Annotated in this window: 103 protein-coding genes and 1 tRNA gene (2 of these 104 only partly in view); 40 read left to right on the forward strand and 64 right to left on the reverse strand. The window is 70.7% G+C overall.

Annotated features, from left to right (window positions below; genetic code table 11):
- The 10 genes from IG98_RS0117600 to IG98_RS0117645 all read left to right on the forward strand — a co-directional run.
- Positions 1-185, forward strand: the 3' end of a protein-coding gene (locus IG98_RS0117600; protein ID WP_084195423.1) for a sugar ABC transporter substrate-binding protein. 874 nt of this gene lie to the left of the window's left edge; 185 of the gene's 1,059 nt are visible here — the last part of the coding sequence; its start codon lies off the left edge, out of view; the stop codon is at positions 183-185.
- Between the two features lie 50 nt (positions 186-235).
- Positions 236-1,723: a sugar ABC transporter ATP-binding protein gene (locus IG98_RS0117605; RefSeq protein WP_030913087.1), complete on the forward strand. Its 1,488-nt coding sequence runs from the start codon at positions 236-238 to the stop codon at positions 1,721-1,723.
- Between the two features lie 16 nt (positions 1,724-1,739).
- Positions 1,740-2,738 (forward strand): ABC transporter permease, encoded by a 999-nt coding sequence (locus tag IG98_RS0117610; protein ID WP_051752308.1) that lies wholly within the window; start codon positions 1,740-1,742, stop codon positions 2,736-2,738.
- A complete protein-coding gene (locus tag IG98_RS0117615; RefSeq protein ID WP_051752309.1) occupies positions 2,738-3,490 on the forward strand; it encodes an enoyl-CoA hydratase/isomerase family protein in 753 nt (250 codons plus the stop codon). Before IG98_RS0117610 ends, IG98_RS0117615 begins: the two co-directional genes overlap by 1 nt.
- Before the next feature lie 7 nt (positions 3,491-3,497).
- Positions 3,498-5,054, forward strand: a complete 1,557-nt coding sequence (locus tag IG98_RS0117620) for an aldehyde dehydrogenase family protein (RefSeq protein WP_169750134.1) — start codon at positions 3,498-3,500, stop codon at positions 5,052-5,054.
- Positions 5,051-5,830, forward strand: coding sequence for an SDR family NAD(P)-dependent oxidoreductase (locus IG98_RS0117625; RefSeq protein ID WP_051752311.1), 780 nt, complete (start codon positions 5,051-5,053; stop codon positions 5,828-5,830). Before IG98_RS0117620 ends, IG98_RS0117625 begins: the two co-directional genes overlap by 4 nt.
- Positions 5,830-7,428, forward strand: coding sequence for an acyl CoA:acetate/3-ketoacid CoA transferase (locus IG98_RS0117630; RefSeq protein WP_051752313.1), 1,599 nt, complete (start codon positions 5,830-5,832; stop codon positions 7,426-7,428). Before IG98_RS0117625 ends, IG98_RS0117630 begins: the two co-directional genes overlap by 1 nt.
- Positions 7,428-8,585, forward strand: coding sequence for a dihydrodipicolinate synthase family protein (locus IG98_RS0117635; protein ID WP_030913099.1), 1,158 nt, complete (start codon positions 7,428-7,430; stop codon positions 8,583-8,585). Before IG98_RS0117630 ends, IG98_RS0117635 begins: the two co-directional genes overlap by 1 nt.
- A gap of 82 nt (positions 8,586-8,667) precedes the next feature.
- A complete protein-coding gene (locus IG98_RS0117640; protein ID WP_030913101.1) occupies positions 8,668-9,678 on the forward strand; it encodes a glycerate kinase in 1,011 nt (336 codons plus the stop codon).
- Between the two features lie 13 nt (positions 9,679-9,691).
- Positions 9,692-11,308: a GMC family oxidoreductase gene (locus tag IG98_RS0117645; protein ID WP_030913104.1), complete on the forward strand. Its 1,617-nt coding sequence runs from the start codon at positions 9,692-9,694 to the stop codon at positions 11,306-11,308.
- Between the two features lie 7 nt (positions 11,309-11,315).
- Here the strand turns inward: IG98_RS0117645 and IG98_RS0117650 are convergent, their stop codons facing one another.
- Together IG98_RS0117650 and IG98_RS0117655 are read right to left on the reverse strand one after the other, a co-directional pair.
- Positions 11,316-12,323: an ADP-ribosylglycohydrolase family protein gene (locus tag IG98_RS0117650; RefSeq protein ID WP_211264008.1), complete on the reverse strand. Its 1,008-nt coding sequence runs from the start codon at positions 12,321-12,323 to the stop codon at positions 11,316-11,318.
- A 209-nt stretch (positions 12,324-12,532) separates the two neighbouring features.
- A complete protein-coding gene (locus tag IG98_RS0117655) occupies positions 12,533-12,889 on the reverse strand; it encodes a hypothetical protein (RefSeq protein WP_030913108.1) in 357 nt (118 codons plus the stop codon).
- A gap of 506 nt (positions 12,890-13,395) precedes the next feature.
- Between IG98_RS0117655 and IG98_RS0117660 the strand changes: the two genes are divergently transcribed.
- Entirely contained in the window at positions 13,396-16,320 is a 2,925-nt protein-coding gene (locus IG98_RS0117660) for a glycosyl hydrolase (protein WP_030913110.1), read from the forward strand.
- Between the two features lie 38 nt (positions 16,321-16,358).
- Here IG98_RS0117660 and IG98_RS0117665 read toward each other — a convergent pair whose 3' ends face one another.
- Positions 16,359-17,324: an SCO6745 family protein gene (locus IG98_RS0117665; RefSeq protein ID WP_211264009.1), complete on the reverse strand. Its 966-nt coding sequence runs from the start codon at positions 17,322-17,324 to the stop codon at positions 16,359-16,361.
- 250 nt (positions 17,325-17,574) lie between these two features.
- Here IG98_RS0117665 and IG98_RS0117670 point away from each other — a divergent pair, with 250 nt between their 5' ends.
- From IG98_RS0117670 to IG98_RS0117695, 5 genes are all read left to right on the forward strand, one after another.
- Positions 17,575-18,648, forward strand: coding sequence for a hypothetical protein (locus IG98_RS0117670; RefSeq protein WP_051752317.1), 1,074 nt, complete (start codon positions 17,575-17,577; stop codon positions 18,646-18,648).
- A gap of 148 nt (positions 18,649-18,796) precedes the next feature.
- Positions 18,797-19,753 (forward strand): TIGR03885 family FMN-dependent LLM class oxidoreductase, encoded by a 957-nt coding sequence (locus tag IG98_RS0117675; RefSeq protein WP_030913116.1) that lies wholly within the window; start codon positions 18,797-18,799, stop codon positions 19,751-19,753.
- A 244-nt stretch (positions 19,754-19,997) separates the two neighbouring features.
- Entirely contained in the window at positions 19,998-20,465 is a 468-nt protein-coding gene (locus tag IG98_RS0117680; protein ID WP_051752319.1) for an ATP-binding protein, read from the forward strand.
- A 177-nt stretch (positions 20,466-20,642) separates the two neighbouring features.
- Positions 20,643-21,965, forward strand: coding sequence for an MFS transporter (locus IG98_RS0117685; RefSeq protein ID WP_084195425.1), 1,323 nt, complete (start codon positions 20,643-20,645; stop codon positions 21,963-21,965).
- 276 nt (positions 21,966-22,241) lie between these two features.
- Entirely contained in the window at positions 22,242-23,402 is a 1,161-nt protein-coding gene (locus IG98_RS0117695; RefSeq protein WP_030913123.1) for a M20 metallopeptidase family protein, read from the forward strand.
- Between the two features lie 201 nt (positions 23,403-23,603).
- Here the strand turns inward: IG98_RS0117695 and IG98_RS0117700 are convergent, their stop codons facing one another.
- The 3 genes from IG98_RS0117700 to IG98_RS0117710 form a co-directional block, all read right to left on the reverse strand.
- Complete coding sequence (locus IG98_RS0117700; RefSeq protein ID WP_030913126.1) at positions 23,604-23,798, reverse strand: ferredoxin; 195 nt, start codon at positions 23,796-23,798, stop codon at positions 23,604-23,606.
- Between the two features lie 28 nt (positions 23,799-23,826).
- Complete coding sequence (locus tag IG98_RS0117705) at positions 23,827-25,038, reverse strand: cytochrome P450 (protein ID WP_030913128.1); 1,212 nt, start codon at positions 25,036-25,038, stop codon at positions 23,827-23,829.
- A 110-nt stretch (positions 25,039-25,148) separates the two neighbouring features.
- Entirely contained in the window at positions 25,149-26,324 is a 1,176-nt protein-coding gene (locus IG98_RS0117710; protein WP_030913130.1) for an NAD(P)/FAD-dependent oxidoreductase, read from the reverse strand.
- A gap of 301 nt (positions 26,325-26,625) precedes the next feature.
- Between IG98_RS0117710 and IG98_RS0117715 the strand changes: the two genes are divergently transcribed.
- On the forward strand, positions 26,626-27,216 hold the full coding sequence (locus IG98_RS0117715) for a TetR/AcrR family transcriptional regulator (protein ID WP_051752321.1): 591 nt from the start codon (positions 26,626-26,628) through the stop codon (positions 27,214-27,216).
- Between the two features lie 299 nt (positions 27,217-27,515).
- Here IG98_RS0117715 and IG98_RS0117720 read toward each other — a convergent pair whose 3' ends face one another.
- Positions 27,516-27,821: a protein kinase domain-containing protein gene (locus IG98_RS0117720; RefSeq protein ID WP_084195426.1), complete on the reverse strand. Its 306-nt coding sequence runs from the start codon at positions 27,819-27,821 to the stop codon at positions 27,516-27,518.
- A gap of 27 nt (positions 27,822-27,848) precedes the next feature.
- Entirely contained in the window at positions 27,849-28,814 is a 966-nt protein-coding gene (locus IG98_RS0117725; protein ID WP_169750135.1) for a D-isomer specific 2-hydroxyacid dehydrogenase family protein, read from the reverse strand.
- Positions 28,815-29,232: 418 nt separating this feature from the next.
- Here IG98_RS0117725 and IG98_RS0117730 point away from each other — a divergent pair, with 418 nt between their 5' ends.
- The 3 genes from IG98_RS0117730 to IG98_RS0117740 all read left to right on the forward strand — a co-directional run bounded on the left by IG98_RS0117730 (position 29,233) and on the right by IG98_RS0117740 (position 31,251).
- A complete protein-coding gene (locus IG98_RS0117730; RefSeq protein ID WP_084195428.1) occupies positions 29,233-29,709 on the forward strand; it encodes an STAS domain-containing protein in 477 nt (158 codons plus the stop codon).
- Complete coding sequence (locus IG98_RS0117735) at positions 29,709-30,440, forward strand: GAF and ANTAR domain-containing protein (RefSeq protein WP_030913141.1); 732 nt, start codon at positions 29,709-29,711, stop codon at positions 30,438-30,440. Before IG98_RS0117730 ends, IG98_RS0117735 begins: the two co-directional genes overlap by 1 nt.
- An 82-nt stretch (positions 30,441-30,522) precedes the next feature.
- Positions 30,523-31,251: a GAF and ANTAR domain-containing protein gene (locus IG98_RS0117740; RefSeq protein ID WP_245651608.1), complete on the forward strand. Its 729-nt coding sequence runs from the start codon at positions 30,523-30,525 to the stop codon at positions 31,249-31,251.
- Here IG98_RS0117740 and IG98_RS54865 read toward each other — a convergent pair.
- From IG98_RS54865 to IG98_RS0117815, 15 genes are all read right to left on the reverse strand, one after another.
- The gene (locus IG98_RS54865) at positions 31,152-31,511 is read right to left on the reverse strand and encodes an STAS domain-containing protein (protein WP_425428058.1); all 360 of its coding nucleotides are present in this window, start codon (positions 31,509-31,511) and stop codon (positions 31,152-31,154) included. The genes IG98_RS0117740 and IG98_RS54865 overlap by 100 nt on opposite strands.
- Positions 31,463-31,612, reverse strand: coding sequence for a hypothetical protein (locus IG98_RS53365; protein ID WP_245651609.1), 150 nt, complete (start codon positions 31,610-31,612; stop codon positions 31,463-31,465). Before IG98_RS53365 ends, IG98_RS54865 begins: the two co-directional genes overlap by 49 nt.
- A 326-nt stretch (positions 31,613-31,938) precedes the next feature.
- On the reverse strand, positions 31,939-33,198 hold the full coding sequence (locus IG98_RS0117750) for an NAD(P)/FAD-dependent oxidoreductase (protein WP_030913147.1): 1,260 nt from the start codon (positions 33,196-33,198) through the stop codon (positions 31,939-31,941).
- Positions 33,195-34,613: an NAD(P)/FAD-dependent oxidoreductase gene (locus IG98_RS0117755; RefSeq protein ID WP_030913150.1), complete on the reverse strand. Its 1,419-nt coding sequence runs from the start codon at positions 34,611-34,613 to the stop codon at positions 33,195-33,197. Before IG98_RS0117755 ends, IG98_RS0117750 begins: the two co-directional genes overlap by 4 nt.
- Positions 34,610-36,043 (reverse strand): FGGY family carbohydrate kinase, encoded by a 1,434-nt coding sequence (locus IG98_RS0117760; RefSeq protein ID WP_030913152.1) that lies wholly within the window; start codon positions 36,041-36,043, stop codon positions 34,610-34,612. The genes IG98_RS0117755 and IG98_RS0117760 overlap by 4 nt, the downstream gene beginning before the upstream one ends.
- Positions 36,040-37,509 (reverse strand): amino acid permease, encoded by a 1,470-nt coding sequence (locus IG98_RS0117765; RefSeq protein ID WP_245651610.1) that lies wholly within the window; start codon positions 37,507-37,509, stop codon positions 36,040-36,042. The genes IG98_RS0117760 and IG98_RS0117765 overlap by 4 nt, the downstream gene beginning before the upstream one ends.
- Before the next feature lie 181 nt (positions 37,510-37,690).
- On the reverse strand, positions 37,691-38,488 hold the full coding sequence (locus IG98_RS0117770) for a DeoR/GlpR family DNA-binding transcription regulator (protein WP_245651611.1): 798 nt from the start codon (positions 38,486-38,488) through the stop codon (positions 37,691-37,693).
- Positions 38,489-38,670: 182 nt separating this feature from the next.
- Complete coding sequence (locus IG98_RS0117775; RefSeq protein WP_051752326.1) at positions 38,671-39,657, reverse strand: formylglycine-generating enzyme family protein; 987 nt, start codon at positions 39,655-39,657, stop codon at positions 38,671-38,673.
- 94 nt (positions 39,658-39,751) lie between these two features.
- A complete protein-coding gene (locus IG98_RS0117780; protein ID WP_051752328.1) occupies positions 39,752-41,146 on the reverse strand; it encodes a sulfatase-like hydrolase/transferase in 1,395 nt (464 codons plus the stop codon).
- Positions 41,147-41,166: 20 nt separating this feature from the next.
- Positions 41,167-41,934, reverse strand: coding sequence for an ABC transporter permease (locus tag IG98_RS0117785; RefSeq protein WP_030913160.1), 768 nt, complete (start codon positions 41,932-41,934; stop codon positions 41,167-41,169).
- A complete protein-coding gene (locus IG98_RS0117790; protein WP_051752330.1) occupies positions 41,898-42,713 on the reverse strand; it encodes an ABC transporter ATP-binding protein in 816 nt (271 codons plus the stop codon). Before IG98_RS0117790 ends, IG98_RS0117785 begins: the two co-directional genes overlap by 37 nt.
- On the reverse strand, positions 42,710-43,726 hold the full coding sequence (locus tag IG98_RS0117795; protein WP_030913165.1) for an ABC transporter substrate-binding protein: 1,017 nt from the start codon (positions 43,724-43,726) through the stop codon (positions 42,710-42,712). Before IG98_RS0117795 ends, IG98_RS0117790 begins: the two co-directional genes overlap by 4 nt.
- Before the next feature lie 48 nt (positions 43,727-43,774).
- A complete protein-coding gene (locus IG98_RS46980) occupies positions 43,775-44,509 on the reverse strand; it encodes a GntR family transcriptional regulator (protein ID WP_051752331.1) in 735 nt (244 codons plus the stop codon).
- Between the two features lie 436 nt (positions 44,510-44,945).
- Positions 44,946-45,284 (reverse strand): hypothetical protein, encoded by a 339-nt coding sequence (locus IG98_RS0117810; RefSeq protein ID WP_030913171.1) that lies wholly within the window; start codon positions 45,282-45,284, stop codon positions 44,946-44,948.
- 249 nt (positions 45,285-45,533) lie between these two features.
- A complete protein-coding gene (locus IG98_RS0117815) occupies positions 45,534-45,941 on the reverse strand; it encodes an ATP-binding protein (RefSeq protein ID WP_051752333.1) in 408 nt (135 codons plus the stop codon).
- A gap of 298 nt (positions 45,942-46,239) precedes the next feature.
- On the opposite strand from IG98_RS0117815, the gene IG98_RS0117820 reads away from it, so the two are divergent.
- The 4 genes from IG98_RS0117820 (at position 46,240) to IG98_RS0117835 (ending at position 48,759) form a co-directional block, all read left to right on the forward strand.
- Entirely contained in the window at positions 46,240-46,482 is a 243-nt protein-coding gene (locus IG98_RS0117820; protein ID WP_030913175.1) for a hypothetical protein, read from the forward strand.
- Between the two features lie 76 nt (positions 46,483-46,558).
- Positions 46,559-47,125: a sigma-70 family RNA polymerase sigma factor gene (locus IG98_RS0117825; protein WP_084195434.1), complete on the forward strand. Its 567-nt coding sequence runs from the start codon at positions 46,559-46,561 to the stop codon at positions 47,123-47,125.
- Positions 47,122-48,126, forward strand: coding sequence for a hypothetical protein (locus tag IG98_RS0117830; protein WP_030913180.1), 1,005 nt, complete (start codon positions 47,122-47,124; stop codon positions 48,124-48,126). Before IG98_RS0117825 ends, IG98_RS0117830 begins: the two co-directional genes overlap by 4 nt.
- A 231-nt stretch (positions 48,127-48,357) precedes the next feature.
- Positions 48,358-48,759 carry a hypothetical protein gene (locus IG98_RS0117835; RefSeq protein WP_030913182.1) on the forward strand — a complete coding sequence of 134 codons (402 nt, stop codon included), beginning with the start codon at positions 48,358-48,360 and terminating at the stop codon, positions 48,757-48,759.
- A 403-nt stretch (positions 48,760-49,162) separates the two neighbouring features.
- Here the strand turns inward: IG98_RS0117835 and IG98_RS0117840 are convergent, their stop codons facing one another.
- Positions 49,163-49,936, reverse strand: coding sequence for a hypothetical protein (locus tag IG98_RS0117840; protein ID WP_030913183.1), 774 nt, complete (start codon positions 49,934-49,936; stop codon positions 49,163-49,165).
- Positions 49,936-50,796 carry an MbnB/TglH/ChrH family RiPP precursor modification enzyme gene (locus IG98_RS0117845; protein WP_030913184.1) on the reverse strand — a complete coding sequence of 287 codons (861 nt, stop codon included), beginning with the start codon at positions 50,794-50,796 and terminating at the stop codon, positions 49,936-49,938. The genes IG98_RS0117840 and IG98_RS0117845 overlap by 1 nt, the downstream gene beginning before the upstream one ends.
- Positions 50,797-51,260: 464 nt before the next feature.
- On the opposite strand from IG98_RS0117845, the gene IG98_RS0117855 reads away from it, so the two are divergent.
- Positions 51,261-51,653 carry a VOC family protein gene (locus IG98_RS0117855; RefSeq protein ID WP_030913185.1) on the forward strand — a complete coding sequence of 131 codons (393 nt, stop codon included), beginning with the start codon at positions 51,261-51,263 and terminating at the stop codon, positions 51,651-51,653.
- A 60-nt stretch (positions 51,654-51,713) separates the two neighbouring features.
- Here IG98_RS0117855 and IG98_RS0117860 read toward each other — a convergent pair whose 3' ends face one another.
- Genes IG98_RS0117860 through IG98_RS0117870 form a run of 3 tightly spaced genes read right to left on the reverse strand, consistent with a single transcriptional unit; the run spans position 51,714 to position 53,225 of the window.
- Positions 51,714-52,085, reverse strand: a complete 372-nt coding sequence (locus tag IG98_RS0117860; protein ID WP_051752335.1) for a cupin domain-containing protein — start codon at positions 52,083-52,085, stop codon at positions 51,714-51,716.
- A 26-nt stretch (positions 52,086-52,111) separates the two neighbouring features.
- Complete coding sequence (locus tag IG98_RS0117865; protein ID WP_030913188.1) at positions 52,112-52,537, reverse strand: hypothetical protein; 426 nt, start codon at positions 52,535-52,537, stop codon at positions 52,112-52,114.
- A 34-nt stretch (positions 52,538-52,571) separates the two neighbouring features.
- Entirely contained in the window at positions 52,572-53,225 is a 654-nt protein-coding gene (locus IG98_RS0117870; RefSeq protein WP_030913190.1) for a helix-turn-helix transcriptional regulator, read from the reverse strand.
- A 303-nt stretch (positions 53,226-53,528) separates the two neighbouring features.
- Here IG98_RS0117870 and IG98_RS0117875 point away from each other — a divergent pair, with 303 nt between their 5' ends.
- Both IG98_RS0117875 and IG98_RS0117880 read left to right on the forward strand, forming a co-directional pair.
- Entirely contained in the window at positions 53,529-54,182 is a 654-nt protein-coding gene (locus IG98_RS0117875) for a response regulator transcription factor (protein ID WP_030913192.1), read from the forward strand.
- Between the two features lie 73 nt (positions 54,183-54,255).
- Positions 54,256-55,446, forward strand: a complete 1,191-nt coding sequence (locus IG98_RS0117880; RefSeq protein ID WP_037970651.1) for a sensor histidine kinase — start codon at positions 54,256-54,258, stop codon at positions 55,444-55,446.
- A gap of 11 nt (positions 55,447-55,457) precedes the next feature.
- On the opposite strand, the gene IG98_RS0117885 is transcribed toward IG98_RS0117880, so the two are convergent.
- Both IG98_RS0117885 and IG98_RS0117890 read right to left on the reverse strand, forming a co-directional pair.
- On the reverse strand, positions 55,458-56,870 hold the full coding sequence (locus IG98_RS0117885; RefSeq protein WP_030913196.1) for a S41 family peptidase: 1,413 nt from the start codon (positions 56,868-56,870) through the stop codon (positions 55,458-55,460).
- A 109-nt stretch (positions 56,871-56,979) separates the two neighbouring features.
- Positions 56,980-59,904, reverse strand: coding sequence for a HelD family protein (locus IG98_RS0117890; RefSeq protein WP_051752338.1), 2,925 nt, complete (start codon positions 59,902-59,904; stop codon positions 56,980-56,982).
- 337 nt (positions 59,905-60,241) lie between these two features.
- Here IG98_RS0117890 and IG98_RS0117895 point away from each other — a divergent pair, with 337 nt between their 5' ends.
- Positions 60,242-60,802 (forward strand): class I SAM-dependent methyltransferase, encoded by a 561-nt coding sequence (locus tag IG98_RS0117895; RefSeq protein WP_084195436.1) that lies wholly within the window; start codon positions 60,242-60,244, stop codon positions 60,800-60,802.
- 177 nt (positions 60,803-60,979) lie between these two features.
- Here IG98_RS0117895 and IG98_RS0117905 read toward each other — a convergent pair whose 3' ends face one another.
- Positions 60,980-61,738 (reverse strand): hypothetical protein, encoded by a 759-nt coding sequence (locus tag IG98_RS0117905; protein ID WP_030913201.1) that lies wholly within the window; start codon positions 61,736-61,738, stop codon positions 60,980-60,982.
- A 7-nt stretch (positions 61,739-61,745) separates the two neighbouring features.
- Positions 61,746-62,066 carry a hypothetical protein gene (locus IG98_RS0117910; RefSeq protein ID WP_030913202.1) on the reverse strand — a complete coding sequence of 107 codons (321 nt, stop codon included), beginning with the start codon at positions 62,064-62,066 and terminating at the stop codon, positions 61,746-61,748.
- A gap of 239 nt (positions 62,067-62,305) precedes the next feature.
- On the opposite strand from IG98_RS0117910, the gene IG98_RS0117915 reads away from it, so the two are divergent.
- Both IG98_RS0117915 and IG98_RS0117920 read left to right on the forward strand, forming a co-directional pair.
- Positions 62,306-62,375 (forward strand) — tRNA-OTHER (locus IG98_RS0117915).
- A gap of 111 nt (positions 62,376-62,486) precedes the next feature.
- Positions 62,487-64,085, forward strand: coding sequence for a TROVE domain-containing protein (locus IG98_RS0117920; protein WP_030913204.1), 1,599 nt, complete (start codon positions 62,487-62,489; stop codon positions 64,083-64,085).
- 233 nt (positions 64,086-64,318) lie between these two features.
- Here IG98_RS0117920 and IG98_RS0117925 read toward each other — a convergent pair whose 3' ends face one another.
- From IG98_RS0117925 to IG98_RS0117940, 4 genes are all read right to left on the reverse strand, one after another.
- Positions 64,319-64,738 carry a PPOX class F420-dependent oxidoreductase gene (locus tag IG98_RS0117925; RefSeq protein ID WP_030913206.1) on the reverse strand — a complete coding sequence of 140 codons (420 nt, stop codon included), beginning with the start codon at positions 64,736-64,738 and terminating at the stop codon, positions 64,319-64,321.
- Between the two features lie 325 nt (positions 64,739-65,063).
- Positions 65,064-65,756, reverse strand: a complete 693-nt coding sequence (locus tag IG98_RS0117930; protein WP_051752340.1) for a formylglycine-generating enzyme family protein — start codon at positions 65,754-65,756, stop codon at positions 65,064-65,066.
- Between the two features lie 108 nt (positions 65,757-65,864).
- The gene (locus tag IG98_RS0117935; protein ID WP_245651612.1) at positions 65,865-66,581 is read right to left on the reverse strand and encodes an NIPSNAP family protein; all 717 of its coding nucleotides are present in this window, start codon (positions 66,579-66,581) and stop codon (positions 65,865-65,867) included.
- Between the two features lie 65 nt (positions 66,582-66,646).
- A complete protein-coding gene (locus IG98_RS0117940; protein ID WP_030913213.1) occupies positions 66,647-67,069 on the reverse strand; it encodes an Rrf2 family transcriptional regulator in 423 nt (140 codons plus the stop codon).
- Positions 67,070-67,280: 211 nt separating this feature from the next.
- On the opposite strand from IG98_RS0117940, the gene IG98_RS0117945 reads away from it, so the two are divergent.
- Positions 67,281-68,156 (forward strand): alpha/beta fold hydrolase, encoded by an 876-nt coding sequence (locus tag IG98_RS0117945; RefSeq protein WP_211264010.1) that lies wholly within the window; start codon positions 67,281-67,283, stop codon positions 68,154-68,156.
- Positions 68,157-68,178: 22 nt separating this feature from the next.
- Here IG98_RS0117945 and IG98_RS0117950 read toward each other — a convergent pair whose 3' ends face one another.
- Complete coding sequence (locus IG98_RS0117950) at positions 68,179-69,318, reverse strand: damage-control phosphatase ARMT1 family protein (RefSeq protein WP_051752342.1); 1,140 nt, start codon at positions 69,316-69,318, stop codon at positions 68,179-68,181.
- 179 nt (positions 69,319-69,497) lie between these two features.
- Here IG98_RS0117950 and IG98_RS0117955 point away from each other — a divergent pair, with 179 nt between their 5' ends.
- Both IG98_RS0117955 and IG98_RS0117960 read left to right on the forward strand, forming a co-directional pair.
- A complete protein-coding gene (locus tag IG98_RS0117955) occupies positions 69,498-69,890 on the forward strand; it encodes a hypothetical protein (protein WP_030913221.1) in 393 nt (130 codons plus the stop codon).
- 3 nt (positions 69,891-69,893) lie between these two features.
- Positions 69,894-72,314, forward strand: a complete 2,421-nt coding sequence (locus IG98_RS0117960) for a DUF4132 domain-containing protein (protein ID WP_051752344.1) — start codon at positions 69,894-69,896, stop codon at positions 72,312-72,314.
- Positions 72,315-72,356: 42 nt separating this feature from the next.
- Here IG98_RS0117960 and IG98_RS0117965 read toward each other — a convergent pair whose 3' ends face one another.
- Genes IG98_RS0117965 through IG98_RS0117985 form a run of 5 tightly spaced genes read right to left on the reverse strand, consistent with a single transcriptional unit; the run spans position 72,357 to position 81,931 of the window.
- Positions 72,357-75,236, reverse strand: a complete 2,880-nt coding sequence (locus IG98_RS0117965; RefSeq protein ID WP_051752352.1) for an NHLP bacteriocin export ABC transporter permease/ATPase subunit — start codon at positions 75,234-75,236, stop codon at positions 72,357-72,359.
- On the reverse strand, positions 75,233-77,476 hold the full coding sequence (locus IG98_RS0117970) for an NHLP family bacteriocin export ABC transporter peptidase/permease/ATPase subunit (RefSeq protein WP_030913226.1): 2,244 nt from the start codon (positions 77,474-77,476) through the stop codon (positions 75,233-75,235). The genes IG98_RS0117965 and IG98_RS0117970 overlap by 4 nt, the downstream gene beginning before the upstream one ends.
- Before the next feature lie 15 nt (positions 77,477-77,491).
- Positions 77,492-78,304: a biotin/lipoyl-containing protein gene (locus tag IG98_RS0117975; RefSeq protein ID WP_051752353.1), complete on the reverse strand. Its 813-nt coding sequence runs from the start codon at positions 78,302-78,304 to the stop codon at positions 77,492-77,494.
- 6 nt (positions 78,305-78,310) lie between these two features.
- Positions 78,311-79,672 (reverse strand): SagB family peptide dehydrogenase, encoded by a 1,362-nt coding sequence (locus IG98_RS46985; protein ID WP_051752355.1) that lies wholly within the window; start codon positions 79,670-79,672, stop codon positions 78,311-78,313.
- A gap of 15 nt (positions 79,673-79,687) precedes the next feature.
- Complete coding sequence (locus tag IG98_RS0117985) at positions 79,688-81,931, reverse strand: TOMM precursor leader peptide-binding protein (protein ID WP_037970718.1); 2,244 nt, start codon at positions 81,929-81,931, stop codon at positions 79,688-79,690.
- A 258-nt stretch (positions 81,932-82,189) separates the two neighbouring features.
- On the opposite strand from IG98_RS0117985, the gene IG98_RS0117990 reads away from it, so the two are divergent.
- Positions 82,190-84,628, forward strand: coding sequence for an AAA family ATPase (locus IG98_RS0117990; RefSeq protein ID WP_030913234.1), 2,439 nt, complete (start codon positions 82,190-82,192; stop codon positions 84,626-84,628).
- On the opposite strand, the gene IG98_RS0117995 is transcribed toward IG98_RS0117990, so the two are convergent.
- From IG98_RS0117995 to IG98_RS0118040, 10 genes are all read right to left on the reverse strand, one after another.
- Complete coding sequence (locus tag IG98_RS0117995) at positions 84,629-86,029, reverse strand: NAD(P)/FAD-dependent oxidoreductase (protein WP_037970654.1); 1,401 nt, start codon at positions 86,027-86,029, stop codon at positions 84,629-84,631.
- Between the two features lie 91 nt (positions 86,030-86,120).
- Entirely contained in the window at positions 86,121-86,780 is a 660-nt protein-coding gene (locus tag IG98_RS0118000; protein ID WP_051752357.1) for a VOC family protein, read from the reverse strand.
- The gene (locus tag IG98_RS0118005; protein ID WP_030913243.1) at positions 86,714-87,562 is read right to left on the reverse strand and encodes a hypothetical protein; all 849 of its coding nucleotides are present in this window, start codon (positions 87,560-87,562) and stop codon (positions 86,714-86,716) included. The genes IG98_RS0118000 and IG98_RS0118005 overlap by 67 nt, the downstream gene beginning before the upstream one ends.
- A gap of 74 nt (positions 87,563-87,636) precedes the next feature.
- Positions 87,637-88,431: an alpha/beta fold hydrolase gene (locus tag IG98_RS46990; protein WP_030913245.1), complete on the reverse strand. Its 795-nt coding sequence runs from the start codon at positions 88,429-88,431 to the stop codon at positions 87,637-87,639.
- Positions 88,428-89,333 (reverse strand): Rieske 2Fe-2S domain-containing protein, encoded by a 906-nt coding sequence (locus tag IG98_RS0118015; RefSeq protein WP_030913248.1) that lies wholly within the window; start codon positions 89,331-89,333, stop codon positions 88,428-88,430. The genes IG98_RS46990 and IG98_RS0118015 overlap by 4 nt, the downstream gene beginning before the upstream one ends.
- On the reverse strand, positions 89,333-90,535 hold the full coding sequence (locus IG98_RS0118020; RefSeq protein WP_084195439.1) for a flavin monoamine oxidase family protein: 1,203 nt from the start codon (positions 90,533-90,535) through the stop codon (positions 89,333-89,335). Before IG98_RS0118020 ends, IG98_RS0118015 begins: the two co-directional genes overlap by 1 nt.
- Positions 90,525-91,715, reverse strand: a complete 1,191-nt coding sequence (locus IG98_RS0118025; RefSeq protein WP_030913252.1) for a cytochrome P450 — start codon at positions 91,713-91,715, stop codon at positions 90,525-90,527. The genes IG98_RS0118020 and IG98_RS0118025 overlap by 11 nt, the downstream gene beginning before the upstream one ends.
- A gap of 31 nt (positions 91,716-91,746) precedes the next feature.
- The gene (locus tag IG98_RS0118030) at positions 91,747-92,598 is read right to left on the reverse strand and encodes an ABC transporter permease (protein ID WP_037970656.1); all 852 of its coding nucleotides are present in this window, start codon (positions 92,596-92,598) and stop codon (positions 91,747-91,749) included.
- Entirely contained in the window at positions 92,595-93,548 is a 954-nt protein-coding gene (locus tag IG98_RS0118035; protein WP_030913256.1) for an ABC transporter ATP-binding protein, read from the reverse strand. The genes IG98_RS0118030 and IG98_RS0118035 overlap by 4 nt, the downstream gene beginning before the upstream one ends.
- A gap of 99 nt (positions 93,549-93,647) precedes the next feature.
- A complete protein-coding gene (locus tag IG98_RS0118040; protein ID WP_030913258.1) occupies positions 93,648-94,034 on the reverse strand; it encodes a hypothetical protein in 387 nt (128 codons plus the stop codon).
- A 250-nt stretch (positions 94,035-94,284) separates the two neighbouring features.
- On the opposite strand from IG98_RS0118040, the gene IG98_RS0118045 reads away from it, so the two are divergent.
- The 3 genes from IG98_RS0118045 to IG98_RS0118055 are packed head-to-tail and all read left to right on the forward strand — an operon-like array spanning position 94,285 to position 96,790.
- Positions 94,285-95,601, forward strand: coding sequence for a cytochrome P450 (locus IG98_RS0118045; RefSeq protein WP_030913261.1), 1,317 nt, complete (start codon positions 94,285-94,287; stop codon positions 95,599-95,601).
- Positions 95,598-96,575, forward strand: coding sequence for a class I SAM-dependent methyltransferase (locus tag IG98_RS46995; RefSeq protein ID WP_030913263.1), 978 nt, complete (start codon positions 95,598-95,600; stop codon positions 96,573-96,575). Before IG98_RS0118045 ends, IG98_RS46995 begins: the two co-directional genes overlap by 4 nt.
- A 29-nt stretch (positions 96,576-96,604) precedes the next feature.
- The gene (locus IG98_RS0118055; RefSeq protein WP_030913265.1) at positions 96,605-96,790 is read left to right on the forward strand and encodes a hypothetical protein; all 186 of its coding nucleotides are present in this window, start codon (positions 96,605-96,607) and stop codon (positions 96,788-96,790) included.
- Between the two features lie 108 nt (positions 96,791-96,898).
- On the opposite strand, the gene IG98_RS45005 is transcribed toward IG98_RS0118055, so the two are convergent.
- Positions 96,899-97,585, reverse strand: a complete 687-nt coding sequence (locus tag IG98_RS45005) for a hypothetical protein (RefSeq protein ID WP_169750132.1) — start codon at positions 97,583-97,585, stop codon at positions 96,899-96,901.
- 32 nt (positions 97,586-97,617) lie between these two features.
- Entirely contained in the window at positions 97,618-99,252 is a 1,635-nt protein-coding gene (locus IG98_RS0118065; RefSeq protein WP_030913269.1) for a hypothetical protein, read from the reverse strand.
- Positions 99,253-99,522: 270 nt separating this feature from the next.
- Between IG98_RS0118065 and IG98_RS0118070 the strand changes: the two genes are divergently transcribed.
- Positions 99,523-100,113: an RNA polymerase sigma factor gene (locus IG98_RS0118070; protein WP_030913272.1), complete on the forward strand. Its 591-nt coding sequence runs from the start codon at positions 99,523-99,525 to the stop codon at positions 100,111-100,113.
- Complete coding sequence (locus IG98_RS0118075) at positions 100,106-101,098, forward strand: CU044_5270 family protein (protein WP_030913274.1); 993 nt, start codon at positions 100,106-100,108, stop codon at positions 101,096-101,098. Before IG98_RS0118070 ends, IG98_RS0118075 begins: the two co-directional genes overlap by 8 nt.
- Before the next feature lie 10 nt (positions 101,099-101,108).
- Here the strand turns inward: IG98_RS0118075 and IG98_RS0118080 are convergent, their stop codons facing one another.
- From IG98_RS0118080 to IG98_RS0118120, 9 genes are all read right to left on the reverse strand, one after another.
- Complete coding sequence (locus IG98_RS0118080) at positions 101,109-102,686, reverse strand: aldehyde dehydrogenase (NADP(+)) (RefSeq protein ID WP_051752359.1); 1,578 nt, start codon at positions 102,684-102,686, stop codon at positions 101,109-101,111.
- A gap of 62 nt (positions 102,687-102,748) precedes the next feature.
- Positions 102,749-104,479, reverse strand: a complete 1,731-nt coding sequence (locus IG98_RS0118085; protein WP_030913278.1) for a dihydroxy-acid dehydratase — start codon at positions 104,477-104,479, stop codon at positions 102,749-102,751.
- Positions 104,480-104,536: 57 nt separating this feature from the next.
- Entirely contained in the window at positions 104,537-105,460 is a 924-nt protein-coding gene (locus tag IG98_RS0118090) for a hypothetical protein (protein WP_051752361.1), read from the reverse strand.
- Positions 105,461-105,525: 65 nt separating this feature from the next.
- Entirely contained in the window at positions 105,526-105,765 is a 240-nt protein-coding gene (locus tag IG98_RS0118095; protein WP_030913282.1) for a hypothetical protein, read from the reverse strand.
- Positions 105,762-107,540: a hydantoinase B/oxoprolinase family protein gene (locus tag IG98_RS0118100; RefSeq protein WP_051752363.1), complete on the reverse strand. Its 1,779-nt coding sequence runs from the start codon at positions 107,538-107,540 to the stop codon at positions 105,762-105,764. The genes IG98_RS0118095 and IG98_RS0118100 overlap by 4 nt, the downstream gene beginning before the upstream one ends.
- Complete coding sequence (locus IG98_RS0118105) at positions 107,537-109,675, reverse strand: hydantoinase/oxoprolinase family protein (RefSeq protein ID WP_051752365.1); 2,139 nt, start codon at positions 109,673-109,675, stop codon at positions 107,537-107,539. Before IG98_RS0118105 ends, IG98_RS0118100 begins: the two co-directional genes overlap by 4 nt.
- Positions 109,672-111,213, reverse strand: coding sequence for a sugar ABC transporter ATP-binding protein (locus IG98_RS0118110; RefSeq protein ID WP_245651618.1), 1,542 nt, complete (start codon positions 111,211-111,213; stop codon positions 109,672-109,674). Before IG98_RS0118110 ends, IG98_RS0118105 begins: the two co-directional genes overlap by 4 nt.
- 5 nt (positions 111,214-111,218) lie before the next feature.
- Positions 111,219-112,286: an ABC transporter permease gene (locus IG98_RS0118115; RefSeq protein WP_084195441.1), complete on the reverse strand. Its 1,068-nt coding sequence runs from the start codon at positions 112,284-112,286 to the stop codon at positions 111,219-111,221.
- Positions 112,287-112,358: 72 nt separating this feature from the next.
- A complete protein-coding gene (locus tag IG98_RS0118120; RefSeq protein ID WP_157594383.1) occupies positions 112,359-113,372 on the reverse strand; it encodes a sugar ABC transporter substrate-binding protein in 1,014 nt (337 codons plus the stop codon).
- Between the two features lie 269 nt (positions 113,373-113,641).
- On the opposite strand from IG98_RS0118120, the gene IG98_RS0118125 reads away from it, so the two are divergent.
- A complete protein-coding gene (locus tag IG98_RS0118125) occupies positions 113,642-114,433 on the forward strand; it encodes an IclR family transcriptional regulator (protein ID WP_030913295.1) in 792 nt (263 codons plus the stop codon).
- Between the two features lie 160 nt (positions 114,434-114,593).
- Here IG98_RS0118125 and IG98_RS0118130 read toward each other — a convergent pair whose 3' ends face one another.
- Positions 114,594-115,343: the 3' portion of a hypothetical protein gene (locus IG98_RS0118130; RefSeq protein WP_211264012.1), read on the reverse strand. 54 nt of this gene lie beyond the right edge of the window; only the last 750 of its 804 coding nucleotides appear in the window; its start codon lies off the right edge, out of view; the stop codon is at positions 114,594-114,596.

Below are 115,343 nucleotides of genomic sequence, written 5' to 3' on the forward strand. Positions count from 1 at the left end.
TGGCCGCGACCGTCAGCCCGCTGCCCTACTACGAGGGCTTCTGGGCGGTCGAGTCGGCCATCGGCCTGCTGGAGGGCAAGGAGATCGCCCCCTGGGTCGTCGCGCCCGCCCAGCTGATCACCAAGGAGAACGTGGACCAGTTCTACGACACCGAGGGCCAGGTCATCACGGACCTCTACAAGTGACCGTCGGGTGAGCCTCTCCCTTCGAACCACGTACCGATCGAGATGATGAGATGACGACCGACCGGCCCATGCTGGAGATCAAGAAACTCAGCAAATCCTTCCCCGGCGTCAGGGCCCTGCACGAGGTCGACCTGACCGCCTACCCCGGTGAGATCCACGCCCTGCTGGGCGAGAACGGCGCAGGAAAGTCGACGTTGCTGAAGACGCTGTTCGGCGTCCAGCAGCCCGACAGCGGCGAGGTCTGGTTCGAGGGGGAGCGGCGCTCGTTCTCCCAGCCCAGTGACGCCCTGCACGCCGGACTCGCCATGGTTCACCAGGAACTGAGCCTGGTACCGCAGTTCACGGCGGTCCAGAACGTCGTGCTGGGACGGGAGAAGGCCCGTGCCGGGTTCATCGACTGGCGTGAGGCCCGCGAACGGGCGGAGAAGTCCCTCGGACGGCTCGGTTTCGACGCCCGGATGGACATCCCCGTGCGGCGGCTCAGCGTCGCCCAGCAGCAACTCGTCGAGATCGCCCGGGCGCTGGCCGTCGGCGCGCGCCTGATCATCCTGGACGAGCCGACCGCCTCGCTGACCACGCAGGAGAGCGAGCAGCTCTTCGCCCTGCTCGAACGGCTCCGCGCCGAGGGCCGCGGCATCATCTACGTCTCGCATCGGCTCGCCGAGGTCATGGCGCTGTCGGACCGGGTCACCGTGCTGCGCGACGGCACGCTTGTCGGCACCCGTACCCGGGCGGAGATCAAGAACGAGACCGACCTGGTCAAGCTGATGGTCGGCCGGAACGTCGACGCGATCAGCAGGGTGGAACGTTCCGAAGGCCCCGGCGAGGAGATCCTGCGGATCGAGGGCCTGTCCAGCGCCGAGGGCGTCGCCGACTGCTCGCTGTCGGTCCGGCGCGGTGAGATCGTCGGCCTGGCGGGAATGGTCGGTGCGGGACGGACCGAGCTGGTCCGCGGGCTGATCGGCGCGGACCGGGTGACGGGCGGCGCGGTGTGGATCAGAGGGGAACGCGTCCACATCGGCTCCCCTGCGGACGCCGTCAAGGCGGGGATCGCGTTCCTGCCCGAGGACCGTAAGCACCAGGGCCTCGTGCTCCACATGAGCGCGGCGTCCAACGCGACACTGATCAAGCCGCCGCGCCGGCGCGGCCTGCTGGACCGGCGCGCGCAGCGCGAGCAGACCCGCGCGCTGCTGACGCAGCTCAACGCCGACATCGACCCCGGCTATCCGGTCGGCAAGCTGAGCGGTGGCACCCAGCAGAAGGTGGTCCTCGCCCGCTGGCTGAAGACCGCCAGCGACATCTTCATCTTCGACGAGCCCACCCGCGGCGTCGACGTCGGCGCCAAGGGGGAGATCCACGCACTCATACGAGAGCTCGCCGAGGAGGGCAAGGCCATCGTGATGGTCTCGTCGGACCTTCCCGAAGTAATCGGGATGAGCGACCGGGTGGTGGTGATGCGCCGCGGACGCATCGTCGCCGAACTCAGCCGGTCGCAGATCTCGGAAGAAGCCATCGTCCACCACGCCGCGGCGAGCTGACGGTCCAAGGAGAACCATGAGCAACCACACCACCCTCGAGCGGAAATCGGCGACCGAGACGCCGCTGTCCGCCGTGCGGGGACGCCTCGACGTCGCCGCGACCGCACGTCAGGCCGGGCTGGTCGGCGTCATCCTCGTCCTCGTCCTCGGTTTCGGGCTCGCCAGGCCGCTGTTCCTCGACGGCGGCAACCTGATGAACATCCTGCTGCAGGCATCGGTGGTCGGCGTCCTGGCGCTGGGGCAGACGTTCGTCCTGATCACCGGCGGCATCGACCTGTCCATCGGCTCGACCGTCGCGATGTGCGCGGTGGTCAGCGGGTTGCTGTCGCACTCGCTGCCGGTGCCGCTCGCCATCATCGGCGGCATCGCGGTCGGCGCCCTGGCCGGTCTGGTCAACGGGCTCCTCATCACGATGACGAACATCACGCCGTTCATCGTGACGCTCGGCAGCATGAGCATCTACGCCGGGATCGCCCTGATCATCGCGGGCGGCCAGGCCGTGTACGACATCCCGACCGGCTTCCAGGACGCCCTGGCCGGCCGGATCGCCGGGGTCCCGATCCCGGTGCTGCTGTTCGTCCTGCTCACGATCGTCGCGGCCGTGTGCCTGAAGCGGACCGTGTTCGGCGAGCACCTGACCGCCGTCGGCGGGAACGCCGAGGTCGCGCGGCTGGCCGGCATCAACGTCAAGCGCTACACCGCGGCGGCCTACGTCCTCTCCGGCGCGGCGGCCGGGCTGGCCGGGACCATCCTGGTCGCCCGTCTCGGCGCGGCCGACCCGACGCTCGGCGCGGACCTGCTGCTGACGGCCATCGCCGCCACCGTCATGGGCGGTACGAAGCTCGCCGGCGGCGAGGGCAGCATGTACGGCGCGGCGTTCGGCGCGATCATCATCGCGACGCTGACCGCCGGCCTGACCACGTTGAACGTCCAGGCGTTCTACCAGCAGGTCGCCGTCGGCTCCGCGATCATCATCGCCCTGCTGATCGACCAGGTAGCCCGGGGACGGCGCTGATGCCGGTACTTCTCGACGTCGACGAGCGGGGTCTGGCGACCCTGACCCTGGACCGCTACGCCAAGCGCAACTCGCTCGATGAGGCCATGCTCGAATCGTTCGGCGAGGCACTCGGCGCGATCGAGGCCGACCCGCGGATCCGGGTGGTGGTACTGCGCGGGAGCAACGGCTTCTTCTGCGCGGGCGCCGACATCGCCGACTGGGCGGACCCGGGCCCGGTCACCGCCGATCGGCTGTCACGCCTCGGCACGGCCACCTTCGCACGGCTCGCCGCGCTGAGCGTGCCCACCGTCGCGATGATCGAGCGCAGCGCGCTCGGCGGCGGCCTGGAGCTGGCGCTCGCCTGCGACCTGCGCGTCACCACCGAGGACGCCGGCCTCGGCTACCCCGAGACGAGGCTGGGGAACCTGACGGCGTGGGGCGGCATCGCCCGGCTGGTGGACACGGTCGGGCTGGCCCAGGCGCGCCGGCTGTTCCTCACCGCGACGGCGATCTCCGGAGCCGAGGCGGCGCGCATCGGCCTCGTCACGCACGCCGTACCGGCCGACCGGCTCGAAGAGACCGTCGAGGAGCTCGTCACGGCCGTCATCGCCTGCGAACCGCTCGCGCTGCGGGTCGTCAAGGACATTCTGGCCGGATACCAGACCCGGGTGACGGCCGAGCCGACTCTCGCCGCGTTCTTCAGCTTCTCGGACGCCTCGCGCCGGCGGAAAGAGGCGTTCGTCAAGCGCAGGTCCACGACAACGAAGTGAGAGCATCGTGAACACCACTGGATTCCCCCTCGACGTCGCCGGACGCGACCTCGGTGACCTGTTGGACCGTGCCAAAGTGCCCGCCGGGGACGGCCCGCCGCTCCTCGGCTCGCTGGTCGGCGGCAGCGCCGTCGCCCCGCAGGGCGAGGGCACGGTCCGGATCAGCCCGGCCACCGGACAGCCCCTGTTCCGGGCGGGCGACGAGTCGACCTCCGTGGTCGAGGCCGCGGTCGCCCGCGCCCGGAGCAGTTTCGACACCGGGCGGTGGGGACGGGCCTCCGGCCGCGACCGCGCCCGCGTCCTGGCCCGGACGGCGCAGCTGATGGAGGCCCGCGCGGACGACCTGGCCGAACTGGTCGTGCTGGAGACGGGCAAACCGATCCGCGAGGCCCGCGGCGAGGTCGCCGCGGCCGTCAACGCGTTCGAGTACTTCTCCGGGCTGGCCAGGGACGTCAACGGACGGACGGTCCGTGACATCGACGCGTCGGTGTTCGCGTTCACCGTGCGGGAGCCCGCCGGGGTCGCGGGCCTGATCGTCCCGTGGAACTTCCCGCTCGGCATCCTCGGGCAGAAGTTGCCGCCCGCACTGGCCGCCGGCTGCACCGTCGTGGTCAAGCCGAGCCCGCTGACCCCGCTCACCGCACTCGCCGTCGTCTCGCTGCTGTACGAGGCCGGCCTGGAGCCCGACGCGGTCTCGGTGGTCCTCGGTGAGGGCCCCGCGGGCGCGGCGCTCGTCGCCCACCGCGAGGTGGACGTCGTCAGCTTCACCGGCTCGACCGCGACCGGCCGGCACATCGCCGCGCACGCGGGCTCGCAGCGGCTCAAGCGCGTCGCCCTGGAAGCGGGCGGCAAGACCCCGGTCCTGGTGACGGCGAACGCCGACCTGGACGAGGTCGTCGCGGGGCTGACGTTCGCCGCGTTCTTCAACCAGGGACAGGTGTGCGTCGCCGGGTCGCGGATCCTCGCCGACGCGTCCGTCGCGGACGAGCTGGGCGAGCGTCTCGCCGCGAGGGCGGCGGGTCTCCTCCTCGGCGACCCGTGGTCGGAGGCCACCCAGATGGGCCCGCTGATCTCCCAGCAGCACTTCGACGGGGTGAGCGCGGCGATCGAGACGTCCAGGCAGGAAGGCGTGCGGGTGCTGGCCGGTGGGGACCCCTCCGCGCCGGAGGCCACCGGAGCGCGCCCGTTCCTCGCGCCGACGGTGCTGGCGACCGACGACGACGGCTCGACCGCGGCCCGCGAGGAACTGTTCGGGCCGGTCACCGTCGTGCAGTCCTTCACCTCGCTCGACGAGGCGGTCACGCGCGCCAACGCCTCGGCGTACGGCCTGGCCGCCTCGGTGTGGAGCAATGATCTGCGCGAGGCGCTGGACCTGACGCTCCGGCTGCGCACCGGCACCGTGTGGATCAACGGCTCCACCGACGCCTTCCCCGAGCTCCCGCTCGGCGGTCGCCGTGACAGCGGCTACCAGGCCGAGTTCGGCCGCGAGGGCATGGAGTTCTTCACCGAGAACAAGACCGTCCAGGTCGGCCGTACGCGCAGAAAGGACTGGTACACCGCGTGAACGCGCAGGCAACCACGACCACCGCCCACCCGTCGCTGCGTGGCAGGACCGTGCTGGTGACCGGGGCGCTCGGCGGTCTCGGCACCGCGATCGTGGACGCGTTCGCGGCGTCCGAGGCGCGGGTCGCCGTTCACCATCTCGGCCAGGCCGGCGAGGCCGCCGAGCGGGTGCGCCGGCTCACGGAGGCGGGGACGGCCGCGATGGCCGTCGAGGCCGACATCACCGACTGGGACGCCGTCGAGGGGATGGTCGCCCGGGTCGGCTCCGAGCTGGGGCCGATCGACGTCCTGGTGAACAACGCCGGGTACATGGCTCCCGGACGGCTCGCCGAGATCTCCCTCGAAGAGTGGCGGAAGACGTTGACCGTCGACCTCGACGGCGTCTTCCTGTGCAGCCGTCACGTGCTCGGATCGATGCTCGAACGGGGGGCGGGCGTCATCGTCAACGTCTCGTCGCAGCTGGCCTTCAAGGGCGCCCGCGACTACGTCAGCTACTGTGCCGCCAAGGCCGGCGTCGCCGGGCTCACCCGGGCGCTGGCCCGCGAGGTCGGGCCGGCGGTCCGCGTCAACGCGATCGCCCCGGGGCCGGTGGACACTCCGTTCATCACCCCCTGGGCGACCGAGGAGTGGAAGCGGGAACGCACCGGTGACCTCGTCATCGGCAGGCTCGCGACGCCCGAGGAGATCGCGCCCACCGTGGCGTTCCTCGCCTCCGACGACGCCGCGCTCTACCACGGCCAGGTGCTGCACCTCAACGGCGGAGGGGTGATGGCCTGATGTCATCGTCGGACAGGAGCCGCCGCGGGCGGCCGGAATTCCGCACCGCGGCGGAGGCGGTCGCGATGATCGATGCCGGGGCCACCGTCGCGATCGGCGGCTCCGGCGGAGGACTGCTCGAACCGGACATGCTGCTCCGGGCATTGGGAAACCGGTTTCGTGAGACCGGCTCCCCGGCCGGCCTCACGCTCGTGCACACCACGGGCATCGGGGACCGCGAAGGCGGCGGCATGGACCATCTCGCGCTGCCCGGCCTCGCCCGCCGGATCATCGCCGGCAACTGGGGCATGGCCCCGAAGATGAGCGCGATGGCCGCGGCAGGGGAGTTCGAGGCGTACAACTTCCCGCAGGGCGTCATGAGCCAGCTCTTCCGCGACATCGCGGCGGGCCGTCCCGGGGTGCTCACGCACGTCGGCATCGGCACGTTCTGCGACCCGCGCCTGGAGGGTGGCAGGCTCAACGACCGCACCACCGAGGAACTCGTCGAGGTGGTGAGCCTGCGCGGGCAGGAGTGGCTGCTCTACCCGTCGCTGCCGATCGACGTCTGCTTCATCCGCGGCACCACCGCGGACGAGGACGGAAACATCACCTCCGAGCAGGAGGCCGCCCGGCTGGAGATGCTCGCCATCGCCCAGGCCACGCGGAACAGCGGCGGCCTCATCATCGCCCAGGTGAAGTACGTCGCCGAAGGGGGCTCGCTCGATCCGCGCGACGTCGTCGTGCCGGGCATGTGCGTCGACGTCGTCGTCGTCAACCCCGAGCAGCGGCAGGTGGTGACGCACGAGTACAACCCCGCGTTCGCCGGGGCCACCAAGGCCGCGCTCTCGTCGCTGCCGCCGTTCCCGCTCGACCAGCGCAAGGTCGTCGCGCGGCGGGCGCTGCGCGAGATCGCCGACGGGGACGTCGTCAACCTCGGCGTCGGGATCGCCGACGGGGTCGCGGCCGTCGCCGCCGAGGAGGGCTGGGTCGAGGACTTCACACTCACGATCGAGCAGGGGCTCGTCGGCGGTGTGCCGGCCCGCGGGGTCATCTTCGGCGTCGCCACGAACCCGGTCGCGATCCTGGACCAGCCCGCGCAGTTCGACTTCTACGACGGCGGCGGTCTGGACATCTGCTTCCTGGGCTTCGCCCAGATCGACCGGGCGGGCAACGTCAACGTGTCCAAGTTCGGCGGCAGGATCATTGGCACCGGCGGGTTCGTCAATATCTCGCAGAACGCCTCGACCGTGGTCTTCTGCGGCACGTTCAACGCGGGCGGGCTCCAGGCTGTGCCCGCCGACGGAAGCCTGGACATCCGCGTCGAGGGCAGGCACCGGAAGTTCGTCGACACGGTCGACCAGGTGACGTTCAGCGCGGCCGAGGCGCGCCGACGCGGCCAGCGGGTCCTGTACGTCACCGAACGGGCGGTCTTCGAGCTCGGCCCGGACGGGCTGGTGCTCATCGAGGTCGCACCCGGCGTCGACCCCCAGACCCAGGTCCTCGACCCGCTCGGCAACGGGGTGAAGGTCGCGGACCCCCTCACCGTGATGGACAAGGAGATCTTCGTGGACCGGCCCCTCGGGAGCGCCTGGCGGACGACGGGGACGGCGGGTTCGTGATGAGCGATGTCAGGATCATGCTGCCGGCACCGGACGGCGGGAAGCGCACCCACGTCCTGGCCGACCGGTCCCCGGTACACGACTTCACCGGCGGCCCGCCGACCTCCCGCACGGTGTACGCCGCCGCGCACGTCGTGGCCGACCCGCTGCACGACCCGCCGGGGCTGGACTGGGAGTCCACGCTGGCGTTCCGCCGGCACCTGTGGTCCCTGGGCCTGGGCGTCGCCGACGCCATGGACACCGCGCAGCGCGGTGGTGGCCTGGACTGGGCGGACGCCCGCGAGCTGATCGCCCGGTCGGGGGCCGAGGCGCGCGCCGTCGGTGGGGCGCTGGTCTGCGGAGCGATGACCGACCAGCTTGCCCCGACGGGCCGCTGGAGTCTCGGCGACATCGCCGAGGCGTACCTGGAGCAGGCCGGCTGGATCAGCCAGTCCGGCGGCACCCCGGTGATCATGGCGAGCCGTCACCTCGCCGCCGTCGCGCGGGGGGCCGACGACTATCACGAGGTGTACGGCAAGGTCCTCGACCAGGTCGATGGACCGGTCATGCTGCACTGGCTGGGCGAGGCGTTCGACCCCGTCATGGCCGGATACTGGGGTGGTGCCGACCTCGACCGGGCCACCGAGACGGTCCTGGCGATCCTCACCGAGCACCCCGGACGCGTCCGGGGGATCAAGATCTCCCTGCTCGACGCGGGACGCGAGGTCGACCTGCGGCGGCGGCTGCCCGAGGGCGTCGCCATGTTCACCGGGGATGACTTCAACTACGCCGAACTGATCCGGGGCGACGAGCACGGTCACAGCGAGGCGCTCCTCGGCGTGTTCGACGCGATCGCCGCGCCCGCGCGGGCCGCGCTCGCCCGGCTCGACGCCGGCGACCTCGACGGGTACGCCGCGCTGCTCGAACCGACGGTTCCCTTGGCCCGGCACCTGTTCGCGAGCCCGACCTCGGCCTACAAGACGGGCGTGGTCTTCCTGGCCTGGCTGAACGGCCACCAGGATCACTTCCACCTCGTCGGCGGCGCGCAGACCCTCCGCTCGGTACCCCATCTGGTGAGGCTGTTCGTCCTCGCCGACCGGGCGGGCGCGTTCGCCGACCCCGCGACGGCGGCGCGGCGGATGCGCTCGTTCCTCGCGGTCGCCGGGTTCGAGGCGTAGTCATGGACCCGCGACGACCCGGCCTCGACCAGGCGGGAACCCGGACGAGGACGCAGCGGGGAAGGGCCGAAAGGTGCCTGCCATGACCGGGCCCGCACGGGTGCTGCTCGCACCCGACTCGTTCAAGGGCACGATGGACGCCGCCACCGTGGCCGACGCGCTCGCGGTGGGGGTCGCGGACGCCGGCGGCAGGGCGCTGCCCTGCCCGCTGGCCGACGGCGGCGAGGGCACCCGTGACGTGCTGCGCCGCGCCCTGGGTGGCGAGCTCGTCCGAGCCGCGGCACGCGGTCCTCTCGGTGACCGGATCGAGGGCGGGTTCCTGCTGACGAACGGGGGACGCACCGCCGTCGTCGAGACGGCGACGGCGAGCGGGCTCACCCTGCTCGCCCCTGAGCGGCTCGACGCATGGTCGGCGACCAGCGCCGGAACCGGTGACCTGATCGTCGCCGCCGTGGCGGCGGGCGCGCGCCGCGTCCTGCTCGGGGTCGGGGGCAGCGCCTGCACGGACGGGGGCGCCGGCGCTTGCGCGGCCATCGAGGCCGGAGGCGGCCTGGACGGGGTCGAGCTCGTCGTCCTGTGCGATGTCGCGACCCCGTTCGAGAACTCCGCCCGGGTGTTCGGGCCCCAGAAGGGCGCCGATCCCGACCTCGTCGCGCGGCTCACCGACCGCCTGCACGAGACGGCGGCGGCACTGCCCCGCGACCCGCGCGGGCGCGCCCGCACCGGGGCGGCGGGCGGGCTGTCCGGCGCGTTGTGGGCGGCCTACGACGCACGGCTCGTCTCCGGCATCGAGACCGTTCTGGACCTGGTCGGTTTCGACGCGCTCCTGGCCGGGGCCGACGCGGTCGTCACCGGTGAGGGGCGTCTCGACGCGCAGACCGCCGACGGCAAGGTGATCTCCGGTGTCACCCGGCGGGCTGCGGGCGTCGGCGTCCCGGTCTGGGCGGTCGTCGGCCAGTCCCGGCTCGACGCCGCGGACACGGCGGCCCTCGGGCTGGCCGGGGTGGCCGAGGCCACCGACCAGGGCCGGCTCCGCGCCGCCGCGGCGTCGATCACAGCCTCGCTCGGCGCGACTGAGCATCCCAATCCCTGAGAGGACAGGCATCATGCCACGCACCACCTACACCTACGTCATCGTCGGAGCCGGAGCCGCCGGCTGCGTCCTGGCGAACCGGCTGAGCGCCGACCCGGAGGCGCGCGTGCTCCTGCTCGAAGCGGGCGGGAGCGACCGGTCGCCCCTCATCACCATTCCCGCGGGCTTCTCCAAGCTGATGGGCACGAAGGTCAACTGGATCTTCGACACCGTCCCGCAGAAGAACCTCAACGACCGGCGGATGTTCCTGCCGCAGGGCCGGGTCCTGGGAGGCAGCACCTCGATCAACGCGATGCTCTACGTCCGTGGCAACCGCGAGGACTACGACACCTGGCGCGACCTCGGCAACAAGGGCTGGGGATACGACGACGTCCTGCCGTACTTCACCGCGCACGAGGACAACGAGCGGCTCGCGGACGCCTACCACGGCACCGGCGGCGAGCTGCACGTGAGCGACCAGGTACAGCACAACCCGATGTCGGCGGCGTTCCTGCGGGCGGCGCAGGAGGTCGGCATCGCGTACACGGCCGACCCGAACGGGGCCACCCAGGACGGGGTCTTCTACCACCAGGTCACCCAGCGCAAGGCGCGCCGGGAGAGCGCGTCGTCGGCGTTCCTGCGGTCCGTGCGGCACCGCCCGAACCTGACGGTGCTCACCGGCGCGCGGGCCGACCGGCTGATCGTCAAGAACGGCCGGGTGGGCGGGCTGACCTACCTGCGCGGCGGGCGCCAGGAGACGGTCTTCGCCGACGCCGAGGTCATCGTGAGCGCCGGGGCGATCAACTCGCCGCGCCTGCTGTTGAGGTCGGGCATCGGCCCCGCCGACGAGTTGCGCGCACTCGGCATCGACGTCGTCCAGGACCTTCCCGGGGTGGGCAGGAACCTGCACGACCAGCTTGAGGTCTACATCACGCGCGAGTGCGCGAAGCCCATCAGCTACAGCGGCGAGGACAGGTGGGACCGGGCGCTGCGGCACGCGGTGCAGTACGGCCTGTACCGGACGGGGCCCGCGACCGCGACGATCACCGAGGCCGGCGCGTTCATCCGCAGCTCCGAGCAGGTGACCTCGCCGGACATCCAGCTCCACTTCCTGCCCGCCTACGTGGTGTGGAAGGACAACTCGCGCACGGCCGCGCACGTCCCCGGCCACGGCGTGACGCTGCTGGCCTGTAATGTCCGGCCCCGCAGCCGCGGCTCGGTGCGTCTGGTCTCCAAGGACCTGGACGCCCCTCCGGCAGTCGACCCGAACTACCTGGACGACCCGCGCGACTGGGATATCGCGGTCGAGAGCTTCCACCGGATGCGCGAGGTCTTCGACGCGCCCGCGTTCAAGGGCCTGCTCAAGGACGAGAGGCTGCCCGGCGCATCGGTCCGGAGCGACGCGGACATCCGCGCGTTCATCCGCAAGTGGGCCAAGACCGACTACCACCCGGTCGGGAGCTGCAAGATGGGCGTGGACGAGCTGGCCGTCGTCGACCCCGAGCTGCGCGTACACGGCATGTCCGGACTGCGGGTGATCGACTCCTCGATCATGCCGAACATCATCAGCGGCAACACCCAGGCCCCGTCGATGATGATCGGCGAGAAGGGTGCCGCGCTGATCCTGACCTCGCCGTCGTCGTACAGGTGACGAGGGGTCATCGACTGTGCCGGGCGATGCTCAGCCGGTGGAGCCGCTCGACCAGGTCGGTGGGGCGGTCGAAGTCCACCAGGGGGAGCCAGGTGAGGGCGTCGAGCTCGTCCGGGGCCAGCGCGCCGCGGACTCCGCCGACCAGCGCGGCGACGGTGTCGGTGTCGCCGCCGAGGAGGACGGAGTGGTGCAGCGCCGAGTCCAGATCCGTTGCCGTGCTCAGGACGTGGACCACGGCGGCGGTCGTCTCCAGCGCGTCGAGGCCGACGCCTCCGGCGGGAGGGGTCCAGGTGCCGGCGAGGGCGGCGCGGACGGCGGTGGGCTCCCCGTAGCGGCCGGCGACCCAGCCGGCCTCGGCCTCGGCGGCGGCCAGGACCGCGTCGATTCCCGCGCCCTCGATCGCCCACGCGGCCATCGCGGCGACGAGGCAGGCGGCGGCGATGGCCTCCGGGGCGCGGTGGGTGCCGATCGCCAGTGCCTCCACCAGGTGACGGCGCAGGTCCTCCTCGGCGGCGGGAGTGGTCCAGCCGACCGGGAGCATGCGCATCGCCGCGCCGTTGGTGGGGCGCTCGCCGGGGATCGGCTCGGGTAGCGTGCCGGTCTTACCGAAGTGGGCCAGGGCGCGGCGGGTGGTCGGGCCGATGCCGCGGATCTCGTCCGCCGCGGCGGCGAGCCGGGTCAGGAAGGCCTCGGCGGTCGGGTTCCCCTCGGTGTCGGCTAGCAACTCGCAGACCAGGAGCATCTGGGCGGTGTCATCGGAGGTCGCGCCGCGCGGCCAGCCCTGCCGGGTGGCCGGGATCTCGTCGATGTGGTCGGCGTCGATCGCCGTCGGGTCCGAGCCCTCCCAGGGGACGCCCAGCGCGTCGCCCGCGGCGAACGCCGTCATCGCCCGCCCGATGCGCTCGGCCGAGGGCGGCCGGCGCTCTCCCCGGTCATGGGCGAGCGAGCCGGACTCGGTGCCCCCGGACGCCGGAGCGTGCTGGGCGCGGTCGGTGAACTCGCCTGGTTGTGGCACCGTTAGATGGTAGGTCATGCGGGCCTCGTGGGCATGTGACGGTCCGGCGGCCGGTGGGGGCGAAGCGCTGTTCCCCGGGAACGGGGGCGAAGAAGAACGTGGTCGGCCGGAGGAACGGATCGCCGCCGAACCCCCGGTTTCGGGGAAAGGCCCAGATCCGGGCCGTCACGGCCAGGACCTGAGCCCGCGATCCTCCGGGGTGGTGGTGATCAGCCGACGTTGGCGCAGATCGCGTAGACGCTGATGCCGACGTCGTTGTAACCGGGCTGGCGGCCGAGACCGATCCAGCCGCCGCCGTCGTCGGTGGGGAAGGAACCCACCAGGACGGCCTGGTTGCCCTGTGCCTCGGCGCCGCCGCCGACGGCCTTCTTCCCCGCGGGGCAGCGGACCACGCGGCGCTGGAAGTTGGGGACGTTGGCGTTCGGGAGTTTGACGATCTGGTAGCCCGTGAAGTCGGCGGCGGCCGGTACGGAGGCCGTGGCCGGGGCGGCGACGGTCAGCGCGGTCAGGCCCGCGATGCCGACGGCGACGCTCAGGGCGGTGGTCATGAGCTTCCTGCTTCGCATGATCTCTCCTGGGGCGGGAGTGCCTGGACGGTCACGCAAAGTAAATTAGCCATCACGCTGAGTGTCCAGCCTTGATTTTGTCACCGTCCGGCCAGTTGCGGCCGCCTCGCCGATGGGCGGGCGCGCGCCGGGCGGCGCGCGTGGGCGGAGGGGCCGGGGCCGGCGGGGAAGGCCGCGCGGGAGCTGGAAGTGGGTGCGGCCGACGACCGACCGACGCTGGATATCGATCAGTGCTGAGAGCGCTCTCAGATCAGGATAGGCGCATTCCTTGATTGTTGGCCAGCGGGCCGATGGGTCGCCCGTGGGTGCGAGGTGCGGGTGCCGTGCGCTGGAACGCCCTGTTTTATGGGCCTATGCCGTCCCGCCTGCATATCTGCTCTTTACTTATTCGTTACCAACGTGAAACGTTGACTGCTGTGACGCGGGCCGTTACTTTGCGGTGAGAGAGCGCTCTCTCATTCCGGTCCGCTTCGGAGCCCGACTCCTCTCCCCGGAGGCACCCCCCAATGGATCCCTCGATCCGGACCATGGGTCCGGACAACGCGTACCCCCGCGAAGGACGACTCGCCCACCGCATCCGGACCCGCCGCAGCCGCCTCGCCGTCGGCGTGGTCGTCGCGATGGTGGCCGGGTTGCTCGGCCTCGGCGCCGCCCACTCCGCCGAGGCGGCCACGGTCGGCGCCGGTAGCTACGCCGACACCCTCCCGGCCGGCCGCTCGCTGCCGACCGGCTGCGGCTCCCTCTCCACCAACCCCCGCCAGTGGGTGACGGCCAACGCCCCCGCCGGAGCAGTGCCCACCAACGACTGGTGGTCGTCGATCCTGTTCAAGAAGACCGACTGCGCGTACGGCGAGCCGCTGCACGCCCACCCGATCTCCTACGACACCTTCGCGGGCGGCCTCGGCTTCTCCTACAACACCACCCCGCAGATCAGCGGCACCGCCACCGGGGTGGGGGAGTACCACTACCCGTACGTCGAGAACATCAGGGTCGGTGTCGCGGGCCTGAACTCGCCGGACGTCAAGGTCGACGGCTGGAGCGACTGGACCGTCACCCCGTACTGGAGCGGGGGCGGCCGGACCATGAAGGCCACCATCGGCCACGGCCTGCCGTTCGCCTACTTCCAGATCACCGGCGGTGACGCGCAGATCACCGCGGCCGGCACCCCCTCGGTCTGGTCCAACAGCGGCGCCACCATCGGTTTCACCGCGGGCGGCCGCGACTACGTCGCCTACGCCCCGACCGGCGCGACCTGGTCGGTGAGCGGCACGACGATCAGCTCGTCCCTCGCGGGCAAGGGCTTCTTCTCGGTGGCGGCGCTGCCCGAGGGCGGCGACCGCGCGGCCCTGGCGAACACCTACGGCCAGTACGCGCACGCGCACGTCACCGGCACCCGGGTCTCGTACTCCTACACGCCGTCCAACAGCACGCTCACCACGACGTACGCCTTCACCACCACGGCCAGGCAGGGCAGCGCGACCGGCACGGTCATCGCGCTCTACCCGCACCAGTGGAACCACCTGACCGGCTCGACGCCGCTGGCGCAGACCTACGTCTCGGCGCGCGGTCAGATGAAGATCGTCACCGGTACGCAGTTCAGAACGTCGATGAAGTACACCGGTGTGCTGCCCGAGGTCCCCGCGGTGGCCGACAACTCGGGCGCCGACCTCACCACGATCACCAACCACCTCAACGCCGAGCTCGGCAACCCGATGGACAACCGCGGCGACGACACCTACTGGACGGGCAAGGGCCTGGGCAGGGCCGCCCGCATCGCGGAGATCGCCGACCAGCTCAACCTGACGTCGGTGCGCACCGCCGCGCTGAACGCCATTCGCACCCGCCTCAACGACTGGTTCACCGCCTCGCCCGGCAAGACCACCCGGGTCTTCTACTACAACCCGGCCTGGGGAACCCTGCTCGGCTACCCGGCCTCGTACGGCTCCGACCTGGAGCTCAACGACCACCACTTCCACTACGGCTACTACATCGCGGCCGCCGCGACCCTGGCCAAGTTCGACCCCAACTGGGCGAAGAGCAGCCAGTACGGCGGCATGGTGGACCTGCTGATCCGCGACGCCAACAACTACGACCGAGGCGACACCCGTTTCCCGTACCTGCGTGACTTCGACATCTACGCGGGCCACGACTGGGCGGCCGGGCACGGCTCGTTCGGCTCGGGCAACAACCAGGAGTCCTCGTCCGAGGGCATGAACTTCGCCAACGCCCTCATCCAGTGGGGGCAGGCCACCGGCAACACCGCGGTCCGCGACGCGGGCATCTACATCTACACGACCCAGAACGCGGCGATCCAGGAGTACTGGTTCGACGTGCGCGACCAGAACTTCCCCGCCGCCTTCGGCCACAGCACCGTCGGCATGGTCTGGGGCTCCGGCGCCGCCTACGCCACCTGGTTCAGCGCGGAGCCGGAGATGATCCAGGGCATCAACATGCTCCCGGTCACCGGCGGGCACTTCTACCTGGGCGACAACCCCGGCTATGTGACCACCAACTACAACGAGCTGGTACGCAACAACGGCGGTCCGCCCACGGTGTGGCAGGACATCATCTGGGAGTTCCTCGCCCTGGGCAACGGCGACACGGCACTGGCGAACCTCAGGGCAGGCAGCGGCTTCACCCCGGAGGAGGGGGAGAGCAGGGCCCACACCTTCCACTGGATCCGCAACCTGGCCGCTCTGGGCAACGTGGACAACTCGGTGACCGCCAACCACCCGCTGGCCAAGGTGTTCAGCAAGAACGGCGCCCGGACCTATGTCGCGTCCAACATCACCGGCAGCGCGATCACGGTGACCTTCTCCAACGGTACGACGCTCAACGTGCCCGCGGGCAAGACCGTCACCTCGGGAGCCCTCACCTGGAGCGGGGGTAACGCGAACGGAGGCACCACCGGCCCCGACCCGACTCCCACGCCCACCCCCACCCCGACTCCGACGGTGGGCCCCTTCACCGCGACGCGCTACCTGCAGTCCGGCGGCGGGCTGCCGGGCACGGCGGGCAGCGCGGGCACCGTCACGCTGGCCGCCGCCAACGGCAACCGCGACGGCACCCCGACCAACGCGCAGGTCTTCACGGCGACCGGACTCACCGGCACCCACAACGGTGGCTCCACCACGTTCGACCTCTTCGTGGACGCGGGCACCACGGTCGCCAACGGCACCCAGATCCGCGTCTCCTACGATCTGACCGGCAACGGGAGCTGGGACAGGGTGGAGACCTACGCCTACTTCGCCACCGACCCGGTGACGGGCTGGGAGCACTACACGCAGGGCGCGGGGCCGCAGTCCGCCTCGGGGACGCTCGGCAACCTGTCGGGAGGCCAGGTGAAGGTCGAGGTCTGGAGCGCCATCGGCAACGGCACCACCGCCCTCGGCGTCGGCAACCAGTCCCTCGTACGGCTGCCGTTCAGCTGATCCACGGTGGGGCGGCGGGTCTCCCGCCGCCCCCGACCTCAGCTGATCTTTGAGGGGAAGGCCGGGAGCGGGAGCTCCCGGCCGTTCTCGCTTCCGGACGGCAGGCCGATCGGGCTCAGCGTCGGCGGGATGCCCGACTTCACGACGGCCTCGGTCAGCGGGCGGAGCAGCCGGGCGAGGTCGGAGGTCCGCTCGTCACCGAGGGCCCGCCAGGGACCGGCCGCGGCCTCGTCGGTCAGCCGTTCGATCCGCGTGCGTACCCGGGTGCCCTCGGCCGTGAGGGTGCCGGAGGCGTCGACCCATCCGCGCTCGCGCAGGGCGGCGGCACCGGACTCCCACTCCTCGGCCGGCCAGGGGCGTGCCACGCGCAGCAGGTCCAGGTCCGTCTCACCGGCGGCGACCTTGAGCAGGTGGGCCTGAGTCGGGGAGACGCAGTGGGCGACGAGCGCGGCCACGTGCCCGTCTCCCCGGTGCTCGCGCAGCGTGGTCGCGGCCTGCCAGAGCAGCAGGTGCGGCTCGTCCGGCGCGGGCAGGGCCTGGTTGGCCGCGCTCAGCACCCGGCCCGCGGTGTCGGCGAGCCGGGCGGCCTGCCAGGCGAGGTCGGCCGCCGCGCGCAGGTCGTCCGGGCCGGCCACCTCGTCGGTGAGCAGGTTCCGCAGCGCCGCCCTCGCCCCGTCGAGCCGGGCGCGGAGCACGTCGCCTGGGGTCGCGAACGTCCACGCGTCGGGGAGTGCCCTGGAGACCTTGGCCGGCGGGAAGCCGTGGAAGGAGGCCGTGACGACGTCGGGGCCGACCGGTCCGAGCGGTGCCGCCCTGGTCGCGAAGTACCCCATCCAGAAGCCGCGCATGCCGACCGCGTCGGACGCCGCCCGAGCCTCCGGGGCGAAGTAGGTGACGGCGTGCAGAGGCTCCAGCAGTCGCCACATGACACGCGGAACGTTCGGTTCGTGCTCCGGCACGGTCTCACACCCTGTCTCATGGATCCTGGCGGATCGGCTGTGCATGTTCATACGGTACTCGGCGAAATGACCGTTGATCTCCCCCGGGAAGATCCGCTCATCTGGTCCGAACACTGACCTGATCAGCGAAGATGGGTCATCTTCCCGGTAAGGTTGGGTCTTCTCAAGGGATGCCGCGCGGGTTATCAAGAACTCGAAGCGAATTGTGATCCCAGACGGTTCATTCTCTGCCACCGCACTCCCGGTGCCACCGTCACGTCTGGTCGTCCAACCCCCCGAGCCAATGGAGAGCCGCATGCGTCAGTTGCTCAGAGTGACCATGGGAATCCTTTGTGTCGTCGCCATGCTGGCGACGGGCGTCACGGCCGCGCAGGCGGCCGTTCCCAACAGATGGGGCTTCGCCGTCGTCGACGTCACCTCCGGCGTTCCCAACCCCAGCCACCAGGCCGGTAGCTGGCCGGGCGGTTTCAACGTCACCGTCACCCCGGGCGGGGCCGGGCAGACGTTCGTGAGGTTCCCGCAGATCGCGATCGGCGGCGGTGTGGTCCACGTCACCGCGATCTCCCCGAACGCCTACTGGTGCCAGGCGCAGAGCTGGGGGCCGTCCGGGGTCGACCTGGTGGTGGCCGTGCAGTGCTACCGGTACGGAGGGGCTCCGGTCTTCACCCCGTACAGCATCGTCTTCGAGCAGAGCACCGGCACCCTGCCGGCGCCGCAGGCGTTCGGCTACGTGCACTACAGCGGCGGGGGCATCGCCACCCAGTTCAACTCGGCCGGAGGCGTGAACACCGTGGCCGGCGGCGGGGGCGTCTGGACCGTCACGCTGCCCGGCCTGGGTTCGAGCGGCTTCGCCGGCAACCTGCAGGTCACCGCGGTCGACCCAGGCCAGCCCGCCCGGTGCAAGGTCGGCGGCTGGGCCCCGGCCGTGGGCGCGCAGGTGGTCCAGGTGCGCTGTCACAACGCGACCAGCGCGCCGCTCAACACCGGCTGGACCCTGACCTACCAGCGGGAACGCGCCATCACCGGCGCGGCGATCCCGCCGAAGAACTTCGCCTACACCTTCGACAACACCCCGGCCAACCCCGGCCCGTACGCGCCGGTGCCTCCGCCGGTGAACTACAACTCCCAGGCGGGGGTGAACACCGTCCAGACCTCCGGGACCGGTCAGCGCATGGTGCTCTTCCCCGCGGTCGGGGTGCTGCAGGACCACGTCCAGGCCACCGCGTACGGACCCGGCCCCGAGTTCTGCAACCTGCTGACCCTCTGGGCCACCAGCGGTGGCACCGCGATCGTCCGCAACGTCGTCTGCTACAACGCCGGCACCCGCCTCGACTACCCGTCCCTGGTCACCTACACCTCGGCCTTCTGAGACCGGGGCGCGGTCCCGGCCGGGACCGCGCCTCCGGGCCGTGCCGTCTCTGGGCCCGTACTCGTGGCGCCGCAGCCCGCCGCCATCCGCCGGTCCCTCGGGTGCGTCCTTCCGGAATGGACGTCCCTCTTCCGGGTAGCCGGGGACGATGACGACCTACGGCTTTCACTCCTCACACGAGCAGATCCATCCGGCAGAACTACTGAAGGCGGTCACCCGGGCCGAGCAGGCGGGGTTCGGGGCGGCGATGTCGTCGGACCACTTCTCCCCGTGGAGCGCACGGCAGGGGCAGTCGGGGTTCGCCTGGTCCTGGCTGGGTGCGGCGCTGCAGGCCACCGGCCTGCCGTTCGGCGTGGTCAACGCCCCCGGGCAGCGCTACCACCCCGCGATCATCGCCCAGGCGATCGGCACCCTCGGGGCGATGTTCCCCGGGCGCTTCTGGGCCGCGCTCGGCACGGGCGAGGCGAGCAACGAGCACATCACCGGTGAGCGCTGGCCGCGCAAGGAACTCCGCAAGCAGCGGTTGCGGGAGTGCGTCGATGTCATCCGGGCGCTGCTGGCGGGGGAGGAGGTCAGCCACGACGGCCTGGTGACCGTGGACCGCGCCCGCCTGTGGAGCCGCCCGGACGTCCCGCCGAAGCTGGTCGGCGCGGCGGTGAGCGCCGAGACGGCCCGCTGGTGCGCGGAGTGGGCCGATGGACTGATCACCGTGAACGGGCCCGTCGACCGGCTGCGCGAGGTCGTCGGTGCCTATCGGGACGCCGGAGGCAGCGGAAAGCTGGCACTCCAGGTCCACCTCAGCTGGGCCGAGAACGAGGACGAGGCCATGGACATCGCCCACGACCAGTGGCGGAGCAACGTCTTCTCCCCGCCGGTGAGCTGGGATCTGGAGACCGCCGAACTCTTCGACGTGGTCTCCGCGGACGTCTCGCGGGAGAAGGTGGCCGAGGCGGTCAACGTCTCCTCCGACCTGGGCCGGCACGCCGCCTGGATCAACGAGTACGCGGACCTGGGGTTCGAGGAGATCTACCTGCACCATGTGGGCCAGGAGCAGGACGCCTTCATCGACGCGTTCGGCGCGAAGGTCCTTCCCCAGCTGCGCTGACCCCGGGTGCGGCGGCCGCGCCGCCGGGGACGGGCCGCGGCCGCCCCGGTGACCTGGGGAAATTCACACCGAAAAGGTGCGGGCGGTTTTCGGTGGCGCCCGGTGACCTCGCGCGGTGACCAATGAAGTGAATTTTCCTCACTTTTGTGACATAGGGCGGAAACAATTAAGGCGAAATCAATTCACAGATGCGGTTGGATGTTCTACCTTTGTTGTGGGAGCGCTCCCATCAGAAGGAGGCGCAGTGTCTCTCCACCACAACTCATCCGCGGCGTACCTCGACGCCGTCCCCGAGTGCGCGGCCGAGTGCCTGCTGTCCGCCGCACCGTCCAGCGTGCGTGATGCCCGTTCGATGGTTCGCCGGGAGCTCTCCCTGTGGGGTGCGGACGACTTCATAGACGACTGCGTGCTGGTCGTCAGCGAACTGGTCACCAACGCCGTCAAGCACGGCGGTGCCGCGTGCGCGCTGCGAATCCGCGGTGGCGGGGGCCTGGTCCACGGTGAGCTCTTCGACCCCGGGACGGGTGCGCCCCGCGTGTGCGCCCATGACATGGAGGCCACCGGTGGCCGGGGCCTGCAGATCGTCGACGCCCTCGCCGACGACTGGGGTGTCACGTACTCCCCCTCGGGCGGCAAGACCGTCTGGTTCGTCCTCGGCCTTCCCGAGCCCGCCCGCCCCCATCCCGCCGGCGTCCCGGCCCTGCGGCTCTGACGGCGGCCCTGAGCCTTCGACCTCGAACCCGCCCGTGCGTGCCGCCGCACGCTTCCGAGCCGGGGGCGGTCCGCCCGGCGGAGCGGGTTCCCGTACCCCGGCAGGTAGATGCGCAATTTCGGCGTATCTCCCCATAGGCTGCACCGTCGGCCCCGCAGGGAGAGAAACGCATCGCCCATGACCACGTACGACCACACTCGTCGCGCCTGTTACACCGGATATGTCACCCAGGCGATCGTCAACAACCTGGCCCCGCTGCTGTTCATCGTCTTCCAGACCCGTTACCAGCTGCCGCTGGAGATGCTCGGCCGGCTGGTGCTGCTCAACTTCGCCACCCAGCTGGTCACCGACATCGTGGCCGTGAAGTTCGTGGACCGGACCGGTTACCGCATCCCGCTGGTGCTGGCCCATGTCCTGTCGGCGCTGGGCCTGGTGTCGCTGGCGGTGGTCCCGGAGCTGTCCCCCTCCCCGTACCTGGGACTGTGTGCCGCCATCGTCGTCTACGCCGTCGGCGGCGGTCTGCTGGAGGTGCTCGTCAGCCCCGTGGTGGACGCGCTGCCCAGCCCGCAGGAGGGCAAGGCCGCGGCGATGAGCCTGCTGCACTCCTTCTACTGCTGGGGACAGGTCGCGGTGGTGGCGGGCAGCACCCTGCTGCTGGCCTGGATCGGCCAGGGCGCCTGGCAGGTCCTGCCCGTCGCCTGGGCACTCGTCCCGCTGGTCAACATGGTGGCCTTCCTGAGGGTGCCGCTGCCCGCGACCATCCCCGACGAGCACCGCACCGCACTGCGGGAACTCTTCCGCGCCCCCGCCTTCGCCGCGGCCGTCGTGCTGATGCTCTGCGCCGGCGCGGCCGAGCTGACCATGTCGCAGTGGTCCTCCCTCTTCGCGGAGGAGGGGCTGGGGGTCTCGAAGGTCTGGGGTGACCTGGCGGGCCCGTGCCTGTTCGCGGTCCTGATGGGCATCGGCCGCATCGTCTACGGACTGTGGGGCGAGCGGATCCCGCTGGTACCCGCGATGACCTCGTGCGGCGCGCTGGCGGCGGTCTGTTATCTGGTGGCCTGCCTGTCCGCCGACCCGGTGGTCAGCCTCGTCGGCTGCGCGGTGTGCGGCCTGGCCGTCAGCCTGCTGTGGCCGGGGACCTTCAGCCTCGCCGCCGCCCGCTTCCCCCTCGGCGGCGCGGCCATGTTCGGCGTGCTGGCCGTCTTCGGCGACGCCGGCGGCGCGGCCGGCCCCTGGATCGCCGGAGCCGCCGCGGACGCCTCCGCCGCGGCCACCGGGCTTCTGGGTGATCTGTCGGCCGTGCTCCCCGACGACGGCGGTTCGGGTCTGCGCACCGGCATCCTCGTCGCCACCGCCTTCCCACTCGCCATCGTCGCGGTCACCCTCGCGTACGGCATCCGGGCCGGGCGTGCGGGGGGCGTGACAGGCGGTGTCGTGACAGGCGGTGCGGACGGTGAGGCGGTCGGTGGCCCGCCCAGGGATCCTCGCCTCACAGGATGAGCCGCGGCGGTGCCGGCGCTGAGCCGTGCCCACCCGAATCGCCGGGCACCTACCGGCGTTTCGAGTGGTTCAGGGGGTTCAGGGGGGTATGACGAGCCTTGTCATGCCCGATGGCCGGGCTGTCGACCACAGAGGAGTATTTGATGGATTCGCACCCTTCCGGCAGGCTCGCCGTGGTCAACGGCGTGAGCGGGGGCATCGGCCCGGCCGTGGCCCGCGCGCTCGGCGGGGAGGGCGCATGAGGGGTGACCGCCCCCACGGTCCCGGGGGGAGAGCGTGAGCGAGATCGGCGCGCGGCTCCGCGACGCGCTCCACGCCGAGCTGCCCGCCGCCTACCGGCTGCGGCGGGAACTGCACGCCGAGCCGTGCCTGTCCGGCCAGGAGGAGCCGACCCTCAAACGGGTGCTGGACGCGCTGCCCGAGGGCAGCGCGATGGAGCGGGTGGCCGGGACCGGCGCGCTCCTCCGGGTCGGCGGCGACGGCCTGGCCGTCGGGGTGCGCGGAGAGCTGGACGCCCTGCCGATCCCCGAGGAGACGGGAGTGCCCTGGGCCTCGCAGAACGGTGCCATGCACGCCTGCGGCCATGACATCCACCTCGCCGCCCTGGTCGCGCTGACCAGGGCGATCGACCACGTGAAGGCGCCGGCGCCGATGGTCGCGGTGCTGCAGCCTCGCGAGGAGGGCCCCCCCTCCGGCGCCCGTGACATCGTCGAGTCGGGCGCGCTCCAGCGGAACCTGATCGGCGCCATGATCGCGGCGCACGTCCAGCCGGTGCTCGCCGCCGGTCAGACGGCCTGCACCCCCGGCGCGGTCAACGCCTCCGCGGACCAGTTCACCATCATCGTCAAGGGGCAGGGCGGGCACGCGGCCTATCCCCACCTGGCCCGCGACCCGATCCTGGCACTCGCCCAGGTCATCGTGGCCGCCCAGCAACTGGTCAGCCGCGACGCCGACCCGATGACGCCGACGGTGGTCACCTTCGGGACCGTGGCGGCGGGCAGCGCTCCGAACGCGATTCCAGGGCAGGCCGCCGCCCGCGGCACCATCCGTACGATGTCGGAGTCCTGGCGCCGGCATTTGCACCAGCGTTTCCACGAGCTCGCCGAGGGCGTCGCCCGCGCCTACGGCTGCGAGGCGGAGATGCGGATCACCTACGGGGATCCGGTGCTCGTCAACGACGCCCGCCTCGCCGAGGAGACCGGCTGCATCCTCGTCGACGCCGCCCACCACATGCCCGCCACGCTGCGCTCCTGCGGCGCCGATGACTTCGCCCACTTCGCGTCGGTCGTGCCGTCGCTGATGCTGTTCGTGGGCACCGACACGGAGGCGGGACTGCACAGCCCGTACTTCCTGCCCGGAGACGACACGGTGCGGGCGCTCGCCGAGAGCCTGCTGGCCGGCTACCTCGGCGCCGCGCAGGTGATCGGCGCGGGCTAGCGTCTCGTTCCTCGAAGCAGGGAGGTGAAACGGCGTCGGCACCGGCGACGCCCGCGCGAACAGAGGCCCCGGCGTCGCCCCACCGCACGCCTCACCTTGCCGCTCCGCGAGGACCTCCGGCCCGGCGAACTCGGATTTCTCACCGGACCGGATGATCCCGCGATGACGCGTCGCGCCACCCGGTCACCGGAACGCTTACGCCTACTCGGCTATCTCGATGGCGAGGGCGGGGCAGACGGCGGCCGCCTCGCGGACCAGGCTGTACTGGTCCTCGCCTGGCTCGGACTCCAGCAGGATGACGATGCCGTCGTCATCGCGCTGGTCGAACACCTCCGGTGCGATCAGCACGCACTGGCCGGCGCCGCAGCACTTGACCTCGTCGACGGTGACTTTCATCTCGGGGCTCCTCCTTGTCGTTCGGGCGTCACCAGCGGACGGGAAGCGTGCGCAGGCCGCCCACGGCCAGCCCCTCCACCCGCTCCAGCTCCGCCACGGGCACGGCCAGATCCAGGGTGGGCAGCTTGCGCAGCAGCACCTCCAGGACGACCTGCAACTCGGTACGGGCCAGCGCCTGGCCGAGGCAGGAGTGGGCGCCGGCGCCGAAGGACAGGTGCGGGTTCGGGCTGCGGGTCATGTCCATCTGGTCGGCGGCCTCGAAGGCGCTCTCGTCGCGGTTGGCGGCGGCCATGCTGCACACCACGGTGGTGCCCTTGGGCAGGTGGGTGCCGCTGACCTCGGTCTCCTCGCGCAGGTAGCGGGGCAGGCCGAAGCCGGAGTTGGCATCGAGGCGCAGCGACTCCTCCACCGTGGTGCGGATCAGCGACGGGTCGGCCAGCAGCCGCTCCCACCGGCTGCGATCGGCCAGCAGCATGGCGACCATCTTGCCGATCATGTTGGCGGTGGTCTCGTGACCGGCGACCAGCAGCGCGATGCCGGTGACCTGGATCTGGAGGTCCGACAGGCCGCCCTCCTCGGGGGTGCCGGCCGCGATCAGCCCGCTCAGCAGGTCGTCGTCGGGCGCGGCGCGCTTGGCGGCGACGTGGCCGGACATGTACTGGAAGAACTCAAGCTGGGAGGCCTCGATCTCCGCCTGCGTGTAGCGGGTGAGGTTGAGCATGGTGTCGGACCAGTACGAGAACCGGTCCCGGTCGGCGGCCGGGACGCCGAGCATGTCGCAGATGACGTACACCGGCAGCGGGAAGCCCAGGTCGGCCTTGAGGTCGCCGGGGACGCCGCGCTTGACCATGTCGTCGATCAGTTCCTCGGCGGTCTTCGCCATCGACGGCCGCAGCGCGTTCATGCGCTTGGCGGTGAACCATCTGCTGACCAGGCGCCGCCAGTGCTGGTGCTCCTCCCCGCCGTCGGGGATGATCTGCGCCAGGTCGCTGCTGAACACCCCGCCGCCCTCGGCCGACAGCCGGGCCGCGTCGGGCGCGCTGAGCTGGCGGGTGAAGCGCGGGTCGGCCAGTACCTCCTTGACGTCGTCGTAGCGGGTCAGCAGCGTCGCCTGGTCACCACTGGGCAGCGTGACGTGGGCCACCGGGCACTTGCTGCGCAGCTCGGCCCACTCCGCCGGCGGCTCCAGCGCCGCGTCGTTCGGGATCGGGTAGTTCAGGACCTGCTCGTGCTGGCTCATTCGGTTTCTCCTCGAAAACGTGTTTCGCTGTCAGTTGCAGGAGGTCGGGTGCGCCGGGTGACCGTTCTGGTCGGCCGGAGGCCGCGGTTCGGCATCCGGGCTGCGGACGCTCACGCCGACGTGAAGGTTCCGATCAGGTTCTGGCGGTGCAGGCGGGCGGCCTTGGCCATGTTCCAGCCGAGCACTCCGGTGACCTGTCCGCCGACGCTGTAGCGGGCGACGAACCGGCTCTCTTCCGGCGCGCCTTCGATCACGTCCACCTGGGCGTCGCGGGTGGGGACACCGTGGACTTGGATCTTGACATCGTACTGATCGGTCCAGAAGTAGGGGATGGGAACGTACGGGCGGTTCTCACCGAGGATGTTGGCCGCCACGATCTGTGCCTGCTCGACGGCGTTGGTGCGGTTCTCCAGGCGCAGCCGCCTGCCCAGCCCCTCATGGTGCCAGGAGGCCATGTCACCGACCGCGTAGACGCCTTCGGCGGCGCGGCAGTGCGAGTCGCATTCGACCCCGTCGCCGAGCGCCAGCCCGCTGCCGTCAAGCCAGCCGAGGTCGGGACGGGAGCCGACCGCCACCACGACCGCCTCCGCGGGCAGCCATTCGCCGGAGGCCAGCCGCACACCGGTGACCCTGCCGTCCGCACCGGTGAGAGCCTGCGCGGCGATGCCGAGCCGGAGCCGGACGCCGCGGTCGGCGTGCAGCAGCGTGAGCGTCCTGCCGACGAGGTCGCCGAGCTGGTCGGCCATGACGGTGTGGCCGAGGCCGGCCAGCGTGACGTCGAGTCCCATACCGCGGGCGGTGGCGGCGATCTCCGCGCCCAGGACGCCCTCGCCGACGACGACGAGCCTGTCGATCGCGGTCAGGTTCCGGCGCAGGGCGAGGGCGTCGTCGAGGGTGCGCAGGACGTGCACGCCCGTCAGATCATCCTGGCCGGGGAGCCGGAGGGCGGCCAGACCGGTGGCCAGGACCACGGTCTGCGCGCGCAGCACGCGCCCGGAGGCGGTCCGCACCTCGCGGGCGGTGGCGTCCAGGCCGGTCGCCGGATCGCCGAGTAGGAACTCCACCCCCAGCTTGGCGAGATCGTCCTGCGAACGCAGGTGCGTCCTTTCGCCCTCCCACACGCCCGCCAGCACCTGCTTCGACAAGGGCGGCCGATCATAGGGAGGGTGCCGTTCCGCGCCCACGACGATCAGCCGGCCACGGTAGTCCTTGCGCCGCAACGCCTCCGCCACGGCCAGGCCGCCCGCCGCAGCGCCCACGATCAGGATGTCCTCAGGATGGGTCAACGTCGCCCACCCCGGGTGATCCGGCCCGACGACCAGGTGCCGGCCGCGTCGCAGCCGGCGTGTCCCTCGATCCTGCGGGGGCGGTGGTGATGTTCGTGTTCACGCGCGTCCTTTCGATTCGAAGCAACGACGACGGCGCACCCGGGATACGGGTTTGGTGTCGTGGTGGAGATATGGCCACAACAACCGGACTGCATCGTCCGGTTCTCACCGTAGCCTCTGCCGTGGGCGCGTGTCGAACGAAAGCAGCATCCTGACGGTAAAATCCGGACAATATAGTCCGGTTGCTACCGTAGTCGACATGTCCCACACACGGCGGCCCAACAGAGGTCCCAGCGCGGCGGCGGAGAACCGCGCGGCACTGATCGCGGCAGCTCGCGAGTTGTTCGCCACCGACGGATACGACGCGCCGCTCACCTCGATCGCGCGTACGGCCGGTGTCGGCCAGGGCAGCCTGTACCGGCACTTCCCCGACCGCGCCAGCCTCGCGCTGGCCGTCTTCGAAGAGGGCGTCAAGGAGTTGGAGGCGCTCGCCGCCAAGCCCGGCACCACCCTCGGCGAGATGCTGGCGCTGATGACCGAGCAGGCCATCGCCTCGATCGCGTTCGTCGGTATGGTCGGCGCCCCGGCCGACCCGCGCATCGCCCATGTGCGCGACCGGGTGGCCAGGTCGCTGCGGGACCCGCTGGTCAGGGCGCGGGAGGCCGGCCACGTACGCGAGTACGTCACCATCGAGGATCTGGTCACGGCCGTGGGTATGATCGCGGCGCTCCTGGCCAGGATACCGGCGGCCGAACGGCGCGAGACCGCTCAACGGGCGTGGCTGCTCCTCTTCACCGGCATGGTGTCCGAGCCTGACGCGCCTTCGTCGCCCGGTCGTCCGGACCACTGAGACGGCAGCCGATCGCAGACGGAGCATGCCGCCGGTGGAGGTCCTTGGCGCGACGGCGGCACCTGCCCGGCCTGAATCCGCAGCGCGGCCGGCGGGCTTCGGAGGTGAGGCCGGGCAGGGCCCGCAGTACCGCGAGAGTGGGCTGCCCCGGTCGTCGAAAACCGAGCGTGGACATCCTCGCCCTGTCTTTGCGGCCACGCCTCGGGATCGACCATCTGGTGGCCCCACACCGAACGTCGACCGGGAGATCTTCGGGGGGAGCAGGTGTCTCGGTCCAGGGAAGGCGCGGTGACGCCCCACTAGTCGAGCCGGAAGGTCGCCACGAACGTGTCGACGTGCCCACTGCCCGGCGGGTGCGAAGAACCAGAACATCCCGAGACCGCCGCGGCCAACGCGGAGATCACCCGCAGCCCGATCTCCGCGACCCTGGTCTCGGCCAGCCGCCCCTCCGCCCTGAGCACCTCGGCCATGGACGGTCCCTCGACCGGCTCCATGACGATCCACGGGCGGCCGTCCTCCTCGACCACGTCGTAGACGGTGACGATGCCGGGGTGGCCCCTCAGCGTCGCCGCGGTACGGGCCTCGCGGAGCGTCCGCAGCAGCAGCCGCTCGCGGAGCCCGTCGGCATCCGGTCAGTATCCCGCGGCGGGATCGATGACCCCCTCCAGCGGGAGACCCGCCCGCAGGTTGCGCACGTTCCGCTCGACCCGCTCGCAGACCATCCGGGTGACGTACTCGGCGGAGTCGGCGCAGTGCGAGGTGATGAGCACCCTGTCCTCGGCCCAGAGCGGGTGCCCCTCGGGGAGCGGTTCCGGGTCCGTCACGTCCAGCCCGGCGGCGGAGATCGCCCCGGCGCGGAGGGCCTCGACGAGCGCGTCGGTCTGGATGTGCGCGCCGCGGGCGACGTTGACGACGACGGCGTGCGCCGGCAGCAGGGCCAGTTCGGTGGCGCCGATGACGTGGGTCGTCTCCGGCGTCAGGGCGAGGGCCAGCACCAGGATGTCGGTCTCCGGAAGCACCGCGGGCAGGGCCTCGGGCGGCAGCGTCTCCTCGGTACCCTCGATGCGCTCCGCCCGGCGGCGGATCACCCGGATCCGGCACTCGAACGGCCGCAGCAGCCGGATGAGCTCGCCCGCTATACCGCCGCCGCCGAGGATCGTCACCCGCCGGCCGTTCAGGGACCTGGGATCGGCCGGGCACCAGCGGGGGATGCGCGCCTGCCGGGCGAGGTTGCGCAGGCAGGCCAGTATCAGCATGAGCGCGTGCTCGCCGACCTGCCCGGCGAACGCCCCCTTGGCGCAGCTGAAGACCACGGGGCGGTCGAGCACGCCGGACGCGGTGAATCTCTCCACCCCCGCCCAGGGGAACTGCACCCAGCCGATCCGGGGGTGGGCCTCCAACGTCGAGCGGAGCAGTTCCGGCTCACCGGGGATGAGCCACACCAGGCCGTCCGCCTCGGCGAGCGGGACATTGACGCCACCGCCGCCGGACACGGCCTCCTCGACCGCGAGACGCAGGTGGTCGAGGCCGGGGGAGTTGGGGCGGTCGTAGGCCGCCCCCGCCTCCGGAGACGGGGCTATCGCGATTCGGGCTTCCATGACCGACATTCTGTATGTGGCCCACCGGCCGGTCACCTCGGCGTCCCGCACCCGTCGCCGGCGGCGAGCAGCAGGTCCTCCAGCCGCCTTCAGGTCGGTCCCGCCCCTGTCGCGTGGCGGTGGATCCGTTGCCGCACGGCGGCCAGGTCGGCGGTGATCGGCTCTCAAGCCCTTCATGCGGACGCCGCCGGATGACTACCCGCTCTTGCCCGCCTGACCGTCGGCGAGCGGTAACCGCGCCCCAGCCGGGAGTAGAGCGTCGTGGTGGCGGTGGTCAGGCACCGCGCCGACGAGTAGCCTGAGGGCACGATGTCTTTCGCCGGTAGGCCACCCGAGCCTGCGGTGTTCTATCTGCGCTGATGTTGTGCCGTCTTGACCTCGCGGCTTGTCTTTCCGGCGAGCCTCTGGAGGATGCGGCATGGACAGTATCACCTGCGTACCGGCCTACAACGGTGGGTCATCTGGGATATTACGCATCATCTCCACGATTCATCCGTCGGGAATGCGGCTGGAGGGAGAGCTGGATCGTAGCGGCGTGCCCGCTGTGACGGCGGCGCTGGCGTCGGCGGCTCATCGGGCGGCTCGCGGTGAGGGCTCCTTTCACATCGATCTGAGTGGGCTGGGTTTCATCGATGTGAGCGGCCTGCGCGTGCTGGTCAGCGCTTGCCTCGATGCGGATGGCGGCGGCGCGGGTGTGATCCGGGTGGTGGCGGCCTCGGCGGTGGTACGCCGCCTGCTGGCGCTCACCGGCTGGGACGCGGTACCCGGCTGGGACGCGGTGCCCGGAGGGAACCGGGCGCCCCCCGCGGGCTCGGGCCAGGTGCGGCCCGACGTCGGCGAAGGTCACCCGCTCCTGGTCGCCGCGGATACCGGTGCCGTAGACGGGGGAGGTTGATGGACAGGCAACGCTCGGCGGCGGTGTGGGCGGCGATCAACGACCACGCCCGCGCTGGGGGAGCACCGGTCTCCATCGAGGCGGTGTGCCTGATCTGCGCGCGGACGCTGCGCGCCCAAGGGGTGAGCGTGGCCCTTAGCGACCGGCTCATGGGTTATGAACCGGTGTGCGCGAGCGGTGGCGCCTACCGGCTGATGGACCTGCAGGTCACGCTGGGCGAGGGCCCGGGGCGTGACGCGCTCACCGGAGACCGGCCCGTGCTGGTCGGCGACCTGGCCGAGGACGGCACGCGGCGGCGCTGGCCGATGTTCGCCCCGGCCGCCGTGCAGGCAGGCGTTCGGGCGATCTTCGCCTTCCCGCTGCTGCTGGGGGCGATCTCGGTCGGCGTGCTGGAGATCAGCCGCACCGAGGAGGGGTGGCTGACGCCGCAACAGGCGGCCGACGCGCTGGTGTTCGCCGATGCGGCGCTGCTGGTGCAGGTGCGGCAACTGGCATCCCCCGACGCCGCCGCCGGCGAGCCGAAGGAACTACGGTGGGGGACAGCGGAGCGCTGGGCGCAGGTGCACCAGGCCACCGGCATGGTCGCGATCCAGTCCGGCACCGACCTGAGCGCCGCGTTCGTCCGGTTACGCGCCCACGCCTTCGCCGATGAGCGCAGCCTGCTGGAGGTGGCCCGCGACGTGGTGGCGCGACGGCTGCGATTCGGGCCAGACCGAGACGAGGCGGACTGATGCGAACCAGGATCGGTGTGAAGTGAGCGCGGATGATGAACCGCCGGATACGGGCATGAATCTTGAGATGAAGGTGAAGACAGTGCTCAACCGACGGACAGCGCAGACGTTCGTGGAGCTGGCCGACACGCTGGTGGTCGGCTTCGACGTCATCGACTTCCTGCAGACGCTGGCTGAGCGCTGCGTGGATCTCCTCGACGTCGACGCCGCCGGCATCCTGCTGGCCGACCCACGCGGATCTTTGACCCTGGTGGCGGCCTCCACCGAACAGGCCCGCCTGCTGGAGCTGTTCCAGCTGCAGGACGAGGAGGGTCCCTGCCTGGACTGCTACTACAGCGGGCAGCCGGTGACCTGCTCGGACCTGGCCGCCCACCCGCAGCAGTGGCCGCGTTTCGCGGCAGAGGCTCACCGGGCCGGCTTCGCCGCGGTCCAGGCCTTCCCGCTGCGGCTGCGCGACCAGGTACTGGGAGCGATGAACCTGTTCAGCGCCACCACCAAGGCCGCCTCCCTCGACCATGCCTCCCTGGCCCAGGCGCTGGCGGACGTGGCCACCATCGGCATCACCCATGAGCGCACCCTGCGCCAGCATCAGCTCGTCACCGAGCAGTTGCAACACGCTCTCAACAGTCGCATCGTCATCGAACAGGCCAGCGGCACGCTCGCTGAGCGCGGCCAGATTCCCATCGCTGAGGCGTTCGCCCTGCTGCGCGCTTATGCCCGCAACCACAACCAGCGACTGTCGGCCGTGGCCCGCCAGGTGATCAACCAGGACGCGGTCGTGGCCGAGCTGCTCACCTCCGCCTCGTCGTAGGCGGCGACGTTCAAGCGGCCGGTTGGTGGTCCCGGGCCTTCGACGATGGTGAAGGAGGACTCCAAACGGGTCAGGCGCAAAAGCCGCTGGACGAGGGGCGGAAGTGCGGCGAGACGGAGAGGGATCATGGCGGTGTTCGCGTGGCCTTTGATCGCGATGAGAGCGCTCAGGCCACGGGCGTCCAAGAAGGTGACGGCACTGAGGTCGAGGATCAGTTGGCCGGTGGCGTCGTCGATGAGCCGGGCGAGGTAGGCGTGCAGGGGGACGCGGTGGCCAGGTCCACCTCGCCACCGATCTCGACCACGGTGTGGTCGTCGGAGTAGTCGTGCACGGGGCGGATGGCCAGATGAAATGGACCCATGCGTGTCTCCCTGATGCATCACCGAAAGGACGCGAGGTCAGGACGGCCCAGGGAGATGGCGATGTACGAAACATGCCAAATACGATAAACGCGACTTTATGTAGTGTTTCAAATGCACTCTGTGGTGCATGGCGTGGCGTCCCGCGAAACCAGCCCTGTCTGGAGTCGATCGCCGACAGAGGATCGCAGGGACAGGCGGCGCCGTTCTGCGGTAACGGTGAACACCGCATCCATCCGGCTGAGTCCTCCGCCGGGGCGGGACAGCCCCACCGCGTACCCGCGAGTGGCCCCGACCGGCATGGTCGGGGCCGCTCGCCGGGGAGGTGTCAGGTCTCCACGCCGATGTGCACCGGACCGGCGTCCGGCCTGACCGCGGCGAGGACGCTCGTCGGGACGCGGAACACCCGGCCGGGGGCCGCCGGCCACCACAGCCGCTTCCGTGCGACGACCCTCCCCTCCTGCCGGAGAACGATCCGGGGGAACGGGATGTAGCGGTCGCTCCACAGCAGCAGGCGGTGACGGGCCGGGGCCCGATCCTTCGGGCGGAAGATCTCTGGTGCCACCCAGCGGAAGGGCGCGTCGGCGATGAGCCGCACCTGTTCGGCCGGTGCGCTCCTGCCGCGCAACCAGGCGAGGACGGAGCGCGCGACATGGGCGCCGTCGATCGCCGCGATGTCTGCGGTGTCGACCGGGTGGAGCAGGTTGCCCACGGCGAACACGCCCGGCCTGTCGGTACGTAGCGCGTTGTCGACCAGCGGGCCGTTCGTGCCGGGGTCCATGGCGATTCCCGCCGCGCGTACCAGCTCGTGGTCGGGGATCCAGTCGCCGGTGAGGACGAGCGTGTCGCACTCGACGACCCGCCTGGCGCCGGTGTCGAGGTCCTCGATCTCGACGGCCCGCAGTTCCGGGCGGCCGATGACCCTCGTCACCCGGGTACGGGTGGCGACCCTGGTACGGAAGAGGATCCGGCCGGGGATGCTGAACAGCGAGTAGGAGTCCGGCCGGGGATACTCGGTGGTCATCAGGACGGTCCGGCAACCGGCCTCGCGCAGGGTCAGCGCGGCCGACCAGCTGACCAGCTCGGCGCCGACGACGACGGCTCTCTTCCCGACCTTCCCGTGCTGCAGGTGGACGAGATTCTGCAGGTGCCCGGTGGTGTAGACGCCGTGGGCGCGGTCTCCGGGGATGAGCCGGGCCGGTCGGGGGCGTTCCCGGGCACCGGTCGCCAGGATGACGGCCCGCGCCTCGACCCGGACGCGACCCTGCGGGGTGGTGGCCTCGATCGTCCGGTCACCGGCCCAGTTCGTCACGGTGGCGTTCGTCAGGATCTTCGCACCGGCGGCCTCGGCCTGCCGGACGAGCCTCCTGGCGTAGGCGGGACCGCTCATGAAGCGCCACATGTCCCTGATCCCGTAGCCGGGATGGTCGCTGTGCCGGGGGATGCCTCCGGCCGTGCTCTCCCGGTCGAGGACGAGGACGTCACCGTTGATCCTCGGCGCGAGTTCACGGGCGGCGCTCAGCCCGGAGGGGCCGGCGCCGATGATGACGACGGCCGGGGTGAGGGTGGTGATGTCACCTGATGTCATCGGCCGGCCTCCAGCGGTGCGTGGCGCTGCTCGCAGGTGCTCTCGCCCCTGCTCTCCAGCAGCTTCTTGACCTCGGCGCCGCAGAAGAACCCCTGGCAGCGCCCGTTCATCGCCCGGGTGCGACGGCGCAGCCCCTCCAGGGTGGCCGGTGGGATCGGTGACCGGAAGGTGTCGCGGACCTCGCCGGCGGTCACCCGCTCGCAGAAGCAGACCACCTTGCCGTAGGCGGGGTCGGCGGCGATCCGGGCGGCGTCCTGGTACGGGCGGGTGAACGCCTCCCCGAGGTTGGGCATGCGGGGCGGCTCCGGCAGGTTCTCCCGTGGTACGAGCGCCAGCCCGGCGTCGCGGACGAGGCCGGCGACGTGTTCGGCGATGGCGATGCCGGCGGTCAGGCCGGTCGAGCGGATCCCGCCGACCAGCACGTAGCGCCGCCCGGCGTCGGCCTCGATGAGGTAGTCGGGGTGGTCGCTCGCCGCGCGCAGGCCCGCGTAGGTCGCGGTGACCTCCTCACGCAGCAGGTCGGGCATCAGCTTCTCGCCCTTGCCCAGCAGGAACTCCAGTCCCTTCTCCGAGGTCCCGGTGTCGGTGCGGTCGACGAGGTCCTCGGCGGTGGGGCCGAGCAGCACGTTGCCGTAGACGGTGGGGCTGATCAGCACGCCCTTGCCGCGCGAGCTGGGCACCGGCAGAATGATCTTGTTGACCATCGGGCGGGCGAGCTTGTCGTAGACCAGCAGCTCGCCGCGGCGCGGCGTGACCGTGAACCGGTCGTGGCCGAACAGCCGGTCGACGACGTCGGCGCCGAGCCCGGCCGCGTTGACCACCCAGCGGGCGGACACGTCCCCGCCGGAGGCGCGCAGCACCGTGCGGTCGCCGAGGTCCTCGACCGAGGTGACCGCCCGGTTCAGCAGCAGCGTCACGCCGCGGCCGACCGCGTCCGTGGCCAGGGCGAGGTTGGTGGTCCAGGTGCAGATGATCGACTCGTCCGGAACGGTCAGGCCGCCCAGGGCGCCTTCCCCCAGGTGGGGAAGGTGCCGGTACACCTCCTCGGGGCCGACGATCTCCGTCTTGCCGTACCCGTTCTGCTCCGCCTTCCGGCGCAGGCCCGGCAGCGCGTCGAGCTCCTCGGCGGTCCAGGCCACCAGCAGCGCGCCGGTGTGCTCGACCGGGATGCCGGTCAGCTCGGCGTACTCCGACAGCAGGTGGTACCCCTCACCGACCAGGCGGGATTCGAGGGTGCCTGGCTTGGCGTCGAAACCGGTGTGCAGGATGGCGGTGTTCGCCTTGCTCGTGCCGTCACCGACGTCGTTCCTGGCGTCGAGCAGCGCGACGCTCAGCTCGTAGCCGGCCAGCTTCCTGGCGATGGCCGAGCCGACGATGCCGGCACCGATCACCGCCACGTCGAACGTGGTGTTCATCGTGTTCCCTCCCGCGCCAGGGTGGCGTGTACCGCCTCCGCCCAGCGGGAGCGGAAGTCGGCCGCCTGATCGGCGGACCATCGGGGTTCGTAGGTCGTGCTGGGCTCCCACGGGTCGATCGCGTCCGCGAGGGAGAGCGACGGGTCGAGCGAGGCGCGGGCCAGCGCCACCGCCCCCATCGGGGTGGCGTGCTGGGAGGGGTAGACGTCGATCGGGATCCGCATCAGGTCGGCGACCGCCTGCATGAGGACCGCGCTCCGGGTGAGCCCGCCGTCCACCCGCAGCCGGGTCAGCGGCTGCCCGAGGTCGGCGGCGACGAGATCGCCGAGTTCGGCGACCTGCGCCGCGATCCCCTGCAGCACGGCGAGCACGAGGTGCCCGGAACCGGTGGAGAGGGTCAGCCCGGAGAACGAGGCCTTGGCGTCGGGACGCCACCAGGGGGCCGCCAGGCCGGCCAGCGCCGGCACGCACAGCACCCCCTCGGCGTCCGCCGCCGCGACCACGTCCAGGTCCGCGGCGCTGCGGATGAAGCCGAGATCCTGGATCCACCGTACGGCGGAGGCGGCCGTGTAGACCTGGCCGTCGAAGCAGTACGAGGTCTCCCCCCGGACCCGCCAGGCGACCGAGGCGGCCAGATGGGCGGTGGAGCGCACGGCGGAGGTGCCGGTGTTGGCCAGCAGGAACGCACCGGTGCCGAAGGTGCACTTGGCCTCTCCGGCGTTGAGGCAGTTCTCGGCGAGCAGGGCGGCCTGCTGGTCGACCACGAGTCCGCCGACGGGGACGTTCCCGCCGAACGCGGAGGTGCGGCCGACCACCTCGTCACAGGAGACGATGCGCGGCAGGCGCTCGGTGCCGAGCCCGAACAGCTCCAGCAGCTCCGGGTCCCAGTCGCCGTCGTCGAGCCGGGTGACCAGCGACCGGCTGGCCGTGGCGACGTCCGTGACGAACTCCCCGGTCAGATGGTGGATGATCCAGGAGTCGGAGGTGGTGACCACCCCCTCCCCCGTCACGTTCCGGCGTAGCCAGGCCATCTTTGGGGCGGAGAAGTACGGGTCCAGGATCAGCCCGGTGGTCGCGGCGATCCGGTCCTTGAACTCCTCCAACTCCGCGCAGATGCTCTCCGAGCGGCGGTCCTGCCACACGATGGCGGCCGAGAGCGGTTCCCCCGTGGCGGGGTCCCACGCCAGGACGGTCTCGCCCTGGTTCGCCAGCGTGACGGCGTCGATCCGCACCCCGGCCCGCGCGACGGCCTGGCGGCCGGCATTGAGCACCGAGTCGAGCAGCTCCCGGGGGTTCTGCTCGACCCCGCCTCCGGGCAGGTAGGTGGGGCGGACCGGGAGCTCGGCGAGGCCGAGCACCTCACCGCGGGCGTCGACGACGATCGCCTTGGTGCCGGATGTTCCCTGATCTATCGCCAGTACGGTGGTCACCGTCGCTGAGTCCCCTCCACGTGCTTGCCCTTGGTCGTACCCGAGGCGTCGACGGTCAGCTCCGCGTCGATGGAGTGCATGTCCGGCATCACCAGCCCCTTGGTGCCCCGGGTGAACAGCAGGTAGGCGAAGTACACGGCGCCGAGGGCGAGCATGAGGAGCACGTAGACCCACGACTCCAGGAACGAGGAGTCACGGAAGAGCAGCAGCTCGAACACGAGCCAGATCAGCGCGACGACGATCACCGGGATCTCCCAGCGGCCCAGGGCGAACCCCTTGCTCGGCGGCAGCGACTTCCGCTTGACCACGTACAGGATGACGGTGCCGGTGTAGATGATCGCCGGCAACAGGGTGGCGGCGGCGAACAGGCCGAAGAGGGCGTCGGTCCGGGTGGAGAAGACCGCCAGGATCAGCTCGCCGATGACGAACATGAAGATGGTGGCGTTCAGCGGGGTGCCGAAGCGCGGGGAGACCTTGTGCAGGCCCTGCCAGCCGGGGAAGCGCCGGTCGCGGGACATCGCCCAGACCAGCCGCACACCGGTCATCAGGATCACCATGCCGCAGGCGAAGATCGCGATGACCACCAGCACGAGCAGCGCCGTACCCACGACGGGGCCGAGCGACCGGCTGATCACGTCCGCGACCGGGGTTCCCGACTTGGCCAGCTCGACCGGGTCGCCGGCGAGCAGGGTGACGGCGATGAGGAACAGGAAGCCGAGCACACCGGAGGCGAGAACCGCCTGCCACATGGCGCGGGGGACGACCCGGGCCGGGTCCTTGGTCTCCTCGGCGAGGTTGGCCGCCGACTCGAAACCGACGATGGTGAACGCGCCGAGCAGGAAGCCGAGCATCCACGGACCGGCCGAGGTGAGGGTGCCCAGGCTGAGGTAGCCCTCGGACGGGACGGCGCCGGTGCTGAACAGGTTGGCGAAGTTGACTTCCTTGGCGACGAATCCCACGATCAGCAGCAGCAGGACGAGGGCGATCATGCCGATCAGCTCCGCCGTCACGGCGAAGTTGTTGACCCGCTCGGTCCACTTGGTGGAGAGCCCGACCAGCAGCGCCTGGCACAGGATGACCACACCGGTGATCACCCAGGCGTTCAGTGCGGTGCCCTCGTAGCTCAGCAGCACGGGCATCACGGTGGAGGCGATGGTGTAGTCCACCGCCACGACCACGACACCGAGGAACGAGAACGAGACCCAGCCGATGATCCAGCCGAGCACGGGGTTGGCCAGCCGGGACATCCACTGGTAGGAGTAGCCGGTCACCGGGATACGGGCGGCCAGCGAGCCGAAGATGAAGGCGACGGCGAGCTGGCCGACGATCACGAGCGGCCAGGTCCAGATACCCGCGGGGCCCGAGGTGTTCAGCACCGAGCCGTAGGTGGTGAAAATGCCGGTGGCGATCGAGACGAAGGCGAATGCCACGGCGAACGAGGCGAAACGCCCAGTGCCCCGCTTCATCGCCTGCTTGTAACCGAATTCCTCGACACTTGCGCCGCTCTCCTGATTGCCCGGCGCTGGTGGTGAATACTGGGTCATGGACCTACAACTCCTGTGTTTCCTGTCAGATGGTGCATCGGCGTGCTGGTCCGAGCCGGGTGGCGTTGCCGCGCCACCCGGCTCCTTCGACGGTCGGGAACGTTCAAGAGAGCACGATCACCCCGTCCCCGCGGGTGATCGCGTCCTGGATGCCGGAGGGTGGCTCCGCCTCGGTGATGAGACCGCCGAGCTCGCCCAGCTCGGCGACCCGGTGCCGGGCGACCAGGCCGAACTTGCTTGAGTCTGCGAGTACGTACGAACGCGTGGCGTTCCTGAGGATGATCTTCCGGACCGCGATCTCGTCCAGGTAGTAGTCGGTCAGGCCGGCCGCGGCGTCGACGCCGCCCGACCCGAGGAAGGCGACGTCCGGGTTCAGGTCCGCGAAGAACGCCTGGGCCACCGAGTTCGAGAGCGCGAGGTCTCCGCCGCGCAGCCTGCCCCCGCAGACGAGGACCTCGATGCCGGGCCGCTCGGAGAGTTCCGCCGCGACCAGCAGGGAACACGTGGCCACGGTCCCGCTGAAGTCGAGTGGCAGGGCGCGGGCGACCTGGACGGCGGTGGTTCCCACGTCGATCACCACGGTCTGGCCGGGGTGCACCAGCCCGGCGGCGGCACGGCCGATGCGCGTCTTGGCGTCCGCGGCGGTCCCGGTGCGTTCGGCGAAGGGAGCCTCCTCGCCGGCGGCCTGCCCGAGCATGATGGTCGCGCCCCCGTGCACACGCGACAGCTTCCCCAGGCGCTCAAGCGCCACGAAGTCACGGCGGATCGTCTCCGCCGACACGCCGAGCTCGTGCGCGAGGCCGTCGGTGCTGACGACGCGGGAGATCCGCAGTGCCTCCCCGATGCGCGCATGCCGCTCAGCGGGCAGCACGACTGCCCGCTTCTGTGGAAGTTTGTGCATGCATGAGGGGAATTATGCTTTGGTGTGGTGATCGCGTCAATACATTGCGCTATCGGGGTGGAAATCTTTACCGAGGTCCCCGTCTGACGGCGGGCGATGTGAGGCCCGCTGACCTCGGCTCATAAGCGGACCATAAGGTGTTGGAAGGACTCTCGCCGGGTGGTCGCCCCGGGCGTTCCCGGTCATCCGCGGGCATCGGGGCCGTTCGGCCGGGGGTACGGGCCGGGCGACGACAGGTCGGCGGCGAGGCGGAAGCCGGTGTTGCCCGAGCTGCTGTCCGGGGTGTTGGAGCTCCGGGCGGCGACCCGGTAGCGGTTGCAGTAGGAGTCGTGGCACAGGTAGGAGCCGCCCCGTATCACCCGCGAGGTCCCGGTCCCGGGTCCGCGAGGATCCTCAAGCGGCCGGGAGAGATGGTCGGTGCCGAACCAGTCCGCGCACCACTCCCAGGCGTTGCCGACCATGTTGTGCAGGCCGTAGCCGTTGGGCCGGTACGACTTCACCGGCGCGGTGCCGAGATGGCCGTCCGCTCCGGTGTTGTGCGTGGGGAAGCGGCCCTGCCAGATGTTGCAGCGGTGCTGCCCGCGCGGGGTCAGTTCGTCGCCCCACGGGTACCGTGCCTGGTCCAGGCCACCCCGGGCGGCGTACTCCCACTCGGCCTCGGTCGGCAGCCGGCCGCCCGCCCAGGCGCAGTAGGCCGTCGCGTCCCGCCAGGAGACGTGCACCACCGGGTGCTCCTGCCGGCCGTTGATCGTGCTGCCGGGACCCCGGGGCGCCTGCCAGCTGGCGCCCTCGATCACCAGCCACCAGGGAGTCTCGGACGGGGAGGGCGCCCGCCTCCGGAGGTCCGGCGCGACCAGCAGGTGGAAGACGTAGGACCAGTCGAACCGCTCGGCGTCCGTGACGTACCCGGTCGTCTTCACGAACGCCGCGAACTGCGCGTTGGTCACCGCGGTGCGTGCCAGCAGGAAGGGCCGCACCGTCACGGTCCTGATCGGCCCCTCCCCGTCGGCGGGAAACCCCTCGCCGTCCTCGGTCCCCATCCGGAACGAGCCGCCGTCCAGCCGGATGAGCCCGCTCGGCCGCCGGGACGCGGCGGCGACGGCCGCCGGCCGCCGGTCGCGACCGTCCTCGTCCCCGCCACGGCCGGGCGCGCAACAGGGTCCGCTCATCGCGTTCCTCCCCGCGGTGTCTCGATCGATGAGGCCAGGGGGGTGGCCCCGGGCAGGCGGGACCACCCCTCGACGGCATCCGGCGGGAGAGAGATCATTCCCACCAGATGCTGTCGGTGTCCGGGAAACGCCAGACCTCTTCCATGTTGTGCTGGGGAAGCTCGGCGACCCGGAGTCCGGAGTTCACCGGGTCCTCGTACCGGCCGAAGTACCTCTCCACCCGCCCGGTCAGGTCGGCGACGAGATCCGCGTGCCGGGGGTCGGCGTAGAGATTGACCGTCTCGCGCGGATCGGCGACCAGGTCGATCAGCTCGGCGGGGCCGTCCGGGGGGCGCAGGGTGAGCTTGTGGGTCCGGGTGCGGATCATCCGCAGGTTCCCGTACTCGCCGTACACCTCCTCGGGCCACCCGGCCACATGCCCCCCGCCCAGCAGCGACGCGAAGCTGCGGCCCGGATAGTTGCGCTCGGCCAGTGTCTCGGCGGGCAGCGCGACGCCGGTGTGGTCGAGGATGGTGCGGAACAGGTCGCAGTGGGTGACCATCTCGGACCTGGACTGGTCGCCGAGCAGCGCGCCCGGCTGGTTCAGGATGAGCGGCACCCGGATGGATTCCTCCACCATGTTGTACGGCTTGGTGCCGTTTCCCTTGCCCCAGATGCCGTGGTGACCCATGTTCAGGCCGTGATCGGAGGTGTAGACGACCAGCGTGTTCTCGCGCAGGCCCTGGGTCTCCAGCTCGTCGACGAGCCGGCCGACCTGCTCGTCCACCTCGGTCGCCGAGGCGTAGTACTGGGCCAGCGTCTCCCGGCGGTCCCGGCGGGAGGGCATCAGGGATTCCGAGGCCATCCGCCCGAACGGGTAGGTGGCGTCGTCGGGAATGTCGTCGAAGTCGCACCGGCGGTAGCGGGAGACGTACCGCTCCGGGCGGCCCTCCCACGGGCTGTGCGTGCTGACGTAGCCGACGTGCAGGAAGAAGGGCTTCTCCTCGTCCCGGGCGCGGAGGAAGTCGATCGCCCGCTCGGTGACGGCGTGCCGGTTGTAGCCGCCGCGGAAAGCCGGGGAGTGCTCCCACGGGCTGTCGAGGTGCTCCTTGTTCGCGTGCTCGTCGGCGAGCTCGTACCAGAAGTCGAAGCCGGGGGCGCGCTCGAACGACCTGCCCAGGTGCCACTTGCCGGCCAGCCCGGTGGTGTACCCGTGATCACGCAGGATCTCCGGCAGGGTCAGCTCGTCGGCGATCCAGTTGCGCCGGTCCACCTCCGGGTCCCACACGTTGAGGTAGTCGTGCACCCCGTGCTGCGAGGAGAGCCTCCCGGTCAGGAAGGCCGCGCGCCCGGGGGAGCAGACCGGGGTGGGGGTGAAGGAGTTCTCCATCCGCACACCGGTGGCGGCCAGGTAGTCCAGCGTCGGGGTCTGCACCTCCGAGTTGCCGTAACAGCCCAGCGCCCACGAGGCGTGGTCGTCGAGGAAGACGACGAGGACATTGGGACGCACCGGTCCTCCTGGTCGTGACATCAGTAGCCGCCCGCGGAGAAGAGGTAACGGCGCAGGAACGTCGACCCGATGCGCTTCCAGAGCCGGTCGACGATGAAGCCGAGGATTCCGAAGCACAGGATGCCGACGAAGATCTGGTCGGTTCTGAAGTAGGTGCGCGCGTTCCAGATGAGGAAGCCGATGCCGTTCTGCGTCGCGAGGGCCTCGGCCGCCACGATCACCAGGAACGCGTTGGCGAGCGCCAGCCGCATACCGGTGAAGATGTGCGGGACGGTGGCGGGGAACACCACGGCCCGCAGCAGGGTGACCCTGCCCGCGCCCATGCTGCGCGCCGCGTTGAGCTTGTCGGCATGCACCGAGGCCGCACCGCTGGCGGTGTTCACCATCACGATGAACGCCGCCGAGTAGGCGACGAGGTTGACCTTCGACGCCTCCCCGATGCCGAACCAGAGAATGAAGACCGACACCAGTGCGAGTGCCGGGACGAACCGGAAGAAGTGAATGAACGGGTCGACGACGGCCCTGGCGATCCGCGAGGTCCCGGCGAGGATGCCGAGCGGGATCGCGATCACCGATCCGAGGATCCAGCCCAGGAAGACCCGCTGCAGGCTGACCAGGATCGCACTGCCGAGCGTGCCGTTCGAGACCAGCTCGATCGCGGCGTCGGCCACCGTGGTGGGCGGCGGGAACAGCGTCGGGTCGGTGCCGAGCGTCGCGAGCTGCCACAGGACGACGAACGCCACCACGGCGGCTACCGAGTAGAACGAGGAACGGCGGAGTCGGCCCACAGCTTGTTCACCTCCTCCTCGATGTCGATCTCGACCTGACGGGCCAGCTCGACGAATCCGGGGGAGAACTCGTCGCGCGGGTAGGGCAGGTCGACCTGGTACATGCTCTTGATCCCCGCCTGGGGCGGCGCGGACATCACCGCGATGCGCTGGCCGAGCAGCACGGCCTCGCGGATGTCGTGGGTCACGTAGATCACCGTCCGTACCTCCTCCCGCCACAGGCGCGACACCTCGTGCTGGAGGAGTTTCCTGGTCTGGGCGTCCAGGGCGGCGAAGGGCTCGTCCATCAGCACGATCCCCGGCGAGACCGCCAGCACCCGGGCGATCTGCACGCGCTGCTTCATGCCGCCGGACAGCTCGTGCGGGTACTTGCCCGCGGCGTTCTGCAGCCCGACCTTGCGCAGGAAGTCGTCGGCGACGGCCGAACGCTCCGCGCGGGGACGGCCCTGCATGCGCAGGCCGAACTCGACGTTCTGCTTGGCGGTGAGCCACTCCATCAGCGGCACGTCGACGTTCTGGAAGATCATCGCCCGGTCCGCCCCGGGCCGGGTGACCGGTCCCTCGGGCGTGCGGACGTCGCCCTCCGTCGCGTCGGCGATGCCCGCGATCAGGCGGAGCAACGTCGACTTGCCGCATCCGCTGGGACCGACGATCACGAAGAACTCGCCGGCCTCGACGGTCAGGTCCAGATGCCGCAGGACCCAGTCCCCCCGGCCCCCGGTGAAGTCGATGCCGATGTCGCGGAACGAGACCGCCTCGTTCCGCTCAGCGCCGGTCAATTCCCGACCTCGACCTTTTCGCCCGCCACGGCCCGCATGGCGGTCAGGTCCACGATCTGCGAGACGTCGGTGACGCCGGTGAGCTTGCCGAGGCCGACCAGGTACTTCTGCAGGTTGACCAGCTGCTCCATCTGGCCCTTGCTGAGCCCGAGCCCGTAGCCCTGGCCGGGGATGCCGGTCTCCAGTGCCTTGACGTCACCCTTGGTGCCCGCCGCGACGATCCGCGCGGCCTCGGCCGGGTCGGCGGTGACCAGGTCGGTGGCCTTCCGGTACGCCCGCAGCACGCCCTCGACCGCGGCGGGGTTCTTGGCCACGAAGTCGGTCCCGCCGACCAGGAAGATCGACTGCACCTGGCGCACCGACTTGTCGTCGGTCATGATCGTGATGTTGGGGTCGGCGGTCGCCTGCTCGACGCCGTTCGCCCAGATCCAGGCCGCGTCGAGCTGTCCGGTCTTCAGCGCGCCGACGATCTCGAACAGGCCGGGCATGGACATGAGCTTGACGTCGCCCTGCGCGATGCCCTGCTGCTCCAGGTACTTCATGGTCACGTACGACTCCAGGGTGCCGTCGACGTAACCGATGCGCTTGCCGAGGAGGTCCTTGGCGTCGGAGATCCCCTTCGTCACGGCCAGCTTGTGGAAGCCCGGCGCCGGCGAGGCGATCGCGCCCAGGATCCGCAGCCTGTCGGAGGCGGCGCTCAGCGCGGCGAAGTCCAGCGCCGGCGCGAGATCGGCCTGGCCGGCGACGACGGCCTTCACCCCGTCGATGCCCTCCTGGTACATCTGCGACTCCACCTGGATCTTCTCCTCGGCGAAGTAGCCCTTCTCCTGGGCCACCCACATCTGGGTGCCGAGCAGGAAGTTGTTCGTGGCGATGCGGACCGTCGCCGGCGCCGTGCTCGTCCCGGTGCCGCCGTCGGTGGTGGGGGTGGCGCTACTGCCGCAGGCCGCGAGGGCGAACAGTGCGATAGCTCCGATAGCTACTGAAAACGGGTGAAAACGCCTCGTGGACATGAGGACTCCGTGCATCTTGAAGGTGAATCGTGAAGAGCGAGGGGGCGGTCAGGTGCGCGCCGTACGGATGAATCTCAGCCGGACCGTGTCCGTCCGGTAGTGAATGTCGCTGAAGATCACCGGGTGCCCCGTTTCGCTGTAGCTGGACTGCACGGCACGGAGCAGGGGAGTGCCGGGAGCCACCTTCAACAGGGTGGCGATCTCGCCGCTCGCTCCCGCGGCCTCCATCTGGACCTCCATCCGGATGACCCGGGTCCGTCCCATCCCCGACAGCAGGGTCAGCAGGTCGACGTTCACATCGGTCAGCGGGGTGAGGTCGAGCTCGCGCCCGTTGAGCCGGGCGGGCACGTGGTCGCGCAGGAAGACCGCCGGGGTCTCGTCCACGTCGAAGACCCGGTCGACCCGCCACACGGTGGCCACCCCGTCCAGTGCGAGGGCCTGGGCGACCTCGGCGTCGGCACCGACCTGCTCGACCCGGCCGTGGGACACCGTCGGCTCGTGCCCGGCCGAGCGGATCGCGTCCCGGATCGGGATGATCGAGCTGGAGCCGATCACGACCGGCTCGGAGCTGTCGGCCACGAACGTGCCCACACCCCACCGCCTGACCAGCAGGCCCTCACTCCACAGCAGCCAGAGCGCCTCACGCAGGGTGGTGCGGCTCACGCCCCAGCGCTCGGCCAGGTCCTTCTCCGAGGGGAGCTGCGCACCCGGCTGAAGGTCGTCCGCGATGAAGACGCGCAGCTCGGCCGCCACCTTGGCCGCGAGATTCTCACGGATGACCACGTCGTTCCCTTCGCCAGACGTCCAGAGGTCCAACCTCTTCAGGCATATATATAGGGAAACCTAACTGAACGCAATGAGATGCCCACTCCGCGCGCCGCACCTGATGTGCGTCGATGGCGGTCCGGATGCGGCGGAACCGCTCCTCGGCGGGTCGGTCGACCCCGACGAGATCCCTCCACGGGAAGCCCTTCGCGCGATCACGGCCGGCCTGGCGCGCCGTGCGGGTCGCCGGTCTCCGTTCCTTCGCGTGTACCGGGGCGAGGGGCCCTTTGGGCAGGGGGACTTCGCGAGCGACGGCGGAGTACGCGAACAGCGGAGCCCCGGCCGGTGAAATTCCTTCGGCCGGGGCTCCGCTTATTCGTTCACGGCCGGTGAGACGCGCTTGACCGCGCGTTTCTGTCGTTCGGCGCCGACCGGGGAGGTGTTTTGTTCGTGGTTACCGGCAGAACCTGTCGTGGCCGTCGTCGTAGCCGTCCAGCCAGCCTCTGTCGTAGTCGCTTATTCTTAGTGCCAGGCCGGGCAATTCTCCGGCTTTCGCCCTCGGCCTTGAGCAGTCCTGGCCGGCGGCCCGGTAACCGTCCCGGTAGCCGTTCCAGTACCCCCCTCTCGGGTCCCTGGCCGGTGGGGTCGGCTCCGTCACCCTGGCCGGCAGGGTGCTCACCACCGGTGACGTGGGATCCGGCGCGGCCGAGGCGGATGAGATCGAGACCGGTCCAAGGGCCAGGACCGCGAGAAGCGCCGGACCGAGAACCATCAGCTGTCGCTTGCCGTACATGGGTTCCTCCTCTGAATGGCCGCGAACGTTAATTACTCGGCGGCCACGGGCACCAGGCACGATATAAGGAGAACCGGTTACAACAAGGGATCTGATTGCTCGCTTTCTCATTCTTGAAGTAGGTATGGGCGAAGCCAATTTCTCTACGATTTCCGTTTGTTCCGGTGACTTCTGGGAAACCGCGGGCTGGATCACATGAACCCCGGCCGGACCGCTGCCGATGGTTTCGAAGACGCCGGCGACGGGAGTTCACGGTCTCCCCAGCTGGAACCAGACCACGCGGCCGGTGGCGGTCTCGTTCCAGCCCCAGGCCGTGGCAAGTTCCTGGACCAGCCAGAGTCCCCGCCCCCCGTCGCTGGTGAAGTCGACCTCGGTATGGAGCCGTGGGGTGTGTCCGGCCGAACCGGCGTCGATCACGTCACAGTGGAGCGTTCCATTATGGCGGGCGACGGCCACGATGATCCGTCCGCCGGGGACGCGTCCGGAGTCGGAGTGGCATACGGCGTTGGTGACGAGTTCGCTCACCAGCAGGAGCGCGTCATCGGTCCGGGCGCACGCCGAGCCCGCCAGCAGCTCGCGGACGTAGTGCCGCGCCCTGGGCACGGAGGTGGCCTCCGCCGGCAACTCGACCTGACCCAGCGTTTCCAGCTCCTTCACATGCCACCTCCAGCGACTCACGGACGTAGCGCCCGGCCTTGGGCGCGGAGACGACCTCCGCGAGTACTCCGACCTGCCCAGCTGTTCCCGGCTCACTCATCGCGCCGCCTCCGGGAGCCGTCCGGCCGCCTTTCGCGTCCCACGGCCCCGCTGGTCACGGCGCCGTTTCCAGGTGAACACCGAGGCATGACCCCGCACATTTGAAAGATCTTGCCTGTGGAGTTCATAGGAGCGGCCCGTCCAGGCTCTTACTCCATGAAGGGCCCGTTCATCGGCCCCCAGGAGGAGGAGTCTTCCCATGGACACGATGGTCACCGTCGTCTCGACCATGATGGCCCCGACATGCGCCCTGTTCGGCCTGTGGCTGCGGCTGCGCTGGCGAGTGCGACACGAAGAGGTTCGGGGCCGCCACCTCGTCCGGATGGCCGAGGCGATCACCGATGGAGGGCGGCTGGAGTTCGAGGATGAGTGGGGCGCGAGGGGCCATCTCCGTGTGAGGATGACCCGCACCCCGGCCCACAGAGAGGACAGGACGACATGAGCGACCATGATCCGGCGATCGGTCATTCGGGTGTGTTCGGTGGGTGTCTCGCGGTGCTGCGAAAGGGCGGGGCGATATGAGCGACCATGATCCGGCTCCGGCCTCCGTACCGGTCGGCCACCCCGGCGCGCCTGACGAACACGAGGCCGCGCGGCTCGTGGTCGATCAGGAGTTCTCGTCCTTCTACCGTGCCACCATCAGGCAGTTGGTCGGTTTCCTGGTCAACCACGGTGCCGCGTTGCCGGTCGCCACGGACATCGCCCAGGACACGATGACCAAGGCGTACCGGCGCTGGAGTGAGATCGACCGGCCGAGGGCGTGGGTGCACACGGTGGCCTCCCGCGCCCTGGTCCGCACGATCACCGACACCCGCGAGGAACTCCTCGGCCAGGTCCCCGAACCCACCTCGCTGCTGCCCCGCCCGGATGCCGCCGCTGAATGGGAGGTCCGCCACGACGCGTTACGGATGCTGCGGAGCCTGCCGATCCGCCAGCGCCAGGTCCTGGCCTGGACACTGAGCGACTACACGCCCGCTGAGATCGCCGAGCAGCTCCGGATGACGCCCAACGCGGTCAGCGCGAGCCTCAAGAAAGCCCGCCGGGCCGCCGCCGCGTACCTCAGGGCAGGGGGGGAGGAACAGTGAGCGCCGACCGTTCCGACGATGCCGTCGACCGTCTCCTTGAGCAGCACCGGCGCGCCCTCGTCGACGACCTCGACACGGTCCTCGACGTCGAAGCCGGGTTGCGCGAGGTCCTGCTCCAGTCCCGGCACTCCTCCCTCGTCGACGACCTCGACACCGTCCTCGACGTCGAAGCGGGCCTCACCGCGATCCTGCCCGTCACGTCCCCACCGGTCACCCGGCCGGGACCGTCCGCGGCGGAACAGGATCCCGCCGCCACAGAGCGGTCTCTCGGCCTGGTCGACCCCCAGGTCCGCCTGACCCTGCGGTGCCACCCCGATGTCGTCACCGCATCCCGCAACCTTGCCCATGCCAGTGCCCTCGCCCTGGCCGGCGCCGACGCGGGTGCCGTTGCCCACACCCTCGTTCTTGACCTCGCCCGTGCCGGCGCCTTCGCCCGCGCCCGTGCTCTCGACTCCGCCCTCGTCCTCGCCCTCGATCACGCCCTCGACCTCGCCCGTGCCCTCAACCCCGTCCACGTCGACGTCCTCGACCTCGTCTACGCCCATGCCCACGCCCTCATCCGCGCCCTCGACCGTGCCCGCGCCCTTGCCGGTGACCTGGACCACGTCCCCGACATCGAGCGCGCTCTCCTCCGCGCCCGCGCCCTCGACGCCGACCTCGCTCACGATCTCGCCCGCGCCCACACCGGCGTCATCGTCGACCTGTGCGTGGCCGAGGTCCGGCAGGCCGTCGGCGAAGTACTGGGCCGGGAGCTTCCCCTCCGCGACGAGGACGCGACGAGGGCGTTCCTCGATGACTTCACGACGGCCGATCTGCGCACCGCCGACCTGAGCGGCATCGACATCGAGGGGGTGCGCTGGTCCGAGAGCGGAACGCGGTGGCCTGCCGAGGTGGATATCGAAGCCCTCAGGGCCCGGTCGGAGGAGGTCGGGACGGGGAGCGGCGTCCACGTCGTCCGGGCGGGGCCGGCGACGAGCCGTGACTTCGCCGATCTGGCGTGATCGATCGACGCACCTTCCGGGGGTCGGCGGCGACCAGGGTGATGGCGGAGATCTTCCATGCGCCTGTGAGGCGTCGAGCGGCTGCTCATCGATGGGGGCGGGCATCGTTGACGGTTCCCGGGTTCGGCAGTCACTTTTTGGTCTGACAAAAACCCTTATACGATCATCAACTCCTTCTGTCCTCGCGGGGTCCGAGGGCTTCGGGGGACGTCGATGATCGGAAAGGAACACATGAACACTCGGAGCAGGTTCGCGGTTCTGGCGGGCGCGCTGATGGTCTCCACCTGTCTGGTCGCCGCTCCGGCCCAGGCGAACGCGGCGGCCCCCTGCGGCGGCTACCGCCTGATCGACACCTACAGGATCCCCAAGTCCGGCCCGAAGAAGGGCGTCATCGAGCTCTACTACAACTCCGGCAACGGAAAGAACTGCGCCATCGCCCGAGGTTCCAGGGTCGCTGTGACCAACAAGGCGGTGACCCTCAGCCTCACCGGTGGCGGGCAGGCCGCCCACGAGCACGGGCGGTTCGCGCAGTACGCGGGCCCGGTGTACATCTCGGCCCGGAGCAAGTGCATCGACATCACGGGAGTGATCGGTAAGGCCGTGCGCACCGTGCGCGGGGTTCACTGCGGATAGCAGATCTCGCACGCGGAAGTGACGTTCCTCGCGTGACCGGCTTCCGGAAGTACGGCCGGTCGACCACGGTGACGGACAGCAGAGAAGCGGGGTTGTCGACGCCCCGCTCCTCCGCTGTCCATTGTCGCGGTTGTGGCTAATGACCGCATCGGCTACAGGTGTTTCCACCGCAGCGGTCCGGTGCCTGGGCAGAGGTGAGATCGACGACGGGCTCGAACACGAACGTTTGATCGGTGGTGACGTCGACCGGTGTCTCTGTGTTCATGGGCTTCCTTTCCCCGTGTGACCCACCGTGGGCGGGTCACGGCTCGACGACCCGTTGCCGGGCCGATTTCCGCGCCGTTCGGGTGACCTCCGTGAGGTCGGCGCGGAGCCTGATGGGGACGGCCCTCGGGGAGCCGCCTCAGTAACGGTCAGGGACGAGGTTCAGCACGCCGGCCGCCGCTAACCGGGTGAGTATGCCGGTGACCTGGTCGGGATCGGCGCCGACCGCCGCGACCACCTCCGCCGCGTTCCGGGTGCCGTCGCAGTGGTCCAGCAGGGTGGCGGTGGCGTCGTTGATCCGGTAGACCCGGACGGCCGGTTCACCCCACTGGCGTCGCAGCAGGATCGACGTGTGCCGGGCGGGTAGTCGCGAGGGCGGCACCCCGGCGGTGACGTCGTGATCGAAGGAGGCGGTCCGGACGGCAGGGGAGACGCTGAGCATCCCACGTACCGGTCCGTCCGGAGCGAGGACCGGTTCTCCGGCTGCCTGGGCGGCCCGCCGGTCACCGGCGAGTCGTCCGCACAGCAGTTCGTAGCGGGCGAAGTCGACCAGTGGCGCCGGCACCCGGCCGTCGATCCACGTCACCAGCTGCCCGGCCTCCCCGGAATCCACAACCCCCTCGCCCGGTCGCGGCCGGCGAACGGTGGCGGCGGCGAACCCGTCCAGCAGTTCCGGGTGGTGGGCCTTCAGCTCGGCGACGGTGGCGGGCAGGCAGGCCGTCACCTTCTGTACCAGCTTGCCGCGGACACTCTCGCCGGTGACCCGGAATCCCGCGGGGGAGGCGCCGGTCAGCATGGCCAGCTCGGTGTCGCTCAGCCGGTAACGGCGCCGCAGCAGGGCGGGGTGCTCACGCAACGTCGCCAGCTCGGACTCACGGGTCAGCACCGCCGCCAGTGCCTCCAGCAGGCCCATCAGACACTCCCCGCCAGCAGGGTTCGAGCCCGGTCGATCTCCGCCAGCAGCTCGTACGGATCGTCGGGGAAGTTCCGGTCCCGTTCCACCAGGGTGGCCTGAACGGTGGTGCGGCCCACCAGTTCGGCCAGCAGCTCCCACACCCGGGGCGGTACCGGTTCACCATGGGTGTCGAGGGACGGCTCGCCGTCGTCCGAGTCCTCACCGCCCGCCAGATGCACCTGCGCCACCCGCTCCACCGGGATGGTGCCGAGGAACTCCAGTGGATCGAAATCGTGATTGCGGGCGTTGATGTCGAGATTGGTCAGGTCCAGTAACAGATGACACTCGCAGTTCTCCATCACCTCGGCGATGAACTGCGCCTCGCTGAGCGGGCCGGCCAGATCCACGTAGTAGGTGATGTTCTCCAGCAGGAACGGTGCCCCCACCGCGTCCTGCACCCGCTGTGCCCGGCGTCCCAGCCGGCATGCCGTCTGGCGGGTACGGGGCAGCGGCACGAGCACCCCGAGCGCCACCTGATCGGTCCGGGTGAAACAGAGATGGTCGCTGAACCACGGCGCGTCGATCTCGGCGACCAGAGCCGCCAGCGCCTCAAGGTAGTCCCCGTCGACCTCGCTGTCCGACCCGATGGACATCTCCACCCCGTGCGGCACGATCGGGAACCGGGTGGCCAGCGCGCGCAACCGTTCCCGCCGGTCGGCCGGGGCGAACAGGAAGTGCTCAGTGATCACTTCCAGCCAGTCGATCCGGTCGGCGTGCTGGTCGATCATCTCTGCGAGCTCGGCCCGGTAACCCAGGCCCGAGCCCAACTCGGGCAGTCCGAACACCGTGCACCCCCAAGATCCGGCGTGTGTCGCCATCCAGGGATCCCGCGTCGCCAGCTAGTCCGTCAGTACTCCCGAATGATTCCCGGGCCCGTTCCCGCCACACTCACCTGACTGGCAAATGCTTAATTATGCCGAAAAAAGCTGATATATACCGAAATATGAAAAGCGTTGGTGATGGATTGCCGGCGGCTGTGCAGATCCAATCTTCGAAAGATCTCGGATATGCAGGCCGGGGAGCTCTTCCCCTCGGACCCCGGAGCTCCTCCACCGAGGCTCTCCCCGGAGCGGTCAGCTGCTTTCGCGGTGGTCGCGGACGGTGCGCGCCCGCGAACCGGCCGTGGAGCCCGACGCCCACCGGCCCGGCGAGGACGGTGGCGAACGCGCCATGGGCGGCGCGCCGCTCCTCACTGTTCCGGACCTGCTGGGCGGCCATAAGGTGGGATTCCAATAACTTCATATCCGCGCCGGCGCCCCCGCCGGCCGGGAAGGGGTGACCGATGACGGCCCTGGGCGGATTCCATCACGTCAAACTGCCGGTCTCGGACGTGCGCAAGAGCGTCGAGTGGTACGGGCGGGTGCTCGGCCTTGAGGTGGCGATCGAGTTCGTCGAGGCGGGCGTGCTGCGCGGTGTGGCGCTGCGCGACCGGGACGGCACCCTGATGCTGGCGCTGCGCGAGGAGCCACGGCTGGCCGGGGAACTGCGCGGGTTCGACCCCGTCGCACTCGGCGTACCGACCTACGACGCGCTGGTGGAGTGGTCGGATCACCTTGACGCCGTCGGCGCGGCCCACTCCGGAATCGCCGAGGCCAGCATCGGATGGCTGATCAGCGGGGTGACCGACCCCGACGGCATCGAGATCCGCCTCTACACCATGGGAAAACGCGGGTGAACCCACCCCTGACCCACCGGCTGCCAGGACGGCGCGGGGCCGCCGGTGGGTCCTCGGCGCTCAGCCGGCCGGATCGCGCGCGTCCTCTCCGGGCACCGGGCCGGGACGCATCACCACGGTGAGCAGGACAGCGGAGTCGTCGAGCGCGGTCAGGCTGTGTCGCTCCGCCGGGATGGCCACGTGGTCACCTGCCCTCCCCTCCCAGCTGTCCTGGCCGGTCGCCAGGCGTACGCGTCCGTGCAGCACCTGCAGGGTGGCCTCGCCGGGGCTCTCGTGGTCGTCGAGGCGCCGTCCGGCGGCGAGCGCGAGCAGCGTCTGACGCAGGGAGTTCCGGCGTCCGCCGTGGACGGTGTGGGCGCTGCGCCCACTCGCGGCTTTTCGTGCCGCGGTCAGGTGCTCGTTCGTCAGGGTGGTCAGAGAGGTCGTCAGCATGGTGGTTCCCTTCTATCCTGGTCGGTTCACGCCGTCAGCAGCAGGATGCCGGTGACGAGCAGGGCGGCGACCTTGGCGGTCTCAAGGACGATGTAGGCGTGGTGGTCCTTCGAGCGTGGGGCGTCCTCACCAGCGAGGACACGGTCGGTGCGCCGGGTCAGCCGTGGCCGGACCAGACCGAGCTGCACCGCCAGGACCGCGACGGTGACGGCGGCGGCGACCACCGTCCCGGTTGGTGGGCCGGCAATGAGGATCATGACGATGAGCGCCGCGGCGAGGACGGCCTCGACGGTGTTGAGGGCGCGGAAGACCAGCCGGCCGATCCCGAGCCCGACGCGCAGGTCCACCCCGGGCGCGCGGAACTTCAGCGGTGCCTCCAGGAACGAGATGGCCAGCACCATCCCGAGCCAGACGAACGTCACGCCGGTGGCGGCGGCCGATGCCGGGGTCATCCGTGGTTCCTTTCTCCGTCGCGGGCGTTGCCGGTCACCGGGTGCCGTCCGCTGTCGTGAGGTGTGCGAGGCACAGGTCGGGTTCGGCGAACGGGACGAGCCGGTCCACGGTCACCTGGGCGCCGAGCGCCGCCATCGCCCCCCGCATCAGCCCCAGGTGCAGCGGGCAGATCACCGCGGCCTGGGTGCCGACCAGCTCGACGAACGGGCAGTGCCGCAACCCGATCCGCCGCGGATCGCCCGCCGGCTGTTCCTCCGGCGCGAACCCGAGGTCGTCGAGCAGCCGTACCAGCTCGCGCACCGCCTCCCCGCGGGAGAGGGCGGCGGACGGAGCGGGCCGGTCGACCAGGAAACCGCCCCAGGCACGTCCTGCCTCGGTGGCCCTGGCGGCGGGGTCCGGGCCGGCGGCCAGGTTGCCGGCCAGGATTTCGGCGAGCAGGCGGTAGTTGCGCGGCCCGCCGAGATCCATCCCGGGCCGTGCCCGGAACACCAGTGGCGGCCGGCCGGGACCGGTGGGCGCCGCGTGGACCCGCTCGACCTGGCCCGTCTCCGCCAGGGCGTCGAGATGGAACCGCACCGTGTTGGGATGAACATCGAGTCGCGCGGCGATGTCGCCGATGCCGAGCGGTGAGGTGGATTCGCGGAGCATCGTCAGGATGAGCCCTCGACGGCCGGTCGCCGGCGCCACGGGGCGTTCGGCGGTCCGGGCGCCTCGTGCGGGCGCCCCTTCGGGCGTCGCGCCGCCCGAACCGTCGGCGTCATCGGTCCCGTGAGGTTTCCGTCGTCCGGTCACGTCCGCCTCACGCCCCCCGCGGCGGCAGCGCCGTGCAGGGGAGCCCTGTCCCGTAGGTCATGTCCTGAGTTTACCCAAAGAAAAATTGTATAAATAGCCTCGACGGGAGGAACGTGATGCCCGACCAGACGGGACGGACCGGGGCACGGGCCCGTGCGTTAACGCCGCTGTTACCGGTGGTCGGATACGACTTCGATCATGCGAATACTGGTGGTGGAGGACGAGCGGGATCTGGCCGACCTGGTGGCGATGGGGTTGCAGCGGCACGCGATGGCGGTCGACGTGGCCTACGACGGCGAGGCCGCGGTGGAACGGCTGGCCGTCAACGACTACGACGTGCTGGTGCTGGACCGGGACCTGCCCGGGATACCCGGCGACGTGATCTGCCGGGATCTGGTGCGGGCCGGGGCACGTACCCGCGTCCTGATGCTGACCGCGGCCGCGTCGGTGCCCGAACGGGTCGCCGGGCTGGGGTTGGGGGCCGACGACTACCTGCCCAAACCCTTCGACTACACCGAACTGGTGGCGCGGGTGCGGGCCCTGGGACGGCGCAGCCAGGCGCCGCTGCCACCGGTGCTGGAACGGCACGGGATCGTGCTGGACCCCCAGCGGATGCAGGTCTCCCGCGACGGCCGCTTCCTGAGGCTGTCGCTGAAGGAGTACGCGGTGCTGGAGGTGCTGATGCGGGCGAACGGGAGCGTGGTGAGCGCCGAGACGCTGCTGGAGTCGGCGTGGGACGAGCACGTCGACCCGTTCACCACCGTGGTGCGCGTCATCATCAGCCGGTTGCGCGCCAAGCTCGGCGACCCGCCGTGCATCAGGACCGTGCCGGGCGCCGGGTACCTGCTGTGACCCGGCGTACGGCCCGGGAACGTTCGGGGCCGGATGTCCGCCGTGGCCCGGCGTACGGTCTGGGAACTCCGCCGTGACCCGGCACGCGGCCTGGAAACCTTTCGGCACGGTACGAGCGCGCCTCACCCTGCTGTACACCGGCCTGTTCCTGGTCACCTCGACGATCCTGCTCACCGTGGTGAACCTGCTGCTCACGAACGCGCTGGAGAGCCGGGCCAGCTCCATCGCGGAGAGCCTGTCGCCCTTCGGCGAGTTTCCCCCGAGAGCGCCCAAGGTGCGTGTCCGCCCGGCGCTGCCCGAGGCCGTCGACACCATGATCGCCCTGCCCGGCGCGGTGCTGCGGTACCAGTGGACGGTCAGCGCGATCGTGATCGCGGTGCTCGCCGTCGTCTCGGTGGTCGCGGGCTGGTGGCTGGCCGGACGGGTGCTGAGCCCGCTGCGGCACATCACCGCCACCGCGCACCGGCTCTCCCTGTCCAACCTGCACGAGCGGATCGCGCTGGCCGGCCCCCGTGACGAGCTCACCGACCTCGCCGACACCTTCGACGCGATGCTGGAACGGCTGGAACAGTCGGTGGACAGCCAGCGCCGTTTCATCGCCAACGCCGCCCACGAACTGCGGACCCCGCTGGCCGTCCAGCGGGCCGCGATCCAGATCGGGCTGGACGACCCGCTGCCGGCCCGGCTGATCCCGGTACGGGAGAAGCTGCTGACCGCCAACCGGCGGACCGAGCGGCTGATCGACTCGCTGCTCCTGCTCGCCCAGGCGGAACACGGTCCGGGCAGCATGGAGCCGGTGGCCCTGGACGCGCTGGTCCGCCAGACGGTCGAGGAGACGGCCGCCGACGCTGTCGTCATGGGTGTCGTCATCACCACCGACACCCGGGCGGTCCTCGTCGCGGGTGACCCGGTGCTGCTCGGCAGGCTCCTGACCAACCTGCTGCAGAACGCGGTCCGCTACAACTGCCCCGGCGGGACCGTGCACGTCGGCCTCACCGCGACGGGCGTGCTGACCGTCCGCAACACCGGCCCGGACGTGCCCGCCGAACGGATCGCCGAGTTGTTCCAGCCGTTCCGCAGGCTGCACTCCCGGACCAGGACCGCCGACGGCGCCGGCCTCGGACTGTCCATCGTGGCCTCCATCGCCCGTGCCCACCACGCCACTCTCGCCGCCCGCCCCAACCCCGGGGGCGGTCTTGAGCTGACCGTGCGGTTCCCCGTCCCCAGTACCGGGACGGAGCCCGGCGACCGCCGGGCTCCGTGATCGGGGAGGGCCTACTTCAGCAGGGTCAGGGCCTTCGCGACGCCCGGGTCGCGTCCGGCGGACAGGTCCGCGGAGGTCGTCGGGGCCTGGTGGTCGGGGGCGACACCGATGGTGTTGACGACCTCCCGGTTCGCCCCGATCTCATGGATCTTGGGCAGGATGAGGACGCTGCCGTCGTCGAGCAGGTAGCCGGCCCCGGGGCCCGACACCGCGCCGGCGGTGCGGGTGCCGACCAGGGTGCCGAGACGGAGATCCTTGACCGTACTGGTGAAGGAGTCGCACGCCGAGGCGCAGTCGCGATCGGTGAGCGCGACCAGGGGCAGGCCCAGCAGCGGCACGGTGTCGTCGGTTTGGTTGGCGGTGCAGTGGTCGCGCACGTCGCACCAGTAGCTGGTGGTCCTGCCGTGCGACCAGGCGCCGAGCAGCCTGGCGACCTCCCGCGGGCTGCCGCCGCCGTTGCCGCGCAGGTCCAGCACTACCCCGCGCGGGGTCGCCTTCTTGCGCAGGGAGGCGATGGCCGCAAGGACCTCGTCCGCCGCGCCGGGGAAGAAGGCCGGCAGCGCGACGTAGGCGACGGAGCCGGACAGCAGCCTGGAGGCGACCTTCGGTTCCGGTCCGGAGACGGGCGCGGGCGTGACCGAGGCGGTGACGGTGCCGCCGGTGGCGGGGCGGCGCAGGGTGAGCCGGATCGCCTTCCCCGCCGGGGGGCTGACGATCCCGTCAAGGACGCCCTGGGAGAGCACCCCGTTGACGAAGAGCGGCACCCCGTCGACCGAGACGAGCTCGTCGCCCGGCCGGACCCCCGCCTTGGCGGCCGGGCCGTCAGGAAGAACCTCGGTGACGAAGGCCGGCGGGGTGGCCGCCGGATCGGCCACGCCCGGAGGACGGATGCCGGAGAGGCGGGCGCCGAGCGACACCCCGCCAGGAGCCGGACGATTCCAGTTCGCGTGGTTGTCGTCCAGGCTGCCCACCAGGCCGCGCATCGTCGCCTCGGCGACCGCCTGCCGTATCTCGGGGTCGGCCGGCAACGTGTCGACGACCTTCCGGTAGACGGCGCGGAACGCGGCCCAGTCGGCGTCCTTGCGGCCGGTGAGGGCCGGCAGGGTGGCGTTCGGCCGGTCCAGCCCGCGGCGCTGCAACTCCTGGGTGAGCGCGGCGAACGCGGGCACCAGCAGTGCGTGGGAGTCCAGGATCGGGCCGCTGTAGTAGTTGGCGAAGACGCAGCGGTACGCCTGCTCGATGGTGGTGACGGTGGTCGGTTTCAACGCCGGCGGCTCGGACGGCCCGGACGGGGACGCGCACGGCGGCGGCCGGTCGCCGGCGGTGCGATCGACGGCCACGCGGTCGGCGCTCGCGCCGGCGGTCCCGGAACCGATGAGAGCGGCCAGCGCGACCGCGACGACGAACGATTTCCTGTTCCTCATGCCACCGAGCATCGCGATCATGCTGTTGCCGGGAGGTGAACGCGAACGTTAACCCCGCCGTAGCGGTCCCCCTGGTAGAAGACCCGGCCGCACCGCCGGCCGCAGCGGGTCAGTCGGGAGCCTGACCGAGGGCGGTGGCCAGATCCTCCCCGGCCCATCCGGTGCCGTCTCTCCAGATCGTCGCGATGTCGAAGGCGGTGGTCAGCATCGCCGGTGCCCACGCGGGCTCGGGGGCCTGGGGGAGCACGAGGAAGCGGTGCTCCGCGCGGTCCCCGCCGACGTGCTCGACCTCCATGATCCGCAGCACCGCCTCGCGCATCCGCTCGTAGGTGTGCCCGCCCTCTCCCAGGACCTCGTACAGGACCGCTCCCCGCGGCCCCTCGCAGACGATGTCGGCGAGAGGGGACTGCGAGGGGACGAGCCTGGCCCCGTGCAGCTCGGCGATGAGCCGGTAACGCACCTGCTCGTGGACGTGGCACCGCCTGTCGGCGCCGACCCGCTCCTCCAGCGAGGAGACGAAGGACCGGAAGCTCTCATCCGTGGCCGGGGTGTCGGGCCTCATCGTGGTGTTCTCCTCGGTGGTGGGTTCCTCCGGTACGGGGGGTGCTGACCCGTTCTGCGCGGTGGGTGATGAGGTGATGGGTTCCTCTCGTACGGGAGGTGCCGAATCGTGCTGTGCGGTGAGCGGTGAGATGGTGATCTCTTTCGGTACGGGGTGTGCCGATCCGTTCTGCACCGTGATCGTGGAAGTAGCCGGTTCTCCCGGCGCCGCGAGTGCCGGGGCCTCCGGGCCGCTCAGCACCTCGGGGAGCGGTGCCGCGTGGACGACGGTGAGCGACCGGGTGCACCTGGTGATCGCCACATAGAGCCGGCGCGGTCCCGCGGGCCCCTGGTCGGCGATGGCGGCGGGTTCGACCACCACGACGTGGTCGAACTCCAGGCCCCTGGTCATGGTCGCGGGTAGCACGCTCACCGGGGGTGCGTCGTCCGCCGCGACGGTTCCCTGCAGCGCCGCGACCTTCCGCTCCAGCTCCTCCAGCAGCGCGGTGCCGTCCGGGGCGATCAGCGCGACCGACCGCGACCGCTCCAGGTCGGCCGTGGCGAGATCCAGCGCCCGGGCAAGGGCCTCGTCCGCCAACCGTTCGGGTCCGGTCCGGGTGATCGTCAGCGAGGTCGCGTCGGCGGGGCGTACCGACACCGGGACGGTGGTGGACAGGGACACGGCCCTGGCCAGCGGCGCCGCGAACCGCATGACCTCGTCGGGGACCCGGTAGCCCACGGCCAGCTCGGCCAGGTGCCAGCCGTCGCGCCCGCTCAGGATTCCGGCGAGCCGCCCCCACACGTCGTACTGGCGGGCGTCGGTGGTCTGGGCGAGGTCGCCGAGCACGGTCATCGAACCGCCGGGGCAGCGGCGGGCGATGGAGCGCGCCTGCATGGGGGTGAGATCCTGGGCCTCGTCCACCACGATGTGCCGGTAACGGCGCGGCTCATCCCCGGACAACAGGTGGCGCAGCTCCTCAAGGCAGACGAGGTCGTCGAGAGTCCAGGGCTCCTCGGAGGCACGGCTCACCCGGGGGCGCAGCACCGCCTCCCGCTCCTGTTCGGTCAGCACGCCGGGAGCCGCCGTGTGGATCGCGTCCGGGTCGTTCAGCGTCCTGCGCAGGATGGTCTCGGCGTTGATCGCCGGCCACACCGCGTTGATCAGGGAGGCCACCCGGCCGTGCCTCTCGATCCCGGAGCGCAGGGTGCCGTCCGGACGCTGCCCGGGAAGCGCCTTGGCGTACCTGCTCAGCAGGCGGTCGACGAACGTGTCGACGAACTTGCGGCGGCGGACCAGGTAGGGGCCGCTGGAGTCGCGCGCCTCGACGACGAGCGCCTCGATCTCGGCACCGGGAAGCGTCAGCGCGGCTCCCCGGTACGGGGTGCTGAAGACGTCGTCGCTGATGTGCGAGGCCGGCACCTCGGGCCGGATACCGCTCTCGACGACGCGGCGCAGCACCTCGGCCATCCGCTCGTCCGACTTGACCAGGTGCGCCGCGGGAGTGTCGACGGCGCGGACCTCGCCGTCCCAGAGCCGCGCCACCTCCACCGTCGCCACCCCCCGGCTGCCGAGCCTTGGCAGGACCTGGCTGACGTAGCGCAGGAACCCCCGGTGCGGGCCGACCACCAGGACGTCGTCCGGGGTGAGCCCCCGGTTCGTCGGGTCCAGCAGCCAGACGACGCGGTGCAGGCCGACCGCGGTCTTGCCGGTCCCCGGGCCGCCCTGCACGACCAGCACCCCCGGCCGCCCGTCGGAGACCAGGTCCAGCTGGTCTCGCTGGATGGTCTCCACGATGTCGCGCATCAGCCCGTCGCGGGCCCGGTCGAGGTCGGCGAGGAGGAAGGCGTCGGCGTTCTCGCCGGGCGGCTCCTCGGCGGGGGAGACGGCCTCCGGAACCTCCTGGAGTCTGCGGTTCGCGATCCGGGGCCGGATGTCGTCGAGGTAGTCGGTCACCGTGCGCCCGTGCAGGCGCAGCTTGCGGCGGAGCCGGATCTCGCCGGGGCGGGAGGCGCGGGCCTTCATCCAGCGGACCGCCTGCTCGGTGGTCCAGCTGATCACGACGAGATCGCCCTCGGCGTCGCGGACCGCGCGGCGTCCGATGCGCCAGGTCTCCCGGCCGTCCGGGTCGTCGGTGACGTCGACGCGCATGAAGACGAGCGGCTGCTCGCCGAGGTCGTCCTCCACCCCGAACTCGGGGGGAACGTCCGGGACGAAGGGCAGACCGACGTCGGGGTGCTCCTGGCCGTGCGTGCTCCTGACCCGGTCGGCGCCGAGCCGTCTGCGCTCGACGCAGTCGTACGCGTGGTCGACGGCGCGCTGCTCCTCGGCGATCACGGCGATGCGCTCCTCGTGCGGGACCACCAGGGCGCGGATGCCCGCGCCCGTCCCGCCTGTCTGGTCGCCGCTCACCGCTCCGGCGGCGCGGTCACCGCTGGCCGCCAGGGCTACGGGGTTGCCGCCCCGGGTCAGGGTGGCACGGTCGACGCTGCCCATGTTTCCTCCGAGGTCGGTGCCCGGGGCACTGCCGGACTGGGGTTTCCCTCGACGGGACGCGCGGCCCGAACCGGATCGGAGCGAGGGGACTCCGCTCGGTAATCCGATCGAGTGTGCGCCGCGTCACACTCATGGACCGTAGACCATCTTCCGTAAAATGTGAACTGAACGCACAAAGTTTTTTCATGTGAACTACGGGTCGTGATTCGGTGTCCACGGCGGATCTTTCTCGGCGGTTCCACCGGAGAGTTACTGTGAAATCGTGGTGAACTCTTCGGTACGGGACACACGGTCGCTTCGATACTGGGAAAGACAGGCCGGCTCGTACGACCGGCGGATGGAGTTCGTCGAGCGCCGGTTCTTCGCCGGCAGCCGTCCGTGGCTGTGCGGGCAGGCGTCCGGCGACACCCTGGAGGTGGCGGTCGGCACCGGTATGAACCTTGCTCACTACCCCAAGGACGTCCGGCTGACCGGGGTGGAGTGGAGCGCCGCCATGCTCGCGGCGGCCCGGCGCCGGGCCGAGACCCTCGGCCGGGCGGCCGACCTGCGGCAGGGCGACGCGCGCGCACTGACCTTTCCCGACGAGAGCTTCGACACGGTCGTCTGCACGTTCTCACTCTGCGGCATCTCCGACGAGCGGGCGGCGCTGGCGGAGATGGCCCGGGTGCTCAAACCGGGCGGCCTGCTGCTCCTGGCCGACCACGTGGCCTCGTCGTCCTGGCCGCTGCGAATGGGACAGCGGCTGGTCGACCTCTTCAGCGTGCCGACGGCCGGCGAGCACTACTGCCGCCGGCCCCTGATCGGGGTGCGCGAGATGGGATTCGCGGTGGAGCGGCACGAGCGTTTCAAAGCCGGTGTCATCGAGCGGCTCGCGGCCAGGAAACCGGCCGCCGGGTAGCGGACCCCGCCCGGACGCGGCGGCAGACCGGGCTCAGCGCGCCGGCCTACCGGCGGCGGTTCGGGACGGATGCCGAGCCGGCCCCGGCGGGCTGAGATCCCCGGTCAGTTGGTACGGGTGTTGGGCAGGTGCTCGCCCCGGTAGCCGATCCAGATCCTGCCGGTGGTGCCGGCGGAGTCATCGTGGAAGTACATCGTTGAGCAACCGGTGCTCGTCGCGGAGGTTCTGCTCCGTCCCGGTGGCAGGCCCGTCGCCGCGCCGTTCCATGACGATGTCACGCAGGCCGGAAAGGTGCGCGCCGAGTACGCGGATCTCGCGGAGCAGCCGGCCGGAGTCGTCCGCGATCTGCGACGACGTGGCGAGTCCGAGCGCCGTCTCCAACTCCCCGCGCAGTTCCTTGACCACCAGGTCCGCGACACTCTGGGCGGTCTCCGCGGTGGTTTCCACGGCGGCCTTCGCGGGGGTGACGGCTTCGGCCTTTGGGACGACGGGACGCCTGGTCATGGCCATCATCCGCCGTCGCATCTCCTCACGGGTGAAATCGACCTTCGAGGGCCGGGGTGCGGCGGCGTCGACGATCTCGCCCGGTTCGGCCCGTCCGGCGAGTACGCGGTGCACGACGTCGAGCGTCCGCCGCACGTCGTCGGGGAACTGACGATGCGCGGTCCCACCGATCGTCCCGTCGACGATCCGGTCGAGGGCGGCGGTGCCCCGGTTGCGGATCGCGGCGGCGCTCATGGGCGGGTGCCGGCGGGGATACCGCTCCCCGGCGGGATCGAAGGGGGCGAAGTAGGTGCGGATCGCCCCGCCGAACACGCCCAGCTCCGGGCCCATCGCCTCGTTGAACCGGTCCTGGGCGCGCAGGTCGGCCAGCCGCACGACCAGGCCCGCCCTGGCGACGCCGTCGGCCAGCTGATCGGTGCGCTCCCGTGCCACCCCGGGGTCACGAGGGGACCAGTATCGGTACCCGGCGCCGGGGCTCGGTCATCACCGAGACGAACCGCCGCACGTCGTCCTCGGTGAGGAGCACCGCGGCGCCCTCCACCTGGACGGCGCCGTCGCTGATTCGCGCGGTGTTCAGGTACGCGCGCAGGAAACCCGGCGCCTTCACCATCGCCGGTTCCGGCTGCTGCTCGGCTCCCTGTTTCCCGCGCTGTCTCCCGCGCTGCTTCGCGCCCCGTCTCCCGGTCGGCTCCGGTTCCCGCCTCGCGGCCGGGTCAGGTCCCCCGTGCTGTTCCACGGTGACGACCACCCATCCGGTCATGCCCGGCACCGATCCCGCGGTGGTGCGGTCTTCCTTTTCCGGGGCGGGGTTGAATATGGCGGCGAGTATGACCGGAAAATAGGATGCGTGCGTATTTGATCACCCGTAATATCGTGCACGCACCTCCCGGTGCGCAGATGACGGTTACTTCCTGGTGAAACGCCCTCGGGCATGCGGGTTCGAGTCCCGCGAACACCGTCGCCGATCTGATCTCGGGAGGGACACAACTTCAGAGCGTGCCCGGTGCGCAGGTAACGGTTACTTCCACTTCTGATGGGGCGGTCGCGGGTTCGAATCCCGTCACCGGTGCGAGCCGGTGTAGCTCAGCACGGCAGAGCACCTACGTACCGTCACCGACTTTGATCTCGGGCACGACCTCTGAACGTGGACCCCTCTCGGTGCGGAAGGAGGTCCCGTCACATGTCCAAGTTCAATAGGCCGTCGACCCGCCCCGCGACCTCCAGCCCGGTCGTCTCCGAGCCCGTGCCCTCCGGGCGGACCTTCGAAGGCGCGCCGGGGTATGTTCGGGACGCCAGGAGCGAGCTGTTCCTGCTCGCGGTCTCGAACATGGTCGGTGAGGACGGCTTCTACGAGGCCGGGACCGAGCGCGACCAGCGCTTCCGAAACCTGGTCCACCAGGTCGCGGTCCAGGACGTCGACTGGCTGGCCCGGTTCCTGCCCTGGCTGCGCCGCGAGGCCGACATGCGCTCGGCTCCGATCGTCGCCGCGCTGGAGGCCGTCAAGGCACGGCGGGACGCCGGCCTCGAGGGAGGCGGCCGCCGACTGGTCGACAGCGTGCTGCGGCGTCCCGACGAGCCCGGTGAGGCGCTGGCCTACTGGACCTCCCGCTACGGCCGTTCCATCCCGAAGCCGGTCAAGCGCGGCGTGGCCGACGCGGTGGCCCGCCTCTACACCGAGCGCAGTCTGCTCAAGTACGACACCGACGCGCACGGCTGGCGGTTCGGTGACGTCATCGACCTGGTCCATCCCACACCGGACCCCGCGTGCCCCTGGCAGGGTGAGCTGTTCAGGCACGCGCTGAACCGCAGGCACCACCGTGACGAGCGGATCCCCGCAGCCCTCGGCATGCTGACCGCCCGTGCCGAGCTGATGGCCCTGCCGGTCGGCCGGCGGCGTGCCGCGCTCGGCGACCCCGGCCGGCTCAGGGCCGCCGGAATGACCTGGGAGTCGCTGGCGGGCTGGCTGCAGGGTCCGATGGACGCCACCGCCTGGGAGGCCGTCCTTGACTCGATGGGCTACATGGCACGGCTGCGCAACCTGCGCAACTTCGACCGGGCGGGTGTCTCCGACAAGGTGGCCGAGCGCGTCGCCGTCCAGTTGGCGGACCCCGAGCAGGTCGCCCGCTCGCGCCAGTTCCCCTTCCGGTTCCTGGCGGCCTACCGGGCCGCGTCCTCGCCGCGCTGGGCCTATCCGCTGGAGCGGGCACTGGCGCACTCGCTGGCCGGGGTGCCCGCGCTCGACGGCCGTACGCTGGTGCTGGTCGACCGGTCGCCGTCGATGTGGATGCAGAAGTTCAGCGCGCACTCCACGCTGCCGTGGGCGGACGCCGCCGCCGTCTTCGGCACGGCGGTCGCGCTCCGCGCCGAGCAGGCCGACCTGGTGGAGTTCGGCATCCGGAACGCACAGGTGAAGTTCCGGCGTGGCGAGTCGCTGCTGAAGATCCTGGACCGGTTCAGCCAGCTCGACGGGACCGACATCCCCTCGGCGGTGCAGCGCCACTTCCGCGATCACGACCGGATCGTCATCGTCACCGACGAGCAGACCCGCCCCGGCTGGCTGCCCTCCAACGGCGCCTCCTACGGAGGCGGACCGGAGCGGCGGATCGACGACCTGGTCCCGCGGGACGTGCCGCTGTACATGTGGAACTTCGGCGGCTACCAGCACGGCGCCACCCCGTCAGGAAGGGAGAACCGACACACCTTCGGCGGCCTGACCGACGCGGCCTTCCGAATGATCCCGCTACTGGAATCCGGCCGCAACGCGGACTGGCCCTTCTGAACGGGACGCGTTGTCGTGATCCGCTGAGGGGTCACCTGGCGATGGGACGACTCCGGTCCCTACGATCACGCACTCACACGTGCCGAGGACTGGGTCGTCGAGAGCGAGCCGTCCTCCTCCTGATCTAGGGGAACCTGTTCGCCCACCTGGGCACAACCGACTAAGTGCAAGGCCGTCCATCTGGACACTCACTGGCACGGAGGTGTCGCCGGACTCCGGGTCGATTGCGGGTGTCAGCCGGGCTGGCTGCTGTCCTTGTGTTTGCCCCAGCCGTGCCAGCGGTCGATCTCGATCCAGGCGCTGACCCGGCCGCGGTCCCGCTGCGGGTACTTCTTCCCGAGGTACTGCTGGGCCAGCCGGTCGATGTCGGTCAGATCCGTGTCGTCGTGCATCTCGGCGACATGCCCGATGATGCTGACGTGGGTGTACCAGTTGTTCCCCTCGAGCACGGTGAGGGCGACCCGGGGATCGTCGCGCAGGTGGCTCAGCCGCTTGCGGCCCTCGTCCATGTTGACCAGGATTCGGCCGTCGTCCCAGAGGTACCAGGTGGCGGTGGACACCGGCTGGCCGTCGGGCTGAAGCGTGGTGATGACGGCCGGATTCGGCCTCTTCAGCATGGCGACTGCTTCCTCGGGAAGCGGCGGGTTCGACATGATCTCTCCTCTTCGCGTCGGCGTCTCACGCCCCGGACGGTGACGGTCACGCGACCTTCCGTACGCGGTCCGTCCCGTGGTGGAGCGCCGAGGGAACGCCTGTCGAGGCCGGAGTCCCCGGCCCCGGACAACCGGCCGCAGGAGTGAGAGTGCCCATCTCAGGTTGAGCCGCAAACCCGTGACCTTGGCACTTTTCCCGGACCAAGGCCTCTGCGGGGCTTATCAAGGGCAATACCTGTCCTCCGCTCCCCGAAGGGGAGCGGCTTCTCGTCAAGCCGCCGCGGCGTCACAAAGGGCAGGCCCTGACCTCGGAATGGGCGCCCACTCACCGCGATCGGGCGAGCCGGAACCCCAGGTCGTCGATGCGGAAGGTCGGGTGACTCTTGCGGCGGCACGACGCCCGGCATCCCCGGGCGTCGTCGTACACCCCGCCGCCCCGGAACACCCGGTACGGGCCGTAGACCTCGGGATCGTAGACGTCCCAGCACCACTCCCACACGTTGCCGATCATGTCGTGCAGGCCCCAGGCGTTCGGCGCCCTGGTCGCGACGTCGTGCACCTCGTCGCCGGAGTTCCCGCGGTGCCAGGCGATCTCGTCCAGCTCCCCGTAGCGCACGTCGGAGTTCCCGGCCCGGCACGCGTACTCCCACTCCGCTTCGGAGGGGAGGCGGTAGCCGTCGGCCTCCCGGTCGCAGACCACGTCCTGGCCGTCGGGGTCGTCACCCATCGAGTAGCAGGGGCCGAGCCCCGTAGCCTGGGAAAGCAGGTTGCAGAACCGGACGGCGTCCATCCAGGAGACCTCGGTCACCGGTGTCCGCGGCCCCGCCGGGCTCGCGGGCGCCTCGCCTCGAACGGCGCGGTACAGCTCGCGGGTCACCGGATACGGCGCCAGACAGAAGGCCCCGACCTCGACCTTCCAGATCGCCTTCGTGCCCTCGTCCCGCAGGAAGATGCTCCCGGCGGGAATCGAGATCATCTGCTCGGCGACCGCCTGGCGCGGCGTCGATTCGGGGCTCATCGCAGGTCCTGTTCCACTCGGCTGGCCGGGGTGAACGACGTGCGGACACACCCGTTCGCGAACGCTAGCAGGCGCCCCGCCTGAGCCTGACCCGAGGGTGACCGCGTCTCAGCGCAGCAGTGATCGCGCGGTGGGGGCCAGCCGGAGCAGCTGGGGAGTGCCGGTGAGCGTTTCCGACAGTTCCGGGAGCACCCGATCGTGCCAGGTACGCGAGCGGGCCAGCCGGTCCTGGTGATCGGCGAGATCGCCGGGACCGGTGAACCGGGAGAACCACACGAAGACGTTCTCCCCGGTGCGGACCGGCAGGGCGGGGAAGGTGTTCTCGGCGTACTCGGTCCGCAGGCAGGCCAGCGGTCGTGCTCCGGTCTCGGCCAGCACCGGTCGTACGGAACGGTCGAAGAAGTCCACGAAGGCGTCGTCGAACGGCCGGTCGCGGTGGTAGATCGTCGCGGTGACGATCGACGGCGGCGCGGCATCGCCGACCGGAGGCCGCGCCGATGCTGGAAAGTCCGCTCTCGCGCGCAACAGCAGCACGTCATCGGAGTCGATCATCGTCGCGTTGGCCCGATCCCGGTTCGCCTTCCAGACCGGACCGCCGTAGAAGGAGCGCAGTGCCTCGGCCCGGTGCCGCATGTCGGGGAATCCGCGCAGCCAGACGAACCGGTTCGGAGCGTCGAGGTCGCGGAACTGGCCGATGACGGTCATCCCCGCAGCCTCCTGGGGCTCGATGAACTCCCTCTCGAAGAGGTCGATCAGCACCTCGCGTCCCCCCTCGTGCAGGGTGTACTGCCTGAGCTCGACGATCGGGTATCGGCTGTCCTGCACCGGCGAAGATCCTTCCGCGTTGCTGAAACAAACATTGTTACTACTGAAAGCGCGCGTCATCGCGCCTACAGGCAGTCCCGCAGCACATCGGCGATCGAGGTGCGACCGAGTTCACGGCGCAGGCCCTGGTCGGCCCGCTCGTAGACCGTGCCCAGCACGGGCCGGATGCCCCGGCCGATCGGGCACTCCAGGTTGGGCTCGGTGTGGTGCATGGCGAAGAGCGGTTCTCGCTCCACGGCGTCGTACACCTGGAGCAGGGTGATGTCCTCGGGTGCGCGGGCCATGCTCCAGCCGGCCCCGGCCCCGTGACGGACCTCCACCAGGCCCGCCCGGCGCAGATCGCCGAGGCTACGCCGGATGATCACCGCATTGGTGTTGACGCTGGCGGCGACCTGCTCCGAGGTCAGCCACTCCTGCCCGCGCCGCTGGGCGAGCGCGATCCAGGTCAGAGCGTGTACGGCGATCGTCAGCCGGCTGTTCGCAGCCATCGTCCTCCTTGCTGTAATAATGTATGTTACATCCAATCGGCCGACGCCGAACCGGACGCCGTGTGAAGAAGCCAGGCGCGGGCGGGCATAGCGGTGTCGGCCACCGCGTTCGCGGGGTTCGGGAGGGATTTACGGTCCGGAACCGGCGCGGCCCCGCTGGGGGACGAAAATCCGGTGCGGATACAGGCTGCTTGCGGAAAAAATAGGGCCTATGAGTGTGCGTATTGACGATCCTGTCCGGCTCGGTGAGAGCCGGCTCCCCGATGGGCGGCTGCTCGGCTGGGCCGAGTGGGGCGCGCCGGACGGCATTCCGGTGCTGCTCTGTCCCGGGGCGGCCACCAGCCGGTGGCTCGGTTTCGGCACGGATGCCGTCGATGAGCTCGGGGTGCGTCTTGTCTCCGTGGACCGCCCGGGACTCGGCGCCTCGACCCCTGCCCCCGGCCGGACGTTCGCCGACTTCGCCGAGGACGTCCGCCGTCTCGCCGAGCTGCGCGGGCTGGGATCCCCGGCGGTGGTCGGCAGCTCGCAGGGCGCGCCGTTCGCGCTCGCGTGCGCTGTCGAGGGGATCGCCGCCGCGCTGGCCATCGTGTCCGGCGCGGACGAGGTCGCCGCGCCGGAGTTCGCCGAGGCGCTGCCCGCGGAGCTGCGCGGGCTCGTCGACAGGGCCGTGCACGATCCGGACGGAGCGGAGGAGTTCTTCGCCGGCTTCGGCGCGGGCGCGATGTGGGACATGGTCATGGCTGGCAGCCCGGCCTCCGACCTGGCGGTATACCGGGATCCCGGGTTCGGGGCCGCCTACCGCCGGGCGCTGGACGAGGGGTTCGCGCAGGGGGCGGCCGGTTATGCCCGTGACACCGTGCTGGCCATGGGGCGATGGCCGTTCGACCTGGGGAGGATCACCGTTCCGGTCGACGTCTGGTACGGCGAGCAGGACACCGGCCACTCCCCGGACAGGGGAGCGACACTCGCCGCCCGGATCCCCGGCGCCGTACGGCATCTGGTGCCGGGGATCGGCGGCGCGGTGCTCTGGACCCACGCCGGGCCGATTCTCCGCTCCCTTGCCGGGAACGTGGCGGCCGGCGGGTAGCGGGCCATGGTCGGACCCGCTGTCACTCCCCGGGCACCCTTTCCCGGAGGTCGGCCTGGAGGAGCCCATAGCCACCGGTGACCCGCCAGTCCGGGGTGTCCGCGTCGAGGTTTCTCAGGGTCGCCGGGGGGATGCCGACGGCCACGTCGGACTTGAGGGTGCGGAGCGCGGCGACCGGGCCGGGAAAGTACGCGACCGTTTCGGCGAACGGGGTGGTGGCCGGCCAGGCCCGGTCACCCACCAGCCGCCGGTAGTTGAGATCGCCCTTCATGATGGTCAGCGACGCCCGCTCGAACAGGACGGCGAGGTCGGCGGGGAGCCGGCGGAAGGACCAGGGCGCGCAGTAGAAGTCGTGGACGTACGGCGAGAGCCTCCCGTCCGCGGTCGCCTTCCTGAGCCGGTGGAAGGACGCGCCGTCTGTTTCGGCCAGGTGGTCCAGGGTGTCCGCGAGGTCGGCGGTGGTCGCGTCGGAGACGTAGTAGGGATGCGGCTTCAGATGGAGGGCGACCGAGGAGGCGTGTCCGTGCTCCAGGAGATGGTCGATGAGGATCAGGTCCGCGAGCAGTTCGCGCCCGGCGTTGTCGGCCACCACCACGACCTCGGCCCCGGGAGCGAGCGCGTTCCACATCTTCGCGCTGTCGTCGCAGACCAGCTCGGCACCCGACGCCTCGGTGAGGGTGCCCATCGCGAAACTCAGATCGGCGCGGTTGCCCCAGAGCGCGGCCAGCAGCTTCGCCTGGCCGGACGCGCCGGCCGCCGGCCGCTCAAGGTCGGTGAGGGACGCGAGCTCGGCCCGCTTGAGAGGGGCGAACGGGTCCACTCCCCGCCACGGTCCCGGCTCGAAGAACCCGACCGCGTCAAGCACCCGCCGGTAGAAGTACGACTCCGACCAGAGGAAAGGGGCGTCCGACCAGGGTTTTCCGAAGTGGTCGGCACCCCAGCCCGCCCACACCCCCCGATCATGGGCGTGCGCGCCGAGCGGCTCCATCACCCCGGAGAGGATCTCGGCGAGCAACGCGTCCAGCGCGTCGTGCTCTTTCTGACCGTACGAATTCGTGTCCTTGATCTTCGCTACCAGCTTCGGAGTGCGATCGTGCCAGACCTGCCAGGCGTAGCCCTTCGGATCGCTGTTCAGCAACTCGGGCGGTAGCTCGTCATTCACCGAAGTTCTCTCGCTCCTCGTCGGCGGACGTCCGTATGACAACCGTACGCGTCGAGGTCGCGAAGACCGAACGCCTCTGCTCCACCGGCTCACCGGGGTGTCGGTGAGAGCGGTTTCTGTCGGATTGAAATGCTACTGATGGCCATCACAGTGATTCCGATGATTTGTGGAGCCGCGTGATGGCAACGGTCACCTTCCGGGATGAGACCGCGACGGGAAAGACGATGGAGGAGTTCACTCTCCCCGACCTGCCAGAGAACATCTCGGCGCGGGAGTTGGTCCGGCTCAGGGTCCGCGAGGAGGTCGCCCGGTACAACGCGGCCCCCGCCGCCCGGTTCAACGGCCTGGTCCGTCCCGAGGACGCAGAGGTGGAGTTGAACGGCTATCGGATGGGCACGAAGCGGCGGATCGACTGGGAACGGCAGGCGGACACCGCCGAGCGGGCGTTCCAGCGCAACGGGTTCCTGCTGCTCGTCGGGGAGCGTCAGATCGACGACCTGTCCGAGATGATCGACCTGACCGTCGACCCGGTGGTCTCCTTCATCAAGCTCGTTCCGCTGGTCGGGGGCTGAGGAGTGGGCGTCATCGACGACTTCCCCAGATCTCACGGCTATGTCATGCACCACCTGGACGCACCGACCCGTGAGATCTTCGCTCGCCTTGACGCGGCCTTCGAGGCGGGGCGGGAGCTTCCCGACGCGGAGAGCGACCCGAGGCTGTTCGGCCGCTGGGCGCAGCTGCGGCTCGGCAACGGGCACCACGAGGTCCACGAATACGACGAGCGTGTGCTGCGCGCGACCCGGCTGGCCGCCGCCGGTGACACCCCATGGACGTTGGAGGACGCCCGTTTCCTCTGGATGGCCGCCGACGCGCTGATGACCTGGGGGCACACCGACTATCCGGAGCTGTACCGGCTCCCGCTCGTCGCGATCCGGCGGCTGGACCACGCGGGACGCCGCCAGATCCTGGAGGGGACGCTGGAGTGGTTCCGGAAGTACCACCGGCCGGTCTGGGACGCCCTGCACGACCAGATGGAGGAGGTGCTGACCGAACCCGCCGAGAACGGCCCGGCCGGAGTGGTGCGGAACGTCATCTGGGACTGCGACGAGGTCGCCCGCAGGCTGGCCGAGGAGTACGGCGCGCGCCTGGCCGCCCCCGAGGTCCTGCCCCTGTTGCGGCACTGGAACAGCGCCCGGTTCTCCAAGCCCAGCGGGAAGTGGCTCAGGACCGCCGAAACGCTGCTGACCCCCGAGGCCGTCGGCCTCGTCCGCGAGATCCTCGTCCTGGTGGCGGCTCACCGGGAGAGGCAGGAGGAGAACCTTTACGGGTGGCGGGAGACCGTCTTCCTGCACGAGCGCACCGCCATGCCGGTGCGCGGCATGGTGTGGACGTGCGAGCTGATCGACGAGCCGTGGGTGACCTCACTCCTCGGCGATGTCGCGCTGACCTGCGGGACCGGGATCGGCGGGTCGGGCGCCAACTGCCGCAGTGAGCTGCTCGCCAACGCCGCGGTGCACACGCTGGCCCGCCGGGGCGGGTTGGAGGTGGTCGCGGCCCTGGCCAGGGTCCAGGTCAAGGTCCGCAAGAAGACCGTGCTGAGCAACGTGGCGCGCACCCTGGACGCGGTGGCCGCCGAGGTGGGGCTGGGCCGCGAGCAGTTGCTGGACCGTACCGTGCCCGCCTTCGGGCTCGGCCGGGACGGGGTGCGGGAGGAGAAGATCGGCGACTGCCTGGTACGGCTCCGCGCCGACGGTCCCGCGCTCCAGTTCGTCAACCCGGCCGGCCGGACGGTCAAGTCGGCGCCGCAGGCGATCCGCCAGGCCCCCGAGCTGGCCGTCCTCAAGACCACCCTGAAGGAGCTCAAGCAGGCACTGCCCGCCGAGCGGTTCCGGCTGGAGCGGGCGCTGATCGAGGAGCGGCTCTGGCGCTGGGCGGAGGTGACGGAGCTCTTCCTCGACCATCCGCTCACCGGCCTGTATGCCAGGAACCTCATCTGGCAGACCCACCAGGGCCCGGCCGGGCTCCCCGTCCGGACCGACTCCGGATGGGAGCTCGCCGACCCGCAGGGCCGCCGCGTCCAGCCGGACCCCGACACCCCGGTCCGGCTCTGGCATCCGATCCACGCGGCGGCCGAGGACGTGCGGGCCTGGCGCGACCACCTGCTGGAGCACGGCGTCCGCCAGCCGTACAAGCAGGCGTTCCGCGAGGTCTACCTGCTGACCCCGGCCGAGGAGCTGACCCGCACGTATTCCAACCGGTTCGCCGGGCACACGCTCCGCTACGGCCAGGCCAAGGCGTTGCTGAACCAGCGTGGCTGGAGCGGGCTGTCCATCGGTCACTGGGACTACGAGTGCGGCGGCGACCAGGGCGAGGCCGTCAGGGAACTGTCCGGCTGGCGGGCCCACTGGGGCATGTACGTGGTCGGTGACGCGGAGGCCGACGGGTGGGGGACCGCCTCCTTCTGCGCCGGCGAGCGGATTCGCTTCCACCGGGCCGACGACCTCGCCGGCGACGAGGGTGTGCCGCTGGCCGAGGTGCCGCCGCTGGTGCTGTCGGAGGTGCTGCGCGACGCCGACCTGGCGGTGGGCGTCACCTCGGTCGGCCTCGACCAGCAGGCCGCCGCCGGGCACGAGGAGTACTGGCGCTCCTACGGGTTCGGCGAACTCACCGAGACCGCCGGCACCCGGCGCGACGCGCTCGCCCGGCTGCTGCCCCGGCTGAGGATCGCCGACCGGGCCGAGCTGACCGACCGGTTCCTGCGGGTACGCGGAGACCGGCGGACCTACCGGATCCACCTGGGCTCGGGCAACATCCTGATGGAGCCCAACGACGCCTACCTGTGCATCGTCCCCGGCCACGACCGCGAGGCCGCCTCGGTCTTTCTGCCCTTCGAGGAGAACGGCGGCATGCTGTCGATCATCCTGTCCAAGGCGTTCCTGCTCGCCGACGACACGGCCATCACCGACCCGTCGATCACCCGCCAGCTCGACGGCTGAGAGTCACCGGGGGGAGGATCCGGCCACCCAGCCGGGGCGCACTCAGGAGAGCTGACGGGTGGCCAGCTGGGCGAACAGGCCGTCCTTCACGGCCAGTAGTTCGTCGTAGGTGCCCTGCTGGACGATCCGCCCCTCGTCCATGACCACGATGCGGTCGGCGGCGACCACCGTGGAGAGCCGGTGGGCGATCACCACCCGGGTGGCGTTGAGCCGGCGGGTGCTCTCGGCGACCCGGCTCTGGGAGGGGTTGTCCAGCGCGCTGGTGGCCTCGTCGAAGAAGACGATGCGGGGCCGGGCGACCAGCGCCCGAGCGATCATGAGACGCTGCCGCTGGCCGCCCGACAGTGTGCTGGTGCCCTCGGAGAGCACGGTGTGCATGCCCATCGGCATGGCCCTGATGTCGTCGGCGAGCCCGGCCATCTCGGCCGCCGCCCAGGCGTCGTCCACCGTGTGGATGCTGCTGCCGACGATGTTGGCCTGGATGCTGCCCGCCTGCAGCGCGCCGTTCTGGAGCACCACCCCGCACTGGCGGCGGACGGCGGAGACGTCGAGTTCGGCGAGGTCCTGGCCGTCGTAGAGCACGGTGCCCGACAGCGGGATCTCGAAGCCGAGCAGCAGCCGCAGCACCGTGGACTTGCCGCTGCCCGAGGGGCCGACCAGGGCCACGAACTCGCCGGGCTCGATCGACAGGGCGACCCCGTCCAGGGTCAGCGGACCGTCCTGGCCGTAGCGGAACGACACCTGACTGAGCGCGAGCCGCCCGGACAGGTCGCCGGGGTCGGCCTTGGTGCCGTCGGTCTCCGGCCGGGCCTCCAGGATCGGCTTGATGTTCTCCATCATCGGCACGACGCCCATCGCGCTGACGGCGGCGGCGGTGAACTGGAGGCTGGAGGCCAGCAGCAGGCTGAGCGCGGTGAAGAACGGCAGGAAGGTGGCGACCGAGATCTGGCCCGCCATCGGTCCCGCCACCACCGCGAACACGACCCCGGTGCAGACCAGCGGGAATCCGGCGTTGAACGTGGTCACCGCGTTCTGGATGCGGCGGGCCGAGGCGGTCAGTGAGCGGCCCCTGGTGACCTCGCGCGTCCACTCGGCGAACGCCCGTTCCTCGGCGGCGGCGGCCCGCAGCTTCGGCATCGCGGTGAGCATCTGGAAGACCCGGGCCGACATGGTCCGCTCGTGCTCGTAGGACTGCCGCTGCCAGCGAAGTTGCATCCGTCCCGCGACGATGGCGAACCCGAGCCCGAACAGCATGAGCCCGGTGGCGACCAGGGCCAGGCGCACGTCGTAGAAGTAGACCAGGATCAGATTGGCCGACCCGGTGAGCAGCCCCAGCGTGGCCGTGGTCAGCATCCCGGAGAGCATCTCCTGTGCCGAGCTGATGCCCAGCACCGTGGTGCCCAGCTCGCCGGTGGAGTAGCGGGCGAAGAACCCGGCGGGCAGGGAGAGCAGCCGGGTCCACAGGCCCGACTGCAGGGCCGAGGTGGTGCGGCTCTCGACCCGCAGCACCGCGATGTTCTGCACCACCGACAGGGCCGCGACCACGAACCCGGAGCCGATCACCACCAGGGAGCCCTGCACGATGAGGTCGAGTTCGGCCCGGACCGTGAACACGCCGAGCACCTTGCCCGTCATGATCGGGACGAGCAGCCCGAGCAGCGCGACCAGCACCCCCATGGCGGCGAACCGCAGCAGGTCACGGTAGTTGCCGCTGTCGAGGAGCCCCAGGCGCAGCAGCGCGCCGACGGTCTTGATCGAGGCGGGCAGCGGCCGGTACAGCACGTGCGCCCGCTTCTCCAGGCCGCGGGCGACGGCCGCGGTGACCGGGGTGAGCACGCCGTCGTCCACCATGACGTAGCCGCGGCCCATGGTCAGCAGCGCCACGGGGCGCCCCGCGGAGTTGCTGCCCACCATGGGCCCCAGGTCCTGCGTCCACCACGGGCCGTCCAGCCGTACGAGCCGGGTTCTGACGCCGGAGGCCAGCGCTATCGCCTGCAGGTCGCCCACCGGGCGGTCCTGGCTGCCACGCCGTACCGGCGGCCGTACCTCGAATCCCTGGTGCGCCGCCACCAGCCGGGCGGCGGCCAGCGCGGGCGGATCGTTGGCCACGTCGGCCAGTTTCACCTGGACCTCGGTGTCCCGCAGCACGGCGTCGAAGCTCCGTACGGCCTGCGTCAGCACGGTGCTCTCGCGTTCCCGCAGGCCGGTCAGGGCGGCGCGCTCCTCCTCGCGCCGCCGTTCGATGCGTTCGTCGACGGTGTCGAGCAGCCGGACGGCGTGGGCGGCGAGGAACTCGCAGAGCAGGCCCTCGTCGAAGACCGAGTGCAGCGAGCGGACCCGCAGCCGGGTCCTGGTGCGGGCGACGAGCCAGTCCCTTTCGGTCAGGCAGATGTCGCCGCCCGCGCCGAGCACCAGATCGTTGCCGCCGACCTCCACCTCACCCGCCTCGACGCGCACACAGCGCACGCCGTCGACCGATCGCACGGCGCGGCCCGCGTCCAGCTCGGCCGTCCCGCTGATGGGCAGCGGGACGAACTGGCGGGGTGGCAGGGGGGCGGGCAGCGCCCGGGCCAGCAGTTCGATGCCGCGGCCGAGCCCCTTGACCAGCCAGGCGGCGGCCTCGGCGGGCAGGTCGTGCAGAACCGCGACCGGGACGTCGGCGAGTACGGCGCCGGGCACCGGGCGGGCCACGATCACGTGGCGCGGCCCCGACGGCACTCCGCAGGCCAGCACCGTGCCCGCCTCGGCCCGGCCCAGGAAGTTCCAGCGGCCGTCCAGCGCGCCGTCGGCGGTCCGGACCGCGAACAGGTCTACCAGGCCCGACTCGACCAGCAGCATCCGCCCGGGGTTGTCGAGGATCATGAACCGCTCGGTGCCGAGGTCCAGCGGGATGGCGACTCCGGCGAGAGCATCGAGGCTCACAATCCTCCTCCGGTGTTGAACAGCCGCGTGTAGATGCCGTCGGCGGCGAGCAGCTCCTCGTGGATGCCGCGCTCGGCGACCTCGCCGTGGTCCAGGACGATGATCTCGTCGGCGTCGCGGATGGTGGACAGCCGGTGGGCCATCAGCAGGCAGGCGCAGCCGCGGCGGCGCAGGTTGTCCATGATGACGTGCTCCGTCTCCGGGTCCAGGGCACTGGTGGCCTCGTCGAGGATCAGCAGGGTCGGCTCGGCGGCCAGCGCGCGGGCCAGTTCGAGCCGCTGCCGCTGGCCGCCGCTGAAGTTGCGGCCGTCCTCGCGGACGAACGAGTTGATCCCGCCGGGACGGGCCAGCACGGCGTCGTAGACGGCGGCGTCGCGGAGTGCGTCGAGCACCACCTCGTCGGGGACCGCCTCGTCCCACAGGGTCAGGTTGTCGCGTACGGTCCCGGCGAACAGCACGATGTCCTGGTCGACGTAGGCCATCGAGCTGGCGAGCACGGTGCGCGGGATCTCGTCCAGCGGGTGGCCGTCGAGCAGGATCTGGCCGGCGCGGGGCTCGTACAGGCCGGTCAGCAGGCGGCCCAGGGTGGACTTGCCGCTGCCGGAACCGCCCACGATCGCGACCCGGCTGCCCGGTGTCATGCTCAGCGAGAGGTTCTTGATGACCGGATCGCTCAGCGGGCCGTACCCGAAGGTGATCTCCCGCAACTCCAGGCGGCCCTCCAGGCGGGTGCCGAGTTCCACCTCGCCCCCGGTGCGCTCGAAGCAGCGGGCGATCGGGTGCCGCTCCACGTCGTGGATGCGCTTGGCGTCGGCGCTGAGGTCCTGCAGGCGTCCGCCGAGGTTGGTGAGCTGGGTGACCGGCCTGCTCAGCGCGGCCAGCAGGGTCTGGAAGGAGATCAGGATGCCGATGCTGAGCACGCCTTCCACCACCCGCAGCCCGCCGATCAGCAGCATCAGGCCGGTGTTCACCGTGGCCAGCAGGGGCGGGACGACGACCAGCACCGCGGTGGGCACGCCGAGCCGCTGTTGTGCGGAGACGACCTTGGCCAGGAAACCCGCCCAGCGGGTGAAGGCGTCGGGCTCCGAGCCGGTGGCCTTGACCGTCTCGATCATGCTGAGCGTGGCGAAGGTGGTGCCGGTGAGGTTGCCGCGGTCGGTGCGGAGCGCGGTGACCGCGTCCTTGCGGGCTCGGGCGACCCAGCGCAGCACCAGGATGTTCAGCGCCGCCATGCCGACGCCGATGACGCCGAGCAGCACGTCGTAGCGGACCAGCAGGGCGGCGTAGAACGTCACCAGGACCATGTTGATCACCGTCAGCGCGAGGTCGCGGGAGAGGATCTCGGCCACCGTGTCGTTGGTGGAGATCCGCTTGGCGACCTCGGCCGGTCGGCGTTGCAGGAAGAACTCGATGGGCAGCCGGAGCAGGTGCCGGAAGAAGCGGGCGGAGCCGACCAGCCCGACCCTGATCTCCAGCCGCAGAAGGTAGTACTGCTGCACCGAGGTCAGCACGAAGACGGCCGCCGCGGTGAACACCATGACGATCAGCAACGACGGCAGGATGCCGGGGGAGTTGCCGCTCAGCACCCGGTCGATGAACACCCGGTAGTAGGCGGGCCCGGCGATGCCGGGCAGCAGCAGCAGCGCGCTGGCCAGCAGCACCAGCGGCAGGGCGCGTCCGGACGGCAGCCGCCACTGGAGCAGCGCCTTGCTGAGCTTGGCGCGTTCCCCGCCCGGCTTGAAATCGGGGCCGGGTTCGAAGGTCAGCATGATCCCGGTGAAGCCGGAGTCGAACTCCGACCACTCCATCAGCCGCGGACCCGAGGACGGGTCGTTGATCGCGACCATGGTGCGGCCGAACCGGGTCACCAGTCCCTCGACCACGATGAAGTGCTGGAACGCCCAGAAAATGATCACCGGTCCGCTCTGGTCGCGGAGCAGTTCGGCCTCGACCTGGAAGCCCTTGGCGATCATTCCGTAGGAGCGGGCCGCCGCGAGCATCGAGGATGCCTTGGACCCGTCCCTGGACACCCCGCACCGGCCCCGCAGCTCCTCAAGCGGCACGTGCTTGCCGTAGTGGCCCAGGACCATCGCCAGCGCGGCCGCGCCGCACTCGACCGACTCCATCTGGATCACGGTCGGCACCCGGTGATGGTTCTTCCTGCGGGGGCGCGGGGGACGTGGCTGCTTCCTGGGCGCGGGCTTGGCGGGTTCCGCGGGTTTCAATGTCGTGTTCGTCATCGGTGCCTCCTCCGCTCAGCGCCCGAGCACCAGGTCGAACGGCGTCTGCTCGCCCAGGTGGATGGAGGCCGACACGGTCACCTGGGAGTCGAGCTGCACGGGCGGTCCCTGCGCGGTCGACCAGGTGTATCCCGAATGCGAGGCCTGGTCGGGGATCAGGTCCACGATGATCATCAGGGGGGCCTGGACCGCCGCGTATCTCCTGGCGGCCAGCTCGCCGCCGACCAGCCCGGCCAGCGCCTCACCGGTCAGGGGGTAGCGGCTGACCGAGGTGACCTGGCCGCGCAGCAGCCCGAAGGCCGCGGCGGGCGCGGTGGACACCTCCAGGTCGACCGGGCGGCCGGGGGCGATCCAGGCCGCCCGGTCGGCGGGTACGAACACCATGGCGACCAGGCGGTCGTCGGGCAGGTCGGTCCGCTCGACCGTGGCGACCGTGGTGCCGACGGCGACCACCTGGCCGTCGCTGACCGTGGTGCCGACCACCTGGCCGGTGAACGGGCTGGCCACCTCCTGGGTCTTGCCGTCGGCGTCCTGCAGTTCGGCGATGGACTGACCGACGATCACCCGGTCGCCCGGCCGGACCAGCACGCGGCGGGCCAGCCCCGAGTAGTGGCTCTGGATGCGGGCCGTACCGCCCGGGTGGGTGAGGACACCCGGGGCGGCGACCGAGATGCGCAACTCGCCGACGAACGCCCAGACCAGCCCGCCCGCCATCACGATCATCACGACGAAGACCGCGATCCAGCCCCGGGGGGTGGCCAGCAGGGTGGGGGAGTCCAGCTCGTCGGGCTCGCGCATTCGTTGCAGCGCCTGGTAGCGGAACCTCATGGCGGTCTACTCCTCCGTCCGGGGCCGGGAGCCGAGTACGAGTTCCCCGACCGTGCCCTCAAGGAGCGGGTCGCGTCCCGAGGCGGTGGCGAAGGCCGCGGCGTCCCCGCCGCCCAGGCCGCACACGGCCAGGTCCATCGCGGTGGCCACCAGGTAGAGGGTCTGGTAGAGCACCCCCACGTGCTTGAGGACCAGCGGGTAGGCGACGGTCTCGTACTTCCACATCACCCGGCCGAACCGGGCCGCCACCAGCAGCACCACCTGTGGATCGGACTCCAGCATGGCGGCGCCCCGAGCCTGGCCGACCAGCGCCTCGGTGGCCTTGCCCGGTTCGGCGACGAGTTCCAGCTCGTGCCGGTCGGTCGCGTAGTGCCACAGTCCGGGCGCCAGTCCCTCGCACGCCGTCACCAGCGGGTAGACCTCCAGCTCGTGTACGGCACCGCCGCTCGGATACGGCCGGTCGGCCAGTTCCTGGCCGTCGCCGCCGGTCATGGTGCCCCGTCTGCGCAGGCTCCGGTAGAGCAGCTCGCCGAGCTGGGCGAGGGTGATCGGTCTGTCCTGGTCGTGGGCGCGGATCGAGCGGCGCCGTTCGAGCACCTCGGTGAGCGACGGGTCCTTGGCCGCGACCTCGTCCAGGTCGGGCACCGGCAGCGCGACGGTCCGGGTGCCGGCGGGCGGCGGGGAGACCGGTTCCGGTGCGAAGCGGTCTTTGATGGGATAGGTCCCGCCGTATCCGCCGACCGAGGCGGGGAAGCGTGTACGGGAGTGGAAGGCCAGGTCGGCGGGGTGCCACTGCGCGTAGGGGCGCTCGGCCACCTCCACGTCCCCATCGGGACCGCCCGGCGCCAGCAGACCGGCCGTGGCCAGCAGCCGCAGCACCGGGGCGGGTACGGAGGTGCTCCAGGTCGCCAGCTCGCCGAGCAGCCCGGCGGCCTGCGGCATCAGCTCGACGGCCAGGTGACGGCCGGGGGTCTGCAGGGTCAGTGTGCCGTCCACCACCCGCGCCTCGGCGAAGCGCGACAGCCGTACCGGGCCGGTGGGGGCCGCCGCCAGCAGCGTCGGACCCCGGCCGACGGAGAAGAGCCTGGCCACCGCGGTGCCGTCCACCGCCGCGGCGTGTTCGAGCAGCCCGGAGGTGTTCAGCCCGCGGAACAGCATGTGCCAGCGGAGCAGTCCCGCCTCGCCGTCCGCCGTGGTCACCGCGCCTGCCAGGGCGGCGTCATCGTGGTCGCCCTCGGCCAGCAGCTTCAGGGCCGTGCCCTGTCCCGGCGACAGGTTCCTCAGTTCGAGAGCCGTGGTGGTCAGTTGGATGCGCTCACCGGAGAACGACGCGTCCCGGCGCAGCCGGGAGACGATGATGGGGTTCATGGGGGGACCGTTCACTTAGAAGAACACGTTCCAGGAGTTGATCTCGTCCTGGGGGGTCGGCCGGTCGAGCCAGCCGAGCCGTACCGGTGCGTCGTAGAGGCGGCCGGGCGCCAGGCGGCGCCAGAAGTGCCGCAGGCCGGGCGCCATCACCTTGACGACGTTCAGCTCCAGATCGGGACGGGTCTGGTCGAGGACGATCACTTCGGATCCGGCCGCCTCGATCGAGTCCACGCACTGGCGCACGCACACGGCCAGGTCGGTGGGGGCGGGCGGGCCGACGGTGACCGGCGGGAGGCCGGGGTCCGGCAGCAGCCAGGGCTCCCGGTCGACCTTGGCCTCCTTGCACCAGGCCAGCATCTCCGGGTCGTCCACCCGGTAGAGCGTGTTGCCCTGCTCGTCACGCCGGTCCACGGTCGGCAGGAACTGGTTGAGCTCGGTGAGCGCGCGGAACGCCGCGATGCGCGGGTCCGGGTGGCTGCCGAAGCCGACCATGATGTCCTCCACCTCGTGGCGGCGCCGGGAGACCGCGGCGTACACCGGGATGCCCACGTCGGTGGTGAGGTCGAGCATCCACAGGTCGCGGTCCATGGCCCCGTAGAAGTCCCGCAGCTCGCCCACGTAGGGGTCGTCCAGCGAGTCGAGGTCGAAGGCGGGGCGGCGCAGCCGGTTGTACCACCACAGCGCCACGGAGTCGCGCTCGACCAGCTCGCAGATGCCCTGCAGGATGGCCTCCTCCAGGGTGTTGCCCGCCGCGCTGCCGTTGGAGTCCGCGATGCAGAAGAAGTGCTGGTAGAGGTCGGGGTGGCCGTACCAGCCGTAGGCGGCGGGGACCAGCCGTTCCTCGTCGAGGGTCAGCGACCAGGCCCGCGACCAGTCGAACGGCACGTCCTCCTTGAACGGGTCGGGCACCTGCTGCAGCCGGTGCGCCGGGTCGGCGTTCCACTCCTTGCGCCCGGCCCGCTGCTCGTCGGAGAAGAGCAGCAACCGGTCCGGGTGCACCGCCGTCGCCGGATCCAGGTCGGCGTAGGCGGCCCGGATGACGGGCTCGTCCCCCCGCCAGACCCCCGAGTACCGTTCGATCGCCTCGCAGAGCGCGCTGACCTTCGCCTGGATCTCCGAGCGCCCCTTGCCGCCGCTCTGCCCGCGCAGGTTGCGGCGGAGCAGGTCCATGCTGTCGTTGACCATGGCGAAGTTGTGACCGGCGGCGTAGCTGTAGGTCAGGCCGCTGGGGTCGGTACCGATCGAGACCAGCTTGGTGATCGCGCCCAGGTGCGGGCTGATGTGCCGCTCCAGCCGCGCGAACGTGTCCTGCGGCTGGTCGACCCGGTAACCGCCGTCGGTGACGTGGTTGGCCTGCCGCGGGGTGAGCACGATCTTGGGGTTGTCGTCGGGCGGCGTGCCGCACGAGGGGCACTGCGGCTGGCGGATCAGGACGTGCCTGCTGGTCTCCATGGTCGCCAGGTCGAGGGCGACCATCTGGCCGCAGAGCGCACCCGGCTCGCCGGTCGCCACGATCCTGGCGACCTCGGCCGCCAGCATCCCGGCCAGCGCCAGCGGCCCGGCCGAGATCTGCGCGCGCACCGGGTGGAACGGCGTCCGCTCACCCCGCTTCCCCGCCAGGTAGCGCTCCAGCTGGCGGTTGCCGCTGAGCCGCTGCGCCAGGCACGACCAGCAGCCCGTGTGGTCGGGATCGAGGAAGGGGCCGAGCCACGGGCTGACGCCGCCCGGCTTGGCCAGCAGCCAGGGGAGCCCGGATGCCAGCTGCGACGCGTTGCGCCGCTCCAGGGCCGGGTCGAGGTAGTCGTCCACGAGCACGACCGAGACCCCCTCGGCGGGCACCTCGTCGATCGCGCCGGTGAGCACCTTCAGCCCCAGCTCGGTCAGGGCGGCCGTGACCGGGGTGGCGTCCACCCCCTCGGCGGCCGCGACGGTGACCGGCGTGCCCTTCGTGACGGCCGCCGGGTCGATGCCCAGCGCGTCCCAGTAGGCCAGCACCTTCTCCGGCAGGTCCGGCCTGCCCTCCGCGAGGTGCCCCGCCGCCTCGTAGCGGCGCAGCGTGGTCAGCACCGTGGTGAATGGAACGCTCCCGGCCAGCTCCTGGACGATCTCACTCACACTCCTGCGGCCGTCGAGGTAGGGGAGCACCGCCACGGCGGCCTTCCCCGGCACCAGGAAGTCCTTCCCCTCGGCGAACAGGAAGACCCGGGATCCGTCCACGACCTCGACATGGAAATGGGCCTTTAGTCGTGGACTCTCCATCAGCATCCGCCTTTTTATATCAAGCTCTCGACAACCCTCTTCAGTGCGGATTTAAACACGGGGGGACCCGGATGGTGAATGCGCAAAAAATCGTACGCATCGCGCGGCCGATACTTAGGGCACCGACGTATTCGCCTCGGTATCACCGCGCCGGACGCCCGGGATCGGTGGCCATGGCCCACTCCTGAACCGGTACCGCCGAGAAAGACGGGCACCGAACCCGTTGAGATCCGTATCGGGAGAATGGGACGATGAGGCATGGCACCGCTTCTTCACAGAGACAGAGAACTGGCTGTCTTCCGAGAGGCTCTCGACGAACTACGGGCCGGCCGCCCCACCGTCGCGGCGATCCTGGGCGGAAACGGAATGGGAAAGAGTTCCCTGCTCGGCGCCATGACCGAAATGCTTCCCCCGCGCAGTCTGGTGCTGCGGGCGCGCTGTCACCCGAGCGAGAGTCATTTCGCCTACGGTATGGTCCGCCAGCTCTTCGACCCGGTGATGTCCGCCGGCGAGCGGCCCCGCGGGCAGTTCGACCACGCCGCCGACGATGACGGCGCCGCCACCCAGGACCTGCTGATCAGTCTGTTCCACATGACCCGCGACCTGGTCGCGGAGCAGCCGGTGGTCATCGCGATCGACGACCTGTCCTTCGCCGACACGCCGTCGCTGCGATGGTTCTCCTACATCGCGCGCCGCCTGGACGACCTGCCGGTGATGATGATCGCCACGCTGCCCGGCAGCCCCCCGGCCGGGCTGGGCACGGATCTGGCCAAGCTGCCCTATGCGCGGTTCGTCCAGCTCAGACCGTTCTGCGCCACCTGTACGGCCGACTTCGTCGCCGAGGCGCTGGGTGCGCCGCCCGATGTGGAGCTGGCCGCGCTCTGCCACACGCTCTCGCAGGGGAACCCGCTGGTATTGCGCCAGCTGACCAGCCGGATGCGGCAGGCCAGGATCAGTCCGGGCGAGCCCGACCCCGACCAGGTGCTGGAGATCGGCACGGCGGCCCTGTCCGCCACCGTGCTCGAATGGCTGCACGACCACGACCCGGTGGCCTACGAACTGCTCACCCAGCTCGCCGTCATGGGGCCGGACACCGACGTGACCGTGGCGGCGATCCTGCTGAGTCAGGGCGAGCCGCAGATCCGGCAGGCCCGCCGGGCCCTCGCCCAGGCGGGTCTGATCACGGCGGGGTCGCCCGTGCGGTTCCACAACCCCCTGATCCGCACGGCCGTACTGTCGCGCATCGACAACCAGACCCGGCTCGGCCTGCACGAACGCGGAGCCGCGCTGCTGGCCAGGCTGGGCGCGCCGGCCGCCCAGACCGCCGAGCACCTGATGCTCACCGACTCCGACTGGGGCGTTCCGGTGCTGCGCAGGGCGGCCACCGAGGCGGTCGCGGCCCGCGAGTACGACGACGCGACCCGTTACCTGCGCCGCGCGCTGGCCTGCTCCGACGATCCGGCCACCATTCACGAGCTGACCCTGCAGCTCGGCACGGTCGAGCTCCGCCACGACCTGGACGCCTGCGTCCGGCACGCGGAGACACTGGTCAGCACCGCGCCCGACCCCGTCAGGCGGGCCAGGTCGCTGCTGAACCTGGCCAGCCCCGCGCTGGTCGCCAGCACGGTGGGGGTCCGGCCGTTCGTCACGGTGGCCCACGAACTGGCGGCCATGGCGGACCCGCCGAGGGAGCCGCTGCTCCGGCTGACCGCGCAGGGGGTGCTGTCCGGGTACCGCGCCGGGTTGCGCAGGTCGGTGCGGATGGCCTCCTCTGGCCTGCCGGATTCGGCGGCGAAGGAGCTCGCAGGGGCGCTGGCGGCGATGGTCGCGGCGAGCGGGCGGTATCCGGGCACCGCCAGGCGGCTGGCGACGCGGGCCTCCCGGGAGCGTTCCCGCCGGGATCGGCCCGCGGGGACCGGGCTGGTGGGCGCCGCGCTGGCGTTCGGCTGGACGGGGCGTCCGGAGGAGGCGCTGGCCGTGTGCGACCGGATCCTGCAGGACGCCCGCACCTGGGACCAGCCGGATCTGCACGTGCTCGGGCTGTTGCTGCGGGCCGATATCGGCCACCGGCGGGGCGACTCGGCCGACAGCCTGCGAGACGCGCTCGACGCGCGGGAGGGGGCCGAGCGGATCGGCGCGCGGGTGCTGACCACGGCGGCGCGCGCCTGTGGCGCGCGGGCCCTGATCCGGATGGACCGCGCCCAGGACGCCGCGGAGCTGGTACGCGGGATGACGATGCCCGCGGACGCCCACCCCCTGATCAAGAGCCTGATCCTGGAGGTCCAGGGACTGATCGCGGCGGCGACGGGCGACCACGTCACCGCGCTGAGCCTGTTCCTCGACTGCGGGCACCGGCTCTCCGCCCGCGGCATCACCAACCCCGCCTGCCTGCCCTGGCGCGCGCACGCCGCCAAGGCGTACAACGCGCTGGGCGAGCACACCGCGGCCCGTACGATCGCCGCCGAACCGCCGGCGAGCCCGGAGCACGCGCCGGACGCGCGGCCCGCGCAGGCCCAGATCCTGCTCACCCCCGCCGAGCAGCGGGTCGTCGAGCTGGTACGGCAGGGCATGAGCAGCATGGAGGTCGCCGAGCGGCTCTGCCTGAGCAAGCGCACCATCGACACCCACCTGGGCCGCATCTACCGCAAGCTCGGTATCCGAGGGCGGCACCAGCTGGCCGCCGCCCTCGGTCTGTGATCAGTGCGGTGACACCGGCTCGGTGGCCCGTCCGATGCCCAGCCTCGGTTCGGTGACCAGGTACAGCCCGGCGGCGGTGCCGCCGGTGTTCTCGTGGCCCGCACGGTCCTGGCCCGCGGTCAGCTCGCCTGCCAGCACCATCGCGTCCAGCGGCACCGCGCCGCCGACGCGGGTGGCGTCGTCCAGGTCGGTCAGGCCCGCGGTGATCGAGGCGAAGGCGCCGTCGGAGGGCGCCGGGGCGCGGCCGACGCGCTTCTTCATCAGCTCCGGATACTGGCCCCTGGCCAGGCGCTGCGCCAGCCAGAAGTAGCTGTTCCTGCCCCGGTACTGCTCGTAGAAGCCGGCGACCATGGAGAACATCCGGCCGTAGGCGTTGCGGTAGTGGGACTCGTAGAATCCCAGCGCCTCGCGCTCGGTGACCTCCCCGGCGTGCGCGGACAGGATGGTCGCGGCCGCCAGCATGCCGCTGTACATGGCCAGGTGCACGCCGGTGGAGAGCAGCGGGTCCAGGAAGCAGGCGGAGTCGCCCGCCAGGAAGTAGCCGGGGCCGCAGAAGCTGTCAGCCGAGTAGGAGAAGTCCTGCTCGACGCGGACCTCGCCCTGGAAGTCGCCGCTCGCCACCAGTTCCGCCACCGTCTCGGACTCCGCGACCAGGGCCAAGAACATCTCGTCCGGCGAGGAGAACCCGGACCTGCGGGCCAGGAACTGGTCCTTGTGGGTGACGAAGCCCACGCTGTAGACGTCGCCGCTGAGCGGGATGACCCAGTACCAGCCGTTGGGCGAGGAGATCACGTTGATGCCGCCCCTGGGGGTGCTGGGCAACAGGGCGCCGCCCCGGTAGTAGCCCCAGATGGCGACGTTGCGGAAGACGTCGTGCGGCTGCCGGTTGCGGAAGTGCTGTGCGGAGAGCACGCCTGCGCGGCCGGAGGCGTCCACCACGAAGTCGGCCGCGGTCTCCTGGCGGTGCCCCTCGTGTACCCATTCCACGCCCACGGCGCGGCCGTCGTCGAAGCCGACCTTCTTCACGCGGGCCCCGTGGACCACCTCCACGCCCTGCTCGGCGGCGTGCTTGAGCAGGACGTCGTCGAAGTCGGCGCGGTCCACCTGCCAGGATCGCACCTGGTCGCCGAAGAGGTCCGGCCAGTTGATCGTCCAGTCGCGCTCCGCGCCCCAGCGGAGCAGCAGGCCCTCCTTGACCTGGTAGCCGCGGGCCTCGACCTTCTCCCGCGCGCCGACCAGGTCGATGATGGCCCGGCAGGAAGAGGAGATCGACTCGCCGATGTGGTATCGGGGGAAGAAGTCCCGTTCCAGCAGGCGCACCCGGGCACCGGCCCGGGCCAGCAGTGCCGAGGAGATCGCCCCCGCCGGGCCCCCGCCTATAACCACCACGTCAGGCGCCATGGAATACCCCTCCCGCAGGAAAACTGCTAACCGTTTAATCCTCGCAAGGTGCGGTGAATATTGTTAATACGTATTTATACGCATTTATGGATTAATTCAGGATGGTGAGACCGAAGACCGCGCCCAGTGGGTCGGCGAGCAGGCCGTTTTCCAGCGGGCGGGCGCCGGCCGCCAGGGCCGCCGCGACGGCACCGGCACTGTCACCGTCACCGGCACCGAAGAACGGCACCCAGCCGGTTCTGGCGGAGGGGCGGATCACCAGGGGCACGTCGCCGTACAGGTTCCGGTAGAACTCCGTCGCCGCCTCCTGGCCGGAGGTGTGCAACTCGCAGGCGCACAGGGCGCCGGGCTCGTCCACCAGGACCACGCCCTCGTCCCTGCCGCCCTCCCAGAAGCCGACCGCCGCGCCCGAGGGGTCGACCGCCAGGCAGAGCCGGCCGTTCTCGCCCGCGGGCACCGGGCCCATCACGATCCGGCCGCCCAGGCGCCCGACCTCCGCCCGGGTGTGGCCGAGGTCCTTGGCGGCCAGGTAGACGTTCCAGGACGAGCCGAAGGCCGGGCCCATCGGGCTGGGGCCGAGGCCGCCGATGATCTCTCCGCGCAATGTGATCAGGTGGTAGCCACGGCTGTTCTCCCTGGTGAACTCCCAGCCGAAGAGGTCACCGTAGAACTGTTTCGCGCCGGTCAGGTCGACAGTGATGTGATCAACCCAGCACGGCGTTCCCGGGCCGTACGCGGTCCGCCGGGGCATGGGGGCTCCTTCTGGATCCTGTCGTCGATGAGTGCCGCGGCCTCCTCCGCGCCGCCGAACTCCGGCATGAGCAGCCGGTAGCGGGGCGCGTCGGCCAGTTCCGTGGCGGCCGGCGGCCAGATGTGCGGCTGGAACGACCAGGGCTCAAGCCTGCAGCGGTCGTCGTCTCCCTGGCAGAGCCTGACCAGCGTGGGCGGGGCCAGCCTGGCGGTGATCGGGACGGGCGGGCCCAGCCGCTCAGGGCGGACCAGAACGGACTCCCCGGCCAGTGCGGGATGAGCCTGCCGCCAGATCGCCGGGTCCGGCTCCTGGCCGATCAGCCCGCCGCTTCTCGCCGACTCCAGGGCGCCGCCGCGCAGGTCCAGCGGGATGTGGAAGGGGAGGGTGTGCCCGGTGGTCCGGTCGACCACGAGGAGTTGCCCCGACACCGGCCGCCAGGACCGGCCGGCCAATGCGGCCGCCACGCCGGCGCTGGGCGAGCAGGCACTGCCGATCAGCGCGACCGTCACGTCGTCCTTGGCCATGACGACGGCACGCATCACCAGGTAGAGATGGTCGAGTACGGCGAATGGAGGAAGCGGTGGTGGCATGGTGCTCCACCCTCGGAACACGCGACGCTGGAGCAACATCCCGTCGGGACGCTGGACCAGCAGTTCTCCCTCTGAGGCCTTGTTGGTGAGAAGCTTCACGGCGAGCTGTGGTTCGCCGGTCTCCACCAGATGGGGGCCGAACAGGAACGCCAGGTCGGTGGGGTCGAGTTTGGTCAGCACCATGATGGTCATACCGAAGAAACTCAATAACAGGGGCAACTATCCCCCCTTACGGTTGTCCTAATCTAAGCATTCTTACAATCAGGTCAAGCAGTGTCTACTCTCTCAGATAACGCCAGTCCCGCAAATACCGCTTCAGCTGACATCTCTGGACATTCAAGCAGGGGGAGGTGTCCGGAGTTATGAATCGTATGAATGTTGCATTGTGCCACCATCTTTCCCAGCATTTTGGCATTGTCTACGAAGACAGGCATGTCCGAATCTCCGATGATCACCGTGGTCCTGGCCCTGATCCGGATCAGATCCTCGGCCGAGTGCCGATGCGCGGTGAGCCCCGCCATCGCCCCGCTGTCCAGCTCGGCCCAGGAGTGCCTGCCGATCACCTCGCGTAGCCGGGCCCGCAGTTCTGGATGGGCCTCGGTGCCGCGGAAGATGTCAGGCGGGGAGCTCATCCACAGCTCGGCCATCTGCTCCCGCGCGCCGCCCGCCCTGCGCACCATCATGAGCTCCAGGTAACGCCGCCTGGCCGCGGGGTCGGGTGGCGCACCGCCGAGCGTCGGTGCCGCGAGCACCAGGTTCCGCACCACCTCGGGCGCCTCCAGGGCCATCTGCAGCGCGACGCAGGAGCCGAAGGAGAGTCCCACGACCCGGTCCGCCCGCTCGGCCGAGGCGATCTCGGCCAGCCGTACCGCCAGGGCGGGCAGCGTGACACCGGGCCGCAGCGGCTCGGAGCCGCCGTGACCGGGGAGATCCACGCCGATGTGCCGCCAGCCGGGCAGCAGCCTCCACAGCGGTTCCCACAGGGTGAGGTCCATGGTGTAGCCGTGCACCCACAGCACCGCCGGACCCGTCCCCGACTCGACCACGCGCAGCCCGTTCACGCCGGCTCCCGAAAGCCCGCGCAGAACCCCCGGTAGGCCACCACGGCCGCGTCCCCGCCGTCGAAGCGGGGCACCACCCGCGGATTCAACCGTTCCCAGACCACCGCGTCCTCGGCCAGCGCCCGCTCGCTGCCGCTGATGAGCAGCGGCAGTTCGCCCTGCTGCTCGGGGCGGACGCCGATCGCCACCCGCGCCACGCACCCGCCGCTCTCCCGGGGCACGGCGGCGGTGACGATGACCTGCTCCCACCCCGGCGGCCCGAACCGGGTGACGACCACGCCGGGACTGTAGGCGCATGCCAGGAAGCGCGCCCGGGTGACCGAAGGACCGGAGGCGCTCCCCGGCTTGGCCCCCATGACGAACTCGCCCTCGATGATCAGCTCGCCCTCCTCCCCGTCCCGGTGCGCCATCCCGCGGAGCCGCGGCACCTTGTGCACCTCGGTGAAGTGGTCGATGTCGAAGGCGTTCTCCACGATCATCACCGGATCGACGTCCACCGGCTTGATCACGGCCGCGGTGAGCGGATGGGTCCCGCCCAGTTCCTTGAGCGCCCGGGTGAGCCCCCGGTCGTCGTCAGGGGTGTCCGAGAGCCGTACGAACACGGCATCGCCGGAGACGATCACGTGGTGCTCGCGTACCGACCACCGCCTGGTGGTGTCGCCCAGTGCGATCCGGCGGCCGTGGAACGGGCAGATCAGGCAGTCGCCCGAGAGCCGTCCCCCGTAACCGAGGTGCGCGCCCCGATGCGGGCAGTCGGCGTCGAAGACCCGGATCCCCGTCTCGTCCCGCACGGCCACCAGCCGCCGGGTGCCGATCTCCAGGGGGGTCACCTCGGCGGTCAGCTCGGAGGTGAAGGCCGGTAGGTACCAGCCGGAATGCGGTGTCCCCAACTGCGCTGTCATCAGCCCATCGCCTCCAGGAGCCGGTCGGCGGCGAGCACCCCGCTGGCGATCGCCCCCTGAACCCACGGCAGTCGCATTCCCGAGACCGTGGCCTCGCCCGCGAAGAAGAGTGTGTCGGCGACCGGCTCGGCCCAGCGCGCGGGAGCCCGCTCGGCGCCGAGCAGCGGCGCGGTGAACGCACCCCGGCTCCACGGGTCGGCTCCCCAGTCGGCGATCCGCCGCTCCAGCACCCGGGCCCCCGCCGCCCAGGGCAGCGCCACCGTGAGCATGGCCGACAGGTCGGGACCGGTGGCGGCCCGCACACAGGCCGCCGCCGCGTCCTTGGCCACGATCAACGCCTCGGGGCGCCCCTCGCGGCAGCTCACGAAGCCGCTGACGCCGTCCGCGTCGAACACCGACGCGGTCTCCGGCGCGGGCACCGACAGGGTCGCCACCACGCAGCAGCCGTCACCCGCCGACAGCTCCCGGGCAGCCTCGATCTTGTGCTCGGGCAGATCCTTGATGGTGAGGGTGCCGTAGGTCACCACGGCGGGCGGCACGGTCACCACCACCCGCTCCGCCTCCACGGTCCCGGCCTGCGTCAGTGCGGCGACCCGCCCCGGCGACCAGCCGAGCACCTGGACAGGGCATCCGGTGTGCACCTCCAGCCCCGCCGCCAGCCGTCGCGGCAGCAGGTCGAACCCGCCGAACACGATGTACTCTCCCGATCCGCCGTCGTCCCCCCGATGGGCCGCGGCCACGCCGGCGGCGCTGAGCCGCTCCGGGTCCGCGGCCCAGATCTGCCGGAACCACTCGCTCGCCACCGGGTAGGGCCCGCCGACGTCGCCGAGCCAGCCGTTCACCGACCCGCCGGCCCCGGCGCCCTCCGCGCTCAGCCTGGCCTCCAGCAGCCAGGGCGGATGCGGCGTGCGGGCCAGCGCCCCCATGGGGCGGCCCACCCGCCCGCTGATCACCCGGGCCGCGGTCGGCCGCGGCGCCGTCCCGGTCTCCACGAGCCCGTGGACGGGGTTGCGGTCGCCGTGCACGACCTGGGCGCCCAGCTCCAGCGGGGGCCCGCCGTCCGCGGGCCGGAAGGTCCGTATCCGCCCGCCGATCCGTGACCTGGCCTCGACGACCACGGTGCGCACCCCGGCCCTGGTCAGGCGGTCGGCGCAGGTCAGCCCGCTGACGCCGGCGCCGATCACGAGAACCTCAGTTCGCATCCCCGCCTCCCAGCCGCACCGGGAGGGCGCGCAGCCGCCGGGGGATCAGCGTGCCGGCCCAGGCCGGCTCCGGATCGGCCAGCGACGCGGCGGGGAACCGCTCGGCCAGCCGGGCCAGCAGCACCGCCCCGGTCTGCCGGACGAGTTGCGCCGCCAGGCAGAAGTGCGGCCCTCCGCCGAAGGCCAGGTGCGGGTTGGGCGTCCGGTCGAGCACCAGCTCCCCGGCCCTTTCGAAAACGGCCGGGTCCCGGTTGGCGGCGGCCACGACCGCCAGCACCCTGGCCCCCTGGGGCACCTGCCCGCCGGGCAGCGCCACGTTCCGGATCGCGACCCTGGCGGTGAACGGAATCGGCGCTTCCAGCCGCAGCAACTCGTCCATCGCGATGCGCGCCGGCTCCCGGCCACCCTCGCGCAGCACGGCCAGCGCCTCGGGCCGGGGCAGCAGCCAGTACAGCGCGTTGCCGATCGCCTCGGCCAGCGGCTGCCACCCGCCCACCACGGCCAGCCCGAGCACCCCCAGCATCTCCCGCCTGCTCAGCCGGTCGTCGGCGGCCAGCCGGGCCAGCGGGCTGGGCGGCGCGGACGCGCAGTGCGCGTCCAGGAACCGGGTCAGCTCTGCCATGGCCGACCTGCCCAGCGCCGCCACCTGCGGCCCGGCCAGCGGGTCCAGATTGATCGAGGCAGCCTGGGCGAGCTGCGCGAAGACCCTCCGGTCGCCCTCCGTCAGCCCGAACAGCCGCAGGAAGACCGAGGTGGCCAGCGGGCTGCCGATCTCCGTGACCCCGTCGACCATGGACCGTTCCGCCAGCCGGTCGAGGAGCCCGTCCACGTCGGCGGCGATCGCCTCGGCCACCGACGCGATCGCCGCGGGTCCGAGCAGCAGCAGCCCCGGCGCGCGCAACCGGGTGTGGTCGGGGGGGTCCGTGGTGAGCATCGACGGCGGCAACTCCTCGTCGCGCGCCCGCCCCTGCTGACCGGCACTCGCCGAGAAACCCTGGTCACGCAGTACGGCGGCGCAGTCGGCGTGCCCGGTCACCAGCCAGAGCCGCGACGCCGCGTCGTAGTGGACCGGAGCGCGGGCGCGTAGCCAGTCGTAGGCCGGATAGGGATCGGCCCGTCCCGCGGGGGAGAAGGGGTGAGCCAGGTGGGCAGGAAAGCGGATCTGGGTGCCTACCGTCACGCGTCAGTCTCCCTTGCGATCGCTTACCTGATCAGCGCACACGCGCGCTGCGCCAGCCGAACGTCAGCGCGGTCAGTAGCAGGCCGCCGACCGCCCACAGTCCGAGGACCAGCGCGATGCGGCCGAGTTCCCACCCGCCCGCCGGTTCCACCACGGTGAAGGCGTCCGGCAGGAACACCGAACGGAACCCCTGCGCCATCCACTTCACCGGGAAGAGCGCGGCCGTGTTCTGCATCCACTCGGGAAGCTGGTGAAAGGGGTAGAAGACCCCGGAGATGAACTGCAGCACCATGAACACCGGCGTCACGATCGCCGCGGCGGACCGGCTGTTCGGGATGGCCGCGCTGTAGGCGCTCCCGGCCAGCGCGCAGGTGACGGTACCCAGCGTCAGCACCCAGCCGAGGGTGAACCAGCGGTGCGCGGTGCTCGGCCAGGGCAACCCGAACGCGGTCACCGCGATGCCGAGCAGCAGCACCGTCTCCAACACGGTGGTCACCACGACCTTGACCAGCTTGCCGATGAAGTAGGCGGACTTGGGCATCGGCGTCATGGCCAGCCTGCTGATGAGGCCGGTGTCCCGCTCGATGGCGATGTTGATGGCCAGCCCGGAGAAGGCGGTGCTCATCACACCGGCGGCCACGATGCCCGCCATGAAGACCTGCCGGAAATCGGTCTGGGTGCCCTCCACCTTGCCGGTGAAGATCGTGCCGAACACCACAAGCAGGATCACCGGAAAGAAAAGGGTGAAGACCAGGGACTGCCTGTTGCGGAAGAATGACTTCAGCTCGACCGACGACCGGGCGGCACTGGCCCGCCACAGCCCGGGGAGCAGCCCCTCCCCGAGTTCCTGGCCGGGGGCGCGAACGGAATCGGTGACGCTCACTTGTTCTCCTCCGGCTGTTGTCGATGCTGGTCGATGAGGTCGAGGTAGATCTCTTCCAGCGTGGGACGGTGCACGATCAGCTCGGGCAGCTCGGCCTCGGCCCAGGACGCCAGCAGGCTCACCAGTCCGGTGGGTTCCGAGGTCAGCACGGTGACCAGGTCACCCGCGCCCGTCGGTCCCGGTTCGAGCACCGCGCCACGGGGCAGCTCGGGAAGTTCCCGGCTGGCCAGCGCCTCGGAGCGCCGGAACGACACGGCGGCCGAGGTCGTCGCACGTCCCCCCAGCTCGCCCGGTGGTGCGCAGGCCACCAGCCGGCCGCCCGCGATCACACCGACCCGCGCGGCCAGCGTCTCGGCCTCGTCCAGGTAGTGGGTGGTGAGCACCGTGGTGCAGCCGCGGGCGGAGAAGAACCGCACCAGGTCCCAGGCCTCGCGGCGGGCGACCGGATCGAGCCCGGTGGTGGGCTCGTCCAGAAAGATCAACTCGGGGTCGCCGATCACGCCGACGGCCACGTCCAGACGACGCTGCTGGCCGCCGGAGAGCTCGGTGGTCTTCTTCTTCTCGTACGTGCCCAGGCCGACCATGTCGAGCACCTGCGTGGACGGCAGCGGCCTGGGGTACATGGCGGCGAACTGCCTGACCACCTCACCCACGGTGAGATCGGGGTAGGCGCCGGTCGATTGGCTGACCACCCCGATACGCGCCCGCCATTCCCGGGGGTCCCTGGCCGGATCCTGGCCGAGGACCTCCACGTCTCCACCGCTCCGCCGCCTCACTCCCGTCAGTATTTCGACGGTCGTGGTCTTTCCCGCGCCGTTCGGCCCGAGCAGGGCGAACACCTCGCCGCGGTGTACCCGCAGGCTCAGATCGGTGAGCACCAGGTGCTCTCCATAACGCTTGTTCAGGCCGGTGACGGCGACCGGGTCATTTTCCGCGGCGGCGGAAACCATCGACTTACTCCTCCGATGGAGACGGGAACGGGAACGGCATGGCGAATTTGGAAACCCGCTGAATTCAGCGAATTCGGTGAATGTTGGGAACGCGGTGGATCAGGTGCAGCAGCAGCACGGGCAGCAGCAGTAGTAGCAGGCCTCCGCGGAGGCGGCGCCGGCCGCGATGTCGGACAGGTCGCCCTCGCTGAGCTCGGCCGCGTCGACCACCGGGGTCTCGGGGATGTGGAGCTCGTACTGACCGGTCGCCTGGCCGACCTCCCAGAGGCCGACCTGGACGTCCAGGTTGCCCTCCTCGTGCCCCTCGGGGATGTGGCGCACGATGACGATCTCGGCGTCCTCCGGGATGGTCAGACCGGACTCGGCCAGCGCGGCGCGCGGGTCCGCGTTCAGCCGGGCCGCGTACTCCTCGTCCGACCAGGCGGTGATGAGGGTGCGGGTGTAGGCGTTGATGAATTCTGCCCGCTCCTGCGGTTCGAGCGCCATGTCATTCTCCCTCTGTTTGTTTACCGCTGCTTTCTGCGTCGGCAACTGAAAGGACTGTCGCATGGCGCACGGCATATACCAAGACTTAAGTTATTCGCCATTGATGTAAGTATTGATACCTTCATCAACGCGGTGTTACATTAGCAGCATGCCACAGTACGGATGTGCTCATCAATGACATTCAATACGTATATCCGGTACTCGTGAATACGTATCGGAGATACTTAAGCACCGTTAAGCGGAGGCGTCGGTGACGACTACCAGCACGCAGCTGCCCCCGGGCCCGCCCGGCCCGGTGGACATGGAACGTATGCGTAGTGACCCACTGGGGTTCGTGACCGGCTTGGCCCGGCACTACGGGGACGTCACCGGCCACCATGCGAACGGCGAGACCGTGTTCATGGCGCACCGCCCGGATCTCGCCCGGCACATCCTCAAGGACAACGTCGGCAACTACACGAAGGAGAACACGCCCGACGACCACATGCTCCGCCCGCTACTCGGAAACGGCCTGCTCACCAGCGACGGCGCGGAATGGGCGCGGCAGCGCCGGCTCTGCGCCCCGGCCTTCCGGCGCAGCGCGGTCGCCTCCTTCGACCAGATCATCACCGACGAGACCTCGGCGCTGCTGACCCGCTGGCGGGCCGCCGCGGAGACCGGCGCACCCCAGCCGATCGACCACCACCTCACCTCGCTGACCCTATCGATCCTGACCCGCGCGGTGCTCGACGTGGACCTCGGCGCGGCGGGCGACGGGTTCGGCCGTGCGGTGGACGCTGTCAATCGCTTCATCGGCCACTACGTACCCGACCCCGATCCCGATCCGGTGGACACGAGCCGCCGCCGGCGGGAGTACGCACGCGCCCGCGCACTGCTCGACATGATGACGCGCACCGTCATCGCCTCCCGCCGGGCCGCTCCCGCCGCCACCGGCACCCTGCTCGACACCATGCTCGGCGCGCTGTCCGACGCCGACCTCCGCGACCAGGTACTGACCTTGATCATGGCTGGTCACGAGACCACCGCCAAGGCCCTGACCTGGACCTTCTATCTCCTGGACCGCCATCGGGAGGAGGCGGAACGGGTCCGGGCCGAGGTCGACCGGGTGCTGGGCGGACGCCCGCCCACGGCCGCGGACCTGCCCGACCTGCCGCTCTGCCGCCGGGCCGTACAGGAGGCGATGCGTCTGTACCCGCCGGTCTGGCTGATCTCCCGCCGCGCGACCGGCCCCGACGAGCTCGACGGCCATCCGGTACGGCCGGGCACGCTCGTCTGCGTCAGCCAGTGGGTCCTGCACCGCGACCCCCGCTACTGGGACCGCCCGGATGCGTACGTACCCGACCGTTTCGACGGCGCCGACCTCCCGAGTCATCTGTACCTGCCGTTCGGCGGCGGCGAGCGCATCTGTATCGGCCAGCACCTGGCGCTGATCGAGGCGACGCTGGTCCTGGCGATGCTCTCCCAGGCGGTACGGCTGACGCTGGAACCCGGCTTCCCGGTGGAACCGGAGGCGCTGGTGACACTACGGCCGAAGCACGGCATGCGCATGATCGTGAGCCCCCGATGACCACTCTCCCCACGCCCCCGCACCCCCCGGCCACCGTCACCGACCGCGGCGCCGCTCCCGGCACCCCGATACCGGACTCCGGTCCTTACCGCCCCGCCACCCCGCCGGAGCCGTACGCGGATCCGGCAGGCCCCGCCGGCCGGCCGGATCCCAACCCCCCGACCCCGAACGCCGGTTCGTACAACCCCGCCACCACCACCGCGGGTGGGCTGGCGGGGGAGCTGGCGCGGCTGGAGGCGCAGGCGGAGCTCTCGTTCGACGAGGAGCTGAGCCTGCTGCGCGAACTGGGCCTGACCGCGTCGGGCGGCCCGCTGGTCGAGATCGGCGCGGGGTCCGGCGCGATCACCAGGCGCCTGCGGCAGGCACTGCCCGAGTTGTCACTGGTCGCGGTGGACATCGACCCGGACCTGCTCGCCCATGCCGACGGCGCCGGTGCCGAACTGGTCGTCGCCGATGCCGCCGACCTGCCGCTGGAGACGGCGAGCGCGCAGTACGTACTCCTCAGGTACGTCCTTCAGCACCTTCCCGATCCCGCACCGGCCCTCGCCGAGGCACGCAGGATCCTCCGCCCCGGTGGCCGCATCCTGGTCACCGAGGTGGACGCCTCCTGCTGGGGACTGGCCGACCCGGTCTACCCGGAACTGGTGGGAATCCACGCCAAGATGGCGGCGACCCAGCAGGCCGCCGGCGGCGACCGCACGATCGGCCGCCGTCTCACCCGCCTGCTCCGGGACGCCGGCTTCACGGAGATCGCCCTTCGCCCGTTCGCCACCACCAACGACACCCGACCCACGGATGACTTCGCCCCCCACCTCGGCCCAGGACGGCTACAGCCGCTCGTGACGGCCGGAGTGTTGTCGCTCCGCGAGTTCGCCCTCGCCGCCGACCGCTGGAACCGGTTCCGCGCAGACCCCAATGCCTGGGTGATGCTCCTCGGGTTCACCGCAGCCGGTACCGCCCCCGACGCTCCCTGAGAAGGCCGTCGCCCCACCGAAGGAATCCAGTGAACACCAACGTCAAGATCTTCATCACGATCTTCTGCTACATCAGCGCGGTGATGGGCCTCGTCACCGCCGTCATCCAGGCCAGCACCACCCCCGCCAACACCCCCGGAGCCATCGGCTCCGGAGTCGTCGGCGGCATCTTCCTGGTGGCCGGCGTGGCACTGAGCCGCAAACCCCGCTACTGAAACCGTCCGCTACCCCGCGCCGGCCGCGCGGCGTGTCCGGGTCGCCGGATGATCGAGCCCAGGGGTCTGGCCGACGACCCGCACGTCATCGACAGGGACCCCGCTCCCTTAGTCGGGTGACCCCGGGGTCGTGGGCGCGGGGGAGCAGCCGTGGGTCACGAAGTAGATCTCCGCGGAGATCGACCCGCTCGGAGCGGAGAGGTCGTGGAAGTCACGGGTCACGGCCGTTCCAAAGGTACCCGGGTACGCCGCGAGGATGGCCGCGTTGACCCTGGAGGCCAGGTGCACGCCGCCCCTGGCGCCACCGTCGGAGCCGAAGGTCAGCAGCATGCCGACGCGCCGTCCGGCGAGTCTGTCCCGGTGCCTGCGTAACTCCTGGCGGACCTGCGCGGCCAGTACGCCGTCACCGGCGCCGGGGGTGACCCGGAACGAGAGCGTGACCGGTTTCGCCCGGACGCCTCCGACGAGGCCGGTGCAGGGGGACGGCGAAGGGCCGGGCTTTTCCGGGCTCTTCTTCTCCGGGGGCTTCTCGGGCCGGCCCTCTCTCTCCGAGGTTCCCTTCTCCGGCGGCTTCTCGGTCGGTGACTTCTCGGTCGGTGACTCCTCGGTCGGAGGTTCTTCGGTCGGAGGTTCTTCGGCCGGGGGCCGGGTGGAGTCAGGCGGGGACTGGAAGGGCGCCGGTTGGAACCGGGCGGTGTCCGCCACAGGGTCGGTGGGTGAGAGGGGTGGTGCCTGCGCTCCCAGCATGATGATCGTGAGCCCGAGCAGCAGGTCGGCGAAGAGCCAACCGGCCATCAGGGTCGTGGTGGAGGTTCTTCGGCGGGTGGTCACAGCGGAGTCCGGGTTCTCTGGCGTGAGTCCGGGTCGTCGTCACCGCTGCCGTCTGTTTCGTTGTCGCCGCCGTCGGCTCGGACGTCTCCGCTGTCCCCGCCGCCGTTGGGGCCCTCGCCGTTGCCGCCGCCCTCGCCGTTCTCCCCGTTCTTGCCGTTCTTGCCGGGACCGCCGGCCGGGAGAGCCCAGAGGCCGTCGGCCGGAAGCCGCAGCCGGGTGCCCGCCTGCTCCGAGCCGGTCGTCTCGCGCTCGGCGAGCTCCCTCGACGGCAGGTCGGCCAGCGCGCTCGCGAGCGCGGTGGGAAGCCGGTCTAGCGCCTCCCGCGTCCGCTCCAGCAGGGCGACCGTCTCGATGGTGGTGTCGATCCGGGAGGCATGGGTCCCGGTGGCGGCGGACCAGCTCTCCAGGGCCTCCCGGATCTCCGTACCGGCACCTTCGAAGGTCCGGTGAAACTCCCTGGCCGTGCCCGCGATGGTGTCGGTGACCCGTGCGCCGAGCAGGCTGACCGCCTTCTCCGCCGACGAGCCGACCGAATCGATCGAGATGGCCGCGCGGTCGACGGCGTGACTGATGCCCGCCGTCGCGCCGACCAGCTCGTTGATCCGGAGGTCCAGGCCGGAGACGCTGCCCTGGACCGAGCTCACGGACCGTACGAGTTCGTCGTTGAACGCCTGGCGCATGTCAAGGGTGGTCCGGGAGATGGTCGTCGACAACTGGTTCCCGACATCGGTGACGGCCTGGCCGGCCGTGGACCCCGCGGTGTCGATCACGGCCGAGAACCGGGCCACCGCCGCGGCGAGGTCGTCACAGGTGCTGTTGACGGCGGCCAGGTGCCCGCCCAGGTGCTCGACGGCGTCGCGCACGTCGATCGCGCTACCGGCCAGCGCGTCCGTGGTCTTACGGGTGGCCTCCAGGGTCAGGGTGAGCGCCTCGACCAGCTCGGTGTGCACCTTGCGCGCCGTGGTCCCGACGAAGCCGATGTCGGCCGCCGCCCTGTTGAGCTCGGCCCCGAACCGCTCCGGTGCGGAGAGCCGTACCTGACCGAGTACCAGGCTCGCCTCGGTCAGCGCCCCGCGGAGCCGGACGCGGAGGGCACGGAGTTCCCGCTCCGCGGCGTCCTCCCTGGTGTTCCGCGTGATGTTCTCGAACACGGTCCAGCAGATGAGGCAGAAGATGGCCGCGAGGGTGCAGAGCGCGATGTTGTCGAACTCGAAGACCCCGGGCAACCTGCCGTCGAAGCCCTGCTGCCACATCTCCAGGAAGGGCCGCCGGGCCGCGTTCAGGCCACCGGCGGCGAGGACGTCGCCGTAGGCGCCGGTGGCCATCATCAGGCCGAGCCAGGTGATGAAGATCGGTACGAAGACGAGGGCGGGGCCGATGGCGCCGCTGAGCCCCCGTCGCCATCCCGGCCTCCTCGGCGAGGACGTGCTCTCCGCCGGTTCCCCGTCCACCAGGATGGTGTCGTCGGGGGAGAAGGCGGCGAACAGGTCGATCTCGCACCAGTGTCCGGCCATGTCAGGATCGGTGACCGCGTCCGCGAGATCGCGTAGCTGGTCCTGACGGGCCGCCAGGTGGGGGTGATCGGCAAGCTCGCGAAGCTCGCCGGCGAGCTCCAGATCCGTCACGGACAACCGACATCCTCTCCTGGTGGCGCTGAGCGCCTTTTCGGCAATCCGGATGGACCGATTCACGCCTCCGGGAGGCGTGATCATTTTGGCATATGGCGCGCATGTCGGCGGAAAGAACGGTCCGGTGCGAAGGAGGGCACGCCGAACCGACGACGGCGGGCGCGGACGGTGCCGTACGGCACGGTGGGTCAGGCCCGTGAAACGGAGGCGTGGAGAACTCGATCCGCGGCATCGGGTGAAAGAGAGTGACCGGACCCAGGAAACGGAGTTCGCTTGAGCGCGGAGACAGATCTGGACGACGCGGAGGTGATCAGGCGTGCCCGGCGTGATTCCGCCGCTTTCTCGGTGCTGTTCGACCGACATGCCCCCGCCCTGCACCGTTACGTGACGCGGCGACTGGGGGACTCGATGGCCGACGACATCGTGGCCGAGACGTTCCTCACCGCCTTCCGGCGGCTCGGGCGCTACGACACCGACTACCGCGATGCCCGCCCCTGGTTGTACGGCATCGCCGCCAACCTCATCGGCAAGCACCACCGCGCCGAGGTCAGGGCGTATCTCTCGCTGGCCAGGACCGGGGTGGACGAGGTGGCCGAGAGCTACGCCGACCGGGTGGAGGCCCGGGTGACGGCCTCGGCGGCGCAGCGCGATCTGGTGAGGGCACTCGCCGCGTTGGCGTCGAAGGATCGCGAGGTGCTGCTGATGATCGCCTGGGCGGATCTCAGCTACGAGGAGACGGCGCGGGCACTCGGCATCCCGATCGGCACGGTGCGCTCGCGCCTGCACCGCGCCAGGAGGAAGACCCGTGAGGCCCTGGGCGGGGTCGATCCGTCCGCTATCTCGGAGGAGACCGGCCGTGGATGACCTGGAACTGCTGAGCGAGCTGCGGGCGAACGCGCCCGAGCCCGATGCCGACCGTCTGCGCGCGCTGCGGGCGCGTTCCCTGCGGCGCCGCCGGATGCGGCCGGTGCTCTCGCTGCCGCTGGCCATGACGGCGGCCGTCGCGGTGATCGCGGCGGTGGCCGTGGTGGTGCACGACGACGAACGGCCGGTCGCGCGGCCACCCGGCACCGCGGAGGCGACGCCGGTGAGCGCGGAGGTCATGCTGAGGCAGGCGGCGCTGATGGCCGAGAAGCGCCTGCCGGACGGCATCTCGCCCCGTCCCGACCAGTGGCTGTACCGCAAAAGCGTCGTCAGGCAGCCCGCCGACAGCTCGGTCGAGACCCAGGAGTACTGGACGCGCTACGACGGCACCCGGCAGGCGACCAGGCTGGGCCCGCGCCCGATGGAGACACGGACCATCGAGCCGGACCCGGGCAACGACGACCTGTCCCCCCGGCAGTACGCGGCCAGGCTGGCCAAGCTGCCCACCGACCCGGACCGGCTGCTGGCCCACGTCAGAGGCGACAGGCACTGGAAGGACAAGCCAGACGAGGAGCGGGGTCTCGATGAGCCCGCGGACGCGCGGGCGTTCCGGGTGCTGTCGGTCTACCTCGGCCAGGAGGTCTACCTGCCGCCCAAGCTGGAGGCGGCGATCTTCCGCGCTCTGGCCAGGATTCCGGGAGTCCGGGTGGACCTCGGCATCCGCGACGCGGCGGGCAGGTCAGGTATGGGCATCGCCTACGAGGTCGGGGCTCCGGGCTTCGGCACGCGGCGCGACGAGAACGGTCAGGTCACCGAGCGGTCCTACGTCATCCTCGACGGCACGACCTATCGCTATCTCGGCTCGCGGACGGACTACCTGCGGGACCAGCTCATCAACGGCGCGGTGGCCTTCCCGCAGGGGAGCTTCTTCGCGACCGCCGAGGTCGCGGCGGGGATCGTCGACGAACCCGGACAGATCCCCTAGTGCGACTTCTTCACCCGACCGTCGGCTCGGGCCCCGTGCCGACGGCGGGAGTCCACTCGGAGTCGACCAGGCGGGGGAGACCGAGCGGATTGAGCTCCCGCAGCGCTGCCGGTAGGACGGCGTCGGGCGTGTTCTGGTACGACACCGGTCGCAGGAATCGACGGATCGCCGCAGGTCCCACGGAGGTGTGGGCGGCCGAACTCGTGGCGGGGTACGGGCCGCCGTGGTGCATGGCCTCCGTCACCGCGACCCCCGTGGGGTAGTCGTTCCAGACGATCCTCCCGGCCCTGTCGGCGGCGAGGGCGACCACAGGGTCAAGGGCGTCCCCCGGTTCGGCGTGGATGGTGAACGTCAGGCTGCCCGGCAGGAGGTCCAACATCGACAGGAGCTCGGCCGGTGGACCGAATCGGACCACGACGGACGCGGGGCCGAAGTGCTCCTCCCGGAGGTGCGGGCCGGCGAAGAAGGCGTCGGCGTCCGCGATGACCAGGGTGTTCTCCAGCTCGACGGCCGACAGCCGGTGGCCCCCGGCCGCGAGACGCACTCCCGGTGTCGCGCACGCTTCCTCAAGCGCGGAGGTCAGCGACTCGGCCATGCCCGCGCTCAGCATCGGCCCGCGGCCACCGGCGAGCAGCTCCCGGCGGAGCGCGGCCACCAGCGCGTCACCGGGCTCTCCCTCGGGAACGAAGAGGAGACCGGGGCTGGTGCACATCTGGCCGGCGCGGGTCAGCAGCGATCCGGCCAGTTCGGTCGCGATCCGCGCGCCGCGAACCCTCAACGCGGATTCGAAGATCACTAATGGGTTCACGCTGCCCATTTCCGCGTAGACCGGGATCGGTTCCGGGCGGGCCGCGGCGAGGTCGTGGAGCGCCCGTCCGCCGCCCGTCGATCCGGTGAAGCCCACGGCCTTGATCCCCGGCTCGGTGACCAGCCGGCGGGCGACCGCGTGGGAATCTCCCTGGAGCAGGGAGAACGTGCCAGGAGGTGCGGCCACATCGCGCAGGGCGGCGTGGACGGCCTCCGCGCACAGCGTCGAGGTGACCGGGTGCAGCGGGTGGCCCTTGACGACGACCGGGCACCCGGCGGCCAGAGCCGACGCCGTGTCGCCGCCGGCCACCCCGAAGGCGAGGGGGAAGTTGCTGGCCTCGAACACCGCGACGGGACCGACCGGCACGTTCATCCGGCGCAGGTCGGGGCGCGGCGGGCGGGCATCGGGATCCGCGTGGTCGATCGTCGCCTCAAGGTGGCGACCGGTGAGCACCAGGCGGGAGAACATCCGGAGCTGGCCGATGGTGCGTACGGACTCTCCCTCCAGGGCTGGCACGGCGAGGCCCGTCTCCAGGTGGGCCGCGGCGACGATCTCGTGGCTCCGGTGCTCGAATGCGTCGGCGACGGCGTCCAGGAGAGCCGCCAGCCGGGACGGCCGCCAGGTCCGCAGCGTTCGGTACGCGTCCGTGGCGGCCGCCACGGACGCCGTGACCTGGGCCGCGGTGGTCTCGGGAATCGAAGGACCCTTCTCGCCCGTGAGGGGAGACGTCGCACGGAAGGTCGTCGGCTCGGCCGTCTGGCCGGGGGCATGAGGGGGCATCGGAGCTGTTTCCTTGGGAGTGCGATTCGGACGAGGCCGCACGAAGGCGGCCTCGTAGATCTTCAAGAACGCCCCACGACGGGTTCCACGAAGCGGCGGTGTTCAGGGGTCGGCGCCTGGAGGAAGTCGAGATCACATCCTTCGGGCGCCTGGGTCACGTGGTCCTGGTAGAGGCGAGGCCAGCCGCGTAGATGCGGGGTGCGGAAGGGGTCGGCGAGCCGGCGGCGCGCCTCGAACTCCGACTCGGAGACATCGACCTGGAGCAGACCGGCCTCCACGTCGAGTTCGATCATGTCCCCGTCCTGGACCAGCCCGAGGGGGCCTCCGGCCGCCGCCTCGGGTGCCACGTGGAGCACGCAGGTCCCGAAACTCGTCCCGCTCATCCGCCCGTCGCTGATCCGCACCATGTCCTTGACCCCGGCCGCCGCCAGGCGCGCGGGAATCGGGATCATCCCCCATTCCGGCATTCCGGGCACGCCCTTGGGGCCGCAACCGGTCAGCACGAGGACCGTGTCCGCGCTGAGCGGCAGGTCGGGGTCGTCCAGCCGCCGCCGCAGATCGTGCCACCCCCGGAAGACGAGGGCGGGGCCACGGTGGCGGAACAGTTCGGGGCTCGCGGCGGCGGTCTTCAGGACGGCTCCGTCCGGGGCGAGGTTGCCCCGCAGCACGGCGATGCCGCCGCGCTCCCGGACCGGGGAGTCCAGACTTCGGATCGCGCCGCGCGGGGACCCGCCGGTAGCGGCGACGTAGTCGCTCAGCGGGCCTCCGGTGACCGTCGTCGTCCGAAGGTCGAGATGGTCGGCGATCTCGGCGAGCAGGGCGGGCAGCCCGCCGGCCCGGTCGAAGGCGTCCATCAGGTATCGCCCCGACGGCGACACGTCGGCCAGGACGGGTACTCGAAGGCCCAGTTCCTGGAACCGTTCGAGAGGGATTCGCAGTCCCAGCCGGCCGGCGATCGCGCAGAGATGGATGACGGCGTTGGTCGACCCGCCGATCGCGGCGAGCACCGTGACCGCGTTGTCGAAGGCGGCCAAGGTCATGATCGTCGAAGGGCGAAGCCCCTCCTCCACCATGGCCACGACGCGGCGACCGGCCTGTTCCGCCCCCACCCGGGCGCGCGGGTCGCCGGTCGGGATCGACGCCGTTCCGGGCAGGGACATGCCGATGGACTCGGCGAGCAGCGCCATCGTCGACGCCGTCCCCATCGTGTTGCAGGCGCCGGGACCGCAACCGAGGCAGCGTTCCAGCGCGGCCCAGTCCTCCGGGCTCAGCAGGCCGTTGCGGTACTCCTCCCAGAGCCGCCACAGGTCCGTCCCCGCGCCGATCGGCCTCCCCCGGAAGGTCGCGACCGGCCGGGACCCACCGGCGACCTGGATCGCCGGGAGGTCCGCGCTCGCGGCGGCCATGAGCTGGGCGGGGATCGTCTTGTCGCAGTTGCCCAGCAGGACCACCCCGTCGATCGGGTGGGCCCGCAGGGTCTCCTCGACGTCCATGGCCATGAGGTTGCGGTACAGCATGGCGCTGGGCTTCATGAGGTCCTCGCCCAGGCTGATGGTGGGGAACTCCAGGGGAATTCCCCCGGCGGACCGCACCCCTTCCTTCACCGCCTCGGCGAGGTCGCGGAGTCCCTCGTTGCAGGGGTTGAGGTCGCTGACGGACTGCGCGATGCCGATGACCGGCCGGGGGTCGCCGGGCGAGACGGCGATCCCCAGCGACCCGAGGGCGGCCCGGTGCTCGACGGCGACCTCGTCGTCACCCTCGAACCACGCGGCGCTGCGCAATGACGGCGTCACGGCCGGGACCACCGCCTCCGGTCGTCCCGTACCCCTCGTTCACGGTCGGCGCGCACGCTAGGCCACCCGGCGGGGGACGCCGAGCCCCGCCGCGTGCGGTCCGGACTGGACCGCGTCGGCACCGGAGCGGGCCAGCCATTCCAGGGCGACCGCCGCCCGATGGACCTTGGCGCGGACGTTGCGGATCGCGTCCTCGAGGATCTGCTCCCCGCACGGGTAGACGTCCCGGGCGTTGCGCAGGCCGAACTTCGCGTACAGCGGTGCCCCGATCGCGACCAGGTCCGCGATCTCATGACCCCGGACGACGCCCCCGAGGCCGTCGGACGACTCGAGATAGAGGTCGAGAGGGAGGTCGGTGACCGCCCGCATCTCGGCCAGGTCGGCGTAGGTCAGGTCCGAGGGGACGTTGACCGTGGACGCCCCGAGGTCCGCGAGCACCCGCAGTGCCGCCGGGTTGGAGGGGGCGAGGGAGACGCTGATCTTCCACACGCACTCCTCGGGGAGGTCACCGGTCCGCTGGAGGTCGCGGAGGGCGACGAGCAGTCCGATGTCGGCGATGAGGAAGCTCCGGATGCCCGCGTCCACGGCGCGGATGATGTCCTCGACCCCGTACATGAGCTGCCGCAGCCCGCGCAGCTGCCCTCCGCGGCCCGCCCCCTCGGGGGTGCGTGCGTTGGCGCCGACGTCGAAGGACTCGCGCGGCCCCACGAACAGCGACACCTCAAGGCCGTTCTCGGCGCCCATCGCGGCCATGTCGCGTAGCTCGGACACGGTGAGCAGCATGGCTCCCGATCCCTGCGAGACGCGGTTCACCACGACGCCGTACTCCGTGGCGGCGGACAGCACCGCCTCAAGGACCGCCGGGCCCTCGACGCTGGGTATCTCGATGCGGAAGCCGGCGCCGTCCGGAAAGCGACCACCGCTCAAAGGGACGCCGTGCCGGTACGGCAGTCGGTAGGTCTGGTTCAGTAGCGCTGGCATTTTTCTCCTCGATGAGAACGCCAAGGTTGGGAGGGAGGGAAGGCGGACGGTCGGTGGGACGGGTCTCACTCGCGCGCGTCGCGCGCGGCCACCAGGCCGGCCGGTAAGGTGCGGTCGATCGGCGGGTAGTCGGCCCGCAGGCGCTTGAGGCGGTGCCACAGTGCCTCGTCCCCCTGCCGGCAGGCCCGCAGGGTGGCGTCGCCGTCGGCGAACTGCCAGTACGTGTGGATCAGGAGGTTTCCACACACGTCGCAGTAGTCGACGGAGGTGTCCTGCCAGTTCTTGGTCAGATCCTGCCAGCTCATGCGGATGTCCCTTCACGGAGACGGGCGGTGGCCACGGGGTCGACGTCGCCGGCGGCGTCCAGGCGGACCCGGTACACCGACTCCGCGTCCTCGGGGCTCACGTAGCCCTCACGGACGTCCTGTGCGACGAGCTCGGGGACGCGTTCGGACGCCGGGCCGTAACCGGCACCCGAGGGGGACGTCAGGCGTACCCGGTCGCCCCGGTGCAGGCGGACGTTGGTGAACTTGGTCGGGCTCACCAGCCCGAAGTGCTGCTGGAAGCTGACGAACTCGTCGCTTCCCGCCGGGCTGATCTCGATCCTGGTCCGGCTGCCGTCGGACCCGCCGAACAGGCCCCACGGCTCCTGGTTGGCCCGGTCGGACAGCGCGCTCACCGAGATGGTGTCCGCGGCGACCTCCAGCACCCGGACCACACCCGCGCCGCCGCGCAGCCTTCCGGCTCCGACCTCGTCGCGCGCGAGCCGGTAGCTCTCGTGGATCCACGGCCACCGCAGTTCGAAGATCTCGACGGGCGTGTTGCGGCAGTTGGCGTGGGGAGGCATGGTCGCGTTGTTGCCGTCGGTGCTCATCCGGCCGCCCCAGCCGGTCGCCTCGAAGTGGTAGTGGGCGTAGTAGTCGCCGGTCCGAGGGTCGGTACCGCCGAACAGGAAGTTGAGCGAGGTGTTGCCGCTGGACGCGGCGGCCCGCTCCGGCAGGAGGGGGCCGAGGACCTGGCCCATGATCATCTCCATGACCCGGGGCTGGTACTCGGTCTGGCCGCCGACGCAGGCACCCGGCAGCTGGACGCAGCAGATGGTGCCGGGCTTGGTGACGATCCGTACCGGGCGGTTGAGCCCCGCGTTGACCGGCAGGTCGGTTCCGATCATGTACAGGAGCGCGTTCAGCGACGCGGACATGGTCACGACGTAGGGCGCGTTGATGGGCCCGGTCGCCTGGGGATCCGAGCGGGAGTAGTCGAAGATGATCTCGTCGCCGTCGACGATCAGGCTGAGGCGGATCGCGTACGGGGTCGCGGTGATGCCGTCGTCGTCGAACCATTCCATCCCGTGGTAGACGCCGTCGGGAAGCGCCCGGATGTTCTCCCGAAGCGCCGCCTCGGTGTAGTCCTGGATGCCGCTGAACACGCCGGTCACCAGATCGATGCCACGCTCCTCCATCAGTTGCTCCAGGCGCCGCCGGCCCACCTGGAGTGACCCGTACATCGCGTGGAGGTCGCCCCAGGAGTCGTTGGGCGTCCGGTGGTTGGCGAGCATGATCCGCCAGATGTCCCGGACGGGCTCACCGCCCCGGTAGAACAGGACCGGGGGGAGCCGGAGCCCTTCCTGGTAGACATCGGTGGCGGTGGCGGCGAAGGACCCGGGCGCCATCCCGCCGATCTCGGCCATGTGGGCGATGTTGCCGATGAAGGCGACGAGCTCTCCGTCGACGAACATCGGCATGACCATCATGTGCTCGGGCATGTGCGACCCGCCCCGGTAGGGGTCGTTGTGGATATAGACGTCGCCCTCGGCGAAGTTCTCCGCGCCGACCTCTCGCACGATCCAGGTCGCCGCGTACAGCGACGCCCCGAGCATCGAGGGATTCAGGCCCGCGTTGGCGACGAGGTTGCCGTCCCGGTCGAGGATGAGCGTGGAGAAGTCCAGCCCCTCCGAGAAGATCGGTGAGTAGGCGGTCCTCATCATGGACACGGCCATCTCGTCGCAGGTGTTGACCAGCTGGCGATGGACCAGGGTCAGGGTGATCTTGTCAACGTCCGTGCCCGTCCGTGTGCTCACGCGTCCGCTCCCGTGTCGAGGTTCTCCCCGAGACCCTTGACGGCCTCGATGATCAGGCAGTACGTCCCGTCCACTTCCATGCGGTACCCGGGAGGGACGAAGGTGGTGGAGTTGGGTTCCTCCACGATCGCCGGTCCGTTCAGCGTGTAGCCCGGCTGGAGTTCCTCGCGGTCGACGACCACGGTGTCGGCCCAGACGCCCTCGCCGACCTGGACCCTCCTGGTGGAGATCCGCGGGTTCCGAGTGGTACGCGTGTAGGGGACGAACCGCACCTCTCCTCCCGCGAGGAGGGCGGTCGCGCCGACGTAGACGCTCTGGACGGCCTGCTCGGGAAGGTCGTACCCGTACACGCGGGCGTGCGAGGCGTGGAACATCTCCACCAGGCGCCGGTCCAGATCCGGATCGTCCGGAGAGGCAGGGAGCAGTGACTCGTAGGAGCGGTCCAGGTGGCCCCGGTAGGTCCGGATCTCCTGCTCGTAGTTCTGCCCCACGTACCGGCAGCTGACGTAGGTGGTGACGACGATGTCGCCGGTCGCGTCGGCGCGGCGCTGCGCGGCCAGTTCCGCGTGCGCCTCGCGCGCGAGGCGGGCGAGGATACCGGCCAGATCCGTCGCCTCCGGGGTGTCGAGCCGGCGGACGGCGGTCATCCGGCGGTCCACGCGCTGGTCGGAGATGATCGTTCCGAATGCCGACACCAGACCGGGTGTCGGCGGCACGATGACCCGCCGCATCCGCATGTGCCGGGCGATGGCCGCCGCGTGGAGCGGGCCGGCACCGCCGAAGGCGACCAGGTCGAACTCGCGGTAGTCGTGCCCCCGGTCGACGGTGACCAGCCGGACCGCGCCGGCCATGTTCTCCACGGCCAGGGTGAGGACCGCCTCGGCGGCGGCGTCGACTCCCAGCTCCAGGGAGTCCGCCAGTTCGGCGACCGCCGTCCCGGCGCGCTCCGCGTCCAGGGTGAGCTCTCCGCCGAGGAAGTGATCGGGATGCAGCCGTCCCATGACCAGGTTGGCGTCGGTCACCGTCGGCTGGGTGCCGCCCCGGCCGTAACAGACCGGGCCGGGGTCGGCCCCGGCGCTGGCCGGTCCCACGTGCAGCAGCCCGTCGTTGCCCACGTAGGCCAGCGAGCTTCCGCCCGCGCCGATCGTCGAGACGTCGATGATCGGTACGGCGATGGGCACGCCCCACTCCACCTCGAACAGCCCGGTGTACTGGAGCTGCCCGTCCACGACCACTCCGACGTCCGCGCTGGTCCCGCCCATGTCGAGGGTGACGGCCTTCTCCGACCCGACCGCGCGCGCCCAGTAGCCACCGCCCATCATGCCGCCGGCCAGCCCGGACAGGACGAGCTCGATGGGACGGTCGGCGGAGTGCTCCAGCGGCACCTGGCCGCCGTTGGACTTCATGAGGGCGTGCCATCCGGACATGGCCCGCTCGTTCAGGCCCGTCGCGAGGGTGTGCGCGAACCGCTGGACGATGGGGCTCACGTAGGCGTCCATCGCGGTGGTCGCGGTGCGCTCGTACTCGCGCCACACGGGGGCCACCTCAGCGGACAGCGAGACCGCCACCTGCGGGAACGCCGCACGCAGTTTCGCCGCCAGGGCCCGCTCGTGGTCGGGGTTGAGGTAGCTGTTGAGCAGGGAGACCGCGATGGCGGCGCCTTCGTGCTCGGCCAGCAGGCCGCCGACGGTCTCGATGACCCGGTCGACCTCCTCGTCCGCCAGCGCGAGGCGGACCGTCCCGTCGGCGAGCACCCGTTCCTCGACCCCGACCGTGTTCCGGCGGGAGGCGTAGGGCTCCGCCTTGACCCACTGGAGGTCGTACCGGCCGGGCCGGTCGATGCGCTGGATGTAGAGAACGTCCTCGAAACCGGCCGTGGTCAGCAGGATGACGGGGGCGCCGCGGCGCATGATGACCGCGTTGGTGGCGATCGTGGTGCCGAGGACGAAGTCGTCGAGGTCGCGGGTCAGGTCCAGACCGGTGCGCTCCAGGGCGGCGAACACGGCGTCCGAAGGGCGCCGCGGAGTGGAGCTGACCTTCCGTAGCAGCAACTGTCCCTGGTCGGACAGGGCGACGAGGTCGGTGAACGTCCCACCGGTGTCCATCCCGACGCGCCAGCGGGGCGAGGTCGTCACGATGATTTCTCCGTTCTCTCGGACGGGCCGACGAGGGTCGTAAGACCGGTCGAGGGCTGGTCCTGGGGTGTGTCGACGCCTTCGAGCAGTGCGAGGGCGTGCGCGAAGGCGTCGACGGTGTCGTAGTCGCGGACCGCCAGCTCCTGGACGATCCGGCCGCCTTCCAGGACCATCACCCGGTTGGCGACCTCGAAGACCTCAGGGGCCTCGGTACAGAACACGACGACGGCGCGGCCGTCGGCGGCGAATTCGTTGAGCATGGTGTAGATCTCGGCCTTGCTGCCGATGTCCACGCCGCGGGTGGGTTCCTCGATGACCAGCACGTCGGGCATGGTGGCCATCGCGGCGGCGATGGCCACCTTCTGCTGGTTCCCACCGCTGAGCGCCGACAGGTTCTGGGCAGGTCCGGAGGTGCGGACCCCGTACCGCTCGATCATCTGACGGGACCGGGACTGGATCTCCCGTCGGCGCAGGCGTGCGAACGGCCCGCAGATCTCGCGCCGTCCGAGACGGAGAACGAGGTTCTCACCCACGGACATGTGCTGGAACAGCATCTCCTGGCGGTCCGCCGAGAGATAGGAGGTCCTCGCCCGCAGGGCCTTGGCACCGTGCGTGCCGTTCAGACGTGCCGTGCCGGTCGCGGGACGATGCCCGCCCAGGGAGGCCACCAGCTCACGCCCGCCGGACCCCTCCACACCGACGACCGCCAGCACGTCTCCCTGGCGAAGGGCGAGGTCCAATGGGCGGAACGCCCCGGCCCCGTCACTCCAACCGGTCACGGCCAGCACCTCCGCGGCGGAGGTTTCGCCATCGGTGAGCCGGGAGGTCGCGCGGTGCTCGGTGCGCACCGCCTGGCCGGCGACGAGTTCGACGGCGATGGCGGTCTCCGTGAGCGCGTCCCCGGTCAGGGTCGCCGCGGGCAGGCCGTCCCTGATCACCACGACACGGTCGCAGTGCGCGACCATCTCGGACAGGCGGTGGGAGATGAAGACCACGATGTAGCCCTGATCCGCCAGACCGTGCATGAAGGCGAAGAGCGCATGGGACTCCTCGTCGGTGAGGGCGGAGTTCGGCTCGTCGAAGAGGAAGAACCGGGCCGACCTGACCAGGGCGCGAGCGATCTCCGTCCGCTGTCGCACCGCGAGCGTGCATCGTTCCAGCGGCTGGTCGGCGAGGTGGGCCACGCCGAGCGACCGCAGGATGCGCCGCTGCTCCTCTCCCGCCGCCGGGGCTCGCCAGCGGGAGCCCTCGTTTCCCACGAGCAGGTTCTCCTCAAGAGTGAGGTTGGTCCACACCTGGGGTTCCTGGTGAACGATGGCGATCGGGTCCGAGACGTCTCCCGGCTGCCAGGGGCGTCCGTCGACGAGGATCTCGCCGGAGTCCATCGACTCCTCCCCACAGAGGATCCTCGTCAGGGTGCTCTTACCGGCGCCGTTGGGCCCGGCGATGCCGAGGATCTCGCCACCGCGCAGGGTGAGGTCGACTCCGGCCAGCGCCTGCGTGCCTCCGAACCGCTTGCGTACCCCCCGGATCTCCATGGTGGTCACGAGGCCGCCCCCGCAACCGCCAGTCCTCGCCGACGGCTCCCGAGGTCACTCGTCACCCGGTCGAGGATCACCGCTCCGATGGTCACGAAGCCCACGAAGAGCAACTGGGCGAAGGCGCCGATGCCGAGCAGGGCGAGACCGTTGGCCAGTACGGCGAGCAGCATCGCTCCGAGGAGGGTTCCCCAGATGGTCCCGCGCCCACCCATGAGGCTCGCGCCGCCGATCACCACGGCCGCGATCACCTGGAGGTTGAGCTGGCCGGCGGAGTTCGGCCCGACCGAGCCGACGTAGGAGAAGTCCAGGATGCCGGCGATGGCCGCCATCAGGGCGCTGATCACGAATACCGCCATCCGGTAGCGCCGGATCGGCAGACGCGCGATCGCCGCGGCCTTGGGGTTGCCCCCGATCGCCAGGAGGCGGAACCCGGCGATGCTCCGGTGGCGGAGGAACCAGAAGACGCCGAAGAAGAGCGCGAGCCACAGCACCTGGATCGGAATGCCGAACGGAAGCTGCGTGCCGCCGAGAGCCTGGAAGAATTGCAGCTCCCATGATGGCGGGGGCGGCGTGTTGTACGCGGGGTTGAAAGTGGAGGCGTTGCTGATCAGCAGTTCCGTGCCGGAGGCGAGGCTGAGCAACCCGAGGGTCGCGATGAATGAGTGGATCTTGAGATAGGCGGTCAGGAACCCGCTCAGCGCGCCGGCGAACAGGCCGATGAGCAACGCCCCCGCCAGGGCGGGGAGGAACGGAAGCGTGAAGGGGAGGCTTCCGCCGCCCAGCCACAGCACCGCCAGGGAGGTCGAGACCAGGCCGTAGATCGCGCCCACAGCGAGGTCGATCTCACCCAGCAGGATGACGAGCAGCTGGGCGAAGGCGATGATGCCGAGTGAGGACATCGAGCGCAGCAGGGTCAGCAGGTTGTCGCCGCTGAGAAACGTCGACCGTTGCGACTGGAAGAACAGGCCGATCAGAATGATCGCGAGCACCAGCCCGAGGGTTCGCAGGCGCTCCAAGGGCAGTGCCGCGCGTTGGGCGGGCGGGCTAACGACGTCGGATGTGGCTGACATGTGACACCTCCTGGCACTCGATGCGCATTGGGTGGTTCGTCGGCGTGACGACTGTTTCGACGAGACGCACGTCTACGGCGTCGTGGCGTCGGCGAGGCGCTTGCGTGCTTCCGCGGTGGTCATGAGCCCGGAGCCGCCGTCCTTGGTGATCACGATCGGATCCAGGTACTGCAGGGGTTCCGCGGGGACCTTTCCACTGGTCAGGTAGTCCACGCACGCCGAGACGGGCGCCTCGGCCTGGTTGTCGAAGCCCTGGTCGATGGTGACCAGCGTCCGGCCCGCGTCGATCGAGTCGAGGATCGGACCGCTGACGTTGAAGCCGGAGGTCCACACCTTGCCTGCCAGGTTCTTGCTCTTGATGATGTCGCCGACTCCCTCGACCCCCTGGTCGGTGTGGAAGAACAGGTTGACGTCGTTGTGAGCCAGCAGGAACGGGCCGACGCTGTTGAGCACTTCCTGGGTGGTGAAGTTGTCGCCGGTGGGGATGCCGCTCTTGGGATCGTTGAAGAAGCGGGCGTCGGGGAAGACCGAGGTGAACCCGGCGACGAAGCCGGTCATGCGGGCCTGCGCCCACGGCCCGGCCGGCTGGCCGCTGCCCAGGGCGATGGTGTCGAGCTGATAACCCTTGGCCTTGACGATGGCCGCGGTGGTCTTGCCGTTGATCTCACCGGACTGCTGCTCGTTCAGGGCGTAGAACGCGAACCGCTTCGAGTTGGGGACATCGTTGTTCAGGGTGAAGACCGGGACGCCCGCCTGGACGTACTTGTCGATGATGCCCACGTACTGGTCGGGGAGGGGTGACTGAAGGCCCAGGCAGTCCACCTGGTTGCCGCTGAGCAGCGTCTCCAGCTCGGCCAGCTGTGCCGAGGTGTTGGTGGTGACGGGGCCGGTGAGCCGGCACGCGATCCCCAGCCGGGTCTTTTCCTTCTCGCAGCCGCGCTGCATGCCGATGCGCATCTGCGCGCCCTGGATCGGCAGTGCGGTGCCCTGGATGTCGATGACGATGTTCGCCTGCTCGCCTTTCTTGATCTTCTCGGCGATGCGCGGCGCGAGCTTGAACCCACCCCACGGGAACGTGTGCGACATCGCCTCGGCAGGCACCTCGATCCCCGTGGCGGTCGGCGTTTCCGGGCTCTGACAACCTGCGGCCACGAGGACGGCCGTGAGGCCGGCCACGCCTAACGACCAGGAGCGATAGCGGAGCATACGTTCCACCCTAGATCTTGTTCGGTATCACCAAACGGGGTTATGTGATACGAAACTATGGCATTCGGAAATTACGGACGTCAAGGAGGTATGTGCCGCTTTAGGTGAGCAGCTTGACGTCTGCGTTCGGTGATACCGATAATCGTTCGGTGACCCCAAACAGCGACAACGCCGACAAGTACCGCGTGAAGAGCCTGGATCACGCCATCGACGTCGTGGAGGCGCTCGCGGACGGCGGGCGTGACGGCCTCGCCGTCACCGAGGTCGCGACCGCCGTCGGCATGTCCAAGAGCAGCGCCTACTCCATCCTGCAGACGCTGCTGAGACGCGGATTCGTGGCCAGCCAGGGGAGCGGTCCGACTCGGAGGTACCGCCTCGGCTTGAGTTTCGCCTACCTGGGAGACCGGGTGACCTCCCAGACCGGGCTCCGCGAGGTCGCGATGCCCTATCTGGAGGAACTGACCCGAGCCGCCGGCCTGACCTCACGTCTTGCGATCTTCGATGAGGGGTACGCCGTGGCCATCGGACGAGTCGACGGCCCCGGCACGATCCGTATCGCCCCGTTCCTCGGCCGCCGCGAGCTGCCACACGCCACCGCGATCGGCAAGGCGATGCTCGCCACCCTTGGCGACGACGAGATCCATAGGATCATCAAGTCGACCGGCCTCCCGGCGCGTGGCCCCAATACCATCGTCGATGTCGACACCCTGCTACGAGACCTCCGCCGCACCGCTGAACGGGGCTACGCGGTCGACGACGAGGAGGACACAGCCGGAGTCGTGTGCATCGGTGCGAGCGTGCTCGACCGCACGGGCACCTGCGTCGGCGCGATCAGCGTGACGGCGCTCAAGCACGAGATGCGTGCCGACGCCGTCGCCGAGATCGGCGTCCTCGTCCGCCGCTACGCCGACACCATCACCGCCGAACTGGGGGGCCGCTAGTGTCCTTCGGCTGAAACAGTGATCCTGGATCTGTGCCCCGTTGTCATGTCGCCGGGTCCTCGTGCTGTTGAGGTCCGCCTGCCCGATGAGGAGCGGTCCTCGCTTTCTCCCAGGCCGGCCCGGGGAAGCGCCGCTTCGTAGTCGATGGGCGCCACCGAACTCAATCGACTCGTGAACGCGATCCTTCGAGCCGGTCGGCCGTGAGCATCAACGGGGTGCCGACCCCGTTCCGGGAGGCCGCCTCGGCGAGGAAGGCGGCCAGCCATCCCAGCGCGTCCAACGACCATTCGGTGAGGACACCGTGGAATGTGGCCCGGTGCCGGGCGGGCCCGCGCCACAGCTCGTCGATGACCGCGGGTTCCAGGACCATGCCGTCGTCGGTCAAGTCGTCGGTCAGGGAGAACGAGTCGCACGCGAAGACGTCCTGCGTGAAACTCCGTATCCACTGGAGCATCTCGGGTGCCGCCGAGTGGATGGACGGATCCTGCCCGCCGTCCAACGTCACCCGTACCGGTGTTCTCCACCGCGGGTCACCGTCGGCGAACCAGCCGGCGTCCTGGAACAGGGGCAGCACAGCACTCGCCCGCGTTGAGGCGTCGAGGCTCTGCACCGGCAGCAGGAGCTGAACCGCTCGCAGGCGCGGAGTGCCGATACGCGCCACCACGTCGCCCGCACACGAGAGGAACGCCTGAACCGGCAACGGCCGGCCGTCGGGAACCGGTTCGGTCAACGACACCTGGAACCACGCGATGCGTGACGGCTCCGGGCCCTGCCCGGCGTCGTTCATCCCCCACAGGCCACCGGACGCGTTCTCGGTGGCCTCGGTGAGCCATCCCAGCGCGGACGACCTCGCGACGAACAGGCTGTACGCGTCCGAGGAGGCGACGCGAGGATCTCGCCACGGATGCAA

The sequence above is a fragment of the Streptosporangium amethystogenes genome, assembly GCF_000721075.1.
Classification (GTDB): domain Bacteria; phylum Actinomycetota; class Actinomycetes; order Streptosporangiales; family Streptosporangiaceae; genus Streptosporangium; species Streptosporangium amethystogenes.

Bases quoted from the DNA above. Each gene is read 5' to 3' on its own strand.
- IG98_RS0117605 (WP_030913087.1), top strand. From the start codon at position 236: ATGACGACCGACCGGCCCATGCTGGAGATCAAGAAACTCAGCAAATCC.
- IG98_RS0117610 (WP_051752308.1), top strand. From the start codon at position 1,740: ATGAGCAACCACACCACCCTCGAGCGGAAATCGGCGACCGAGACGCCG.
- IG98_RS0117615 (WP_051752309.1), top strand. From the start codon at position 2,738: ATGCCGGTACTTCTCGACGTCGACGAGCGGGGTCTGGCGACCCTGACC.
- IG98_RS0117630 (WP_051752313.1), top strand. From the start codon at position 5,830: ATGTCATCGTCGGACAGGAGCCGCCGCGGGCGGCCGGAATTCCGCACC.
- IG98_RS0117635 (WP_030913099.1), top strand. From the start codon at position 7,428: ATGAGCGATGTCAGGATCATGCTGCCGGCACCGGACGGCGGGAAGCGC.
- IG98_RS0117640 (WP_030913101.1), top strand. From the start codon at position 8,668: ATGACCGGGCCCGCACGGGTGCTGCTCGCACCCGACTCGTTCAAGGGC.
- IG98_RS0117645 (WP_030913104.1), top strand. From the start codon at position 9,692: ATGCCACGCACCACCTACACCTACGTCATCGTCGGAGCCGGAGCCGCC.
- IG98_RS0117655 (WP_030913108.1), bottom strand. From the start codon at position 12,889: ATGCGAAGCAGGAAGCTCATGACCACCGCCCTGAGCGTCGCCGTCGGC.
- IG98_RS0117660 (WP_030913110.1), top strand. From the start codon at position 13,396: ATGGATCCCTCGATCCGGACCATGGGTCCGGACAACGCGTACCCCCGC.
- IG98_RS0117665 (WP_211264009.1), bottom strand. From the start codon at position 17,324: ATGCACAGCCGATCCGCCAGGATCCATGAGACAGGGTGTGAGACCGTG.
- IG98_RS0117670 (WP_051752317.1), top strand. From the start codon at position 17,575: ATGCGTCAGTTGCTCAGAGTGACCATGGGAATCCTTTGTGTCGTCGCC.
- IG98_RS0117675 (WP_030913116.1), top strand. From the start codon at position 18,797: ATGACGACCTACGGCTTTCACTCCTCACACGAGCAGATCCATCCGGCA.
- IG98_RS0117685 (WP_084195425.1), top strand. From the start codon at position 20,643: ATGACCACGTACGACCACACTCGTCGCGCCTGTTACACCGGATATGTC.
- IG98_RS0117700 (WP_030913126.1), bottom strand. From the start codon at position 23,798: ATGAAAGTCACCGTCGACGAGGTCAAGTGCTGCGGCGCCGGCCAGTGC.
- IG98_RS0117705 (WP_030913128.1), bottom strand. From the start codon at position 25,038: ATGAGCCAGCACGAGCAGGTCCTGAACTACCCGATCCCGAACGACGCG.
- IG98_RS0117715 (WP_051752321.1), top strand. From the start codon at position 26,626: ATGTCCCACACACGGCGGCCCAACAGAGGTCCCAGCGCGGCGGCGGAG.
- IG98_RS0117725 (WP_169750135.1), bottom strand. From the start codon at position 28,814: ATGGAAGCCCGAATCGCGATAGCCCCGTCTCCGGAGGCGGGGGCGGCC.
- IG98_RS0117730 (WP_084195428.1), top strand. From the start codon at position 29,233: ATGGACAGTATCACCTGCGTACCGGCCTACAACGGTGGGTCATCTGGG.
- IG98_RS0117735 (WP_030913141.1), top strand. From the start codon at position 29,709: ATGGACAGGCAACGCTCGGCGGCGGTGTGGGCGGCGATCAACGACCAC.
- IG98_RS53365 (WP_245651609.1), bottom strand. From the start codon at position 31,612: ATGGGTCCATTTCATCTGGCCATCCGCCCCGTGCACGACTACTCCGAC.
- IG98_RS0117750 (WP_030913147.1), bottom strand. From the start codon at position 33,198: ATGACATCAGGTGACATCACCACCCTCACCCCGGCCGTCGTCATCATC.
- IG98_RS0117755 (WP_030913150.1), bottom strand. From the start codon at position 34,613: ATGAACACCACGTTCGACGTGGCGGTGATCGGTGCCGGCATCGTCGGC.
- IG98_RS0117765 (WP_245651610.1), bottom strand. From the start codon at position 37,509: ATGAAGCGGGGCACTGGGCGTTTCGCCTCGTTCGCCGTGGCATTCGCC.
- IG98_RS0117770 (WP_245651611.1), bottom strand. From the start codon at position 38,488: ATGCACAAACTTCCACAGAAGCGGGCAGTCGTGCTGCCCGCTGAGCGG.
- IG98_RS0117775 (WP_051752326.1), bottom strand. From the start codon at position 39,657: ATGAGCGGACCCTGTTGCGCGCCCGGCCGTGGCGGGGACGAGGACGGT.
- IG98_RS0117795 (WP_030913165.1), bottom strand. From the start codon at position 43,726: ATGTCCACGAGGCGTTTTCACCCGTTTTCAGTAGCTATCGGAGCTATC.
- IG98_RS0117810 (WP_030913171.1), bottom strand. From the start codon at position 45,284: ATGTACGGCAAGCGACAGCTGATGGTTCTCGGTCCGGCGCTTCTCGCG.
- IG98_RS0117820 (WP_030913175.1), top strand. From the start codon at position 46,240: ATGGACACGATGGTCACCGTCGTCTCGACCATGATGGCCCCGACATGC.
- IG98_RS0117825 (WP_084195434.1), top strand. From the start codon at position 46,559: ATGAGCGACCATGATCCGGCTCCGGCCTCCGTACCGGTCGGCCACCCC.
- IG98_RS0117835 (WP_030913182.1), top strand. From the start codon at position 48,358: ATGAACACTCGGAGCAGGTTCGCGGTTCTGGCGGGCGCGCTGATGGTC.
- IG98_RS0117840 (WP_030913183.1), bottom strand. From the start codon at position 49,936: ATGGGCCTGCTGGAGGCACTGGCGGCGGTGCTGACCCGTGAGTCCGAG.
- IG98_RS0117845 (WP_030913184.1), bottom strand. From the start codon at position 50,796: ATGGCGACACACGCCGGATCTTGGGGGTGCACGGTGTTCGGACTGCCC.
- IG98_RS0117855 (WP_030913185.1), top strand. From the start codon at position 51,261: ATGACGGCCCTGGGCGGATTCCATCACGTCAAACTGCCGGTCTCGGAC.
- IG98_RS0117860 (WP_051752335.1), bottom strand. From the start codon at position 52,085: ATGCTGACGACCTCTCTGACCACCCTGACGAACGAGCACCTGACCGCG.
- IG98_RS0117865 (WP_030913188.1), bottom strand. From the start codon at position 52,537: ATGACCCCGGCATCGGCCGCCGCCACCGGCGTGACGTTCGTCTGGCTC.
- IG98_RS0117875 (WP_030913192.1), top strand. From the start codon at position 53,529: ATGCGAATACTGGTGGTGGAGGACGAGCGGGATCTGGCCGACCTGGTG.
- IG98_RS0117885 (WP_030913196.1), bottom strand. From the start codon at position 56,870: ATGAGGAACAGGAAATCGTTCGTCGTCGCGGTCGCGCTGGCCGCTCTC.
- IG98_RS0117890 (WP_051752338.1), bottom strand. From the start codon at position 59,904: ATGGGCAGCGTCGACCGTGCCACCCTGACCCGGGGCGGCAACCCCGTA.
- IG98_RS0117895 (WP_084195436.1), top strand. From the start codon at position 60,242: ATGGAGTTCGTCGAGCGCCGGTTCTTCGCCGGCAGCCGTCCGTGGCTG.
- IG98_RS0117910 (WP_030913202.1), bottom strand. From the start codon at position 62,066: ATGACCGGATGGGTGGTCGTCACCGTGGAACAGCACGGGGGACCTGAC.
- IG98_RS0117920 (WP_030913204.1), top strand. From the start codon at position 62,487: ATGTCCAAGTTCAATAGGCCGTCGACCCGCCCCGCGACCTCCAGCCCG.
- IG98_RS0117925 (WP_030913206.1), bottom strand. From the start codon at position 64,738: ATGTCGAACCCGCCGCTTCCCGAGGAAGCAGTCGCCATGCTGAAGAGG.
- IG98_RS0117930 (WP_051752340.1), bottom strand. From the start codon at position 65,756: ATGAGCCCCGAATCGACGCCGCGCCAGGCGGTCGCCGAGCAGATGATC.
- IG98_RS0117940 (WP_030913213.1), bottom strand. From the start codon at position 67,069: ATGGCTGCGAACAGCCGGCTGACGATCGCCGTACACGCTCTGACCTGG.
- IG98_RS0117945 (WP_211264010.1), top strand. From the start codon at position 67,281: ATGAGTGTGCGTATTGACGATCCTGTCCGGCTCGGTGAGAGCCGGCTC.
- IG98_RS0117955 (WP_030913221.1), top strand. From the start codon at position 69,498: ATGGCAACGGTCACCTTCCGGGATGAGACCGCGACGGGAAAGACGATG.
- IG98_RS0117970 (WP_030913226.1), bottom strand. From the start codon at position 77,476: ATGACGAACACGACATTGAAACCCGCGGAACCCGCCAAGCCCGCGCCC.
- IG98_RS0117975 (WP_051752353.1), bottom strand. From the start codon at position 78,304: ATGAGGTTCCGCTACCAGGCGCTGCAACGAATGCGCGAGCCCGACGAG.
- IG98_RS46985 (WP_051752355.1), bottom strand. From the start codon at position 79,672: ATGAACCCCATCATCGTCTCCCGGCTGCGCCGGGACGCGTCGTTCTCC.
- IG98_RS0117985 (WP_037970718.1), bottom strand. From the start codon at position 81,931: ATGGAGAGTCCACGACTAAAGGCCCATTTCCATGTCGAGGTCGTGGAC.
- IG98_RS0117990 (WP_030913234.1), top strand. From the start codon at position 82,190: ATGGCACCGCTTCTTCACAGAGACAGAGAACTGGCTGTCTTCCGAGAG.
- IG98_RS0117995 (WP_037970654.1), bottom strand. From the start codon at position 86,029: ATGGCGCCTGACGTGGTGGTTATAGGCGGGGGCCCGGCGGGGGCGATC.
- IG98_RS0118000 (WP_051752357.1), bottom strand. From the start codon at position 86,780: ATGCCCCGGCGGACCGCGTACGGCCCGGGAACGCCGTGCTGGGTTGAT.
- IG98_RS0118005 (WP_030913243.1), bottom strand. From the start codon at position 87,562: ATGACCATCATGGTGCTGACCAAACTCGACCCCACCGACCTGGCGTTC.
- IG98_RS0118015 (WP_030913248.1), bottom strand. From the start codon at position 89,333: ATGACAGCGCAGTTGGGGACACCGCATTCCGGCTGGTACCTACCGGCC.
- IG98_RS0118020 (WP_084195439.1), bottom strand. From the start codon at position 90,535: ATGCGAACTGAGGTTCTCGTGATCGGCGCCGGCGTCAGCGGGCTGACC.
- IG98_RS0118035 (WP_030913256.1), bottom strand. From the start codon at position 93,548: ATGGTTTCCGCCGCCGCGGAAAATGACCCGGTCGCCGTCACCGGCCTG.
- IG98_RS0118040 (WP_030913258.1), bottom strand. From the start codon at position 94,034: ATGGCGCTCGAACCGCAGGAGCGGGCAGAATTCATCAACGCCTACACC.
- IG98_RS46995 (WP_030913263.1), top strand. From the start codon at position 95,598: ATGACCACTCTCCCCACGCCCCCGCACCCCCCGGCCACCGTCACCGAC.
- IG98_RS45005 (WP_169750132.1), bottom strand. From the start codon at position 97,585: ATGGCCGGTTGGCTCTTCGCCGACCTGCTGCTCGGGCTCACGATCATC.
- IG98_RS0118080 (WP_051752359.1), bottom strand. From the start codon at position 102,686: ATGCCCCCTCATGCCCCCGGCCAGACGGCCGAGCCGACGACCTTCCGT.
- IG98_RS0118090 (WP_051752361.1), bottom strand. From the start codon at position 105,460: ATGCCAGCGCTACTGAACCAGACCTACCGACTGCCGTACCGGCACGGC.
- IG98_RS0118095 (WP_030913282.1), bottom strand. From the start codon at position 105,765: ATGAGCTGGCAGGATCTGACCAAGAACTGGCAGGACACCTCCGTCGAC.
- IG98_RS0118110 (WP_245651618.1), bottom strand. From the start codon at position 111,213: ATGGAGATCCGGGGGGTACGCAAGCGGTTCGGAGGCACGCAGGCGCTG.
- IG98_RS0118115 (WP_084195441.1), bottom strand. From the start codon at position 112,286: ATGTCAGCCACATCCGACGTCGTTAGCCCGCCCGCCCAACGCGCGGCA.
- IG98_RS0118120 (WP_157594383.1), bottom strand. From the start codon at position 113,372: ATGTCGCACACGTTCCCGTGGGGTGGGTTCAAGCTCGCGCCGCGCATC.